This is a genomic window from Pseudoalteromonas sp. S8-8 (genome assembly GCF_000497875.1).
GTDB lineage: Bacteria > Pseudomonadota > Gammaproteobacteria > Enterobacterales > Alteromonadaceae > Pseudoalteromonas > Pseudoalteromonas arctica.
Map to the genome: position 1 here is coordinate 1 of NZ_AUTR01000023.1, position 91,497 is coordinate 91,497.

The 91,497-nt window shown below is 39.1% G+C and carries 84 protein-coding genes, 1 tRNA gene and 1 riboswitch; of the genes, 31 read left to right on the plus strand and 54 right to left on the minus strand.

Annotated features, from left to right (window positions below; genetic code table 11):
* Positions 1-1,278, plus strand: a 1,278-nt coding sequence (locus L659_RS0106745) for an efflux RND transporter permease subunit (RefSeq protein ID WP_024590019.1), incomplete at its 5' end; no start/stop codon positions are given.
* An 85-nt stretch (positions 1,279-1,363) separates the two neighbouring features.
* Positions 1,364-1,900: a peptide-methionine (S)-S-oxide reductase MsrA gene (gene msrA / locus L659_RS0106750; RefSeq protein ID WP_024590020.1), complete on the plus strand. Its 537-nt coding sequence runs from the start codon at positions 1,364-1,366 to the stop codon at positions 1,898-1,900.
* Positions 1,901-1,990: 90 nt separating this feature from the next.
* On the opposite strand, the gene L659_RS0106755 is transcribed toward msrA, so the two are convergent.
* From L659_RS0106755 to L659_RS0106765, 3 genes are all read right to left on the minus strand, one after another.
* Positions 1,991-3,820: a TonB-dependent receptor domain-containing protein gene (locus L659_RS0106755; RefSeq protein WP_024590021.1), complete on the minus strand. Its 1,830-nt coding sequence runs from the start codon at positions 3,818-3,820 to the stop codon at positions 1,991-1,993.
* A 37-nt stretch (positions 3,821-3,857) separates the two neighbouring features.
* Positions 3,858-4,041, minus strand: a riboswitch (cobalamin riboswitch).
* Positions 4,042-4,104: 63 nt separating this feature from the next.
* Positions 4,105-4,890: a hypothetical protein gene (locus L659_RS0106760; protein WP_024590022.1), complete on the minus strand. Its 786-nt coding sequence runs from the start codon at positions 4,888-4,890 to the stop codon at positions 4,105-4,107.
* Positions 4,891-5,091: 201 nt separating this feature from the next.
* Positions 5,092-5,574, minus strand: a complete 483-nt coding sequence (locus L659_RS0106765) for a YajQ family cyclic di-GMP-binding protein (RefSeq protein WP_007377833.1) — start codon at positions 5,572-5,574, stop codon at positions 5,092-5,094.
* A 152-nt stretch (positions 5,575-5,726) separates the two neighbouring features.
* Here L659_RS0106765 and L659_RS0106770 point away from each other — a divergent pair, with 152 nt between their 5' ends.
* Together L659_RS0106770 and L659_RS0106775 are read left to right on the plus strand one after the other, a co-directional pair.
* Positions 5,727-6,080 carry a VanZ family protein gene (locus tag L659_RS0106770; protein ID WP_007581666.1) on the plus strand — a complete coding sequence of 118 codons (354 nt, stop codon included), beginning with the start codon at positions 5,727-5,729 and terminating at the stop codon, positions 6,078-6,080.
* On the plus strand, positions 6,073-6,975 hold the full coding sequence (locus tag L659_RS0106775) for a ketopantoate reductase family protein (RefSeq protein WP_024590023.1): 903 nt from the start codon (positions 6,073-6,075) through the stop codon (positions 6,973-6,975). The genes L659_RS0106770 and L659_RS0106775 overlap by 8 nt, the downstream gene beginning before the upstream one ends.
* A 40-nt stretch (positions 6,976-7,015) precedes the next feature.
* Here the strand turns inward: L659_RS0106775 and thiI are convergent, their stop codons facing one another.
* Both thiI and L659_RS0106785 read right to left on the minus strand, forming a co-directional pair.
* Entirely contained in the window at positions 7,016-8,473 is a 1,458-nt protein-coding gene (gene thiI, locus L659_RS0106780) for a tRNA uracil 4-sulfurtransferase ThiI (RefSeq protein ID WP_024590024.1), read from the minus strand.
* A gap of 324 nt (positions 8,474-8,797) precedes the next feature.
* A complete protein-coding gene (locus tag L659_RS0106785) occupies positions 8,798-9,490 on the minus strand; it encodes a TetR/AcrR family transcriptional regulator (RefSeq protein ID WP_024590025.1) in 693 nt (230 codons plus the stop codon).
* Between the two features lie 198 nt (positions 9,491-9,688).
* On the opposite strand from L659_RS0106785, the gene coaD reads away from it, so the two are divergent.
* Positions 9,689-10,180: a pantetheine-phosphate adenylyltransferase gene (gene coaD, locus L659_RS0106790; RefSeq protein ID WP_024590026.1), complete on the plus strand. Its 492-nt coding sequence runs from the start codon at positions 9,689-9,691 to the stop codon at positions 10,178-10,180.
* Between the two features lie 32 nt (positions 10,181-10,212).
* On the opposite strand, the gene L659_RS0106795 is transcribed toward coaD, so the two are convergent.
* The 11 genes from L659_RS0106795 to argC form a co-directional block, all read right to left on the minus strand.
* The gene (locus tag L659_RS0106795; RefSeq protein WP_024590027.1) at positions 10,213-10,728 is read right to left on the minus strand and encodes a hypothetical protein; all 516 of its coding nucleotides are present in this window, start codon (positions 10,726-10,728) and stop codon (positions 10,213-10,215) included.
* A gap of 1 nt (position 10,729) precedes the next feature.
* Complete coding sequence (locus L659_RS0106800) at positions 10,730-11,257, minus strand: hypothetical protein (RefSeq protein WP_024590028.1); 528 nt, start codon at positions 11,255-11,257, stop codon at positions 10,730-10,732.
* The gene (locus tag L659_RS0106805; RefSeq protein ID WP_331270993.1) at positions 11,250-11,771 is read right to left on the minus strand and encodes a hypothetical protein; all 522 of its coding nucleotides are present in this window, start codon (positions 11,769-11,771) and stop codon (positions 11,250-11,252) included. The genes L659_RS0106800 and L659_RS0106805 overlap by 8 nt, the downstream gene beginning before the upstream one ends.
* A 489-nt stretch (positions 11,772-12,260) precedes the next feature.
* Entirely contained in the window at positions 12,261-12,758 is a 498-nt protein-coding gene (locus L659_RS0106815) for a hypothetical protein (protein WP_024590031.1), read from the minus strand.
* Between the two features lie 5 nt (positions 12,759-12,763).
* On the minus strand, positions 12,764-13,297 hold the full coding sequence (locus tag L659_RS0106820; RefSeq protein WP_024590032.1) for a hypothetical protein: 534 nt from the start codon (positions 13,295-13,297) through the stop codon (positions 12,764-12,766).
* A gap of 14 nt (positions 13,298-13,311) precedes the next feature.
* On the minus strand, positions 13,312-13,521 hold the full coding sequence (locus tag L659_RS0106825; protein WP_024590033.1) for a hypothetical protein: 210 nt from the start codon (positions 13,519-13,521) through the stop codon (positions 13,312-13,314).
* Positions 13,522-13,786: 265 nt separating this feature from the next.
* Positions 13,787-15,652 (minus strand): argininosuccinate lyase, encoded by a 1,866-nt coding sequence (gene argH, locus L659_RS0106830; protein ID WP_007581654.1) that lies wholly within the window; start codon positions 15,650-15,652, stop codon positions 13,787-13,789.
* A gap of 49 nt (positions 15,653-15,701) precedes the next feature.
* Positions 15,702-16,904: an argininosuccinate synthase gene (locus L659_RS0106835; RefSeq protein WP_007581653.1), complete on the minus strand. Its 1,203-nt coding sequence runs from the start codon at positions 16,902-16,904 to the stop codon at positions 15,702-15,704.
* Positions 16,901-17,833 carry an ornithine carbamoyltransferase gene (locus tag L659_RS0106840; protein WP_024590034.1) on the minus strand — a complete coding sequence of 311 codons (933 nt, stop codon included), beginning with the start codon at positions 17,831-17,833 and terminating at the stop codon, positions 16,901-16,903. Before L659_RS0106840 ends, L659_RS0106835 begins: the two co-directional genes overlap by 4 nt.
* Before the next feature lie 7 nt (positions 17,834-17,840).
* A complete protein-coding gene (gene argB, locus L659_RS0106845) occupies positions 17,841-18,608 on the minus strand; it encodes an acetylglutamate kinase (protein WP_024590035.1) in 768 nt (255 codons plus the stop codon).
* Positions 18,609-19,619, minus strand: coding sequence for an N-acetyl-gamma-glutamyl-phosphate reductase (gene argC, locus L659_RS0106850; protein WP_024590036.1), 1,011 nt, complete (start codon positions 19,617-19,619; stop codon positions 18,609-18,611).
* A 224-nt stretch (positions 19,620-19,843) separates the two neighbouring features.
* On the opposite strand from argC, the gene argE reads away from it, so the two are divergent.
* On the plus strand, positions 19,844-21,004 hold the full coding sequence (gene argE, locus L659_RS0106855; RefSeq protein WP_024590037.1) for an acetylornithine deacetylase: 1,161 nt from the start codon (positions 19,844-19,846) through the stop codon (positions 21,002-21,004).
* Between the two features lie 62 nt (positions 21,005-21,066).
* On the opposite strand, the gene L659_RS0106860 is transcribed toward argE, so the two are convergent.
* Positions 21,067-21,999 (minus strand): hypothetical protein, encoded by a 933-nt coding sequence (locus tag L659_RS0106860; RefSeq protein WP_024590038.1) that lies wholly within the window; start codon positions 21,997-21,999, stop codon positions 21,067-21,069.
* A gap of 76 nt (positions 22,000-22,075) precedes the next feature.
* On the minus strand, positions 22,076-23,461 hold the full coding sequence (radA, locus tag L659_RS0106865) for a DNA repair protein RadA (RefSeq protein WP_024590039.1): 1,386 nt from the start codon (positions 23,459-23,461) through the stop codon (positions 22,076-22,078).
* Positions 23,462-23,823: 362 nt separating this feature from the next.
* Between radA and L659_RS0106870 the strand changes: the two genes are divergently transcribed.
* Entirely contained in the window at positions 23,824-26,301 is a 2,478-nt protein-coding gene (locus L659_RS0106870) for a PilZ domain-containing protein (protein WP_024590040.1), read from the plus strand.
* Between the two features lie 20 nt (positions 26,302-26,321).
* Here L659_RS0106870 and serB read toward each other — a convergent pair whose 3' ends face one another.
* Complete coding sequence (gene serB, locus L659_RS0106875) at positions 26,322-27,350, minus strand: phosphoserine phosphatase SerB (protein WP_024590041.1); 1,029 nt, start codon at positions 27,348-27,350, stop codon at positions 26,322-26,324.
* Between the two features lie 152 nt (positions 27,351-27,502).
* On the opposite strand from serB, the gene L659_RS0106880 reads away from it, so the two are divergent.
* Complete coding sequence (locus L659_RS0106880) at positions 27,503-28,123, plus strand: AhpA/YtjB family protein (protein ID WP_007581635.1); 621 nt, start codon at positions 27,503-27,505, stop codon at positions 28,121-28,123.
* On the opposite strand, the gene L659_RS0106885 is transcribed toward L659_RS0106880, so the two are convergent.
* From L659_RS0106885 to prfC, 4 genes are all read right to left on the minus strand, one after another.
* Positions 28,090-28,857: a TatD family hydrolase gene (locus tag L659_RS0106885; RefSeq protein ID WP_024590042.1), complete on the minus strand. Its 768-nt coding sequence runs from the start codon at positions 28,855-28,857 to the stop codon at positions 28,090-28,092. The genes L659_RS0106880 and L659_RS0106885 overlap by 34 nt on opposite strands.
* 21 nt (positions 28,858-28,878) lie before the next feature.
* Positions 28,879-29,517, minus strand: a complete 639-nt coding sequence (gene pdxH / locus L659_RS0106890) for a pyridoxamine 5'-phosphate oxidase (RefSeq protein ID WP_024590043.1) — start codon at positions 29,515-29,517, stop codon at positions 28,879-28,881.
* 534 nt (positions 29,518-30,051) lie between these two features.
* The gene (gene argS / locus L659_RS0106895; RefSeq protein WP_007581630.1) at positions 30,052-31,794 is read right to left on the minus strand and encodes an arginine--tRNA ligase; all 1,743 of its coding nucleotides are present in this window, start codon (positions 31,792-31,794) and stop codon (positions 30,052-30,054) included.
* 59 nt (positions 31,795-31,853) lie between these two features.
* The gene (gene prfC, locus L659_RS0106900) at positions 31,854-33,443 is read right to left on the minus strand and encodes a peptide chain release factor 3 (protein ID WP_007581628.1); all 1,590 of its coding nucleotides are present in this window, start codon (positions 33,441-33,443) and stop codon (positions 31,854-31,856) included.
* A gap of 851 nt (positions 33,444-34,294) precedes the next feature.
* Between prfC and L659_RS0106905 the strand changes: the two genes are divergently transcribed.
* Positions 34,295-36,961, plus strand: coding sequence for an ATP-binding protein (locus L659_RS0106905; RefSeq protein WP_024590044.1), 2,667 nt, complete (start codon positions 34,295-34,297; stop codon positions 36,959-36,961).
* A gap of 75 nt (positions 36,962-37,036) precedes the next feature.
* On the opposite strand, the gene rimI is transcribed toward L659_RS0106905, so the two are convergent.
* The 5 genes from rimI to guaB form a co-directional block, all read right to left on the minus strand.
* Positions 37,037-37,504: a ribosomal protein S18-alanine N-acetyltransferase gene (gene rimI / locus L659_RS0106910; protein WP_007581622.1), complete on the minus strand. Its 468-nt coding sequence runs from the start codon at positions 37,502-37,504 to the stop codon at positions 37,037-37,039.
* Entirely contained in the window at positions 37,491-37,796 is a 306-nt protein-coding gene (locus L659_RS0106915; protein WP_024590045.1) for a hypothetical protein, read from the minus strand. The genes rimI and L659_RS0106915 overlap by 14 nt, the downstream gene beginning before the upstream one ends.
* 64 nt (positions 37,797-37,860) lie before the next feature.
* A tRNA-Trp gene (locus L659_RS0106920) sits at positions 37,861-37,937 on the minus strand.
* Between the two features lie 155 nt (positions 37,938-38,092).
* Positions 38,093-39,670, minus strand: a complete 1,578-nt coding sequence (guaA, locus tag L659_RS0106925; RefSeq protein ID WP_024590046.1) for a glutamine-hydrolyzing GMP synthase — start codon at positions 39,668-39,670, stop codon at positions 38,093-38,095.
* Between the two features lie 140 nt (positions 39,671-39,810).
* On the minus strand, positions 39,811-41,280 hold the full coding sequence (guaB, locus tag L659_RS0106930; RefSeq protein ID WP_002958783.1) for an IMP dehydrogenase: 1,470 nt from the start codon (positions 41,278-41,280) through the stop codon (positions 39,811-39,813).
* A 401-nt stretch (positions 41,281-41,681) separates the two neighbouring features.
* Here guaB and xseA point away from each other — a divergent pair, with 401 nt between their 5' ends.
* Positions 41,682-43,022, plus strand: a complete 1,341-nt coding sequence (gene xseA / locus L659_RS0106935) for an exodeoxyribonuclease VII large subunit (protein WP_024590047.1) — start codon at positions 41,682-41,684, stop codon at positions 43,020-43,022.
* Positions 43,023-43,034: 12 nt separating this feature from the next.
* On the opposite strand, the gene L659_RS0106940 is transcribed toward xseA, so the two are convergent.
* On the minus strand, positions 43,035-43,715 hold the full coding sequence (locus L659_RS0106940; protein WP_024590048.1) for a hypothetical protein: 681 nt from the start codon (positions 43,713-43,715) through the stop codon (positions 43,035-43,037).
* A gap of 36 nt (positions 43,716-43,751) precedes the next feature.
* Entirely contained in the window at positions 43,752-44,570 is an 819-nt protein-coding gene (gene cysE, locus L659_RS0106945) for a serine O-acetyltransferase (RefSeq protein WP_007581613.1), read from the minus strand.
* A 522-nt stretch (positions 44,571-45,092) separates the two neighbouring features.
* Between cysE and L659_RS1000000124040 the strand changes: the two genes are divergently transcribed.
* Positions 45,093-45,218, plus strand: a complete 126-nt coding sequence (locus L659_RS1000000124040; RefSeq protein WP_007581611.1) for a hypothetical protein — start codon at positions 45,093-45,095, stop codon at positions 45,216-45,218.
* Between the two features lie 80 nt (positions 45,219-45,298).
* On the opposite strand, the gene L659_RS0106955 is transcribed toward L659_RS1000000124040, so the two are convergent.
* On the minus strand, positions 45,299-48,181 hold the full coding sequence (locus L659_RS0106955) for a M16 family metallopeptidase (RefSeq protein WP_024590049.1): 2,883 nt from the start codon (positions 48,179-48,181) through the stop codon (positions 45,299-45,301).
* 250 nt (positions 48,182-48,431) lie between these two features.
* Between L659_RS0106955 and L659_RS0106960 the strand changes: the two genes are divergently transcribed.
* Positions 48,432-49,388, plus strand: coding sequence for a methylenetetrahydrofolate reductase (locus tag L659_RS0106960; protein WP_021032136.1), 957 nt, complete (start codon positions 48,432-48,434; stop codon positions 49,386-49,388).
* A 117-nt stretch (positions 49,389-49,505) separates the two neighbouring features.
* Here L659_RS0106960 and L659_RS0106965 read toward each other — a convergent pair whose 3' ends face one another.
* The 4 genes from L659_RS0106965 to L659_RS0106980 all read right to left on the minus strand — a co-directional run bounded on the left by L659_RS0106965 (position 49,506) and on the right by L659_RS0106980 (position 52,895).
* The gene (locus L659_RS0106965) at positions 49,506-49,703 is read right to left on the minus strand and encodes a hypothetical protein (RefSeq protein WP_024590050.1); all 198 of its coding nucleotides are present in this window, start codon (positions 49,701-49,703) and stop codon (positions 49,506-49,508) included.
* A 16-nt stretch (positions 49,704-49,719) separates the two neighbouring features.
* Positions 49,720-50,700 carry a sensor domain-containing diguanylate cyclase gene (locus L659_RS0106970; RefSeq protein WP_024590051.1) on the minus strand — a complete coding sequence of 327 codons (981 nt, stop codon included), beginning with the start codon at positions 50,698-50,700 and terminating at the stop codon, positions 49,720-49,722.
* A gap of 58 nt (positions 50,701-50,758) precedes the next feature.
* Positions 50,759-52,006: a DEAD/DEAH box helicase gene (locus tag L659_RS0106975; RefSeq protein ID WP_024590052.1), complete on the minus strand. Its 1,248-nt coding sequence runs from the start codon at positions 52,004-52,006 to the stop codon at positions 50,759-50,761.
* Positions 52,007-52,193: 187 nt separating this feature from the next.
* Entirely contained in the window at positions 52,194-52,895 is a 702-nt protein-coding gene (locus L659_RS0106980; protein WP_024590053.1) for a DUF3581 domain-containing protein, read from the minus strand.
* Positions 52,896-53,007: 112 nt separating this feature from the next.
* Between L659_RS0106980 and L659_RS0106985 the strand changes: the two genes are divergently transcribed.
* Both L659_RS0106985 and L659_RS0106990 read left to right on the plus strand, forming a co-directional pair.
* Positions 53,008-53,877, plus strand: coding sequence for a CPBP family intramembrane glutamic endopeptidase (locus L659_RS0106985; RefSeq protein ID WP_024590054.1), 870 nt, complete (start codon positions 53,008-53,010; stop codon positions 53,875-53,877).
* Positions 53,878-53,978: 101 nt separating this feature from the next.
* Positions 53,979-54,371: a hypothetical protein gene (locus tag L659_RS0106990; RefSeq protein WP_024590055.1), complete on the plus strand. Its 393-nt coding sequence runs from the start codon at positions 53,979-53,981 to the stop codon at positions 54,369-54,371.
* A gap of 16 nt (positions 54,372-54,387) precedes the next feature.
* On the opposite strand, the gene L659_RS0106995 is transcribed toward L659_RS0106990, so the two are convergent.
* The 4 genes from L659_RS0106995 to proB all read right to left on the minus strand — a co-directional run bounded on the left by L659_RS0106995 (position 54,388) and on the right by proB (position 57,954).
* A complete protein-coding gene (locus tag L659_RS0106995) occupies positions 54,388-54,687 on the minus strand; it encodes a hypothetical protein (protein WP_021032137.1) in 300 nt (99 codons plus the stop codon).
* Between the two features lie 163 nt (positions 54,688-54,850).
* On the minus strand, positions 54,851-56,335 hold the full coding sequence (gene gltX / locus L659_RS0107000; protein ID WP_007581594.1) for a glutamate--tRNA ligase: 1,485 nt from the start codon (positions 56,333-56,335) through the stop codon (positions 54,851-54,853).
* Between the two features lie 39 nt (positions 56,336-56,374).
* Positions 56,375-56,734, minus strand: coding sequence for a glutaredoxin family protein (locus tag L659_RS0107005; protein WP_007581591.1), 360 nt, complete (start codon positions 56,732-56,734; stop codon positions 56,375-56,377).
* Positions 56,735-56,850: 116 nt separating this feature from the next.
* Positions 56,851-57,954, minus strand: a complete 1,104-nt coding sequence (gene proB, locus L659_RS0107010; protein ID WP_024590056.1) for a glutamate 5-kinase — start codon at positions 57,952-57,954, stop codon at positions 56,851-56,853.
* A 119-nt stretch (positions 57,955-58,073) separates the two neighbouring features.
* Between proB and L659_RS0107015 the strand changes: the two genes are divergently transcribed.
* Entirely contained in the window at positions 58,074-59,033 is a 960-nt protein-coding gene (locus tag L659_RS0107015; protein ID WP_024590057.1) for a DMT family transporter, read from the plus strand.
* On the opposite strand, the gene L659_RS1000000123380 is transcribed toward L659_RS0107015, so the two are convergent.
* The 3 genes from L659_RS1000000123380 to pdsO are packed head-to-tail and all read right to left on the minus strand — an operon-like array spanning position 58,928 to position 62,343.
* Positions 58,928-59,533 carry a class GN sortase gene (locus L659_RS1000000123380; RefSeq protein WP_081709144.1) on the minus strand — a complete coding sequence of 202 codons (606 nt, stop codon included), beginning with the start codon at positions 59,531-59,533 and terminating at the stop codon, positions 58,928-58,930. The two genes, L659_RS0107015 and L659_RS1000000123380, sit on opposite strands and share 106 nt — an antisense overlap.
* Positions 59,530-61,566, minus strand: a complete 2,037-nt coding sequence (locus L659_RS0107030; RefSeq protein ID WP_029769846.1) for a marine proteobacterial sortase target protein — start codon at positions 61,564-61,566, stop codon at positions 59,530-59,532. The genes L659_RS1000000123380 and L659_RS0107030 overlap by 4 nt, the downstream gene beginning before the upstream one ends.
* A 45-nt stretch (positions 61,567-61,611) precedes the next feature.
* Positions 61,612-62,343, minus strand: coding sequence for a sortase-associated OmpA-like protein PdsO (gene pdsO / locus L659_RS0107035; protein ID WP_024590059.1), 732 nt, complete (start codon positions 62,341-62,343; stop codon positions 61,612-61,614).
* Positions 62,344-62,546: 203 nt separating this feature from the next.
* Here pdsO and pdsR point away from each other — a divergent pair, with 203 nt between their 5' ends.
* The 3 genes from pdsR (at position 62,547) to L659_RS1000000123775 (ending at position 65,815) form a co-directional block, all read left to right on the plus strand.
* Positions 62,547-63,236 (plus strand): proteobacterial dedicated sortase system response regulator, encoded by a 690-nt coding sequence (gene pdsR / locus L659_RS0107045; protein ID WP_024590060.1) that lies wholly within the window; start codon positions 62,547-62,549, stop codon positions 63,234-63,236.
* Positions 63,236-65,374, plus strand: a complete 2,139-nt coding sequence (pdsS, locus tag L659_RS0107050) for a proteobacterial dedicated sortase system histidine kinase (RefSeq protein ID WP_024590061.1) — start codon at positions 63,236-63,238, stop codon at positions 65,372-65,374. The genes pdsR and pdsS overlap by 1 nt, the downstream gene beginning before the upstream one ends.
* A 276-nt stretch (positions 65,375-65,650) precedes the next feature.
* The gene (locus L659_RS1000000123775; protein ID WP_007581574.1) at positions 65,651-65,815 is read left to right on the plus strand and encodes a hypothetical protein; all 165 of its coding nucleotides are present in this window, start codon (positions 65,651-65,653) and stop codon (positions 65,813-65,815) included.
* Between the two features lie 5 nt (positions 65,816-65,820).
* Here L659_RS1000000123775 and L659_RS0107060 read toward each other — a convergent pair whose 3' ends face one another.
* Positions 65,821-67,071 (minus strand): multifunctional CCA addition/repair protein, encoded by a 1,251-nt coding sequence (locus L659_RS0107060; RefSeq protein WP_024590062.1) that lies wholly within the window; start codon positions 67,069-67,071, stop codon positions 65,821-65,823.
* Positions 67,072-67,203: 132 nt separating this feature from the next.
* Between L659_RS0107060 and L659_RS0107065 the strand changes: the two genes are divergently transcribed.
* Complete coding sequence (locus L659_RS0107065) at positions 67,204-67,431, plus strand: hypothetical protein (protein WP_007581571.1); 228 nt, start codon at positions 67,204-67,206, stop codon at positions 67,429-67,431.
* Between the two features lie 30 nt (positions 67,432-67,461).
* Here the strand turns inward: L659_RS0107065 and L659_RS0107070 are convergent, their stop codons facing one another.
* Genes L659_RS0107070 through L659_RS0107085 form a run of 4 tightly spaced genes read right to left on the minus strand, consistent with a single transcriptional unit; the run spans position 67,462 to position 71,327 of the window.
* Positions 67,462-67,962, minus strand: a complete 501-nt coding sequence (locus L659_RS0107070; protein WP_024590063.1) for a DUF1543 domain-containing protein — start codon at positions 67,960-67,962, stop codon at positions 67,462-67,464.
* A gap of 8 nt (positions 67,963-67,970) precedes the next feature.
* Positions 67,971-69,320 (minus strand): sigma 54-interacting transcriptional regulator, encoded by a 1,350-nt coding sequence (locus L659_RS0107075; RefSeq protein WP_024590064.1) that lies wholly within the window; start codon positions 69,318-69,320, stop codon positions 67,971-67,973.
* Between the two features lie 2 nt (positions 69,321-69,322).
* A complete protein-coding gene (locus tag L659_RS0107080; RefSeq protein ID WP_024590065.1) occupies positions 69,323-69,868 on the minus strand; it encodes a hypothetical protein in 546 nt (181 codons plus the stop codon).
* A 1-nt stretch (position 69,869) separates the two neighbouring features.
* Positions 69,870-71,327 carry a sensor histidine kinase gene (locus L659_RS0107085; protein WP_024590066.1) on the minus strand — a complete coding sequence of 486 codons (1,458 nt, stop codon included), beginning with the start codon at positions 71,325-71,327 and terminating at the stop codon, positions 69,870-69,872.
* Between the two features lie 330 nt (positions 71,328-71,657).
* Between L659_RS0107085 and L659_RS0107090 the strand changes: the two genes are divergently transcribed.
* From L659_RS0107090 to L659_RS0107105, 4 genes are all read left to right on the plus strand, one after another.
* Positions 71,658-71,891 (plus strand): cag pathogenicity island protein Cag25, encoded by a 234-nt coding sequence (locus L659_RS0107090; protein ID WP_007581561.1) that lies wholly within the window; start codon positions 71,658-71,660, stop codon positions 71,889-71,891.
* Positions 71,892-71,915: 24 nt separating this feature from the next.
* Complete coding sequence (locus L659_RS0107095; RefSeq protein ID WP_007581559.1) at positions 71,916-72,143, plus strand: hypothetical protein; 228 nt, start codon at positions 71,916-71,918, stop codon at positions 72,141-72,143.
* A gap of 186 nt (positions 72,144-72,329) precedes the next feature.
* Positions 72,330-72,566 carry a hypothetical protein gene (locus tag L659_RS0107100; RefSeq protein ID WP_007581558.1) on the plus strand — a complete coding sequence of 79 codons (237 nt, stop codon included), beginning with the start codon at positions 72,330-72,332 and terminating at the stop codon, positions 72,564-72,566.
* Between the two features lie 9 nt (positions 72,567-72,575).
* Positions 72,576-72,812: a calcium-binding protein gene (locus L659_RS0107105; RefSeq protein WP_007581557.1), complete on the plus strand. Its 237-nt coding sequence runs from the start codon at positions 72,576-72,578 to the stop codon at positions 72,810-72,812.
* Between the two features lie 57 nt (positions 72,813-72,869).
* Here the strand turns inward: L659_RS0107105 and L659_RS0107110 are convergent, their stop codons facing one another.
* Both L659_RS0107110 and L659_RS0107115 read right to left on the minus strand, forming a co-directional pair.
* Positions 72,870-73,322: an energy transducer TonB gene (locus tag L659_RS0107110; RefSeq protein ID WP_024590067.1), complete on the minus strand. Its 453-nt coding sequence runs from the start codon at positions 73,320-73,322 to the stop codon at positions 72,870-72,872.
* 172 nt (positions 73,323-73,494) lie between these two features.
* Positions 73,495-74,016: an energy transducer TonB gene (locus L659_RS0107115; RefSeq protein WP_024590068.1), complete on the minus strand. Its 522-nt coding sequence runs from the start codon at positions 74,014-74,016 to the stop codon at positions 73,495-73,497.
* 172 nt (positions 74,017-74,188) lie between these two features.
* On the opposite strand from L659_RS0107115, the gene L659_RS0107120 reads away from it, so the two are divergent.
* Positions 74,189-75,871: an amidohydrolase gene (locus L659_RS0107120; RefSeq protein WP_024590069.1), complete on the plus strand. Its 1,683-nt coding sequence runs from the start codon at positions 74,189-74,191 to the stop codon at positions 75,869-75,871.
* A gap of 52 nt (positions 75,872-75,923) precedes the next feature.
* Here L659_RS0107120 and L659_RS0107125 read toward each other — a convergent pair whose 3' ends face one another.
* On the minus strand, positions 75,924-76,763 hold the full coding sequence (locus L659_RS0107125) for an HDOD domain-containing protein (RefSeq protein ID WP_024590070.1): 840 nt from the start codon (positions 76,761-76,763) through the stop codon (positions 75,924-75,926).
* Positions 76,764-77,059: 296 nt separating this feature from the next.
* Here L659_RS0107125 and L659_RS0107130 point away from each other — a divergent pair, with 296 nt between their 5' ends.
* Positions 77,060-78,760 carry a dipeptidyl-peptidase 3 family protein gene (locus L659_RS0107130; protein ID WP_024590071.1) on the plus strand — a complete coding sequence of 567 codons (1,701 nt, stop codon included), beginning with the start codon at positions 77,060-77,062 and terminating at the stop codon, positions 78,758-78,760.
* 41 nt (positions 78,761-78,801) lie between these two features.
* Here L659_RS0107130 and L659_RS0107135 read toward each other — a convergent pair whose 3' ends face one another.
* Positions 78,802-79,206 (minus strand): HIT domain-containing protein, encoded by a 405-nt coding sequence (locus L659_RS0107135; RefSeq protein ID WP_024590072.1) that lies wholly within the window; start codon positions 79,204-79,206, stop codon positions 78,802-78,804.
* Between the two features lie 111 nt (positions 79,207-79,317).
* On the opposite strand from L659_RS0107135, the gene L659_RS0107140 reads away from it, so the two are divergent.
* Positions 79,318-81,543, plus strand: a complete 2,226-nt coding sequence (locus tag L659_RS0107140; protein WP_024590073.1) for a S9 family peptidase — start codon at positions 79,318-79,320, stop codon at positions 81,541-81,543.
* A 142-nt stretch (positions 81,544-81,685) separates the two neighbouring features.
* Positions 81,686-83,323 (plus strand): methyl-accepting chemotaxis protein, encoded by a 1,638-nt coding sequence (locus L659_RS0107145; protein ID WP_024590074.1) that lies wholly within the window; start codon positions 81,686-81,688, stop codon positions 83,321-83,323.
* Between the two features lie 72 nt (positions 83,324-83,395).
* On the opposite strand, the gene L659_RS0107150 is transcribed toward L659_RS0107145, so the two are convergent.
* Together L659_RS0107150 and dinB are read right to left on the minus strand one after the other, a co-directional pair.
* A complete protein-coding gene (locus L659_RS0107150; protein ID WP_024590075.1) occupies positions 83,396-84,916 on the minus strand; it encodes a M17 family metallopeptidase in 1,521 nt (506 codons plus the stop codon).
* A 129-nt stretch (positions 84,917-85,045) separates the two neighbouring features.
* Entirely contained in the window at positions 85,046-86,098 is a 1,053-nt protein-coding gene (dinB, locus tag L659_RS0107155; protein ID WP_024590076.1) for a DNA polymerase IV, read from the minus strand.
* Positions 86,099-86,777: 679 nt separating this feature from the next.
* Here dinB and L659_RS0107165 point away from each other — a divergent pair.
* The 3 genes from L659_RS0107165 (at position 86,778) to L659_RS0107175 (ending at position 89,314) form a co-directional block, all read left to right on the plus strand.
* Positions 86,778-87,212: an acyl-CoA thioesterase gene (locus L659_RS0107165; RefSeq protein ID WP_010553137.1), complete on the plus strand. Its 435-nt coding sequence runs from the start codon at positions 86,778-86,780 to the stop codon at positions 87,210-87,212.
* A gap of 9 nt (positions 87,213-87,221) precedes the next feature.
* Positions 87,222-88,274 (plus strand): aldo/keto reductase, encoded by a 1,053-nt coding sequence (locus L659_RS0107170; protein ID WP_024590077.1) that lies wholly within the window; start codon positions 87,222-87,224, stop codon positions 88,272-88,274.
* Between the two features lie 116 nt (positions 88,275-88,390).
* Complete coding sequence (locus tag L659_RS0107175) at positions 88,391-89,314, plus strand: ABC transporter substrate-binding protein (RefSeq protein ID WP_024590078.1); 924 nt, start codon at positions 88,391-88,393, stop codon at positions 89,312-89,314.
* Here L659_RS0107175 and L659_RS0107180 read toward each other — a convergent pair.
* Positions 89,265-89,885 (minus strand): fumarylacetoacetate hydrolase family protein, encoded by a 621-nt coding sequence (locus tag L659_RS0107180; RefSeq protein WP_024590079.1) that lies wholly within the window; start codon positions 89,883-89,885, stop codon positions 89,265-89,267. The two genes, L659_RS0107175 and L659_RS0107180, sit on opposite strands and share 50 nt — an antisense overlap.
* Before the next feature lie 302 nt (positions 89,886-90,187).
* Between L659_RS0107180 and L659_RS0107185 the strand changes: the two genes are divergently transcribed.
* On the plus strand, positions 90,188-91,459 hold the full coding sequence (locus tag L659_RS0107185) for an IS4 family transposase (RefSeq protein ID WP_024590080.1): 1,272 nt from the start codon (positions 90,188-90,190) through the stop codon (positions 91,457-91,459).
* The last annotated feature ends 38 nt before the right edge of the window (positions 91,460-91,497 follow it).

Here is a 91,497-nt window from a genome sequence, read left to right on the forward strand (position 1 = left end):
GGCGGTGTTGCGATTGTGGGTATGGCCGATTGGGATAAACGCAAACGCTCAACCTGGGAAGTAATGGACGAAATAAGCGGTAAAATGCAAGAAGTTACCGATGTTCGTGCATTTGCCATTATGCGCCGTGGTATTGGTGGTGGTGGCTCATCTCGCCCAATTGAGTTTGTACTGCAAGGTAATGATTACGCTCAACTGGCCGATTGGCGTGACCGTATAATAAAGCGTGCTGAGCAAAACCCTGGTTTAGTAAGAATCGATCATGATTACAAAGAAACCTTCCCACAGTTTTTAGTTAGCATAGATAAAAACAAAGCTGCCGATTTAGGCGTTTCGGTATCTGATGTAGGCCGTACACTAGAAACAATGCTTGGCCAGCGCCGTGTTACGACCTTTATTGACCGCGGTGAAGAATACGATGTGATTTTAAAAGGGACAAAAGAAGATTTTACCAATCCTACTGATATTTCAAATATATACCTTAAATCACGAAGCGGTGAACTAGTTCCACTTGATAGCCTTATCAGCTTAAAAGAAGAAGCAACAGCCTCGCGCTTAAACCGCTACAACCGTATGCGCGCAATTACATTAAGCGCCAACTTAGCCGACGGTTATACCCTTGAGCAAGCGCTTAACTTTTTAAACGAAGTAGCCGCGCAAGAAAACGATATAGATGGCGCAGTAGATTACAAAGGTGAGTCGCAGCTTTATTACGAAGGCGCATCAGCGATGACCTACGTATTTATACTTGCACTCACCGTTACCTTTTTAGTACTTGCTGCGCAGTTTGAAAGCTTTATGCACCCATTTGTCATTATGCTTACCGTACCGCTTGGTTTAATGGGCGCTATGTTTGGGCTTTGGGCTACAGGGCTTACCTTAAATATTTACAGCCAAATAGGTATTGTCATGCTCATAGGCTTAAGTGCTAAAAATGGTATTTTGATTGTAGAATTTACTAACCAATTACGCGATAAAGGCGTTGAATTTAGTGAAGCAATCCTACAAGCGGCTACCCAGCGCCTTCGCCCAATAATAATGACCTCACTTACAACCGTTATGAGCTCTGTTCCCTTGGTTTTTGCTTCAGGCCCCGGCGCTGAAAGCCGTATGGTAATTGGTGTAGTTGTGTTTACAGGGGTTATTGTATCTACCCTGCTGACTCTTTTTGTTGTACCTGCTGCGTATTATGCTCTATCGAAAAATACACAGTCACCTGAGTTTTTACAACAAAAGCTGAATAAACAAGCTGCTGAAAAGCCTTTCGAAGAGATCTAATCTCTTTATTGCGCCGTAACCTTGTTGTTGCGGCGCATACAATTTATGCTCGCCTTTAAACTCCATATACATTTTAGGAATACTTATGAGCTCAACAACGCAAGTAGCAACATTTGGTGGCGGCTGTTTTTGGTGTATAGATGCAGCATTTAGACGTGTAAATGGCGTATTAGATGTGAGTTCTGGCTATACCGGTGGCGAAACCGACACCCCAACCTATAATTCTGTATGCTCTGGCACAACCGGGCACGCTGAGGTTGTTAAAGTTGAATTTGACACCACTGTAGTTAGCTTTGAAACACTGCTAGCAATGTTTTTCACTTTGCATGATGCAACACAATTGAATCGTCAAGGTAACGATATAGGCACACAATATAGAAGCGTTGTTTACTATCACGATGAAGCCCAACTAAAGCAAACCAATGAAATGATAGCTCAACTGCAAAGCCATGTGAGTGAGCCCATTGTAACAGAAGTCAGCCCTGCCACTACGTATTATCCAGCAGAGCATTATCATCAAGATTACTATAACGAAAACCCACAGCAGGGTTACTGTAGTATTTTAATAGCACCTAAATTACATAAGTTTGAAACTGTGTTTAAAGAATTCTTAGTTGACTAGCTAATTTGAGCAGTTAAATTGATTAGTTAAACTTAGCTACACATTAAAAAGCCCGACATAAGTCGGGCTTTCTAATATTAATAAATACCGTTAAAACTGGTAGCTTGCGCCTGCAAAAAAGCGACGCTCTGGCGTGTTATAGTAATACACTTGACCCGTTGTAAAATCAGCGTTTGAATCAACAGCGTTATACTCTTTATCAAATAAGTTTTCTACACGAAGCGAAACTTCAATATGTTCATTTACTTGATAATTACCTGCTAAGTTCCAAAGTGTATAAGAGCCTAAGCGAGTCACAGCACCTTGTCGGTCACTACGATATTGCATGTCTAAGCTTGCATCAAAAGCACCAAACTGTTTTGCAACTTCCCAGTTAAAAGTACGTTTAGCAACATTGCGCAACTCTGCGCCCGTTTCTTCGTCTTCTGCACTTAAATAAGCAAAGTTAAGGTTGCTATCAAAACCAAAAAACTGCTGAGATAAGCTAAATTCAACCCCTTCGTAGCGTGCTTCATTCAAGTTGATAGGAAAAAAGTTAGAATCTAAAGATATCTTATCTTCAATATCATTTCTAAAAATAGCAACGTCAATACTTGCTATATCAAAATCTACATTTAACCCAATCTCTTGATTTAATGATTTCTCAGGCTCTAAATCAGGATTAGATGAAGGTGGAAAACCAGGAAAAGCCGGAAAGTATAAATCGTTAAATGTAGGTGCTTTAAAGCCAGTGCTTTGGCTTATGCGGAACGTGGCGTCTTCAGATAAATGATAACCCGCAGCGGCTGTATATGTTGTTTCATCACCAAACTGTTCATCATCGTCTTGGCGAATTGTTAAATTAGCTAACACTTTTTCAGCATTGTAATAAGCCCCAACAAATACAGCTAATACATCACGCTCTTGCATATCATACTGCGTTGAACTGTGCGATACATCATCGTTGTACCAGTTAACACCACCGCTAATATTAAGCTCTTCAGATAGTATATATTGACCGTTATAATCAAATTGCACACGTTTAGTTATAAAATCATTTACACCAAATGCTGAGGTATCGTGAGAATCATCTGTTGAAATAGCAATATCAATACTGTGCGATTGGTTAGTGTAGTTTTTACTCCAACCTGCAGAAAGCTGATAGTTTTTAAAATCACCTGTTTCTATAGTACTTGTGGCTGGACTAAAGCGACTGTCGTAATCTGCATAGCCTTCACTGTATTGGCCTAAAAACTTAAAGTCGCCGTAATGTGCATCGGTGTAGTTTATTTTAAAACCAAGGTTTTTATTTTCATAGCCATCTTCATCTGGTGCTACGCCTTGCAGTGCATCAAAGTTATCTGTTTTTTCAAAGCCTGCATTAAATGCTGTTGTTATATCATCTGATTTTACAGAGCCTGCCACTTGATAATTTTGATAAGAGTCAGAACCAAATGTAGCGCTTAGGGATAAGTTATCTGACTCACGCGTAATAATATTAATAACACCAGCGAGTGCATCAGAGCCATAAACAGCCGCGCGAGAGCCTTTAATAATTTCTATGCGTTCAATACTATTTAAAGGGACATTATTTAATGCTTTTTGACCAAGTGTTGCTGAGCCTGTACGTACACCGTCAATCAAAATTAGCGTATCGCCAGAGCCAGTACCACGAAGTGACACACCTGTATTTTGGCCAAAACCACCGTTTGGATTAACCTGAAAACCAACTCGCGTGCTTAATAAGGTTGGTAAATCGCGTACGTTGCTTGCTTCTATTTCTGCACGCTCAATAACATTTACACTTGCTAAAACGTCATTGATTGATTGCTCAAATTTATTAGCTGTAACGGTTATTTTTTCAATTGATTGCTCTGCGCCAGACACAGAAAATGAAAGCGCAGCAGAAATAGCAACGCCTAAAGTTGTTTTGTTTAACATGATGTCCCCTACCTTTGCCCACCGCAAAGATTTAAGTAAGTAAGATTGCATCAAGGCCGGTCTCCGGACTCAGTAAGCACATCAAAATATGCAATACTTTACCGTTGCGGGGGCAGTGTTGGGCTTGTAGTCATCATGAAAACGCACCAACTTCCCGATTATCCTGCTAAAAAAATCATTACATGAAGTGGCTAGCAAGCACCTTGAAAATATGTCGCTATTGTGAGTATTTTGTTTACAAATGTCAATGGACGTCTATACAGCTAAAAACCTTTAAAATGCAGTTAAGGGCTAGTATAGTTTGAAGAAACGCCATATTTATCAAGTAGCTTCTGAAGTTGTATTTGTGCAGTAGGTAAGCTTAGTATTTCATCCATTTTATTATTAGTGATCTTATTTGATTTAGAGTTAACTAAAAAGTGCGTTTTATAAACGGCATCTGGTACGTTACTTTTATAGAGTAAATCCATATTAAAAGTATTTTGATTTTTAAAATATTGATAAGCAATATTATTTAAAACGCCTACTTCCGCGCGCTTTAATAGCAGCATTTTAACCACATTGAATTCATCAATGGTTAAACTTACTTGATGTTCCTCACTTAAAAATTCGGCATCTGTATTAAATCCAGCAAATTGATACGAGTACCCCAGTACCCCAACCTTTGTTAATGACGTAATGTCGTCAAAGTAAGCTTGCTCATTTGTATTTTCTTTAAGCGTATAAAGCTCATTTTTGGTAATGGTATAAAATTCGGTTTTTTTAATATTCTCTTGCGCTGATTGTGGGATCCATTGCAGTGCCATTAAAAATAAAACATCAAAATTATTTTTTTCAACTGACAAAGCAAGCCTTTTTACAGGTAGAGACTCAAGTACGAAGTTAAACTCCTGCTGTGCGCCGTTTAAAATCTTAATAAACTCAGGAGCAAAACCCTGTTTTTTTTGCGCATTAATAATAATGGGAAAGTAGCCATCTTCAACCAGTACATCAATATCAACTGTTTTTGATAAGCTTGGTTTGGTAAATGTAAGCAAAACAAATAACAAAAATAATTGATGACGTTTCATTTTAATACCTTCTAGTGTGAAGTACTTAATTGCATGTGATTAAATATAATAGCTTAAATATCAAAAAGGAGATTAATACATACGGGAGTATCTAGGCAATAAAGAGGGATAATAGTGAGATATTTAAAAAGAGTAAGTAGCTTCAATCTGTCTGTAAGTATAAACAGATTAAAGCATGCTTAATTTAAAACTATTTATTAATTAATCGCGGAAATTTTTAAACTGAAAAGGCTGACCTAGCTCAGCACTGCGCACTACTTGCATAGCCTCTTGAAGATCGTCACGTTTTTTACCCGTTACACGTACTTCTTCGCCTTGGATAGCAGCTTGAACTTTAACTTTAGAGTCTTTAATGGCTTTAACTACTTTTTTAGCCATGTCCTTTTCGATACCTTGCTTTAAGCCAACGTTACGAAATACATTTTTACCTGCACGGGTAATATCTTGAAGCTCTAAGCTTGATACATCCATACCACGCTTAGATATTTTGTTAGCTAAAATATCAAATAATTGCATAACCTGAGAGTCTGCTTCAGCTTTAAGCTTAATTGTTTTGTCATTTAGCTCAATAGATGCATCAACGCCTCTAAAGTCAAAGCGAGTCTCTAGCTCACGATTTGCATTATCAACTGCGTTTTTAGCTTCGTTCATTTCTACTTCAGATACAATATCAAATGAAGGCATTGGTTTGCTCCTAACTATTTAATCTTAATTTTATGTGGTAATTATAACGCTAAAATTATAAATCTTTACATTTTTCTGCATCTTGTTCAGGTGCGATATTAAATTAGTTTGATATACTTGCGCCTCTTTTTTAAGCGATTTTAGGATTTGTCGTGACAAGGCGTGTTTATCAAGCAATTTTTTTAATCAGCATAGTAGCTTTTACCTTTTTATTTGCCAAAGAAATAAAAGGTGGCGTTGTAAATTTATTTCCTCATGTTGATAAAGTGGCCCATTTTGGGATTTTTTTTATACTAGCCATAATAATGGATAAAGCGTTTAAGCTTCCTTTATATGCGCAAATACTTTTATTGGCAGGTTATGGCGCCTCTATAGAAATAATGCAAGACGCACTTCCATATAGGCAAGCATCACTCGGTGATTTTTTTGCTGATTTTGCAGGTGCCGCAAGCTACTTTTTACTTAGAGTAATTTTTACACCTCGAAAAAAGAACCCATATGGCTAATATTTTAATTGTCGGCGATGGTGCTATTGGCTTGTTACTTAGTCATTTTCTAAGTGCGTCGCATAATGTCAGTGTTTTAACTCGCAAAAGCCCAACAAATACCCGCTTTTATAGTCGAGGAAAGGGTGCATCTAAAAAAATTGACGCACAATTTATTTCATTAAATCAGCTAAATAAAGCGGCTGAATTTGATGTTGTTTTATTTACCGTTAAAGCCTTTCAAGTACTTGATGCATTTACGCAAATAAAGCCGTTTTTACCAAATCATTGCTCTGTTGTACTTTCGCATAACGGAATGGGTAATGTTGATGAGGTAAATAGCCAGCTAAGCACTCACCAAGCACTCTACTTTTTAACGACAAGCATAGCGGGCTTTAAATCAAACCAATACATTGTGCAGCACACTGGTGAGGGACAAAGTGTTATTGGTGCTTGTAATGAATTAGCTTTTCAAAATAGCGCGCCAATAGCTGATATTTTTAAAGTAATACCCAGCCTCAAGTTTACTAATAACATTCAGCAGCTTCGTTTTGAAAAACTACTCGTAAATATTGCCATTAACCCATTAAGCGCTTTAAGTAATGTAAAAAATGGTGAGTTACGCGCACCTAAGTACAACGCTATAATTTTTAATGCACTCACTGAAGCATGCAATATAGCAAACATACAAGGGCTTAATATCCCATTGATTAAAGCACTTAATACCGCTTATAAAATAATGGAATTAACGTCTGACAATTACTCTTCAATGCAGCAAGACGTAGCGCATTGCAGAGAAACTGAAATATCAGCTATATGTGGCTATATTAGCCAACAAGGCAAACTTCACGGTATGCCTACACCTTACAACGATGAGTTGTTTGTCAAAATTCAGGCAAAAAAAAGCGTGGTATAAACCACGCTTATATTAATTCTTAACTTTAAGACTAAAAACCTTATGGGCGGTAAACTTTTACAGTTTCAAAGCCTTGTTCGTGCAGCATAAGTGCCTGTAGTTGGCTCATTACGCCTCTATCACAATATAAATAGTAGTCGGTGTCTTTTGGTAAATCACCAAACTTAGTCGCCAGACGGAAGAACGGTAAATGAACCACTTCAACACCGTCGATTTCTAGCGGTGCAGCTTCTTCTTCCTCTGGTGAGCGAATATCAACTACCACAGAGCCTACAGGCAAATCAGCAACCGATTCAGCTTCTTTAAGTTCTTGTTTGGCTTCAACGTCAATATCACGCACATCCATTATGCGTGCGTTGTTTACAACGGTATCAAGTACATCAAAGTCGAACTTTTCTTCTTCACCAAGAATAACGTCTATTTTGGCTTTAACCGTTGGCTTTTTAGAAATAACACCACAGTATTCAGGCATTGTTTCTGCCATTTCAGCCGTACCAATTTGGCGAGCAATATTAATAATTTCTTGCTTATCGTGTTGAATAAGCGGGCGTAAAATAAGCGTTTCAGTAACACGGTCAATCACGCTTAAATTCGCTAATGTTTGACTAGATACTTGGCCAATACTTTCACCAGTGACAAGTGCCTGAATGTTTAACTTTTGCGCAACTACACTACCCGCGCGCATCATCATACGTTTAAGTACAACACCCATTTGGCTGTTTTCAACGTTTTCTAAAATTTCAGCAACAACAGGTTCAAAATCAACCGTTACAAATTTAACTTTATGTGTAGAGCTGTATTTTTTCCATAAGTAGTAGCTTGCTTGCTTAACGCCAATTTCGTGCGCTGCGCCACCTAGATTAAAGAATAAAAAGTGTGTGCGTGCGCCTTTACGAATCATTTGGTAACTTGCTACACCAGAGTCAAAGCCACCCGACATAAGCGAAAGCACATCTTCTTGAGTTGGCAGAGGAAAACCAGCCATACCAAAATGTGTATGAGAAACAATGTAAGCTTTATCGTCTTTTACTTCTAAGCGTATTGTTACTTCTGGGCGGCTAAGCTTTACGCTTGCGCCTTCAATATGCTGATTTAATCCACCACCAACATAACGCTCTAAATCAGTTGAGGTAAAATCGTGTTGCCCTATGCGCTTAGCACGAACACAAAAGGTTTTACCTACAATAGTATGACCAACTAAAGCGATGGTTTTTTGATAAATATCATCAAGAGTTTCGAATTGTGTTTCGGTTACTTCAATAAATTGAACAATGCCAGGGATGCGTTTAAGGCTATCGATAAAATCAAGGCGAACTTGCGCGTCTTCAAGTTTTGTAACAACTGAAATGTTATCCCAGTTATTTCTTACTTGTACTTTTTCGTCAACACGGCGCAATACAATTTTAATGTTATTTTCTAACACTTTAGTAAAGCGTTTACGGACTGAACGGCTTTTAATGGCTATTTCAGGATGTAGTTTGACGATAAATTTAAGCATAGTTCACTCTTAGACTGCGGGAATTCGCGCTCCCAGGCATTTGGCGCGGGATTATAGCAAAAAATTCAGCGCCTAGGAAACAGCCTATTACTATCGATTAAACTACAGCTAGGGCCTGTTTATCTTTCGAGGTTAAATTTACAGCAGTGTGTTTGGTATTTAGGCAAGGCAGAGCCTATGTAGTGTGGTTATTCCCCATAAATAGGCGATAACGTAGCATAAATGCCAAACAAGCGCTGCCCAAAGGGTTCAGCCTAGGGGCGATTAACTCTTTGTTGCTCGGTTTTTACTTAGCCCACTAGGTTACAAACCTCGCGTCGCGATTTAATCGCCCCTAGATTGAACAAATTTTAATCCTGAAAGGTCAACAGGCCCTAAGGCTTGTTGCGCTAATTCAGTATATTTTTCACGTAGCAGGTTCATTTTATCAATGCTTTTATCGGTACTGTACGCTCTAAATAATGTAAGTACTTTTAAAATGCCATGATATATATCTTGCTCAGCAAGCGTACCACTTGGCCTACGGGCTTTAATATAAGGCGTCCAAAAACTAACCGTTAACTTTAGTGTATGTGCTAAATCAATGACATCTTGCTCATCAATAGCAATCATTTCACTATCGCGTAAGCCAATAATTATTTTACGAACTTGCTCTAACAACTCCAACTGAAAATCAATATAAGCTTGTTTTAAATCAGCATCTCTAGAGAGAATATCCCCGAGATTGTCGTAAAAAAAATGATAGCGCCACATCAGCTCAAATAACGAATCTAGGTAAGCCGTTAAATGATTAAATGCATCATCATCTTTATTAATAGGTTTAAAGTGAGTGTTTAAATGATCGCGATACAGCGCAAAAATATGACGGATAATGTCTTCTTTATTTTTAAAATGATAATAAAGATTACCCGGGCTCATCCCTAAGTTTGATGCAATATGATTTGTCGTTATTGCACGCTCACCATTTTCGTTAAACAACAAAATACTGGTGTGTATTATTTTATCCTTGGTATTCATATGCTAATACTCAAATTATCTATAGGCTACATTACACTCAAAAGAGGTAAACAGTATAAACAAATATGAATCATTAAAACACTCCGACCATGGACTGACCTGTTTAAAGAAAGTAAGTGTTTATATGCTTTTTTAGCTAGGCTGCTTTGTGGCATAAACACTGTTAAACTAGCGCTAAAATAATAAATAGTGAACATTATGAAAGTTATTGCAATTTACCCTGGCACCTTTGATCCACTAACTAATGGGCACACAGACCTTATTCAACGTGCAGCTAAAATGTTTGATACTGTATTAGTTGCGGTTGCTAATAACCCAAGTAAAAAACCCTGCTTTAACCTTGAAGAACGTGTTGAGCTTGCAAACTCTATTTTAAGCCACATAGATAATGTTAAGGTGATTGGTTTTTCTGGTTTATTGGCTGACCTTGCGCGCGATCACAATGCTAATGTGCTTATTCGCGGTATTAGAGCTGTATCTGATTTTGACTATGAATTTCAATTAGCTAACATGAACCGCCGCCTGAACCCCGACTTAGAAAGTGTATTTTTAACACCCTCAGAGCGAAATTCATTTATTTCATCAACACTCGTTAAAGAAGTAGCTCGCCACAATGGTGATGTAAGCGAGTTTGTAGACCCTGTAATTGTTAAAGCGCTAAAAACTAAATTGGGCTGTGGTGCCCAATAACACTTCCCGAATTAGCGCATAACTTGTATGCGCTAATTCGGCTTTTGTATAGATGATTTTAATTTTTTAATTAACCAAACAAGTTTTAGCAAATCTTTATTGATAATTAGTATTAGCGCCATAGTGATATCAATAATAGGCATAAGAAAACCATACAGCATCCACAACCACCAAAAATCCCAATTGCCATAAAGAGTATTATCAATATACATCCCCATAAACAGTGAGGCATTGATAGCAAGCCCTACAATAAGATAATAAAATCCGTACGGTATTTTACGTCCTAAAAAAATACGCCACATAAAAATAACGGCAATTGTTAGTACATCAAATATAAACAACTTTAAATGCGGAGCCGCAGTAGTTATGTCCATAAACAAACTAAATGTATACGAAGCCATCATAATAAAGCAAAGGTGAACTCGGCTTTTATCTTGCTTATTAATAGCCGCTGATAGAGTGAATAAAAAAGAAAAAACAAAAAGCCATGTAATAAATATTCCAAAATATTCGTTAACTGAATTTAATTGCCAAAATAGCTCCTCCATTTTATTCAACCTTTTGATGAGTGTTTTTTATACGATTAAGTAAATACCGTTTTAATGCAACCAAACCTAAAAAGTCTTTATTAATTAGGAGAACTAAAAGCATCGTTAAATCAGAAATTATTTGCCCTATTACATATAAGGCCCAAAACCACCAGTAATCCAAATTTCCTAAAACAATACTGTCGTAGTGCATTCCAAAAAAAACAAATGCGTTAAAGCTAAGTCCAACTAAAAGATAATAAAAGGCTACGGGGAGGTTTTTACTAAAGTATATCCGCCATATAATCAGAAAAAACATAGTTACGATATCAAATATAAAAAGGGTCAAATGGGGTGTGTTGCTCAAGGGATCCATAAAAATACTTGAGGTGTAAGATACCATCATAATGAATGCAAGTTGTGTGCAGCTTTTGTCAGACTTGTTAATGCTTGCAGACAAATTATATAAAAAAGCGAGTACAAAAGACCATGTAGTAAAAATAGTTATATAGTCGTATAAACTAGCCAGCTGCCGTAAAAAATCATGCATTGCGTGACCTTTTAAATTTTTCAGTTAAAAATTTAGTAAGCTTAACTAGACCTAAGAAATCTTTGTTAAAGATAAGCGCTAATGGCATTATCAAATCTGTAAAGTACATACCAAATACATAAACGTTCCAAAACCACCAATAATATAGAGTACCTAAAATCTCTATATCGTAATGCATAGCTAAAAATAAAGATGCATTAATACTCAGACCAAACACAAGATAATAAAATGCGTTAGGAATTGGGCTTTGGCTGTAGTACCTAAACGTAAAAATAATAATTAGAGTTACAATATCGAAGTAAAAATAGTTTAAGTGAGACACTATAACCATATCGAACAGTGTACTTAAGGTGTACGAAATCATCATAATACCAGAAAGGTACATTGTATTTTTATAGGGACTGTTTATGCTTGCTGACAAATTATAAAGAAATGCAATTACAAAGAACCATGTAATAAAAATACCTACATAATCTCTAATCGCTACCAGATCCCACAATATGTCAGCCATCATGCCCTCTTCAAACTCGTAATCAAACCATTTCTAAATTTCATCAAGTATAAAAAATCTTTGTTTATAAAAAATATAGCTACCATTATAAAATCAGCAGCGTTGACCCCTATCGCGTAAGCATTCCAAAGCCACCAGTAGCTTGTATTATTTGATATATAGATGTCGTAATGCATGAGAAAATGCAGGGTTGAGTTTATAGCTAAACCAGTAATAATATATAGATAGGTAATACCATCATGCCAGAGCCGCCTAAGGGAAATGATAACTAGGAGAGTTAAAATATCGGAAAACAAAAAATCTAGATAAGTTACCGTATCCATATTTGTAAATATACTAAACGAATATGAAACACTCATAACCAAAGACAAATACACTCTTTCTTTATTAGGCTTATTAATCGAATGAGCAAGGGAGTACAAAAAAGCCATAAGAAATCCCCATTGTACAAATGCACCTATGTACAGAGAAACTGTTGGGCTAATTAAAAGCTCATTCAATATTTTTCAACTTTTTAAAGTTCAATGTAACCCCTCTTTTAAAAATGGTATTTTTATTGAATACTAGTGAAAGAAACATTAAAACATCGAAAATATTAACGCCAATAGAATAAACACTCCAATACCACCAAGGCTCATAGTTATATAAAACGTATAGATCGTAATGCAATATTAAGGTGAGCACAGCATTTATTATTAACGCAAAGATGATGAAGTGAAAAGCTATAGAGCGGTGAAGTACTTTAAAGTACTCTAAAATTAACAAAGCTAAAATTGTAATAAAATCGTAGAGCGCCCAGTTTAAATATAAACTTTCTAATAAGTTTATGTAACCACTGGAAATATATGAGCAGAGCATAAGCGCAGATAAATAAACCGAGGATTTATTTTCTTTATTTATACTGGAAGCTAAACAGTATAAGAAGGCCATTAAAAAGCCCCATTGAGAGAAAGCTTCTACATAATCCATCAGGGCTTCAGTAACGTACATTTAAACTAGGTCGTTATTTTTATTTTTCTCGATTTAAACAATCGAATTAATTTTCTTTTTATCCTGTGTAGCCCTAAAAAGTCTCTATCTACAATTAATGCTACAACCATTGCTAAGTCATTAAAAGCAACGAAACCTACATATATTTCCCAGAAAAACCATGGTTCATTATTTTTATACACATATACATCTAAATACATTAACAGTACTAATAGCATATTTATTGATAAACCAACGATCAAATATAAGAAGGATGTAGTTGTTTTTTTCAATAATTTAAAGCTAAAGATGAGTACAATAATAGTAATTAAATCATGAATAGCCCAGTCCAAATATGTGGTGTTATAGTATGAAAGCCACGTATAGAAGTAATCTGTGGCTGTATAAGATATCATCATGATTAATGAACTGAGTAATAAGGTAGTCTTTCTTTTAACGTCTAAGCTATATACAAAAACATTGAAAAAGAAGGCCATTAAAAAAGCCCACATAACAAAAGCTGATAATGAGAAAAGACCAAAAAACTCAGTTAAAAACATTCAATACCTTATTACTACTTAGGACGAGTGCCTGTACCACCAGAAAGAATAGCAAGGCCACGTTCAACAGAGTTAACACTCGCAGCAGCCATACCTTCTTGAGAGATGCTTACTGTATCAGATTGCAGGGTTTTAGGGCTAGCAGTTTGTTCCATTGCAGGCTTTAATTGTTGTGTTTTATTGTATGCTTGCATTTGTACTTGGCTATTAGCTGAAACTTGCATGTGATTGATCCTTGTAAAAGTTTTAATTATATCTGGTGCAACTTTTAACCACATTATTATGTAGATAAATGCATCACCTGTTTAAAGTAGTGATAGCTATTTTGCTATCTACCTTATACAAAGCAACCAATGTGCCAACTTTTTTTGACACCTTAAAACTCACTCAAAACATACTTATATAATCAAACCAAACACCTCCGACCAGTTTACTACAAACATAAAAAAACGCACAGGGATAACCGTACGTTTTTTGTATCCAGGGAGTTTAAGCTACGTATTTACACGGGATCTCCGCACGTGTACTTAGCTTCAAAATATATTCCATTGCTACTTCGTCACAATTTTCTTTACGAAGACAAAGTTCACAATCTTTCATTACTTTTTCAGGCAAAGAGTCTTTGCTACAAAAAGTAAAACGTTGTTGTTCAAAAAAATCTGGTACGCGTGTTAATACAATAACTCGGTTAAGTGCCAATTTTTTGGCTTTAGTAAGTAGATGATCTACAAGCTGTCTACCCTGCCCCGACACTTTACTTTTTGGGTCTATACCCAATGAGCGTATTTCAGCAAGGCCGGTATCGTAAATGTATAACGACGCACAGCCCGACACTTTTCCATTTATTTCTGTTACTGCAAACTCGTTAATAGAGTGCACCATATCACTTTTTGCACGAGGCAGATTTTCACCTACCGTTGCCCAATGCTGTATAAGCGTGGCAATTGCTTCTACATCATCTAAATTTGCATCACGTACCGTTATTTGCTGTTTTTTTTTGGCTTCTTTAACAGCATTCGTTACTTGTTCAATAGACGTCCCACCAAGGGCTTTACGTGCTTTTATACATGCATCAATTTCAAGTACTGGGTAAACATCGTCTTCAAATACAGTGTTTACTGATTTGTACTGCTCAAGCGATAGCTCTTCAAGCGTTTTACCTTCGCTAATCGCAAGCTGTACAAGTACACCTACAATGTGATGCCCTTCTCTAAATGGCACACCTTTAGCAACTAAGTAATCAGCAAGTTCGGTGGCATTTGCATGCCCTCCTTTTGCTGCAGCAAGTGTCTTATCGCCGTTTACTTTAACGCCTTTAATACATGCTTGCGCCATATGAATACATGCAAGCCATGTTGGCATAGCGTCGAACAGGCCTTCTTTGTCTTCTTGCATATCTTTATTGTATGCAAGTGGCAGCGCTTTTAACGTCATCATCATAGCGCTAAATGCACCAAACACACGTCCGGTTTTACCGCGAATAAGCTCGAGTGCATCAGGATTTTTTTTCTGAGGCATGAGCGATGAGCCTGATGTTACGTTATCAGCAAGCTCTATAAATCCGGCTTCACCCGAATTATAAAAAATCAGATCCTCTGACATACGAGATAAGTGAATCATCGAAATAGACGCACAACTTAAAAGATCTAAAACAAAATCACGATCAGATACACCATCAAGGCTGTTTTTTGTAGCCGCTGTAAAACCTAGCCCATGCGCTAATGCTTGGCGATCAATCGGATAAGCAGTACCTGCTAATGCACCACTGCCTAATGGGCAAAAATTCATGCGCGCTTTAGCATCTTGCAGGCGGCTTTCATCACGCTCTAGCATCTCTACATACGCCATACACCAGTGGCTAAACAATACTGGTTGTGCGCGCTGTAAGTGCGTGTAACCTGGTAATATTGTGCCAAGCTCTCGCTCTGCAAGCGCTACAAACTCACCTTTAAGCTGTGCAATAGCATCTAGTAAATGGTCAGCCGTATCACGGCACCATAATCTAAAGTCGGTGGCAACTTGGTCATTACGGCTTCGGCCTGTATGTAATTTTTTAGCTAAATCACCTACTTTTTCAATTAGAGCTGCTTCAACATGTGAATGAATATCCTCTGCACCTGAAGTAGCTACCGCTTGTGGATCTGCTTTAACTTCTTCAAGCAGCTCATTTAATGCAGCCACTAATCTTGTGTGCTCGTCACTTGAAAGTACACTTACCTGTTCAAGTGCACCAGCCCATGCCACAGAGCCAATAATATCTTGCTCTGCTAACTGGTAGTCAAAGGGAAGAGAGTCGTTAAATTGCTTAAACGCCTCATCTGGACCCGTAGAAAAACGTCCGCCCCATAATGCCATGAAATCTCTCCAAACCCTGTAGTGCCCCTTTTATAAGGGGCGTAATAAATTACTTTTTAGCGAGTGCTGAAATTCTGCTTGAAAGCGAGAATAAACGAATAAAGCCTTCAGCGTGTGATTGGTCGTACACATCATCTTCGCCAAATGTAGCAAATGCTTCGCTGTATAAGCTATTTGGTGACTGCTTTTGAACTGCAGTTACTTGGCCTTTGTATAGCTTAAGTACCACTTCACCTGTTGCCACTTTAGAAAGTGCTTCAGCACCGGCTAAAATAGAATCTTTAAGAGGCGTAAACCAACGGCCGTCGTATACTAAATGCGAGAACTCGCCACCGAGTACTTCTTTCCACTTACGGCTTGCTTTATCAAGCACTAGCTCGTCAATGGCTTGAAGCGCAGCCATAATGACTGTGCCGCCTGGCGTTTCATAACAACCGCGTGACTTCATGCCAACTAAACGATTTTCTACAATATCAACACGTCCAACACCATGAGGCGATGCAATATCGTTTAATTTGACTAAACAATCGTAAGGTTTAAGCTCTACGCCATTTACAGCAACCACTTCGCCTTCAACAACTTTTAATGTTACTAGTTCTGATTTATCTGGTGCTTGCTCTGGAGAGTTAGTCCAAGTCCATACTTGTTCAGTTGGTTGACACCATGGGTCTTCAAGCTCACCACCTTCGTGCGAAATATGCCATGCGTTAGCATCACGGCTATAAATTTTTGTAGCAGATGCTGAACACGGAATGTCACGCTCTGCTAAGTAATCAAGTAATGATTCACGGCTCGATAAGTCCCACTCACGCCATGGCGCAATTACTTTTAAATCAGGGGCTAGTGCTGCAAAACATGATTCAAAACGAACTTGGTCATTACCTTTACCAGTACAACCATGAGAAAGTGCATCAGCACCTACTTTACGTGCAATTTCAACTTGTGCTTTAGCAATAATTGGGCGCGCCATAGAAGTACCTAATAAATAAGTACCTTCGTAAATTGAGCCCGTTTTAAGCGTTGGGTAAATGTAATCACTTACCATTTCATCTTTTAAGTCAACTACGTAACATTCAGATGCACCAGAGGCAATTGCTTTAGCTTCTACGCCTTCAAGTTCTTCAGCGCCTTGACCTACATCGGCAACAAACGCGATTACTTCACAGCCGTAGTTTTCTTTTAACCATGGCACAATAGCCGACGTATCAAGACCACCAGAATAGGCTAAAACGACTTTTTTAATTGAACTCATAGGTGTTCCTTAACAAAATTTGGATTTAGTAATGTAACTAGCAGAGCATTTTGCGCATGCATGCGATTCTCTGCTTGTTGAATGATTTTTGATGCTGGACCATCCATTACCTCAGAGGTAATTTCAAATTCACGGTGTGCCGGTTGGCAATGTAATACCGTAGTCGCACCTGTTTGATCTAGCAATGCCTGGTTTAATTGATAAGGCATGTATTTTTCTTTTACTTGCTCAAGCGGCGTTGTATCACCCATTGATACCCATGTATCTGCATATACAACGTTTGCACCAACCGCAGCTTCAACTCTATCGCTCACCATGACTGATGCGCCATTCATTGCTGCAATTTGCTCTGCTTTTTTAAGTATTTGTGAATCTGGCGAACACCCTTTTGGTGTTACAGCAACAAAGTCAGTACCTAACGTTGCCGCAAGTAACATCAATGAATGAGTCACGTTATTGCCCTCACCTAAGTAAGCTACTTTAAGCTCACTTACATCGCCATGTACTTCTTGAAGTGTTAAAAAATCAGCAAGTGCTTGGCAAGGGTGGTACAAGTCACACAAGCTATTTACCACAGGTACCGATGAATATTCGCCTAACGTGGTTAATGTGCTGTGCTGATTTACACGCGCCACAATACCGTCGGCCCAAGTAGAAATATTAAGTGCAAAATCTTTAATTGATTCACGTGCACCCATAGCGCCATTTTGCTGATCTAAATAAACAGCATGACCACCAAGGCGATTAATACCTATATCAAACGATAAACGTGTACGTAAACTTTGTTTTTCAAACAATGTTACGATTGATTTACCCGATAATACTTGGCTGTATTTTTCTGGCTTTGCTTTTATATCTTGCGCTAACTTTAATAAATTAAGTGCGCCTTCTTGGTCTAATTCTAAACCCGTTAAAAAATTCTCAAACATAATAAACCTATGGTGTAATCTTTGTTCCGACATGCTCACCTTGCAGCAGAGCAGTTAAATTTTCTGGCTTTTGCCAGCTGGAAATATACACACCGCGTCGTAAATGTTGGGCAGCGTGAAGGCTGGTCTTAACTTTGACCTCCATCCCGCCCACAATTACTCCATCTGTAATTAAAGTATCAATGTGTTTTGTGTCAAGTTGATGTAACGGTTGTTTATTTGCGTCAAGTACCGCTTCTACATCCGTCATAAAAATTAGTTCTGCATTTAAATTACTGGCAATAGCCGCTGCAGCTTCATCTGCATTTACGTTGTACCACAAGCCTTGTTCATCAAAGCCGATAGAGCTAACAATAGGTAAACGAGAAATTCTAAGTAAATCATTGATGATAGAATCGTCGTTACTTGTGCATTTACCTACTAAGCAAAGCGCTTTTAATTTTTGAGTTGCAGTCACACCCGCCTCAAAAAGGCTTAAGCCGACAGGCTTATGCCCTGCGCTTATAGCTTGAGTCATTAATTGTTTATTAGCGCAGCCTGCAAGCGCACCCACTATATAAGGCATTTGCTCTGCTGGACTAATACGTAAACCTTGGTGTTTAGCACTAGCAAAACCCGCTTGCTTTAGCCATGTATCTACTAAAGAACCACCGCCATGAACAATGACAAACTCATCATCTTTTTGCTCGCTTAGCACGTCAAATAACGCTTTTGCTGCATTTTCTGTATTAAGTACTGCACCACCGAGTTTAATAACCCACGTTTTTTTACTCATTTAAAACGCTCCTTTTAAGCCCGTAGTGTGATCTAAATTCATAGAAATATTGATACACTGCAAAGCTTGTCCAGCAGCGCCTTTTAATAAGTTATCAATGGCAGACATTACAATTAACTGCGTGCCTTGTTGCTGCCAGCCAATATCAACAAATGGTTGCTTAGCAACACCTTTGATTGAAGGTATTTTATCGCCTAACAAACGAATTAATGGTTCGTTAGCAAGCACTTGATAAGCAGATGCAACGCTTTCCTTGGTAACGCCTGGCTTAAGTTGTACATAAATAGTTTCTAAAATACCGCGCGCAAAGCTACCTAGATGCGGTGTAAATAATACTTTGTGGCCAAGGTGTTGTTCAATTTCAGGACCGTGGCGATGGTTAAACAAACCATAAGGTGCAAGCGATACCTCACAAAAATGTGTTCCTACACTCGCTTTACGCCCGGCACCTGTAACGCCCGAAACGGCATTAATAATAATACTTTCGCTGCTCAATAAGCCTGCTTGTTTAAGCGGTTTAAGTGCATTGAGCGCCGCTGTTGGGTAACAGCCTGCAACAGCAATTAGCTTTGCGTTAGCGATAGCATCATGGTTCCACTCTGCTAAACCGTAAGCCGCTTCATTTAAAAGCTCTGGGTGTTGATGCTCAAAACCATAATAAGTAACGTAATCATCATTACTTGCTAGGCGATAGCCACCAGATAAATCAAATACTTTTTTACCCATAGCTAAAAATTGAGGCGCTAAATCAACACTTACTTTGTGATCGGTACATAAACACACATAGTCAGCATCACTTTGAATGTCATCAAAAGCTGATGCACTAAGAGGAAGTAAAGGACAATCTAGTAAGCCAAGGTGCTCTGGGTATAAATCACTTAGTAATTTATTTTTATCTAAGCTACCCTCAGATACATAACAGCCTGTTAAGGTAAGGTTTGGATGATTAGCAACTAAGCTTGCTAACTCTGCGCCGCTATAACCGCTTGCGCCAATAATAACTACATTCATTGATTACTCGTTATTTTAAAATTTACTGCTAAATATATATGTTGTTCGCTTAAACTAGCTAAGACGCTAAATTAAGACTTAATTTAATGAATTTGTAGATTATCGTCGCATTATTTTCATAGCTTTACTTTAATATATTTATGCTTAAAAAGTGAATTGATATTCATCATAAATACTTTTATATTGTTATGCAATTAAATTGAATAATAATTTTGGATTTTTTTATGCCTTTGCCTTCGTTTATTTCTATGTATCAACAATTGATTGCAGCCCCTTCTATTAGTGCAATTGAAGACAGCTTGTGTATGAGCAATAAAAACGTAATTGAACTCCTTGCGAGGTGGTGCGAAACACTCGGTTTTACGTGTGAAATTATTGAATTAGAAGGAGGTAAGGGCCGCTTTAATTTATTAGCAAAACGTGGAAAAGGCGATGGCGGGTTAATGCTTGCGGGCCACACTGATACAGTGCCTTTTGATGACAGCCGCTGGAACCACAATCCGTTTAAACTTACCGAACTAGACAATAAATTGTATGGGCTGGGAAGCATTGATATGAAAGGATTTTTTGCTTTTGTATTACAAGCGATTAGTGAACTTGATGAAAAGCAGCAAACTCAACCTATTTTAATACTCGCCACTGCCGATGAAGAAACAACTATGGCAGGTGCACAACAAATATGTAAGCACCCTAATTTAAAACCTGCACGCTGTATAATTGGCGAACCTACTGATATGACGCCAGTATTTATGCACAAGGGCCATATGAGTACAGCAATAAGAGTCGTTGGTCGCTCTGGGCATAGCTCAGATCCCGAACGTGGCCTTAACGCCATTGAAGTAATGCATAAAGTGATTACAAAATTGATGATCTTAAAAGAGCAATTAAAGCATAAGTATTCAATAAATCACTTTGAGATTCCTTATCCAACATTAAACTTAGGCAATATTCATGGTGGCGATAATGCGAATAGAATTTGTGGTTGCTGTGAAATGCATATAGATATGCGCCCATTACCAGGTTTAAGTGTACAAGAACTACAAGCATTAGTGCTTGATGCAACAAAAGAGATAAATCAGCAATATCCAAATGCGGTGAGTGTTATTGATTTACATGAACCAATCCCGGCATTTAGTGGTAACACCGACAGTGCTTTAGTGAAAATGGCTGAAAAAATAGCGGGGCAAAAAGCTGTCGCGGTAAATTATTGCACTGAAGCGCCGTTTATCCAGCAACTCGGTTGTGAAACAATCGTAATGGGCCCAGGCTCAATTAACCAAGCGCATCAGCCTGATGAGTTTTTAGCGTTGGAAAAAATAAAACCATCGCAACAAATAATCACCAATATCATAAAAGCAAACTGCTTTAGCAATCAGAGTCACTAACTGCTAACAACACAAAATAATAAAGGCGCCAATTGGCGCCTTTATTAATACAAAACTAAGGCCTAATCACCTTTAACTTCTAAGTTAATAAACTTAACTAGCTCTTCAGGTTGCCCTACTAGCATCATAACTTGTTGGTTAATTTCCATCATAGTTTTACCTTCAGGTAGCTTTGCTGACACACTGAATGAATTTAAACCTTTAGCAAAGCTAGTTAAAGCCTCTGCAATATTTTCAGTTACAGGAGCTTGTTGTAACTGCTGCTCTAACATCATTTCCATTTGCTCTAGCGTCATGCCTTGCTTTTCAAGCTCACTTGATAGTAAGTCTTTTAACTTACCTTGGTTATTTAAGGCAAAGCTAACATTGCGCGGCTCTAACTTACTCATTGCTTGCATAACAAGTGTTTGCTGCTGTAACTCTTGCTCATAAGTAAGTGGCTGGTTACCCGCTTCTTGCTGCGCTTTACTAATCGCTAATGAAGCATCCATTAATGCTTTTGAATTAGCCAAGCCCATATCCATATTAAAACTAACAATGTCTTTTGCATCAAGCTTAACTACTACATCACTATTGCCAGACTCTTCATCGTAATCAAGTGATGAATGTAAATCGTAACTTGCTGAGGCTAGCATTTCGTTTGTATCAGCAGGTAATTTTGAAACAAAATTTTTGTCAAACTGAAAGCTTTTTACATCAAATGATGTATGCGGTGATATTTTATCTGGCTCGTAACCTGTTATTTCAATGCTTTGAATATTAGCAACATTGTCACCCTCAGGGCTTATTACTTCCATGTTTGTTATTTCTACGCTTTTTGAAATAACACTTGCCGATAAACCAGCATATTTAAATGTAGCGCCAGTTTGCTCGCTTACTAAAGCAAGTTGCTTATCTACTTCTGCACGCACTTCTTGTGTAGCTACATAATTTGCATAGCTCACGCCACCAACGCCCGCAGCTACAATCGCTGCAACTATTACTAATTTTTTCATGTTATTTCCTTATTGAATTCTTTATATAAAATAATCTTAACTCAAGAGTAACATCGAAGAACATCACCGATAAGCGTTAATTAATTAAACTAAGCAACTCATGTACTGTTTTAACTGGGGTAATTTTAGCGCCCAGCCCTTCCATCGACTTATGGTAATTACGAAATGGAATATATATTTCTGTAAAACCATGTTGTGCTGCTTCTTTAACACGTGGCACACCACTATCAATTGGGCGTACATCGCCGTTTAAGCTGAGTTCGCCCATAATACACGTGGTACGTGGCACAACAAATTCATTTAAGCTGCTAAGTAGCGCGGTAACCAATGCTAAATCAATACAAGTTTCTGTTTCATCTATTCTTAGGCCACCCACAATATTAAAAAACGTATCGTGGAATATTTTGGTTTTAGTGTGTTTTCGTAATATGCCAGTCAGCATTTTTATGCGGTTCATGTTTAAACCAACGCAAACACGCTGCGGAAATTCCGCCTCGGTTTCGGTAGTTAAACATTGAATTTCAAGTAGTAAATTTCGATTACCTTTACGGATACAGGTAATTGTAGAGCCTGGCGAGTCGGTTGTAGACCCCGATAAAAATATTTCGCTCGGGTTATCAACACTCAACATACCGCGTTCGCACATTTTAAAAATGCCAACGGTATCTATATCACCAAAGCGGTTTTTATTTGCCCTAAGGGTTCGAATTTGCCCATCATTGGTGTCTATGTGTAAAAGCGCATCGACAATATGTACAAGTGTTTGAGGACCTGCTATTTCGTTATTTTTATTTACATGAGCAATAATGAACATGGTTACATCATTTTGCTTACAGTATTGAGTCAATGCTTGGGCGGCGCTTTTTACTTGCGAAGGGGAACCTGGGCTACCATTTGCCGTTTCGGTTACAACCGCTTGAATAGAGTCAATAACAGCAAACTTAATTTTATTTTTCTCGAGCTCTTCAATGATGGTTTCAACACTGGTTTCTGAAAGTAAATAAAGCTCGTCAGGGTTATAGTTTAACTTTAAACGATTTACCCTGTTTTTAAACTGCGATAATGACTCCTCGGCCGTACAGTAAAGTGACGGCATACGTTGTGACATTCTCGCTACTAGGTCAGATAGCAATGTTGTTTTACCAGCACCTGGATCACCCGAAATTATATTAACAGAGCCGGTCGTTACACCACCGCTTAGCACACGATCGAGCTCGCCAATTTCTGTCAGCTGTTTTTCTGCCTCTGACGTAGCAATATCATTAATTTTTTTAGAGCCGCCACCAGCACCGCCAGCATAACCACCTACATTTGCTCGAACTGACGCTTTTTTACTCTGCCCTGCTGAAGGTTTAAATTCTGCTAATGTGTTCCACGCACCGCAGCGGCATTGACCCTGCCAACGTGGGTAGTTCATGCCACATTCTGTACACACAAACTCTATTTTTGCCGCTTTAGTCATTTATAACCTTATCTACGATTCTCTAATTTTAAAAACATTTACTGTTAATAACTTATTTTGCCACTTCAAGCATTTACTTAGCAACAAACTCTTGCCTGCGTAAAAATCTAGCGTCACAATCATTAAATACACATGGTGTTTCTTTTTAGCTATAATTTAGGGCATACTTTTTGCTTTGAAATAGTTTAAAGTAACTTGCCAACAAAATGGCATATAACACATAATAACAAGAGCTAAACAGTAGTAACTAAAATAATTGTACCTATATTAATAACATAGCGCGATTTAACGTTTATTGAACTTCTAATAAATGGACTTAACAGTATACCTACTTTTTCAATTAGACGGTGATGGTTTTATAAATGGCTGATGACATAATGCTCAAACACGAAGACCTCGTGAATGAGTTAAAAACATATTTAGGCAATGCTAAATTTGACCTAATTTTCAAATCAAAAACCGCTGGGTTAACCAAACCTGAGCAATTTTTGATGAAAATGGAAATGTCACGCTTATCTCAGCCAGTGGCACGCTTTGTTGATCTTCGTGGATTAGTGACGGGCCAAGTAAAACCGTATGAGCATAACGGCAAACAGCACTTTATGGATGACACAGCCATTGAAGTGTTTGAAAAAGCACTTAAACAGCATGGTGAATATACCCTAGCCGTTTACGAAGCCGTAATGAATACAGAAAATAACCACCGCGTATTACAAAAACAAGCCGCCGAAAAATCAGAACTACAAGAATCAGAAAGTAACTTAAGCACTGAAGTAATTAAGTTTGCCTCTTACGAGAGCCGCCGTGAAGAACGGATGAATTACTCAATAAAAGTAACTATTGATTACAAAGATAAAAAGAACATTGCTGCTAGCACCTCAGATATATCTTTAAGCGGTTGTAAAGTTAAGCTTGCAACGCGCTACTCTATAAAAAAAGGTGAACTAATAGCAATGCGCTTGGTAGGCCTTGAACAAGACTTTGAACTTGGCCTAAAGAACGGTATTCAATACGAGGTTGTTGCCGTTGAAAATATCTCTCGTGAATACAACCACATTCGCTTAAAACGCACTTATATCGAAAATAACGATGCCTTTAATGACTTTTTAGAAAGCTTTATTCACGGTAATAAACGTCGTTATAAAGTAAATTTAGATAACACGCTCGATGCTGTAGTATCAAAGGGGTATGAGCAATACTACATCCCTCGTGTAACGTCTTTATATGTATTTTTAAGCAAAAAAGATGAACAGTATTACCCAAGCCTTAGCCTTACTACTGAAAATAATATTTTTATCCAGCGCTATTTTACCAATGAAAGAAAAACACCGTGTTTGTACAATATACTCAATCATCAGCGCATTACACAATTACTAACCCAAATTACCGCGGTCAAAGAAGATTACCTCTATACATTTACACATATATCATCGGGTAAAATTTACTATTACTCCGCGACACGAACTGAGCTAAATAATAACCCTAAATTACGTGATCTATTTTTAGGTTTTGGTAGCCAAAAAGAAAGTTGGCAGTGCTTTAAAATACAAATAATGCCAAGTCATCCAGATGATTCTTTTATACCGCTTTCATTACCTAATAGTGCTGGCGCTAATATTGAAAAACTCAACAAGCCGCCTTCCCCTCGAGTTAAAGGCCTTATAAAAGACGTTAAATATATTGTTGTACTTACAAGTATTGGCAATAAAACAGAGCAAGCAGATTATAAACAACTTACTTTTGATAAAGCGTTAGTAAATCAGCTTAAGCATTTTGGCCACGCCAAACATAAAACGCCACCTTATTTAGATATTGTGCCACTTGAATACGTAAATTTACGCTCGCATAAGCGCTACCTTTATAAAACACCAGTTAGTGTCACTATTAATGATGAAGTATTTAACGGTTATACACGTGACTTTTCTGTAATGGGTTTGCAGTTAGAGTGCGAGCAACCAGTCACATTTAAAAAAGGCGATATAGTACTTTTAACATTTCCTGAGCTTCAAAAAATAACTAAAAAGCATAAACTTAGCGAACTAAAGTACGAAATAATGGCCATTAGTAAGTCATTCACTACTATTAACCTAAAAGCGAATCGTGTTGCTGATTTACCCCATGCTGGCGTGACTTTTTTCACTCAGCTAATAGAAGGTAATAAAGACAAACTTAAAGTATCTGAAGAAGCGCCAAAAGTAGAAGGCTTATCTACTGCACTTAGAAATATGGTTACAAAAAGTGTATGCCAATTTCCGCTGTATTTACACAAAGAAGCTGCACACTTTAAAACAGGTGCAATTGGTTATGGCTTATACGCCAGTCCTATGCATGTTATTTTGCAAAACTTTGGCTTATTAGGTAACAAAACTGACTTTTCGAGTATTCTTACCGAAGAGCAAATTATTAATGTAATAACGCCTAATATTAAAGATCGCAGTCGCCAAGATGCACCGCTTGCTTTTACACTCGCTATTAATTTCGACCCTCGTAAGGGCAAAATTGAAGAGGCTATTGTTAGCCAATGCGCTTTAGGTGAAGACTACTCCAGCTTTTATAAACAAATTAGTAAAGACATTACATCACAACTTATATTTGTGATGCGTTTGTATATTTCGCGCACAGGTCGCCCCGATACTGACTACCTATCAAACGAGCTAAAATACGTAAGCCAATACGCTATGCATAAAGCAAAAGATTTAGAGGAAGCTTTATGGGCTGTTGCGGGTGTGGGGGACGTAGTAGATATAACTGAAGAAGCTCTAAGCCATTTAGAGCTTAAAAAAGAGCAAGTTGAACAAATGGGCCGCCGTAAACTAATTTGGTTAAACCGCTTACGCTAAGCGGTTTAACTTAAACAACTTTAAAGAGCGGGCTCTTTATCTAACGGAATGGCCAACATATACAACAATTGTAATAATGACCCTTCACAAATAGCCGCTTGTGCTTGCTCAACTACTTTAGGTTTGCCATGCACTGCTACACCTAGGCCAGCTTTTCCCATCATGACTAAATCGTTTGCGCCATCGCCAATAGCAACTGTTTGCGACTTCTCAAGCCCTAGTTTATGTTGTAACGACTCTAGAATAATTGCTTTTTGTTGTGCATCTACAATTGTACCCAGTACTTTACCTGTTAGTTTATCGTCTTTAAACTCGAGTACATTAGCGTGCACTTCATCTAAATTAATAAGCTCTTGAACGCGCTCTGCAAACGGTACAAAACCACCTGATGCAATTGCTAAATACCAGTCATGCTGTTTTAGAATTTGACACAGCACTTTAATACCCGGCATGAGTGGCAATGCACTTTTTAGTTCTTCAATTAAGCTTTTTTCAATACCAGCCAGTTTAGCTACGCGCTGATTTAAACTCTCGCTAAAATCAAGTTTACCCGCCATTGCAAGTGCGGTTACAGAGGCTACTTCGTCGTAAACATCCGCAAGGCGTGCTATTTCGTCTATGCACTCAATAGTTATTGCAGTTGAATCCATATCCATAACCAATAAACCAGGCTCATATAAATTAGGCGCAGTAGCAACTTGCACTAATTGACAATCTAGGGTGTTTGAAAACTCTTGTAGCACTAACGGGTTTATAGCTTGATCGGAGTTTTGCACGTAAAAACACAGTGCTGGAGCTAACCCTAAATCTGGTTGATATTGACATATAGCACTGACTGTTTGGTTATGCGTAGCTAAAAAATCAATAATGCTAACAATGTGTTTTTCTTCAAAATCACCCGCAAATGCGATGCTAAATAACCCTAATGCTTTGTTTGGTATATAATTGAGAGGTGTAAATACACCACCACTATAGCTAAACCATTTATTTAGAGTTAAGTGTTGTAATGGTTGCTCAGCAGCTTGCTGTGCCATGTTGATTTGCGACATGGGATCTCCGTGTTTATTTTTATTTTCCTGATAATTGGCATATCATAACTGGTATTCTCAACACTAAATTCGCCATCAGGTGGGGTTTAAGGTTATAGTTAGTGTAGTTGTAACATCAAATCAAAATGCTGTCAGTAGCATAAACGGTGACTATGAAAAATAACCATATTAAAAACCCTATTACTGCTTCTCAAAGAAAACGACTTGTTCGCTTAATACTAGCGGCTGGTTGTTTTGTATTACTAAGCTGGGTAGGTGTTAATAGTAGTTTTCAGAGTCATCAGTTACTTTATGATAGTGCCGATAGCACGGCAAAAAGCCTCACTCAGTTTATGGCTTTAAATGTTAAAACACCGCTTATTGAAAAAAACAAACCACAGCTCAACGCCATTTGTAACGATATAAGTAAAGATGAATTTGTACTTTCTGCGACTATTTATGATCAACAAGGCATTTTAATTGCTAGCAGTGACAATTGGCAGTCACACCATATTTATGGACAACTTCCTGACTCTACACCGGGTATTAGTAAGCTAAAAACACCTTTTATGGAACCCGTGATAAGCGATGATGACCGCCCTATAGGCTTTGTGTCTGTTACTTATTTAACTCGCGCCGCAATATCCGACAGCCACAACCATTTTCACGATTTAGGTCGGCAGGTACTATTAATGCTAGTGATTGCGTGTATTTTTACGTGGCAATTAGGCCGAGGATTAAAACGCTGGCAGGTAAATCGCTATATGCAAAAAACATCTGAACAAGAATCGTAAAGCTTCTTTGCAAGCGTCCCTCTTTCACTATGTGGCTTTAAATCACATAACGCGTTAAATACATCAGGTATATGCAGTGGCGTGTTAACTTCACCTTGATGACCGCTTAACGGCATTGAAGGTGAGTCGGTTTCAAGCACTAAGTGCTCAGGCTCAATAGCAGCAATAACAGCGCGTGTTTTAACTGCGCGATCATAGGTAATAATGCCGCCTACGCCAAGCTTAAAACCCTGCTTAATATAGTACTGCGCTTGTTGAAGTGAGCCCGAAAAGGCATGAATCACTCCCCCGTTTTTTGGCTTACACCGCTTAAACGATTGCGCAATTAAATCATGGCTTTGCCTATGATGCACAATAAGCGGTAAGTTAAGCTCATTAGAAAGCCCTATTTGCTGCTCAAATAAATAAGTTTGTTTAGGAAGGTTTTCAATACTTCGATCAAGCCCGCACTCCCCAATAGCTACCAACTGATGCTTATTTGCAGTCGCGAATTCAAATAACGCTTCTATGTGCGATTCGTTATGTTGCTCTAAAAAGTAAGGATGTAGCCCTGCGGCTATTTTTATACTTAGGTAAGTTGCTTTGAGTTTTATGAGAGTATGCGATTGAGCAAGCGTAATCCCCGGCACAACAAACTGATTAACTCCCTTTGCTACACACTCGTTTATGAGCGATTCACGATTCGAATCAAACTCGCTAAAGTCGAGGTGGCAATGAGAGTCAATAAATTGCACGGTTACTTACTCATCTATTTATTAAGGGTTTAAGCGTGTAATTTGCCAGCTATTATCTGCTTGGCGCTGATATATAAAGCGATCATGCAAACGATGCGCCCCACCTTGCCAAAACTCAATTTTAGTGGGCACTACACAATATCCGCCCCAAAAATCAGGAAGTGGTATTTCACCTTTAGCAAACTTATTTTTCATGTTGGCGAAGGTTTCCATGAGTACTTTACGTGATGACACCGGACGACTTTGCGCTGACGCCCACGCTGCTAATTGACTTTCTTTAGGACGAGATAAAAAATACTTTGCCACAGCAGAGGTAGGCAATGGTTTAGCCTCGCCATATACAATAACTTGGCGTTCCATGTGGTGCCACGGAAAGTGCAGCGATATTTTGTTATTACCTTTAAGCTCTTGCGCTTTACGCGAACCTGTATTGGTAAAAAAGACAAAACCGTTATCATCCAGATGCTTTAAAAGCACAATGCGCTGTGAAGGTTGAGCGGTTTCATCAACAGTTGCTACAACCATCGCAGTTGGATCGGGTAACTGGCTTGCCACTGCATGCTCAAGCCATGTTTCAAACTGCTTGAATGGATCATCTTGCAAGTTATCTTCGCTTAACGCGTCTTGCAGGTATTCACGGCGGATATCTTCGAGTTTCATAACAAATCCTTTAAATAAAGCCTTAGAAAAGAGCTTAGAGTAGCGAGCTTAAAACAATAGATGTTGAGTAATAACAAATATTAAGATTCAGGTGCATTCGATAGCAATAACACCGAGTCTCGAGTGTATTCGATAGCAGTAAACATAGAGTCTCAGGTGTATCGATAGCAATAAACACAGAGCCTCAGGTGCATTCGATAGTAATAAACATAGAGTCTCAGGCGTATCGTTGGGTTTCGTTTCACTCAACCCAACCTACAACGTAAACTACACAACTCAGATATCTGCAAGTGTAGAAGTGCTGACAAGACGGAGTGCTTTTTTATGCCAAGGAGCATACATTTAGTATGTGACTTAGGCTAAAAAAGCACGACAACGCAGTCAAAGCGAACTACACGCAGCATACGGTTTACCTAAGTAGTTTAGCCTAAGACAAGGCGTCCAATCCGGCTTATCCCTATGAGCATACGGTTTGTATGTGATTAGGGTAAGTCGGATTGGATAACGCAGTATTAGGTTAAAATACGACGGTGATTACATTTGCTCCATAACTTCAATGCCTAGCAAATCTAATCCCGTTTCTAATGTTTTAGAAACCAAATTACACAGCACTAAGCGGCTATCGCGCACGCTTGGCTCTACGCCCTCTTTAAGTACTGGGCAGGCTTCGTAAAATGTCATGTATAAGCTTGCTAGCTCATATAAGTAACCACATAGTACGTGCGGTGTTGCTTCGCTGATCATTAAATCAAGTACTTCTTCAAGCTGTAGTAGCTTAAGTGCTAGTGCTTTTTCTTGAGGCTCAATAATTGCAACATCTGAATTTAATGTAGCTGCATCAACGCCTGACTTACGGAAAATACTGCGTATACGTGTATAAGCATATTGTAAGTAAGGGGCGGTTGCGCCTTCAAAGCTTAGCATGCTGTCCCAGTTAAAAATATAATCGCTGGTACGGTGCTTAGAAAGGTCGGCGTATTTAACTGCGCCAATACCTACTTTACGTGCAATCTCGCTGCGATCGCTATCACTTAAATCCGATTCACGTTCAGCTAGTTTTGCAGCTGCACGGTTAATTGATTCTTCTAATAAGTCAGCAAGTTTTACTGTGCCGCCAGTACGTGTTTTAAATGGTTTGTTATCGGCGCCCATCATGGTGCCAAACGGGCAAAACTCGTAACTTGTTTCGTCTCGTAATAAACCTGCTTTACGCGCTGTAAGCTCTACTTGATTAAAGTGTAGGTTTTGACGTGCATCTACAAAAATTAAGATACGATCAGCACCTAATTTATTTGAACGGTAATCACATGCTGCTAAATCTGTTGTTGCATATAAAAAGCCACCGCCAGATTTTTGTACGATAAACGCTGAAGGCTCGCCATCTTTATTAGCTAGCTCATCTAAAAATACAACTTGTGCACCTTGCGACTCTACGGCAATGTTTTTATCTTTAAGTAGGCTAATAATATCGTTGAGCTCTGCGTTGTATGCGCTTTCAGCCATAATATCGGCTTGAGTAAGCGTTACATTTAAACGTTTGTATACTTCTTCAGAGTGCTTAACTGAGGTGGCTATAAATAGTTTCCAAAGTTTTTCACAGTGTGCGTCGCCGCCTTGTAATTTAACAACGTAATTACGTGCTTTATCTGCAAAGCCTTCTTCATCGTCAAAGCGCTTTTTAGCATCGCGATAAAAGGTTTCTAAATCAGCAAGCGCTACAGAATCTAAATCTACACCTTGGCTAATTTGATCTTCTAAATGCGCGATTAACATACCAAATTGCGTGCCCCAATCACCCATGTGATTTTGACGTACAACCGTATCACCTCTAAATTCAAGCGCACGCACAATTGAGTCACCAATAATGGTTGAACGTAAATGGCCTACGTGCATTTCTTTAGCAAGGTTTGGTGATGAATAGTCAACAACCACTTTTTGCGGGTTAGCATGCTCGTTTACAGCAAGCTTTGCATCACTGTTAGCGGCTTGTACGCTTTGCGCTAAAAACTCAGGCTTTAAATGAATATTAATAAAACCTGGGCCAGCAATTTCAGTCTTTTGAGCAATATCGCTTACATCAAGATTATCTATAATTTTTTGCGCAAGCTCACGTGGGTTGCTTTTCATTTTTTTAGCCGCGCCCATTGCTGCATTAATTTGGTAATCACCAAATTGTGGACGTGTGCTTTGTGTTACTGCTGGGTTTGTATCTTCAGGTAAGCCTGCGCCCGCCATAGCGGCAATGGCTTTTTCGATTAAAATAGTACGAATATTCATATTTTTTACCTTTGTAAGCCCGCCAAAGCAGGCTTTCAGTTAACTGTAGTCAGTCGATTCTAGTTTTCGCGAGTGTGGTTAAATGTCACTTCTGGGTAACGCTCTACGGATAAATTAAGATTTACACGGCTCGGCGCAATGTAAGTTAAGTTATCACCACCATCGAGTGCTAAATTACTTTCGCACTTGCGCTTAAAGTCTTCAAACTTTTTCACATCGTCACTGCTTACCCAACGCGCTGTATTTACGTTTACACCTTCGTAAATAGCATCTACGTTATATTCGGCTTTTAAGCGCGCTACAACTACATCAAACTGAAGTACACCTACCGCGCCCACAATTAAATCGTTGTTTATAAGCGGTCTAAATACTTGCACAGCACCTTCTTCAGAAAGCTGTACTAAGCCTTTTAATAATTGCTTTTGCTTAAGTGGATCGCGAAGACGAATACGGCGGAATAATTCAGGCGCAAAGTTAGGGATACCGCTAAATTTAAGTTTTTCGCCTTGTGTGAACGTATCACCAATTTGAATGGTACCGTGGTTATGCAAACCAATAATATCGCCCGCGTAAGCGTCAGCTGCGCGCTCACGATCGCCCGCCATAAAGGTTACCGCATCAGAAATGCTCACTTGCTTGCCAATTCGCACGTGATTCATTTTCATGCCTTGGCTGTACTTACCCGATACAATACGCATAAATGCAATACGGTCACGGTGCTTAGGGTCCATGTTGGCCTGAATTTTAAATACAAAACCAGTAAAGTTTTCTTCAGTTGCGACAATAAGTCTGTCTTCGGTTTCACGAGGCAGTGGCGTTGGTGCCCATTTAGTTAAACCATCTAAAACGTGGTCAACACCAAAGTTACCAAGTGCGGTACCGTAATAAACTGGCGAAAGCTCACCTGCTAAAAACAGATCTAAATCAAATTCGTTTGATGCGCCAATAACAAGCTCAAGCTCATCGCGTAATTGCGCAGCTAAATCTTCACCAATGGCAATATCAAGTTCTGGGTTATCAAGACCTTTAATGGTACGAACTTCTTGAATTTTATGACCCTGACCTGTTTTGTATAAAACAGCTTCGTCATTATGAATGTGATAAACACCTTTGAACTCTTTACCACAGCCAATTGGCCAAGTAATGGGTGCACAGGCAATATTTAGCTCTGTTTCAACTTCGTCAAGCACTTCCATTGGGTCGCGAATTTCACGGTCACATTTATTCATAAACGTAACAATTGGCGTTGTACGCAGGCGTGTAACTTCCATTAGCTTACGGGTACGATCTTCTACACCCTTTGCCGCATCAATAACCATTAAACACGAATCTACCGCAGTTAATGTGCGGTAAGTATCTTCCGAGAAGTCTTCGTGTCCTGGCGTATCAAGTAAATTAACAAGTGCGTTGTTATATGGAAACTGCATTACAGAGGTAGTAACAGATATACCACGCTCTTTTTCCATTTCCATCCAGTCAGACTTTGCATGTTGGTTAGAACCACGGCCTTTTACGGTACCGGCTCGTTGAATCGCTTGTCCGAATAACAATACTTTTTCGGTAATGGTTGTTTTACCAGCATCTGGGTGAGAGATGATAGCAAAGGTTCGTCGTTTATTAATTTCGCTAAGGAGATTTTGATCTGCCATTAAAAAAGTTCTTTTAGTTTGTATACGGATATTATCCACTTTAAGTATGCTGAGCTTTCAAGGCTTAAATAATACCAATTGCATTAAATTAGCGTTCTATTATAGCGATAATAAAATAGCGCAATAACAAGGCGAAATTATCACATAGAGTTATTCTCTATGAATAATTTTTAACGTAGTTAGTGAGTTATTTAATACGCTAGAACGATCTTGTTTTAATAAAATTGGTATAGAGCAACCTCGAAAGCTCAACACACCATCAGAAAAGCCCTAAATTGGCCCTTCACATGCGATCCGTTATGTTAATCGTAATTGAAGACTATTTTCGCTGATCTTGGCCTTATAAACAATCAATGGTTGGTTATTAGCTGATCTTTTTTATTAATATGGATTTTGGGAAGCCTAACTGCAAATGAGGTACAAAAAATCAGTAATAAGCCAAATAAATAGGATCAGCACACAATACACCAAGCCTCTGCACACCATTAGAATTTTTAAGCCTTGCTTGAGAAGATAACCTAGTGGCCCGGCTAACAGCCCTGCGTTAACCCACTGGTATTTATAACTGAGAGTAAATTAGAATATTCAATTTTAAGTGATAGCATTTATCTTTAAAAAAATGACTTTAAAAGATGTAAATTTATGTAAACTTTTTTGAACAATAAAATAACGGTTATAAGCATGTAACTTATTAAATTAAAATAACTTAATAAAATAAAAAAACACCAATACAGAGCTAAATACCATGCAACTACTGATTGTAATTTAGCCACCAAGACCGCCACAAGCTTGTGTAATAAAGTCGTAACGCATATTATTGATAGATTGCATGGAGGATAAGTCGTTTGGTCATGAAAACCAGTAAGTTAAGTATTAGATTATTATGGTATATAACACCCCTTGTTATTCTACCGCTGCTATTTTTAGGTGGCTTTACGCTCACCAATGTAACTAATTCAACACAAAAACAAGCTGATTTAATAATGAGCCGTTTTGTTGAGCAACAACAGCAAAAAATATTTAATTATATCGACTCTTTTCACTCTACTGCAAAACTACTTTCAACCTCGCCAGTACTTAGTGATTTTTTAGCAAACGACATTCGTGCCAACGGTAATTACACCCGAAAACTTGGCGCGCTTATGGATGTATTTGCCAGTTACAGTGAGGCTTATCCCGATATAATTAGCATTAATTTAGTTTCAGCCAGTGGGAAAAGCGATGCCTACTACTCTAACAACCTAACAACAGCGCCTAAAAGCTACCCGTTTTTTAATCAAGTATTGCAAAGTAATTTAAGTAAACAGCAATTTATGATTCAAAAGGATGATGGCACCACTAGTTTGTATTTTATTCAACGAATTTATAGTGTTGATTACTATTTAAAACGACCACAGCAGCTTGGTTTCATTGTAATACATATAGAACCTTCAATACTAAACTCTAGTATTTTAGAAGCGCCATATAACAACACGCTTAATTTAATGTTGACTAAAGACGGGAAAATTTTATTTAGCTCCGATTACAATATGCGTGGCCAATACATAAGCGAGTACGAACTTAATCAAGTGCACGACCTCGCTGATATCGGCATGCTTTCAACTATTGAACTCTCAAGCATAGACAAAATAGAGCGAATGATTTTTGCAGTGCAAATGCCCGGCGGATATTATTACGTATCGACCATTCCCAAAGGGGTGCTTTATCAATCAGGTAAAGCCATAAGTTTAATAACAGGCTTAATTGTTATTATTTCGGTGATCACCCTGCCAATATTAATTTTTATAGTGGTACGTAATTTATTACTTAACCCAATTGAATTACTAGGTGCTGCAAGCCACCGTGTTGGTGATGGCGATTTGTCGGTGCACTTACCAGCTCATACAAATGATGAAGTAGGTGTTTTATTTAACGACTTTAACCACATGGTTAATCAAATAAGGCACTACCAACAACAGCTTGAAGAATACAAACACCACCTTGAAGATAAAGTGGAAAGTCGTACCCAAGCACTTGAAGCTATGAACAGCCAACTTGAGTTAGCTATTGGCCAAGCTGAGCAAGCTAATCAACTTAAGAGTCGTTTTTTAGCTAACATGAGTCACGAAATACGCACGCCGCTCACGGCCATTATGGGTTTTACAGAGCAGTTACTACACAACGATAAAGTAGCGAATGACAAACAACACCTAAGCACTATTTTACGTAATTCAAAACACTTACTAGAGTTAATAAATAACATACTCGATTTATCTAAAATTGAAGCTGAAAAGCTGGCTGTTGATTTGTCAGCGTTAAACGTAGTGCAGCTTGTGCACGACATTGAATCAATTATTCAACCACTGGCACAAGAAAAACAATTAACCCTTAATATCGACTATCAACTGCCGCTACCCCGCACCATTTATAGTGATGTGACCCGCTTAAAACAAATACTTATAAACATTGCTAATAACGCCGTTAAATTTACCGAAAATGGTAGCGTGTCTATTTGTGTGCATTATTTACAAGCAAGTCAAAAGCTAGAGTTTGTAATTAAAGATACTGGTATTGGTATGTCTGAGCATCAAATAGAACGTGTATTTAAGCCGTTTGAACAAGCCGATGCCACAACTACACGTCGTTTTGGTGGTACAGGTCTTGGGTTGTGTATTTCTAAAAACTTAGCACTGTTACTTGGTGGCGATGTAAACCTTGAAAGTGAAGTGGGTGTAGGTAGCCGAGTTACAATTAGGGTGGCATGTCAGCTATCTGATGATCAACCCATGCTTGAGTTTTTAACGCAAGAAAGCCAGTTAATACCAGAGAAAGACCCTCTCTTATCGTTTGCAACCAATAGCTTCGACGCCAATATATTAGTGGCTGAGGATAACCCAGATAACCAACTATTAATTAAATTATTACTGCAAACCTGGGGCCTTGAACCCGATATTGCCAGTAATGGCGCACAAGCTGTAGAAATGGCGCTCGTAAACGACTACCAACTTATTATTATGGATATGCAAATGCCTGTAATGGGCGGATTAGAAGCGACTAAAATGCTTCGTCATGCAGCGTATGATGGCCCTATTATTGCCCTTACTGCCAATGTAATGAACCATGATATAGGCACTTATCTAGAAGCTGGATGCGACAAAGCACTGGCTAAACCCATTGATAAAGATGCTCTGGAAAACGTACTCGTAAGCTACCTGCATCTTGAAAAAGATAATCAAAATAAATGGGATAGCCTATTAAAGAGCGAAAAGTTTCAGCAAATTGCCGATAATTACTTAGCTAACTTACCTACATATTTAGAAGAAGTTAAAGCTTTGCAGCATTGTGATGATTGGGAAGCATTAAGAGGTATAGCGCACAGTGTTAAAGGTAGTTCTGGATGCTTTAACTTTGATGAAATTTACCATAGCGCTGCGGCACTTGAAGAGAACTTAAAAAGTAACAATAAAGTACCAAGAGACGAGCTGGTAAATGATTTAATAGCAGCCATTGAGCAAGCAATTAGCGACAAAGTAACCTAAAAAGCAAAGTTACAAAACGGTACAAATGCAGTACTTTAGCGGCTCTATATTTTAAATGGTAATTACCGACTTTAATTATGAAAAGTTTAAACCTAGCGCCATACCCATTAAAATAGCGTCTTCAAAGCCATTTTTAGCAGGGTTATCACTTGGGTAGTAGTTTTTACGCACTGACATCTCAGCAAAGCCTGCGCGCTCGTACAGCGCAATAGCACGCGTATTTGATTCGCGAACTTCTAAAAAGAGGTTTTCAGCATTTTGCTGCTCACCATATTCAATAAACTGCGCTAACAACTGCCTTGCAATACCCTTACCCTGGTGACTTGGTGTTACACAAATATCCATAAGTGTAAAATCAGGCCCTGCTTTTTCACCAATATAAAAACCAATCATGCTTGCCTCATCAAATGCGGCAACATTAAAATAGCGCCCGCCTATACATGAACCCATTGTATTTAAAGTCCACGGATGGCTATGACACGCTGTTTCGATGGCCATTAATTGAGGTATTGCAGTTTCATCTACTGATTTAAAGTTTATCAAGGTATTCACTCATTAAAGCCCATAAAGCACGCTTCTCAGAGGCGTTGAGCTGTGGGGTTGGCAATGTAAGCTTATTGTCGTTTAATTGCATCTCACTGCCCTGTACAACGCTATTTATAATAATAGGTTCTGCACTGAGTTTAATGTCTGCAAGTAGTTGCTCATTTAGCGTTAAAGAACTAGCTATCGTGCTTTGCGATAAAGTATTAGCTTGCTCATTTGCTTGAGGACAATAATGTTGATTGAGTTCAAGATTTTCTATATCAAAAATAGCTGCGTAACGTGGATGCATAACAACTCAGTAGATTAGACATTTGAACAATATAAGAAGTAATAAAAACGATGTAAAGAAGAAATGGCAGGGGCGGAGAGATTCGAACTCCCAACCATCGGTTTTGGAGACCGCTGTTCTACCAATTGGAACTACGCCCCTGCAATGACGACGAATTATAGAGAAGTTTCGCCAAAGGTAAAGAGAAAAATCACTCTTTTAGTTTAACTGCTTTTTAAATAAACAAAACGGCGAATTAGCATGCTAATTCACCGTTTTTTAATCACTTAAACTTAGTTAATTAAAACTAAAATTAATTATTCCCATTCGATAGTTGCAGGTGGTTTACCTGAAATATCGTAAACAACACGAGAAATACCATCTATTTCATTAATGATACGGTTTGATACCACACCTAAAAACTCATAAGGTAAATGTGACCAGCGCGCTGTCATAAAGTCGATTGTTTCCACACAACGAAGTGATACAACCCAATCGTACTTGCGTGCATCGCCCATAACCCCTACCGATTTAACTGGTAAGAATACAGTAAACGCTTGGCTTACTTTATGGTAAAGCTCAGCTTTGTGAAGCTCTTCGATGAAAATCGCATCAGCGCGACGTAATAAATCACAGTATTCTTTTTTGATTTCGCCAAGTACACGCACACCTAAACCTGGTCCAGGGAAAGGGTGACGGTAAAGCATGTCGTACGGTAAACCAAGCTCTAGGCCAATTTTACGTACTTCATCTTTGAATAATTCACGTAATGGCTCAACTAGGCCCATTTTCATGTCATCTGGTAATCCGCCCACATTGTGGTGAGATTTAATAACATGCGCTTTACCAGTTGCAGATGCCGCTGATTCAATTACATCAGGATAAATTGTACCTTGCGCTAACCATTTTGCATTTTTAAGCTTTTTGGCTTGCTCATCAAATACATTAATAAACGTATGACCAATGGCTTTACGTTTATCTTCTGGGTCTGACTTACCCGCTAGATCATTTAAAAACTGCTCTTCAGCTTCAACTTTAACAATGTTTAAGCCAAATTTATTACCAAACATGTCCATTACTTGTTGGCCTTCGTTTAAACGAAGTAAACCATTATCAACAAATACACATGTTAGTCTTTCGCCAATTGCACGGTGAATAAGCATAGCCACAACCGATGAATCAACACCACCAGAGAGGCCTAAAATAACTTCGTCATCGCCAACTGTTTCTTTAATACGCTCGATAGCATCATCGATAATTTTTGCAGCAGTCCACAATTTTTCACAGCCACAAATATCAATAGCAAAACGCTCTAATAAGCGCTGACCTTGGTGCGTGTGTGTAACTTCTGGATGAAACTGTACACCGTAAAAACGTTTTTCTTCGTTAGACATTGCAGCATGTGGACAAGTAGATGTTTTAGCTGTTGTTGCAAAACCAGCTGGAATATCCATTACTTTGTCGCCATGGCTCATCCATACGTCGAGTATGCCGTTGCCGCCATCAGTAATATGGTCTTCAATTGCATCAAATAATGCACAGCTGCCTACTTTTTCAACTTGTGCGTAGCCAAACTCTTTTTTATCAGAGCTATGTACACTTCCACCAAGTTGAGCTGCCATTGTTTGCATGCCATAACAAATGCCTAGCACAGGCACGCCTGCATTAAACACATACTCAGGAGCGCGCGGGCTGTTTTCAAGTGTTGTTGATTCTGGACCACCAGAAAGAATAATACCTTGTGGGTTGAACTCGCGGATTTGCTCTTCAGTCACATCCCATGCCCACAGCTCACAGTAAACACCTATTTCGCGTATACGACGGGCGATTAATTGTGTGTATTGTGAACCAAAGTCTAAAATGAGAATTCGTGAATCGTGAATATCTTTGCTCATGGAGTATCTCGTAAAGTCTGATGCTAACTGCCACTTTGAATACCAATTTTATTAAACGTTGATTTAATGCAACCGATATTTATAAAGGGCTAAAAAGAGGGCCTGTAAAACAAGCCCAATAATTTATCTAATTAAGGTGCTTAACCTAAGCGGTAATTTGGTGCTTCTTTAGTGATTTGCACATCATGAACATGCGACTCACCCATACCTGCTGAAGTAACACGTACAAATTGTGGTTTTGTATTTAGCTCTTCAATTGTTGCACAACCCGTTAAGCCCATAGCACTTCGCAGGCCGCCCACTTGCTGATGAATAATCGTTGCAATAGGGCCTTTGTAAGCTACGCGACCTTCAATACCTTCAGGTACTAACTTGTCTGCTTCGTTTGATTTTTGGAAGTAACGATCTGATGAACCTTCTTTTTGATCCATCGCGCCCAATGAGCCCATACCACGGTAAGATTTGTAATAACGACCTTGGTATAATTCAACTTCACCTGGTGCTTCTTCAGTACCAGCAAGAAGTGAACCCACCATTACACACGATGCACCAGCAACAAGTGCTTTAACAATATCACCAGAAAAACGAATGCCACCATCAGCAATAACAGGAATGTCGCGACCTTTTAAGCCTTCAACAGCATCTGAAATAGCGGTAATTTGTGGAACGCCACAACCGGTAACAATACGTGTAGTACAAATAGAACCTGGGCCGATACCTACTTTAACTGCATCCGCTCCCGCATCAGCAAGTGCAATCGCACCTTCAGCTGTTGCTATGTTGCCTGCAATAATTTGTAAGTCTGGGTACTCTTTACGCGTTTTAGTAACACGGTCAATAACACCTTGAGAGTGACCATGCGATGTATCGATAAGTAAAACATCAATACCCGCTTCTACTAATGCAGCAATACGCTCATCAGTACCTGCACCAACACTTACAGCAGCACCTACACGTAAACGACCTTGGTCGTCTTTACATGCGTCAGGTTTGTCTTGGGCTTTTTGGTAATCTTTTACTGTGATCATGCCTTTAAGTTTAAATTCATCATCAACAACAAGGATTTTTTCAATGCGGTGTTCGTGCATTAAGCCTAAAATTTCTTCGCGTGCTGCGCCTTCTTTAACGGTAACAAGCTTTTCTTTTTTAGTCATAACGGTAGAAACAGGCTGTTCAAGCTTAGTTTCAAAACGCATATCACGACTAGTAACAATGCCTACAAGCACATTATTGCTATCGGTAACCGGAAAGCCTGAAAAACCTTTTTCGTGCGAAAGCTCAATTGCATCTGCAATTGTTAAATCGGCAGTAACCGTTACAGGGTATGAAACAATACCTGCTTCGTAGGTTTTAACTTTACGTACGTTTTTCGCTTGTTCTTCAATAGTCATGTTTTTATGAATAAAACCAAGACCACCTTCTTGCGCAAGGGCAATAGCTAAACGAGCTTCTGTAACAGTATCCATAGATGCTGAAATAAGCGGCAAGTTAAGTTTGATACCACGCGTTAAGCGAGTTGAAATATTTGCCGTGTGTGGCAAAACAGTAGAATGACCAGGTACTAAAAGTACGTCATCAAAGGTAAGAGCTTCTTTAGCGATTCTAAGCATTTTGGCAACTTCTCACATGTGGATCTAAGATAAGGAATTGCGGCCAAATTTTAACAGCGTTGTTGGCATGAGTAAATAATATTTCGCAAATATTTATGATAATATAGGGTCTATTGGCCTTTTAAGGTTAAATTTGCAGCAGTTTGTTAGGTATTTAGGCAAGGCAGAGCCTATGTAGTGTGGTTATTCCCCATAAATAGGCGATAACGTAGCATCAATGCCAAACAAGCGCTGCCCAAAGGGTTCAGCCTAGGGGCGATTAACTCTTTGTTACTCGGTTTTTACTTAGCCCACTAGGTTACAAACCTCGCGCCGCGATTAAATCGCCCTTAGTTTGAACAAATTTTAACCTGCAAAGATCAATAGACCCTTGCTTTATAAATAGTTTTAGGTTGTTTTTTATGTTTTCGAAGCCTTCGCAGGCGGTTTACACCGTTTCACGCCTTAATAGAGAAATTCGCACAATCCTTGAGCAAGGTTTTGCATCTTTAGTGCTCACGGGCGAAATTTCTAACTTTATTACCCCTGCATCTGGACATTGGTACTTTTCGTTAAAAGACGATAAAGCACAAATTAAAGCCGCCATGTGGCGAGGCAATAATCGCAACCAAAGCTACCGCCCTGTAAATGGCGCACAAGTTACAGTAAAAGCGCGTGTATCGCTTTATGAACCTCGCGGTGACTACCAGCTTATTGTTGAGCATATGGAACCCGCAGGCGAAGGCCAGCTAAAACAAGAATTTGATGCGCTTAAAATGCGTTTAGCCGCCGAAGGATTATTTAGCTCTGCTCACAAACAGCCATTGCCCCAAAATATTAATCGCATTGGTGTTATTACCTCAGCAACCGGCGCTGCTATAAAAGATATTTTAACGGTACTCAAACGCCGTGCACCGCAGCTAGAAGTCATCATTTACCCTGCTATGGTACAAGGCAAAGAAGCGCACGTGCATTTAATTAACCAAATTGAATTAGCCAACACACGTGATGAAGTAGACGTACTTATTTTAGGGCGAGGCGGCGGATCACTTGAAGATTTATGGTGTTTTAATCACGAACAGCTCGCCCGCGCTATTTTCAAAAGTGAATTACCCATAGTAAGTGCGGTAGGCCACGAAATAGATACCACTATTAGCGATTACGTTGCTGATGTTCGTGCAGCGACCCCATCAGCCGCAGCTGAGCTTGTAAGCCCAAATACGCAAGAGTTACACAACAAAGTAACGCAATTAGTTAATCGTTTATCTAACGCGTTTAAGCACGGCATTGCCGACAAGCGCGCACTAGCAACGCAGTTACAACACCGCCTTAATTTATGTCATCCGCGTAATCAGCTTAATCAAAAATCACAACGTTTGGATGAGCTAAGCATTGCGCTGCAACAGGCGATGCGTAATCGTTTATACCAACAAGAACGCACACTCAATAACTTAACGCCGCGTTTAATGCGCCAATCACCCGATAAAAAACTCGCTACAGCAAGCCATCAACTTTCGCAATTACAAGCTAGGCTAAACCAAGCTATACAACATCAGTTACAGCAAGCGAATAATAGCTTAGCACTGCAAGCAAGCAGGTTAGATTCAGTAAGTCCGCTTAATGTTTTAGCGCGCGGCTATAGCATCACTAAAACACAACAAGGCAAAGTGGTTAAATCTGTGGGGCAAATTAAAACAGGCGATGTTTTGATTACAGAGCTCGTTGATGGCTCTATAGAATCACAGGTTATACCTATTACATAAAGTTGGTATTACTTAAAACTCTGTACTTAGCAACAATTTAAGCTCGCTATCGCTTGATGTGGAGGTAGTGCTTTTAAATTGTTGCCAAAACTCTTGCTTCATCAACTTGTCGTTTAGCTCTCGCCATTGAGAATTATCAAATGTGTCGTTATCAGCGGGTGCGGCTAGTTCAAATTCACATATCGTCGTTTTACATTTTGCACTAACAACATCGGGTATAATCGCTAAATCAGCTGTTAATAAAAAATCTTGTAATGCCATTTCAGTACGATAAGCCCATTCTTCGTCACGCGTTTGCTTTTCAAATTTATCACGTAAGATCTTCTCAAAATCTGAAGGACCTCTCATTTGCTTTAAAATGCTTTTAACTGTCGCTTTCTGTTCGGCGAGTTGCTGCTTAAGCTGAGTTACTTGCTCTTCTAAAGGTAGTTCATCAAGCATTTGGGTTTCTGAATAGGTTGGAGGCGTGTCTTCAGCGGGCTCTATACTAGCATCTTGCTCAGGTACTGCAGAGTCTGCATTACTTAATACTTCATTACTTTGTTGTTCAGTATGAAGCTTTTGCTGTTTTTCATAACTTGGCTGCGACTTAACAGATTCTGGATGACTTGAAGCTGCGTTAAAGTAGCTCCAAGTTAAACCTACACCCGCAATAAACCCAATCCCTAGAGCCAATAAACTATTCTTGTTCATGTTAATTCCTTTTAAGTTTTATTATTTTTTAATTACTTATAGCATTGCACTCGTGTGCGATTCGTTTTCAGGCTCAGGATTTGCTAAAAAGTTTTGGTTCATACTTTGCGCCGGACACTCACAATCCGGTCGACCAATAATTTTAGCGGGTACGCCAACAGCGGTTGTGTGTGGTGGAACATTGCTAAGTACAACTGAGCCCGCACCAATTCGTGCGCCCTCACCTACTTCAATATTACCAAGCACTTTAGCGCCAGCGCCAATTAATACACCCGCTCTAATTTTAGGATGACGATCGCCCTGCTCATTACCTGTACCGCCAAGCGTTACAGATTGCAAAATTGATACATTATCTTCAATTACCGCTGTTTCACCAATAACAATACCGGTTGCGTGGTCAAACATAATGCCTTTACCTACTTTACATGCTGGGTGAATATCAACCCCAAACACTTCAGAGTTACGGCTTTGAATAAAGCGCGCTAACTCTTTGCGGTTTTGTTGCCACAAGCAATTAGCCAAACGGTGTGCCTGAATAGCATGAAAACCTTTTAGATTTAATATAACCGTAAGATAGGTTTCTGATGCAGGGTCGCGGTCTTTTACCGCTTTAATATCCTCAGCAACAAAAGATAGCATACGGTCACATTTTACAAATGCTTGGTCAAACAGCTCTCGGATAGTGAATGCCGATACCACCGCATCAGCCAACTTATTAGCAACAATAAAGCTCAATGCCGAACCTAAACAATCATGATTCAAAATGCATGAATAAACATGACTTGCTAATAATGGTTCACGTGTTACTACATCGTTAGCTTCGTCGCGAAGCTGTTGCCAAATTGCATGACGCATAATACTGCACTGCCTTAAGTTGATATAAAATAGCCTTTTCCCAAGTCTAACGGATTTAAAGCCTAAGGTGTTAATCCCTTAGTTATTTGTTCTGGTTATTAGATATAACTAGGGACGATTAACTCTTTGTTGCTCGGTTTTTACTTAGCCCACTAGGTTACAAACCTCGCGCCGCGATTAAATCGACCCTAGATTGAACAAATTTCAATCCACAGAGTTCAACACGCCCTAGCACCCAGAAATGATATTTCAAATACGTACCCATTTTTTAGATTAAGTTATACGACAGTAGCTAAAATTACCAATACATACTTAAAATATAGTAAATTAATAAAAATCAAAAGCTAGCAACATACGAAAGCTCACCTGTCATATGAAAAAATACGGACTGACGTACAGCTGACGGCGTAAAAAAACGCTAAATTAATTAGGATTTAAGCTAAGTTTGTTCATTATACCGAGCTAAGCTATATTTAGTTTTATTGATTTTTTACATAAACAAATAGAAATGAGGAATTCAAAATGAGTGATGACTCTGAATTAAAAAATAAAGAAAAGCGTGGAATAAATATATTACTTCTCATTAGTTTAATAATTATGATTATTGGTATTGCCATCAAAATATATGATGCGCGTTTCATTAATTAAAGGACCCTACTACAGAGTCATTAAAGATATAAAGTGCCCCATAAGTTAGGGCACTTTCCAACCATTAAAAACCACTTAAATTATTGAAATACTTTTTCAACTTTTACTACTTCAATATTTTTTGCAGGAATTGCTAATTTGTAATCAGCAATTACTTTATCCTCAGCAACTAGTTCCGCTGGTTTTTTTGTGTTGTAAACCATTGGTGAGGTTTGCTGCGATGCTAAACGTTTTTGCATATCAGCGCCGTCTGCGGTTATAAACACATAGTGAACATTGTCTGTTTGTAAGTTTTCTTTAATAACGCGATTTACATCAGCAAGCGTTAGCGTTTTAAGTTTGTTAGTTACGTAACTTACAAAGCTATCTATGTTGTAAAATTCGCTATCAAGTGCGTAACCTAATTGGCGGTTTTGACTTGCCACCATTTGCGGCACAAAGTTAATTAAAAAGTTACGCGTTGCTTCAAAGTCATCTTCGCTCATACCATTTTTAATTAGCTTATCTAGCTCAAACAAGGCGGTACGTGTTGCAAAGTGCGCATCGTTATTAGAGCGAAGTGGGCGTAACCACACTTGAAATATTTGCTCAGAGCGCCCTAGATTTGCATCAGGCTTGGTTTGAAACATACCACGTGGAAAGTATTCAATGTATCCGTAATCGCCATAGTTCATACCGCGAGTTTCACGAATGCGCTCATATAAAAAGCTGTTAGAACTACGGTGCTCACCAAAGTACGAACGCACAAGCCAAAGGGCTGTCCAGTCTTCGCTACTTCTTATTGTATCAATAGGAAAACCAAACGATACCGCTGTCGATTGCGCCGATTTTTCTACAATAGTTGCATGATGACCTTTAAGCGCTGGTGCATCAGGAATACTTAAACGGCTTTGCTCACCTTTTGGTAGCGTTGCAAAATCGCTCATCATTTTAGCTTTAAGCTTTGCAGGCACAGCCCCAATTAAGCCAACCGTGAGTTTAGATTGCGTAAGCTCGCTGTTATAAAACGCTTTAACATCATCTAGCGTCAACGCTTCTAAATCCGAAATATCACCGTAGTTGTAACTTTCATAAGGGTGATTTTTGTAAAGCGCACTGTATAGCACTTCTTTGCCTAGCTCTTCATCGTTAGATGCTTTTAAGCCTGACTTAATGCCGTCGATCATTTCTTTTTTAAGGCGCTTAAAATCGTCATCTCTAAAACCTGGGTTTAGTAATTGATCGCTCACAAGTGTATACCACTGCGCCGCATTATCTTTATGAATACGCCCTTGAAACGACAGCATTTCTTTATCTATTTGATAGCCAAAGCTACCCGCAAGCGGATAAAGTGCTTTTTGAATATCTTTATAGCTTGTCGCCTCTGAGCCACCTTGTGCAAGTATAGCCGCAGTGAGCGCAGCAACACCTTTTTTACCTTGTGGGTCGGCAGCCGCACCGGTATTGAATAAAAAGTTAACATCAATTAATGGCGAGCTATTGGTTTTATCAAGTACTTTAAATACAGGTGCCGCAGGTGCTTGTTCAAGCTTTGCAGTAAGCGCATTTAAATCAACCTCTTGCTCGAAACCTGGGGCTTTATCAAGTGCCGACATCGTTAATGTGGTACGTGCGTTATCAGTAAAGTATTTGTTAGCAACGGCTTTAATATCTGCGCTGGTGATGTTATCTGCCGATTTATACAGCTGGTTTATAACCTCAGGATCGCGCTCAAAATGCATGTAGCTGGCAAGAGTTGATGCAATCGCTTGCGATGAATCCAAGCCATTAATAAAGCTGTATTTAAGGTTCGATTTTAAATCACTCAACTTTTGCTCATCAACAAGCTCAGTGCGTGCTTTTGCATAAGTTCGGTTAATGGCATCGCGCGCAGTGGCTAAATCATCTGCGTTTTCTACTTTAACAAATACGTGTAATAAACCCGGATCTTTGGTCTCTGGGTTATAGGTAAACATTTGGCTGGCAATTTTTTTGTCGACCACTAGCTCTTGATATAAATCTGAATTATTTGAAAAATAAAGCTGTGAGATTAAATCAAGTGCCGCTCTGTCTTTTTTAGCAGGCTCCCACGCAGCGCCTTTGTACGATACAAGTAACCAATGCCCTGGTAGCGCTTCATCTTGCTGGTGCAAATATTTTGGTGCTTGTTGAACAGGCTCTGCTTTAATGTCAGCAACATAGTTACCCTTTTTCCAGCTACCCCAATGCTTTTTAACCATTGCCATTGTTGCTTGTGGATCTACATCGCCCACAATAACAAGTGACACATACTCAGGTTTATAAAATTTAGCAAAAAACTCTTTCCCGTACGCCATTTGATCTGGCATGGCTTCTATGTCTTTAAAAAAGCCCATAGTGGTGTGTTTATACGTGTGCTTATCAAACGCTTCTTCGCGTACAGCGCTTAATAATTTACGAATTGGGCTCGCGTTGTTTTTTAAGTACTCACCTTTTACCGTTTGTGCTTCTGTTCTAAATTGCTCTTCGGTGTAGGTTAAGTTTTGAAAAATATCAGCTTCAAGCTCAAGCACTTTATCAAGATGCTGTTTTGAAAAGTTTAAATGGTAGTTTGTAAAATCGTTTGTTGTATAAGCGCGGTTATCAACACCTGAATTTTTTAATATGTCTGAGTACACATCTTCAGGGTATTTTTGTGAGCCTTTAAACATCATGTGTTCAAAAAAGTGAGCAAAGCCTGTTTTGCCCTCTTCAACTTCGTTACGCGACCCAACCGATACCGGAATTTGCAGCGACACTACATCAGGGTAGTCGGTTTTAACAACCATGACACGTAAGCCGTTTTCTAGCTCTTCAATTAAATAATCTTGCGAGAAAACACGGTCATCAGCTTTATTTACTTGTTCTTGTTGTGCAGTTGTTTGCGTGCTTTGGTTTTGTTGCATGGCGCAACCTGTTAACGCCAGCGATACCGCTAAGCTGGTTGCTAATAATTTAAATTTCATTGTTGTCCCTTTTTAAATTGAGCAAATTTGTTGTCAGATTTAACTCTTTAATTATGCCCCAAAGCCAATAAATATAAGAGCCCCAAGGGAATTTATTATGTAAACAACTGTGTCAATTATAAATTATGGGAACAAGCACTATGAATAAACATCATGTTAATTGAAAAACTTTCATTAAATAAATCTATCTAGACGTCTAAATGGCTGCTATATTAAATCCATCAAAACAAACTTAGCTGGAATGAGGATTATGGCTTTATCACTAAAAGAGAAGATAGTGGACACCAACCAAGGTGTTTATCTTATTGGTACTACCCCGCCTAAAATTGGCACCGATAAAGCGCAATTAAAAACCATTGCAGAAAAGCTATTAGGTCGCTTACACGAAATTGAATACGACGGCGTGATAATTTATGACATTCAAGACGAAAGCAGCCGCACTAATCAAGACCGTCCATTTGCGTTTAAACAAACCGTTGATCCGCGTGAATACAGCCATTTACTTCGTAATTTATCTGCACAAGATGTGATTACTTATAAAAGTGTGGCGCAGCGTGGCGTAGGCGAATTTAAAGATTGGCTAAGTGAAACTAAAAACGACTACGATTTACAAAATGTAGTTTTAGTAGGTAGCCCATCATCGATAGGCGATATAAAGCTAAGCCTGCCAGATGCTTATAAAGCGATGGCTGAGCAATCAGATGATTTCTTTTTAGGTGGCGTTACGATTGCCGAGCGCCATTCAAGTAAACGAAATGAGCACGAACGATTAATAGAAAAAACAGCACAAGGTTGTCAGTTTTTTATATCGCAAGCTGTTTACGATGCACAAGCGACTATAGAGTTAATTACTAGCTACGCACGTACATGTAAAGCACAAGGGATTACACCTCAACGTATTATATTAACGTTTACCCCGTGCGGCGGCGAAAAAACCTTAGAGTTTATGCAATGGTTGGGTATCTCAGTGCCAGAGGCAACTAAATGGCGCATGCTTGATGCAGACAATACATTAAGCGAATCAGTCCGTATTTGCCGCGAAAACCTCGACTTAATACTTAAAAGCTGTGCGCATTTAGATGTACCGCTGGGCTTAAATATTGAAAGCTTAACAAACCGTAAAGAAGAAATTGACGCGTCAATTAATTTATACCGTTTATTAAAAGCCATTATGGAATTGAACCTTGCGGAAAAGCTAATAGCTTAAAAGCTAGGTTAGAGCTAATTAACACCCTTCTTGGCAAGCCTCATGGCTTGCTTTTTTATGTCCGTTCTTTGAAAAATTAATTAATAAATACAAGTAAAGATTTGTAGCTTAAGCTATTTATTGAAGGTGTTTTTGGTTATTACTCTCAAGCCTTTTTAAGGCAAACCCCATAGAGGAGCACATAACACCAAAAATTATTCCCTCATTAGATATAAATCTAATGCTAGGGAACGTTTCAAATAAGCTTATTATTGCTAAGGAAAAAATAAAACCTATCGCAGAAAAAACCAGCCAAGTTTGTGTGGCATGAGTCATGACGAACCTCCTTTTATTATTGTGCCTTTTTAGCGAGCTTATACGCTTGTTTATTTTTATACATTGCGTGGTCTGCATCATTTAATAGCGCTTCAAAGGGCTGCTTTTGCTTATTAGTAAAACTATAACCAATACTAAGCGATAAATCGCAAACGTCTTCTTTGAGTAAGGCTTTTGAATACTCAGTCGAAATTTTATCCATGATGTAGTTAATCTTGCTTTTATCGCTTACTTGCATTACTGCAACAAACTCATCGCCACCTAAGCGCCCTACTATATCAGCATCTCTTAAATGCGTTTTTAGCGTATCTGCCAATATAATTAAGGCTTTGTCGCCCACTTCATGTCCGCAGGTGTCGTTTAATTTTTTAAAGTCGTTTATATCGATAAACAAACAACACACGTCAAAGCCTAAACGCAGTGCTAAGTTAAGCTTTTGCTGAGCTAGTAAGTTAAGTGCTCGGCGATTATAAATATTCGTTAATGAGTCTAACATGGCTATTTCACGCATTTGCTCATAGCTATAAACAAGCGCTAAGTCGTCTTCAATCAAATCGCGTAGCTGTTCTATGAGTTCAAAGTATTCATCGGTATAGCTTGTTATTTTAGTGTCTTTTAAACATAACGTGCCAAACACTTCGCCTTCAGGCCAATGAATGGGTAAACCTAGGTAGGATTCAACACCGTCTTCAACTACTTCTGGTAGGGTGTTCCATGCATCATTATTACTTGCATCATTAACATATAATGTATTGTTAGTTTCAGCTACGTGGCGACAAAACAGAGGAGTTTGAGGAGGGAGTATAGGGTTGGTCTCAAAGTTAGAGCCACCTTCGTTACTTCTAATAACAACGCGATAGCCTTTGCTTGTTGCCTGAACTATATAACCAGACGGGGCTGAAAAAAGCCCCGTTATAAGGTCGATTGTTTTTTGCCATTTATGCAAAGATATTTGGCCATCAATACCAGAAAATGCCCATTGATCAATTTCAAACATTGCTTTACCTCGGCTATTTAATAGCTCCAGTATAGGCAAAAAAGCAAAGGAAAAGCTATTATTTACGGCGTCTACTTGGCTCTCTTTTACCGGTAATACGCTTTTTATCGCGATCTTTTCGCGACTTATTAGTATTTTTACGATTATCTTTTGGCTTTTTATTTGGATCGGGCTCGTAGCCTGCTAACCATTGTGGCGTTAAACGCGTATCGAGTAGTACTTCTATTTCTTCTAGTAACCATTGCTCATCAATACTAACCAACGACATAGCAAGCCCTTGCTCACCTGCACGACCTGTACGACCAATACGGTGTACGTAATCCTCTGCAATGTATGGTAGCTCAAAGTTAATTACGTATCTAAGTGTTGAAATATCTAAACCACGCGCGGCTACATCCGTTGCAACAAGTACTCGTGTAATACCATCTTTAAAGTTTTGTAGTGCGCGGTCGCGCGCGCCTTGTGATTTGTCGCCATGGATTGACTCGGTTTTTAAACCGTCTTTACACATTTCTTTAGCGAGCTGATCAGCCATTTGTTTTGTGCGGGTAAAAATAAGCACTTGGCGCCAGTTTTTCATGCCAATCATGTGCGATACAAGCTCGCGCTTACGATCCTCATCTACAGCGTAAATAACTTGCTCTACTTCAACGGCTGCTGAGTTACGTTTATCAACTTCAATTAGCTCTGGGTTTTTTAATAACTTTTTACTGAGCTCAAACACGCTGTCATCAAACGTAGCTGAAAATAGTAAGGTTTGGCGATCGCCTGGGATATGGCGCAATATACGTCTAATTTCATCAATAAAACCCATATCAAGCATGCGGTCAGCTTCGTCAAACACTAAGGAGTCTACGCTTGAAAGCACCACACTGCCTTTAACTATATGATCAAGTAAACGCCCAGGTGTTGCCACTATAACTTGGGCTGTTTTAAGTGCTTTTATTTGTGGACCAATACTTACGCCGCCATACGCTAAAGCACCATTAATGTTAGTGCCTTGTGCGTACTTTTCAAAGCTTGCAAATACTTGCTGAGCAAGCTCACGGGTTGGCGTTAAAATTACAACACGAGCAACGCCTGGTTCATCTTTTTTAGGTGTATTTAAAAGCTTATGTAACAGCGGTAAAACAAAAGCAGCTGTTTTACCTGTACCTGTTTGTGCACTGCCCATTACATCACTTCCGGCTAAAATAGGCGGAATGGTTTTAATCTGAATTGCGGTAGGTTGAGTGTAATTATTTTGCTCAATCGCAGTTAATAATAACGGGTCGAGATTAAGTGATGAGAACGTAGTGGCAGACATAGGCTTAGCTTTAAAATAACAAAGAGCGCTATTGTACGCATATTACTGTACTGCGTAAATTAACCAGTTCAGAAAAGTATTTAATCGTAGTTACTCACTTTCGCTTTAGCGCTAAAACAATAAAAAACCAATAAAAAAGGCGCTAAATAACAGTTGTATTTAGCGCCTTTTATAATTTTCTGTAGCTTTAAGCTGGCTTTAGTGTCGCTTTACGTTCGTTGTAAAACGCGATTAAATCATCAACTGTTGCTTGGCAGTATTCGCGAATACCCGAAACCACCATGTGCTTTTCACCACTACCCACTTTAACGCCGTTTTCTAACAGGTTAAAACGTAGTGTGATTTTTCCGCGCTTACCGGCATACTCAAAACTAGGCTCTGCAAACTCAAGTTCTGGTTCTGTAATATTAAGATTATCAAGATTGATAAGCATTGATTCGTAAATCACCATCGGACGAGCAGGGTTTATCATTACCTCTTGCTTGCCCATTAATGGAATAATTACATGCGGAAAAGTAGTACCAGAAAACTCAACATAATTTTTTATAAGACTATTAGTTAATGCTGGGCATTGGCTGGTTTTACCGCTGCGCTTTACCTTTAAAATTACTTTTTCGCCATTGGTAACATCAAACTCATCAGCTCCCTCAGGAAAATTAAGTTTGGTGTTTTCATCAACCATACCAGCAAAAGTAAATTCCATTTGTTCACTAATACCGTAGCGGTCTAGTACCAATGAAAAAAGTAAGTCTCCTGGCGCGCAAAACTTTTTGGCATCTTTGTCGTGAAGTGGATTGTAATCGTCAGCAACGCATTTAGCGAATCGACAACCCTGCTCACGAGAGATAGAAACATAATCAGCATGCTGCTGAAAAAAAGGACTTAACATAGTTTGTTCACTGCTTAAACTGCTTATAACCTATCTATATTACCAGAAAAAAAATATTGAGAGGTCGAATCTGTTAGATTAATGGCTAAATAAAACAGAGCAATAAAAAACAATGACTTTTTATTTATTAGCGCTATCAATTATATGTGTTTTTCCGTACTGCAAAATATCAATAATGCGGCAACCCCTTTGGCACTACTTACTAGCTTTAGGTGTTGTAAGTGCGTATTTTCAAGGTTACATAAATTTATATGCACTGCTCAGTACTGGGCTTTACGTTGTTTTATACTACAGTGTGCTAAATACAAAGCGGGCAATAATACGCGCTATATTAAGTACTGTTTTTATAGTTTCCTCATTGGCATTAGCACTTCATTGGGTGCCTGGTTTTAATAACCTCCCTATTGTTATAGATGAGTGTATTACAAGCGATGCGATTGCTTTTACCCTTTATGCTAATTTTGATAAAGCTATGGCTGGGTTATTCCTTTGTGCTTACTTTTATTCGAATAAAAAAGCTTTAAAAGCAGACTCTAATAAAGCAGGCCCATTAAACGTTAAACAACCTATTTTTATAATTATTGCTACTGTTTTAGCTTCGCTCACTGCGGCTTTAACACTTGGACTTGTAAGCTTTAACCCAAAAGTGCCCAACTTTTGGTTAGCCTTTATTGCTATTAATCTTTTATTTACCTGTGTAACTGAGGAAGCTTTGTTTAGAGGTTTATTACAAACCAAACTTAGCCAAATAATCACATCTACTCGCCTAGCGCTACTTGCTCCAATAATGACAGCTGCAGTGTTTGCTTTGGCGCATTTTGCTGGAGGATTTAACTATGTATTGGTTTCATTTATTGCAGGCTTAGGATACGGCTATGTTTTTTATAAAACGCAGCGCTTAGAGTGGGCTATTTTATGCCATTGGTTGGTTAATGTTTGTCACTTCTTTTTGTTTACTTACCCTATGCTCAGTAAAATCTAAATACATTTACAAATGCTAACAATTTACTCAGCAGTAAACATTGCCAGCATTTGATTTTGTTAGTAATTTACTACTTTAAATAAATTAAAGGATTAATGAATATGCTACGTTTTATAGCAACAATAACTGTGCTCGCCACAATAACTGGTTGTTCAAGCATGACTTATCATACAGATATAGACAACGGCGTTTTATCTCAAGAAATTGGCACCTACGTTAATAAAAGAGATTTACAGCAATTTTATAGCGACCAAGAAGCACACGAAAGTGGCGCAACACTTTTAGGCCGAATAGAAGGTGAAAGCTGTGATGGCGACGGTATGGGCAGCAATAATGCAAGTTACAATCGCTCTAAATCAAACGCGATTGATTTACTTAAAGCTGATGCTATGCGCAGGGGCGGGAATGCTTTTACTATTAATTCCTGTAGTGAAACCTCTGTATCGTACTGCGACTTATCTGTTTTATGCACCGGACAGGCCTACGACTATTAATAAGTAAAAGTGCAAATTATATATTAAGCGCAAAGCTCAGTAGCACACGCTTTCCAGACTCGATTTTAGATACGCTGTGTTCGTACTTATCGGGTCTGAACAAATACACGCGATTAAATAAATTTATAATGCATTTTGAGCATTTAAATACCCCACCCGCTTTAGGTTTCTCTAATACAAAATTGAGCTTGTAATAGCGCCCTTGCTGCACAGGGTCAATATGGTTCATTACGCTATGATTGGTTGGGTAAGTAACAAGGTTTATCGAAAATGTGTTACTGCTAAAAATGGCTTTGTTTTTAACGGTTGCAATCATACTGCCTCCCATGAGTTTATATACCCTATTGTATCATTGGGCTAAGTACTAATACTTTAGTTAAACAATATCAAAATACGATGTCATATAGCTAAACAGCCTGAAACAAAAAAGCCGAACTTATTTTACTAAGCTCGGCTTTTAAAAGTACATTGTTTAGCAATTATGCACTTGGGTATTCGCGGTACGCACGCTCTATATTTTTAGCCTGCTTTTTAGAAATACCTAAATGAGCAAGTGCTACACGTAAACGGGCGCGTGATAGGTCAGACCCCAATATTTCCATTGCATCAAGCACTGACGTACTTGACGTTTTGCCAGTAATTGCGACAAATATTGGCTCTAAAAAGTCTTTAATCTTAAGCTCGTGGAATGTTGCAACTTCTTTTGCAATTGCAAAAATAGCGGGCTTTTCAAAGCTACGTAAACCTTCAAGCTGCCATACAAAAAATTGTAGCGCTTGGCGAATCACGTTTTCGTCTGCTTTGCCGGCTGTTAATAGCGCAGGATCGTAAGTTGGAATACCACCTACAAAGTGCCCTGCAAGCTCAACCATATCCGACAGCGTATTAATACGTGTTTTAACTTCTGGTAATATTTTAGCGAGCATTTCGCCATTAAACTTCCAATCAACAAAGCGCTGAATTAACTGCTCGTCGGTTAGATTTTCGCGGATCCACATGCCGTTTAACCAGCTTAATTTATCTACGTCGAATACTGGACCACCAAGCGATACGCGCTTCATGTCGAAGTTTTCAATCATCTCATTAAGTGTGAACTTTTCACGCTCATCAGGCATTGACCAACCCATACGGCCTAAGTAGTTAAGCACGGCTTCTGGCAGGTAGCCCATTTCTTTATAGTAATTAATAGACGTTGGGTTTTTACGCTTAGACAGCTTTGATTTATCTGGGTTACGTAGTAATGGTAAGTGACCAAGTACTGGCGCTTCCCAACCAAAATCTTCATACAGTTTTAATAACTTAGGTGCTGAGTTAATCCACTCTTCACCACGGAAAATATGACTAATTTCCATATGGTGGTCGTCAACTACGTTCGCTAAAAAGTACGTTGGAAAGCCATCCGCTTTTAAAAGCACTTGCATGTCTACGTTTTCCCACGGGATCTCAATTTCATCACGTAAGTAGTCGTTAAACTTAAATGTGCCTTCGCTTGGGATTTTCATACGTATAACGTAAGGTTTGCCTTCAGCTAAGTTTGCTTTAATTTCTTCATCTGTATGGTTTAAACCACGACCGTCATATTTAGGGCGTAGGCCTTCTGCCATTTGCTCTTCACGCATTTGATCAAGCTCTTCGCTTGTTGCAAAGCAGTAAAACGCTTTACCATCATCAACTAACTGATGCGCGTATTTTTTATATAAATCGCTACGCTCAGATTGACGGTAAGGACCAAATTCGCCACCCACATCAGGACCATGATCCCACTCAAGCCCTAACCAACGTAGGCTATCCATAATCGCAAGTTCAGACTCTGGCGTGCTACGTACTTGGTCTGTATCTTCTATACGAAGTACAAATTCACCGCCTTGTTGTTTAGCAAAACAGTAGTTAAATAAGGCGATATAAGCGGTGCCAAGATGCGGGTCACCAGTTGGCGACGGGGCAACACGGGTGCGAATTGTCATGGTATATTCTCTTTAAATAAGTGAGATAATAAAAGTGGTTTATGCAGCTACTTTGTTTAAGTAAGCAATAATATCGTTTGATTCGTACAGCCATTGTACTTGGCCGTTTTGCTCTATACGCAGGCAAGGCACTTTAACTTTGCCGCCTTGTTCTAGTAGCTCTTGACGATATTGCTCATTGTCTTTTGCATCGCGTGTTTCTATGTTTAAGCCTTCGCGTTTAATGGCGCGACGTACTTTTACACAAAACGGGCATGCTTTAAATTGATACAGTTTAAATTGTGAGGTTTGCTGATCAAGCTGTGCTTGCTCGTCGCTTGCACGCTTTTTACTGCGAGGAGTAAATACAAAATTAAAGAATAAGATTATACAACCTAAAAACCAACGAACTAATTTCATGTTCTGTGCTCTGCTTACAACAATTTAAGGAGCCAGATTTTAGCACAAATTTACAATCAAAAAAGTGTAATACTGCGAGAATTACACTCAAGTAATTTAATTTACTAAAAGTGCTTCTATAGCAATACCATATCATCCCTATGAAGTACTTCTGCACCACTATCGTAATCGAGTAACTGGCCTATTTGACTAGAATGCGCACCCTTTATTTTATTTACCTCGATGCTACTAAAGCGCGTTAAGCCCCGTGCAATTACTTGATTTTTTGCATCTATTAAATCAATTAAATCACCGCGTTCAAAACGTCCAAATGCATTAGTAACGCCTTTAGCAAGTAAGCTTGCACCTTTATTTTGAAGGGCACTAATAGCACCTGCATCTATAACAATTTGGCCGGTACTTTTAGGCCCAGCTAGTAGCCATTTTTTACGGCCATCTTTTGGAGCGGTGAGTTTTAAAAAGCGTGTACCAGGTAACTCGTCACTCATACATTTTAAAATAACGTTTTTACCTGCGCCTTTAGCAATAATAACTTCAACGCCTGCGCGCCTTGCAATGTCGGCGGCTTGCAGTTTAGTCGCCATGCCGCCAGTACCTAAGTTTGTACCACTGCCACCAGCAAGTTGGCGCAGCTCATCGTTTATATGTGTTACTTCACCAATGAGAGTAGCATCGGCGTTTGTGCGCGGATCGCTGGTAAATAACCCTTCTTGATCGGTAAGTAGCAATAATTTATTAGCATTAGCCAAAATAGCGACAAGTGCCGATAAATTATCGTTGTCGCCTACTTTTATTTCACTGGTAGCGACTGCGTCATTTTCGTTAATGATGGGCACAACGTCGTAATTTAATAACGCATTGAGTGTATCGCGGGCATTAAGGTAGCGCTCTCTGTCGTCTACATCAGCGCGAGTAAGCAGCATTTGCCCTACATTTACCCCGTATAAAGCAAACAAGCTCTGCCAAATATGAATAAGTTGACCTTGTCCAATTGCAGCAAGCATTTGTTTATCAATTAAGCTTCTGCCACAGGGTTTTAATAGTTGTTCGCGCCCAGCAGCTACCGCGCCGCTCGATACTAAAATAACGTGATGCCCCTGCTTTTTAAGCTCGCAGCATTGGCGTACTAATTCAACCATATGTGCTTTGTCTAGTTTATCGGTGCCGCCAGTTAGTACGCTTGTACCAAGCTTTACAACTATTACCTGTTCCCTTTGCATGTGCTTTTTACTATTGATTAATTAAAGATGAATTAATTTATACCAGCTCGGTATTTTTGAACAAGTTAAAAATTTTCATGCTAGGATCTGATTTTATTAAATTAAGTAAATTACTCTCTATGCCTGCCAGTTTATGTTTAATTATTGCCACCTTTTTATGGGGCAGCTCTTTTATTGCGCTTAAATACGCCATTGCTATTTACGACCCTGCATTGGTGATATTTTTACGCATGCTCACCACGTTAGTTTTGTCGCTTTGTTTATGGCGCTACGTTATTCGGTTTGAGTATTTAAAAGGTGACTGGAAGTATTTAGTGGGTATGTCGCTTGCTGAGCCTTGCTTATACTTTTTATTTGAAGGCCATGCAATGGAGTACACATCAGCCTCGCAGGCCGGTGTTATTGTCTCTTGCTTGCCTATTATTATTGCGCTGCTTGCCTTTTTATTGCTTAAAGAATACATAAGTAAATCCATCGTGGTCGGTTTTACGCTGTGTATTGGCGGCAGTATTTTACTTACGCTTCTTTCACCAAGTACCGACCAAGCACCTAATCCGTTACTAGGTAACTTTTTAGAGCTTATGGCGATGGTGTGCGCTGCATTTTATACCGTAAGTATTAAACATTTAGCTAATCGCTACTCGCCCCTGACTTTAATTGCGTTGCAAGGTATTAGCGGCAGCTTGTTTTTTGCGCCGTTTTTATTTTTTATCGACCTACCAAGCGAAAACCAACACGACTTAACTGCGCTCATGAGCATTTTGTATTTAGGTTCGTGTGTAACCCTTGGCGGCTACGGCATGTACAACTATGCAATTAGCAAAGTATCGGTATTAACCGCTGCTGCGTACTCTAATTTAATTCCTATTTTTACACTTATTTTGTCAGCTATTATTTTGGGCGAAGTGCTCAACGTTTGGCAATGGCTGAGCATATTTGTGGTATTTATTGGCGTAATGATAAGCCAGCGCCATCAAGAGCTCGTGGTTGATATACCGCTTAGTGAATCGGGCGAAGACATTTGCGCAGATACAAGCAACCTTAAATCAGTACCCGAGGCAAGCGAATCAAAAGGGTAACAGGTAAGCAAATACAGCCCAGATGTTTGTAAAAATGAGTTTTGGGATTGATGAATAACCTCAATCCCCGTTACCTTATAATTTTGAATCACCCCACTTTGCAGTTGCAAAGTAAACGCCTCACCTACTTTGGCGTTTTGTAAAAATGCAAAGTGGGTGTCGTTATGCCCGGCTATTAGCGCGCCTTTTTCGTTTCCAAATTCTTTTCCGCCCAGCTCCCCTGCAGGTAAAAATTGGCTAGGCGCAAACGCTAAATTGCGACCACTCGCTCCAGCTAATACACTTAATGTTTTATTATGGCTTGGCCAATCAAGCTTTGCAGTCACGTAGCTGTCGGCGTAATACCACGGCTTTACTTTAGTGTCGGGTGATTTAAGTGCCTCTTGCCATGCTTGCTCAATTAATACTTGAGCAAGCCACGCTTTTGCCTGCATATAAGCGCCGTGACCAAATAATCCAAGCCCAGCTATTAGTAAACCCACGCTTAGCCACTTTTTCATTTACGTGCCCTGCTTAACTTAAATGATCGGTTTATTTTAAGGGCGCTAAATCCCAATAATAAAATACAGCCTAGTAATATATGTAACCTGCTTTGCCCATCGGTTTGCGGTAAACGCATTGCCATACCTTGTGGTACTGCATTAGTAGCTTGCGCCGTTTGCTCTGCCACTTCTTTTATTTGAGTTTGTTCAATCGCTATAAAAGCAGTAAACGGGCTAAGTAATTGATGAGTAAGCGCAAGCTCCTGTACTTCATCTTTAACTACACTTTGCTCGTTGTATAAAAGTAATGATTTGATTTTTTGGCGCGCCCACAGTTTTGCTATACCTTGAGCGCTTGAGCTATTTTGTGTACTTAATCTAATACTTAAGGGCCCTTGTGCAGTTTGCCCAGCAAGTACCACACTTTTAGCATTATTAAGTTTTATAGCGACCATGATAGGCTCGCCAAAATATAAATCAGGTAGTGGTGATGGCCAAAAATCTAAGCTGTTACCGCTTTCATCGCTTAGCGCCAAATTAGTAATAGCCGGATGTGCAAGCTTATCAAACAACTGCTGCATTTTAGGTTGCACCTCGCTTGTGCTGCCTATAAACGTAAATGAGCCTTTGCCTATATCTGCCGCTCGGCGCATAAAAAAGCTGTTAGGTGCGCTGCCAATACCTACCGTAAATAAGCGGCTATCGCCTAACTTACTTTGAATATTTTTAAATAATGCATCTTCATTACTTACGCTGCCATCAGTTAAAAATACAACTTGGCGTACAAAACCATCAAACTCGCTGCCATCAAGTACGGCATTAAGCGCACCTTGTATTTCTGTGCCGCCGTCGGCTTCTAGGCTATAAATAAATCGCTCTGCACGGCGTAAATTAAAGTCGCTGGCTATAAGTGGTTTATCGCTCATTGGAGTCACTATGTTGTCAAAACCAATTATGTTAAAGCTGTCGTCGCTATCGAGTAATGACAGCGCATAAAACAACGCTTTTTTAGCTTGCTCCATAGATTGCCCGTGCATAGAGCCTGACGTATCAACTACAAATACCATTTCGCGAGGTAAGCGCTGAGTTTGTGTAAAGTGATCCCCCGGTGGCATTAGCATAGCAAGCCCGTATCGGTCACCATTTTCAAACTGCTGAGTAAAAAATGCGGCTTGAGCTTGCTCTTTTTGCAGCGGTTTAAACTCAAGTACAAAGTCGCGATTAACTGCATTTGTCTCATTTAATGCTATTTTATATTGTCCAAACGCAGTGTTTTGCACATCAACATTGTGAAATTTAGAATTGATATCCACCAGCTCTAAGCCTACGTCTATATCTATGTTTAAGCTAAATTGGCTGCTTGGTACGTTATCATTTTGAGTACTATTTTGAGTGATGTTTTGAATGCTGTAAACAGGGCTTAACCACCCCGTTGGGAGTGGGTTAGTATGCGTTTGGTTTTGAGTATTAACCTCAACCTCACCACTAATCGCGTGATAACGCGGTGTAATGGTAGTCGGAAACCTAATAGCGAATGTGCCGCTGCTATAGTCAATTATTTCTTGATACTCAAGCTCAATAATTACTTGCTCCCCAGGACCAATGTTTGCCACATTCGTAATGAACATATTGGCGCGTTGCTGGCGTACAAGGGCCGCTTGCTTACCTGCTTTTTTAGCCTCCTCGTATTTTTTTTCAGCTTCCACTTTTTTATCAATTTGGCCTTTAATGACTCGCTCACCTATACGCATTGTCATGGCATGTACGGCGCTTTCATCTGGCAATGGAAAAACGTAGCGCGCATTAACCGCAAACGGGTTTTCGTTTTGATAGGTCTGCGTTACTACAACATGATTAATTAGGCCGGTTAAGGTCATATTGGCATCGCTTTTTAATACTATTGCAGAGCCCGCTGGCGCACCATTGCTATCAAAAAGCTCTAACTTGGGTGATTGCGCATGGCTTTTAAAGCTAGCTAACAGCACAATCACTATGAATATAAAAATGCTTACTTTAGTAAGCATTTTGGTTGGTTTACTCAATTTAAACATAAATCACTCCATCGAACGCTTAGCTTTACTTAGATTCAGTTAGTTTTAGTTACTCGCCGTTTGGCCATTTACACTATTCATTGAGCGAGTGGTAAGCGTTACGCGTCTATCAAAAAAGTTATCTTCCACCGTGTTGCTATTAGCCAATGTTTGCTGCTCGCCAAATGCCTGCGTGCTTAAGCGTTTATGGCTTACGCCGTGTTTTATTAAATAGCTTTGCACGGCATTTACACGCGCTTTAGAAAGTAAAAGATTAGCTTGCTCATTGCCGCGCTGATCGGCAAAGCCACTTAAATCAAGTACGAGTTGTGGTTGATTGTTTAACAAGGTAATGAGTTGGTCTAACTGCAGTGCAAAATGCGGGGCAACAACACTTGAACCTGTTTTAAATTGTACCGTCATCGCCAATAAGTTATTAATTTGAACTTGAGTTAACTGCTCATTTTGATTGGCAAGCACTTCTACCTGTTGCTCTAACATATTGTTGTGGTTAAGCACGTGTTGGTAATCGCTGGTTTTTTCTTTCATGACCGTAATGGCACGCTCTTGCTCAGCAATTTTGTTATCGGCTACTTTTGAATCGCCTATTAAGCCACCGGCAAATGCCCCAATAAACGCACCAATTGGCCCACCCACTACGCCGCCAATAATAGCGCCTGCACCTAGTCCAATAGCCGTTTCTTTATGGGCTTCTTTTGATGGCGTGTTAGATGTTGAGGCAATTGCTGGAGTACAAAAACTAGCAACGAGTGTTAACGCGATTAATGTCTTCTTCATGATTTGATCCTTAAACTTACTTTTTAATTTATGATGTTTTGTTTTGATGGGTGTATTAAAACAAGCTCAAGTGGCAACAAAGGGGATCAAAAATGGCAAACTGCTGAGCAATTGTGGCAAAAAAATGGCAATTGCCTTTTTAAGCGTACTTAACTTAAAAACTTCGATATAGTGCACAAAGAGGCAATAGGATAATGATTAAAATGAAAAAAATAGCCATCGTCGAAGATGAACCCGCAATCCGCGAAAACTACATTGAAATGCTGAGCTTACAGGGCTACCAAGTGAGTGGCTTTGCAGATCGCGCTAGCGCTGAAGCTGCATTTAAAAATGCCCTGCCCGATTTAGCCATTGTTGATATTGGCCTAGGCCATGAAATAGATGGTGGTTTTTTACTGTGCCAAACATTGCGATCGCTTTCTAAAACACTGCCTATTATTTTTTTAACCGCCCGCGATAGCGAAATAGATACCGTATGCGGCCTGCGCATGGGCGCCGACGACTACCTAACAAAAGACATAAGCTTGGCTCACTTGGCTGCGCGTATTGGTGCGCTATTTCGCCGAATGGAAGCACTTGAACAACCTGCTGATGCAAATGCACTCATAACACGCGGGCAGTTAACGCTAGACACGCAACGTATGCAGGTATTTTGGCAACAACAATTAGTTGATTTAACCGTAACCGAATTTTGGATGCTGCATTCACTCGCCCAGCGACCAGGCCATGTTAAAAGCCGTAACGATTTAATGAGCGATGCAAAAATTTATGTAGACGACAGCACCATTACTTCACACGTAAAACGTATTCGTAAAAAGTTTATAGCACTCGACAGCGCCTTTGATTGCATAGATACCGTGTATGGCATGGGCTATCGGTGGGAACAACACTAATGCTTCGATTTGGTCTGCGCAGTAAATTTATATTACTTTCATGTTTTTTGTTTCTGCTACCGTGGCTTGGCTACGAGTACGTGTGGGAAATGGAAAAGTTTTTACGCCAAGGCCAAGAAAAAACCCTCGTAGGCACCACTCGAGCACTTGCTACCGCATTGCATGAGCGCCCTGCGTTATTTGACGAGCAAACTAACTTTTTAGACCAAGTAGTAAAAGGCCGCGATTTATACGCTTATAATCTTAAAAACCCTATTCAGCTCGACGGTAAACTTAACGATTGGGACAGCTATCAACCGCTATTTTGGCATTACGACAAGCGCTACTTACAAAAAACAGATAACAAACATCAAGCCAGTGACTTATCGTTTGATCATATGGTGGGAAAATTTGATAATTATTTATACGCCGTATTTAAAGTAACTGATAACACACTTATTTATCGCGCTAAAAATAGCTTAAGCATTACCAATAACGATTATTTACAAATTGGTTTAAAAACACCTGACGCCCAGTTTAACACTTACATTATTGCGCCGCGCCAAGACGGCTGGGTTAATGCGTTTGATGCAAATACCAAAGCCCCTTTTACAAAAATTCAGGGCTATTTTGAAAGTACCGAATCAGGTTATAACGTAGAGCTGCGCTTTCCTATTAACATGCTGGGCAACAAACTTGGCTTTGCCATTGTTGACATTGATAGTAAAGAGGCATTATTAGAGCCTAAAATAATGTCGACCTCAAACTTAAATAACCCAAACGATTTAGGCTCAGTATTAGTCCCTTCTCCAGAAATTAGCCGTATTTTAAAAGGCATGGGCCACAGTGGTAGCCGCATTTGGGTGGTCGATAACCATCATCGTGTACTTGCGCAATCGGGTACTATTCAAAATGCAGATGGCGTTTGGGCTGATGGACTTGCTAACCAAGCACCTGAAACCTGGTGGCAGCGCTTTGAGCAAAATTACTTGCACCCAATTTACTATAAAATATTAACGCGCCCCGAAAATAAGTTTTTAGATACCCTGCACGATGTAGCTTCTATGCAGGGCACACATTTAGCGAAAGCATTAAAAGGACAACCAGCATCGTCTTGGCGATTAACACCCGACAGTAAAGCCGTTATTTTATCGGCCGCTTACCCTATTTGGATTCAAGACCAAGTAATTGGCGCAGTAATAGCAGAGGAAACCACAAACGGCGTACGAACACTGCGTAACAAATCGCTCGAAAAACTCTTTAACGTTATTTTAGCCGTTATGCTAATTGGCACTGTTACCCTGTTCTTTTTTGCCTCGCGTATATCGAGCCGTATTAGACGACTACGCGATACAGCTGAGCAAGCAATTGATGCACAAGGGCGTGTTACCGGCAGTATTAATTACAGTGACGCTAACGATGAAATTGGCGATCTGTCTCGTAGTTTTTCAAACATTGTTAGTAGACTTGGTGGCTATACCGATTACTTAGAAAATATGTCGTCGCGGTTGTCACATGAGCTTCGCACGCCTGTTGCCGTAGTGCGCTCGTCACTCGAAAACTTACAAAGCTTGCCACAAAACGAGCTGAGTCAAAAATACCTCGATCGCGCCAGTGAAGGCGTTGAACGCTTAGGTAAAATAATAACCACCATGAGCGAAGCCACTCGCCTTGAGCAAAGTATTCAAAGCAACGAGCCTGAGCCTTTTGATTTACAAAAAGTAATAAATGGCTGCATGCAAGGCTATCAGCTTACTTACCCAAACCAGTTATTTACGCTTGATGTATGCCAAAACAAATTACCTATGCAAGGTGCACCGGAGTTTATAGCTCAGCTGCTTGATAAACTTATTAATAACGCGCTGGAGTTTAGTGAGGCCAATACGGCTATTAATGTAGGCCTTAAGCAGAGCGAAAATAAAGCAACATTAACAGTGAGTAACACAGGCCCCGCGTTACCCGAAGGATTAACTGAGCATATTTTTGACTCTATGGTGTCGGTACGTAGCCAGCAAATGCAGCAACAGCCACATTTGGGGTTAGGTCTTTATATTGTAAGGCTGGTGTGCGACTATCATAAAGGCAGTGTAACTGCGCAAAACAACGAACAAGGTGATGGTGTCGTGTTTACCGTAACACTGCCGTTAGCTAATAGTTAGGGCTGTATTTATACCGTTATATCTGTACCGTTATATTTATAGCCACAGCATTATATGCAAATAGTAAGTACGTAATAAATTAAGCTGTATATTTTTAGTTAAAAAGAATTATTTTAATTTACCTTAACTCCATATAAATTAACAAATAAACACCTCTCATCCCTCAAAACCTGCCAGTTACAATTTAGTACAACTTCAAATGTAACTATTCACTTTTAATTCAGTCGAATGACCATACCCTACATCATATTAAAGTGTTAAATTGAAGGAATACTCATGAAACCATCACTGGAGCGTGAAGAACTAGACTTTATTTTTGACTTATACAGGCCCTCTAAAAAACCTGAGTCTGAAAATGTAAAACCAAAAAGTACAAACTACAAAGAGCTAAGAAAGCACGACGCGACTAAAAACCAAGGCGTATCGCACTACTTAGTCTAATTTTATTACGCTTGGGACTTCTCATGTTCTAAAAATGCTTTAATGCAGTTTATTTCTGCAAGTTTTACTTCTTCGCCTATTTCAGGGCCTTTTTTGCCATTTTTAAGTGCATTTTGCACTACCAGCTTCTTATCCATTTTTTGCAGTTCAGTATGAATTGCTCGCAGCTTAGCTGATTGCGGGTATGGCTTATCAACAAGTGTTTCACCACGCCCTTGTGCATCGCATTGGCATGCTTGGGTAAACGCTATAAAACGTTCTGGGTGTACCAACGCATTTAAATTAGTCACTATTAGCTTGTGAATGGTTTGCGGCCTTAACTGATCAATCGTGTGGCAAAGGGTGTGATTATCACTGGTGAGTACGCCAATATCGCGAAAACGGTTAGGCACTTTTAAGCGCTCACAAAACGCCTCAATAACTGCAACACCTTCGCGTTCGTGCCCACGTAGGTTTCCATATTTTTTAAAACTAAGCGCTTTTCCAAAATCATGGGTTAGTGCAGCAAAACGTGTTTCTAAATTAAAATTTAAATCGGCTGCACGCCTAAGTACCAGCATAGTATGTACAAATACATCACCTTCAGGATGATGGTTTGCCGGTTGCGGTACATTAACCATGCGCTCAAGTTCTGGAAAAATACCTAAGCCTTGCAGTGCTTCAAAATAAAGCTCAGGGTACTTTTCACCCAGTGCTTTTTCAGTTTCAAGCCACACGCGCTCAGGTACTAAATGATTTAGCTCACCTTTATTTTTAAGCTCGCGCATTAATGCATACGTACTTGGGTGAATACGCCAATCACTGCCATAGCGGGCTAAAAAACGGGCAATACGCAGTACTCGAACAGGGTCTTCTACAAATGCCTCAGTGGTGTGGCGCAGTGTTTTATTTTGTAAGTCAGTTTGGCCATTAAACGGGTCAATAATATTACCGTGTTCATCAAGCGCCATTGAATTTATGGTTAAATCACGCCTTGCTAAATCTTCTTCTAGCGTCACTGTTGGGCTGGCATCAACCACAAAGCCAGTATAGCCTTTGCCGCTTTTACGCTCTGTGCGCCCAAGTGCATATTCTTCTTTTGTTTTTGGGTGCAAGTAAACCGGAAAGTCGCTACCTATTGGTACAAAACCGAGCGACTGCATTGTGTCTGGCGTTTCACCAATCACTACATAATCGTTATCTTTTGATTTTATATTTAGCAGTTTGTCGCGCACTGCACCACCAACGAGGTAAACTTTTTTTAAGTTACTTTTCACTTTATTCCCATGAACATTAATAAAATGGTTTGATACTAATCATAACATTAATTAAAAAATTCTGCGGTGTTTGCCAAGCTTAAGTAAGCTCATTACAATGGCGCATTATTTTCAGCTATAGCCTCACAATTAATGAAAAACCATTCATCAAAAAAAGAACTTATGTTACTACCTATTTTATTAGTGGTTATTTTAATGTGTGTGGCGGGTCACTTTTTACTACAAGCAAATTTTCAAGACAGTAATGTGGTTGAATACATGTTAGCAGCACTGCCGTTTGCTATGTTTGGATTGGTTATTGTGGCGTTTAAAATGGCGGCTAAAAGCGAAAAGGATGAACAAAACGAGCAGGACTCTTAATCCTGCTTAGTTTTAGCTACTTATTATAATTTAAAGTATGTGATAGCCAAACCAGTCTGGCTTTATAGGCTGCGATATACCGCTGGGCGTGAGCTTAATGTTTAGCTGGCTGTCGAGTAAATCAATCGCAAAACAATCGTCTACGTCATGTAAATCATCTTTATGAATATGGCTAAGCCCTGCGAGTAAATCGTTTTTAGCTCGCTCTTTAGCTTCATGACTACTGCTTGCAACATACAGTGCAAAGTCGTGTTGCTCAGCCATAGAATCACTTCTGTAAGCGCCTAAATTTACAAAATAGAGTTGTTTATTTTGCTCCACATAGCTATCAACAACTTCTACTTTAAAGCCATCAATATGATTAATTGCCATGTAGCTATCCATATGAACACTACTTCTGTCGCCTACCCACTGGCTTTTTAACTTTGTATAAGTTTGCTCTATGGTTTGCCCAACCACAAAGCGAATGTCGTGCATTTCTATGTGGCATCCTTGAATTCGCCCGCCTAAATACACCATAAATAACTGCATGCTTTTCCTTAACCTAAATTATCAACATCAATATTATGCTTTTTAATCAACTTATAAAAATCTGAGCGGTTGCGCTTGGCAAGCTTAGCGCCTTCGGCTACGTTACCACCTGCCATTTTTAAAGTGTTAATTACATAGTCGCGCTCAAACTCTTTTTTAGCGTCGTTTAGTGATAATGGCTCTACGTTTGTTTCGTTACTATTTAGCGCAGCTAACACTAAGTGCTCTGAAATAACATCGCTTGGCGTTAATGCTACAACCTGCTCTACTACGTTTTGTAGTTGGCGGATATTACCTGGCCAGTCGTAACGCACAAGCGCATGCATAGCATCGCTTGCAAAGTGTTTTTCAGTTTGCTTCATGCGTTTAGCAATGCTTGCACTAAAGTGCTGTGCTAATAAGCTTATATCTTCGCGGCGCTCACACAGTGGCGGTAATTTTAAATTAACTACGTTTAAGCGATAGTATAAATCTTCTCTAAATTGCTGGTTTAAAATAGCTTCAGGAAGATTTTTATGTGTTGCCGATACAATACGTACATCAATTGCTATTTCTTCTTGAAAGCCTACGGGGCGAATTGTTTTTTCTTGTAATACGCGCAGTAACTTAACCTGCAAGTTAAGTGGCATATCGCCTATCTCGTCTAAAAATAGCGTGCCGCCCTCAGCTTGTTGAAACAAGCCTTGGTGATCTTTAATTGCGCCCGTAAAAGAGCCTTTTTTATGACCAAATAATTCAGACTCTAAAAGCTCCCCTGGTACAGCGCCACAGTTAATTGCAACGAAAGGACCACCGCTTACATGACTATGCTGATGAATCGCCTGTGCGAGTAGCTCTTTACCTGTACCACTAGCCCCCGAAATCAATACATTAACTTGCGTTGGCCCAAGTAGTTTTACTTGCTCTAACAAGTGCAGCATTGCACCACTGCGCGTAACTATATTACTTTTAGGTGCTGCTTCATCTGCATTAACACCATGTATTTCTATCGCTTTAGCAAGGCTGTCAAATAGCTCATCTTTATCTACAGGTTTAGTTATAAATGCAAAAATGCCCTGCTTAGTTGCCTCTACGGCATCAGGAATTGAACCATGCGCTGTCATCATAATGACAGGTAATGCAGGGTAGCGGCTTTGCAACTGACGATGCAGTGCCATGCCATCCATTTCATCCATACGTAGGTCGGTTATTACGGCGTCAAACACTTGGCTTTTAAGTGTTTGTAGTGCGGTTAAGCCGCTTTCACAGGTCGTTACTTCGTATCCTTTTGATTTGATACGAATAGCAAGCAGTTTTAATAAGCTAGCGTCGTCGTCAACGAGTAATACTTTTGCACCTTGCACTTTAGTTGCTGCCATAGTTACTGCTCCTTAGTTTCTTCTCGTAGTAAAAGCTGCTGCTCAATCGTTGCTAACGATGAGAGGGTTTCTTGCATTTTATTGTTAAGTGCTTGCTGCTCTTTTTTAGCATTTATTTGCATAGTCACTTGCTGCTTTTGAAGCCATAAATATTGCTTTATATCATCTGGCCAAAAGTAAGCAAGATCGAGTTTTAGCAACTTAGTCATTACCGTATTTGGATCATCATTTATGTTTAAGCACATAAATTTAAAAAAACGTTTAAGATCGTTTTCACCTGTAAAAATATCTTTTTTTGGCACCAATTTAAATCCGCCACACTGATTAGCGTGCCATGCAATAACTTGCTCTGCAGGCGGATAGCTTGGTTCAATTTTTGGTCTGGGTTTTGGACTAGGTTTACTGTTTTTGTCGTTTGTTATTTTGGTATCGACCACAGGTGCAGGTGTAATTGACACACGCTCTTCTTGCCCATTAGTAATTGCACAACCTGATATAACCATGCTGCTACTGAGCACACATAAAATAGCGATTAAACGCAAGCGCATGTTAATTAACTCCTAGATTTTTTGTTATGGGAATTTTAATTGAAAACCGGCAACCATGCGGCTCGTTATGCTCAACAGTAAGTGTACCTCTTAGCTGTTCAACAGATTCTTTCACAATAGTTAAGCCTAGCCCACTGCCTTGCAGCGTAACATTTTTACTGTGTTTACCTTGATAAAATGCGCTGAAAATTTGAGTTTTTTCTTGCTCTTTAATACCACACCCTTTATCAAGCACTGCAATGCAAAGTTGGTTTTGCTCAAGTGCTAAATTAATAGTAACGCTTTGCTTATCTTGTGAAAATTTTAAGCCATTTGAAATAAGCTGAATTAAAATCATCTCAATAAGCTCACTAGGTAAAGCAAGCTCTTTATTAGGTAAGTTATTTTGCCATTGCAGAGCTTGCTGACGCGCACTTAAGCGATGTTCAAAATGGCTATTAATTTTATTAATAAGATAGCTAAACTCAACTTCGCTTAGGCTGTCTTTACTGGTGCGAATTGCATTATAACTCAGCAGGCTGTCAATCATTGTACGAAGGCGCACCATAGATTGGCTAATAAGCTCAAGCACTGCTTTTTGCTCAGCAGTAATTGGGCCTACTATTTCATCAGTTAGTAAATCAGTGCCTTCGACCATTGAAGCAAGCGGCGTTTTTAGCTCATGGGTAACATGGCGTAAAAAGGTATCTTTTTGCTGCTCAAGCATATGAAGCTGCTCTTGCACCCATTGGAGTTTTTCTCCTAGCTCAACTAGCTCAGCGGAGCCTTTCACAGATATTTTTTGCTGCCAATGTCCCTGCCCTAGCTTATCAATAACCGTAGTTAACCCTTTTAATCGCCCACTTATACGCCATAAAAAACCACCACCAACAATTAAAGTAAGCGGAATAAGTGCCACCAGCCAGTTTATAAATGAAGTTTGTAGGCTTGTAAGCTCATTTTGGTTATTGGTAATTTGCGCTTCATTTTTATCACGTAACCATAAAGTAAGCTCAGCAACTAAATCGCTCACTGGCACAAATAGCTCCGCTTGCTGTTGTTTTTGCTCAACAAGCTCTACATGCGCTGTTTGTAAGGTGACATATAAGCGTTGCCATTGGTGGGTATAATCTTTATCCGTGTTTACAAATTTAAGTTCATCAACACTTTGCAGGGATGATTGCCATTTATCGACAATGAGCTTATCTAACGATTCGCTTTTTAATACCCAGTTTTGCCTAGTGGCGCGCTCAAGGCTGTTGAGTTCTTGTTTTAGGATATTAAACGATTTGGTAACTTGGTAGTTGTTACTCACGATACTTTGAGTCACTGCTAACTGCTTGTTAAGCGCATTTAAAAATACAATCACCACTATAGAAAGCGGGAGTAACGAAAGCAGCATACTCATTGCAAATTGCCCAATTAAATTAGGCCGCCAGTTAAGCATTGCATGGTATTTTTTAGCTATGGTTGCTGGCATTTCGTTTAGTCCTTTTAAGTTAAGCGTTCTATTATTAAGTGCTTACCTTATACACTAGCTGAACCAGCAATTATATTTAATACGATTAACAGCCAGCGCTACAAAAACAATGTGTCGCCAAATAGAGACAACGTAAACCATTGATTTTTAAAACCTACCTTTAATCTCACTATATAGTGTTGCAAAAGGCACACAAAAATTACAATAAACCCCGTAAAAACTTCTCACCCCTTTCAAGTTAAAAATATAAACACTTGAAAATTAACAACAATTATTTTTGGCATCATTTTTGTAGTAGGAGTAATAACTTTAATCAATAAGGAAATAATTATGAACAAACGCATTTTAGTAATTTCATCATTACTGGCTTTAGGCTTTTTAGGCGCTAACGCACACGCAATGGACGTTCACGCGACTTTTAACGAGCTTGATAAAGACAGTAACGGCACATTAAGTGAAGCCGAAGCAGGTGAAGATGCCGTTCTACACGAAAATTTTTTACAAATTGATACTAATCAAGATGGGCAATTGTCGCTAGATGAATTCAAAAAATTTATTCAATAAACTCATTTAATAAGGAACGTGATTATGAAACAACTTATAGCCGCTTTTTCATTAATGTTTTTAGCAATTAGTGCCACCGTAATTGCATCGCCAACAAACGTGCGCTTTGCCCATTTAGATAAAGATATGGATGGACAAATATCAATTGTAGAAGCAAAGGAAGACAAAGAAGTAATGAGACAATTTGCCGACTTAGATGAAGACGGTGATGAAAAAGTCTCAAAAAAAGAATTTGAAAGCTTTAAGCCTTAATGAGTAATTACTGATTAAGCTTTACTTAAGCTTGTTACAGGTAAACTGAATTTAAAAGCATTTGCCATAATCCCTGAGGGAGTGTGTAAAAGGATTTAATGTTGGGAGTTAAATTACGGCAAGTGCTTTTTCCTTTTTACTTTATTTTAGCCACGAACTTTTAATACATCTTTTGGAAGGAAAACCATGAAGATACTTTCCCTTGTTATAAGCATTTTAATGCTATTAAGTTTTGATGCCGCGGCACTTGATGTAAAGCAACGCTTTGATCACCTAGATAGCGACAAAAGTGGCTATTTAACACACGACGAACTTGATCCCCAACCACAACTTTTAAACACCTTTGTAAAATGGGACAAAAACCAAGATAACCAAATTTCGCTAGTCGAATTTAAAAGTTATCTAACTAACAACCTTTACTAAGTGATTTATATGAAAAGTATTAGCTATATAACGCTGCTGGCGTTTAGTATTTTTAGCGCATTTAGTTTTGCCGCAAGTAACGACATTGCAAAGCAATTTAAAAAGCTAGATAGGAATAAAGACGGTTTTTTATCACGTTCAGAAACCGCTATAGACCCGGCTTTGTGGTCACGATTTTCAAGCTACGACAGTGACAAAGACGGTAAATTAGCATTAAATGAATATGGCTTATATGCAAGTAAGTAGTTTTATAGCTAGGTAAACAAACACCTAGCTTATTATATTTATATCTATTAATTACGTTCAGGCTTTATTTTTAGAACAATGCGCCAAATACTCTGCATCAGTAGGTTTTGGGCTTACCATAAAATCCATTTTGAGATAAGTTAGAACAGGTTGATTACTCGTATTTTCAGTTGTCGGTTTCCAGCGCCATAAACCCACAGCAGCTGCCGCATTATTATCAAACACGCCCTCAGGGTAAGACGAGATAACCTTATACCCTTGGGCTTTACCTTGTGAATTAATTAACGTAGCAAGCTCAACACAACCTGAAATACTTTTTTTTGCAGCTTCTATCGGATATCGCGGCTCAACTCTTTTAGCAACACCCCAATACTCACCTGCCTTACTTCGCAGTTCAGGACTCGATAAATCAATAAAACTCAGCATTTCATCGCTTACTTGTTTATCAGACGTTGAGCTACAATCTGTTAGCATCATGCTCAAGGGGAGTAATAAATAGAGGGCTTTCATAGCATTTCCTTATTCTTAATGCTTATTTATTTATAAATATTAGTATTAATACCCATCTGATTTTACAAAGGTTCGAGCTAAAATATTACACACACCGAAAGTAACTTTAAAGTGAGGTAAATAAGTACTTTTTTTCAAACCTTGTAATTTTCTCGTTACTTGAAATGTTTCATCAGTAGGAGATTTTTTTAGTTTTTCCTGTTACTTGAAATGTTTCGCCAGCCGGACAATTTTTTAAATATTTTTTACCTACTGGTATTGAATCAATCATAAAATCAATTCTAATATGAGTAAGTATAGGTTGTTTAGTTACATTTACGGCAGTAGGCAGCCAGGCCCATGTATTTAAAGATTGAGCTGCGGCTTCATCAAATAACCCTTTAGGATATGAAGAAATTACTTTATATCCTTGCGCCTTACCCTCAGAATTAATAATAGTCATGAGTTCTACACAACCAGCAAGACCTTTTTTTGCAGCAGCTATTGGATATCGTGGTTCTGTTCTTGTGGAAATATTCCAATAGTCTTTCACCCTGTCGCGCAGTTCAACACTTGATAAATCTATATAATCGCGTATTTCAGCATTTGATACATCAGTATGGTTTAGCTTTTCTACACTTTTATCTGCAGTAGGTGTCGATCCACATGCCGCAAGTAATGAAGTTAATGGGAGTAATAAATAGAGGGCTTTCATAGCGTTTCCTTATGCTTTATTGATTGTTTTACATACTAAATAATCACATCAATTACCTATTTTGTAAACAGTTAATATAGAGAAAAACATTAAAATGAGGTCTATCAATTCATTGGTATTATAAAATCAAGTTTGTTAATGTAAGTAAATTAACAATAAAAATTAAGTAACTATGCCACTCAAAAAAATAATCAAACCACTCATACTAGCCAGCCTTTGCGCTAGTTCTAGCTACACTCTCGCACAAACAAAAGTAATTTATAACGCCAATGGTTATACCCCTTTATACAAAGGTGAAATACAGCAGTTTTCTACCCTCGTTATTAAAAATGGCAAAGTAGTTAAGCTCGGTAGCGAAACACTTAAAGATAGCTACCCAGATGCCAAGCTAATTGACGCGCACGGTAATACCTTATTACCTGGCTTAATTGATGCTCATGGGCACGTTATTGGCCTTGGCGACAATTTATCGCAACTTGACGTACGCGGCGCAACATCGGTTGATGAAGTAACAAATAAACTAAAAGTATTTGCCGATAACAAACAAGGTTGGATTATAGGGCGTGGTTGGAACCAAGAGCTTTGGGCTGATACACGCTTTCCTACAGCTAAAGATTTAGACAAAGTAGTTAGCGATCGACCTGTGGTTCTTTCGCGGGTTGATAGTCACGCCATTTGGGTTAATTCAAAAGCGCTCGAACTTGCTGGTATTACCGCCCAAACAAAAGCGCCTGAGGGCGGTGAAATAATTAAAGACGAATTTGGCAATCCTACGGGTATTTTTGTAGATAAAGCAGAATCGCTAATTACCCAGCATATGCCAGCCCCTTCAAAGCAAGATATAAGTGACTCACTAGATGCAGCAGGTAAGCATTTATTAAGTTTAGGCATTACCTCTACTCACGATGCAGGTATTGATAAAGCCACATGGGAGGTTTACAAAGAGCGCGGCGACCTTGGTAATTTACCGCTACGTATTGTGGCAATGTTAAGTGGTGCAAGCCCTGATTTAGGCGCAATGTTAAAGGCAGGCCGATACCACGACAAAAATGACTTTATGGAAATTCGCAGTGTTAAAGTTTACGCCGATGGCGCACTTGGCTCTCGCGGAGCCGCTCTGATTGAAGAATACGCAGACAGACCTGGTCACCATGGTTTAATGCTTGAAACACAAGAAAAACTCGAAGCGCTCTTTACACAAAGCTTTAAAAGCGGCTTTAGCGCAAATACCCACGCAATTGGCGATAAAGCAAATAAAGTAGTACTTGATGCTTATCAAAATGTGTTTAAAAAAACGGGCGGTATATTACTACGTAACCGAATAGAGCACGCACAAATTGTAACGCCTGAGGATATCCCTCGCTTTAAAGCGTTAAAAATAATCCCTTCAATGCAGCCAGTACATGCCACTTCTGATATGCATATGGCAGAACAACGCTTAACTGAAAAACAATTAAGCGGTGCCTATGCTTGGCAAACATTTTTAAAGCAAGGATCGGTTGTTGCAGCAGGCTCTGATTACCCGGTAGAGCTTGCAAATCCATTTGATGGTTTGTATTCAGCCATTACACGCATGGATCATAACAAACTACCTGAAAACGGCTGGCGCGCAAGTGAAGTACTAAGCCGCGAAGATGCATTACGTGCATTTACTCTCGGTGGCGCTTATTCAGCTCATCAAGAATTTAAGGTGGGTAGTTTAGAAAAAGGTAAATGGGCCGACTTTATTTTAATTGATAAAGACTACTTTAAAGTACCTATTGACGAGATATACAAAACGAACGTACTGCAAACATGGGTAGCAGGAATAAAACGGTACGAAAAAACCAAAACAGAAAATACTATCGATAAATAAACAAAAAGGGTTAACGCAAGTTAACCCTTTTTGTTTATGTAATAAAACATGTTTAGCTAAACATGTTTTTCACATCTTTTAGCATATCGTTGTATTCATCACTTGTGAATAATTGCATAGACGGTATTACACCTTTATCTATGTACGTTTGCAGCGCTGCTGACTTATCAGAAACCTGTAATGTTCCCTCTAAAATAGCGCCTACTCGAATAAAGTCTACGTAACTAACTTTATCAGGTTTGTAACTTGGATCTGCCCAGCTTAGAGCTACATCAACAAACTCTTTAGGAAATTCCCACGCTTGCATAATAGATGAGCCAATTTTTCCACTCAGCTTTTGAATTGCGTGCGCTAAAAAGCTTGGGTTGGCAAACACTTCAGGGTGGCGCTCAGCTTCTGTTAAAATTGGTAATACACCAATATTATAAACAAGCGCAGCTAATGTAATTGAATCACGATTTAATGAAGTGTGTTTATTGTTTTTTAAGTAAAACTCCATGAGTGTTATTGAATGACTAGCAACGGTTAATGTTTTTTGCCAAGCCTTGCCCATGTAGCCTTTAATCAGCTCATTGTTTGATACAAATAATTGCTCCATAGCCATAGCCGTTGCAATATTTTTAATTTGGCGCAACCCAATGCGAGTCACTGCTTGTTGTAAATTAGATACTTTTACAGAACGTCCCATAATCGCACTATTAGCTACTTTTATCATACGAGCTGAAAGCGCTGGGTCTTGTGAGATTACATCTGACATTTGCATTAAATTCACATCAGGGTTATCTGCAGCTTGGCGAACCTTAATCGCTACTTCAGGTAGCGTTGGTAAAACCAACGTATCGTTATTTATTCTATCGACTAGAATCGTTAATAAAGCGTTTTCTGTAGACATAAAGCTGCCGTCCTTTTGTGTTCAGCCTGTAAAGTAACTGCAAACTCAGGCAGTTAATTTTCGTATTAGTAATATAATTAGTATTGTCTAACTTACCGATAAAGTTAAGATAATTATAGAAGTTTATTTTTATTTATAATGCTTTATCGCTCATGCTTGCCTTACAACGCCAAATACTTGCTATTTACTATTTAGTTTTGCTTTAATGCACTCACAATAAGGAAGCGTTTGTACATATTTAGTCTTTTAACTAAAGCAGTACAAATTATTAAACTTACTTTTTAACAGGCAATATAATGATCTTAAATAAAATTAGCCAAGCAATTATGCTCTCTGGTGTCGTTTTTCTTAGTGCATGTTCTGAACAAGCGCCGTCTTCTACCGACAACACAGCCACAGAGCTTGCTCAAAAAAGCAGTGCACAATCAGGCCCTGAGCTTATTAATGCAAATAACCAACGTTTAGATATTTACACCGACTTTAGCTTACAAAGTGATTTATCGCACTTAAGCGACAACCAACGAGCAATGGTTGCAAAGCTTATTGATGCTTCAAAAATAATGGACGAGTTATTTTGGAAACAATCTTTTGGTGAAAATAAAGATGCTTTTTTAGCAAAACTAAACGACGACAAAGTACGTAAATTTGCCGATATTAACTACGGTCCATGGGATCGTTTAAATGGCGATGAAGCGTTTTTATCCAGCTATAAAGAAAAACCTCTTGGCGCACAGTTTTACCCTGCCGATATAACCAAAGAAGAGTTAAACAATGCAGACGTTGAAGACAAAACTGGCCTTTACTCTGTAATTAAGCGTGATGAGCAAGGTAAGCTTTACAGCGTGCCATATTCAAAAGAATACGCTAATGAGCTTGCAAAAGCCGCTGACCTTTTACGTCAAGCTAGTAAACTTGCTGACGATAAAGAGTTTGCTAATTACTTAAATCTGCGTGCTGATGCTCTACAAAAGGATGACTTCCAAGTATCTGACTTTGCTTGGATGGATATGAAAAACAACCCAGTAGATGTGGTTATTGGTCCAATTGAGACTTATGAAGATCAATTATTTGGTTACCGCGCAGCTTATGAATCTTACGTACTTATTAAAGATTTAAAATGGAGCGAACGCTTAGCTAAGTTTGCCGCATTTTTACCTGAGCTTCAAAAAGGCTTACCCGTTGATGCTAAGTACAAACAAGAAGTACCGGGCTCTGACGCCGACCTAAATGCATATGATGTTGTTTACTACGCTGGGCATTCAAACGCGGGGAGTAAAACAATTGCAATTAACTTACCAAACGATGAGCAAGTACAGCTAGAAAAAGGAACTCGTCGCCTGCAACTTAAAAATGCGATGCGTGCTAAATTTGATAAAATTCTAGTACCAATTTCAAAGCAGTTAATTGTACCTGAGCAGCGTAAACACATTACTTTTGATGCATTTTTTGCCAATACGATGTTCCATGAAGTCGCTCACGGTTTAGGTATTAAAAATACAATCACAGGTAAAGGTACTGTTCGTCAATCATTACAAGAACACGCAAGTGCGCTTGAAGAAGGTAAAGCCGACATTTTAGGCCTGTACATGATTGAGCAATTACTTAAAAAGGGCGAAATTACAGAAGGAACTATTGAAGATTATTACACGACCTTCATGGCGGGTATATTCCGCTCAGTTCGTTTTGGAGCATCAAGTGCGCATGGTAAAGCAAATATGATCCGCTTTAACTTTTTTGCTCAAGAAGGCGCTTTTTCTAAAAATGAAGAAGGCCTGTACCGCGTTAATATGGAAAAAATGAGCATTGCAATGGCCAAGCTTTCTCGCTTAATTTTAACCTTACAAGGTGATGGCGATTACGAAAAAGTAGATCAACTAATTGCAACGCATGGCGATATAAAAGAAGAACTTGCTGAAGACTTAGAAAAACTAAGTAAAGCAAATATCCCTGTAGATGTAACGTTTAAGCAAGGTAAAGAAGTACTAGGGCTTAAGTAATTTTAGTTAAACTTAGCTAAACCCTAAAAAAGCGTTGCAGCTTAAAACTGCAGCGCTTTTTTTAACTCTGTAATTTGTACATCTGTATACGGCACAGCTGGATACTTACCCCAAATTGGCGCAGGCCAAGCAGCATCAGTAGTAAAGCGTGCAATATGGTGAATATGTAATTGCGGCACCATATTACCCAAAGCCGCTATATTTAACTTATCAGGGCTAAACACATCCATTAATAATTTACTTAGCTTGGCTGACTCTTTTAAATACACAATTTGATCATCCTCAGATAAATCAATTATCTCTTTTAAGTTAACCTGCCTAGGCACTAATACAAACCACGGATATTGGCTGTCGTTCAATAAAAGTACTTTACACAGTGGCCAATCGGCAAGCTCTATACAGTCGCGTTTAAGTTCTGGCGCTAGTTTAAATTCAGGGTTAGTCATTGTTATGTCCTACTTTGTCTTTAATAATCGCCACTTTATAGCATTTAGTTGCAGTTGCACACGCTTGGCTTTACCATCAAAGCAATATTTATAATAAGCTAAGGCAACCTTGTGCTAAAAAAAATAAAACACCTCTCACTAGCCCTCCCATTAATGGTTGGCGCTATTAGTGTTCAAGCAAAACCTTTATCGTTGGAGCGTATTTTTGACGATCCGAGCCTTTCAGGTAAATCACCTGTACAACTTAAATTTTCGCCTGACGGCAGCCGTGTAACTTATTTACAAGGCAAAAGCGATGACTACAATCGCTACGATTTATGGGAATACAATCTAAAAGATAACACCAACCGTGTGCTAGTTGATTCGGCAAAGTTATTTTCAGGCCCAGAAAACCTATCTGATGAAGAAAAAGCACGCCGCGAACGCCAACGTATTTTTGGTAAAGGCATATTAGAATACAAATGGTCTAAAGACGGTAAAGCACTTTTATTCCCACTTAACGGCGACCTTTACTATTACGATTTAGCCTCTGCTAAAAGTAAAAAACTAACCGACACTGAAACATTTGAAACCGATGCACGCTTTTCACCTAAAGGTAACTACGTATCGTTTATTCGAGAGCAAAACCTATTCGCTTTAGAGCTTGAATCAGGTAAAGAAATTCAGCTTAGTAAAGATGGCGGCGGCGTAATTAAAAACGGCATGGCCGAATTTGTAGCTCAAGAAGAAATGAGCCGCATGACGGGTTACTGGTGGTCAGGTGATGAAACTAAAATTGCCTATACCCGCGTTGACGAAACCCCAGTAAAAGAAGCTATCCGTAACGAAATTTACGCTGATGAAGTTAAATTATTTAACCAGCGCTACCCGTTTACAGGTACCGATAACGTAAAAATTCAACTCGGTGTGGTTAAACTAAATGACCAAAAAGTAGATTGGATTGATTTAGGTAAAGATGAAGACATTTATATCGCGCGTGCTAAGTGGCTAAAAGACGGCAATACACTGTCTTACCAATGGCAAAATCGCTCGCAACATAAATTAGAGCTTCGTTTTTATAACAGCGAAACTAAAGTCCAAAAAGTAGCATTAACCGAAAACAGCGAAACGTGGATTAACCTACATTTTGATCTTGAGTTTTTAAAAGACAAAAAACATTTTGTATGGGCATCTGAGCGCGACGGTTTTAAACACTTATATCTGTATCGCACAAACGGTCAACTTGTTCGTCAAATCACCTCTGGTGATTGGGCTGTTGATAGCTTAAAAGGTATTGATGAGAAAAAAGGCATTGTTTACTTTGCCAGCCGAAAAGATACACCGCTTGAAAGCCATTTATACAGCGCGCCTTTATTTAAAAAGGGCGATGCCAAACGTATCACCGAAAAAGGTCAGTACCATAATGTTGTGCTAGCAAAAGACAATAAAACCTTTATCGATAATAGCTCGTCTGATAATAAACCAAACTCAGCAGCGCTTCGTAAAGTAAACGGCGAATTTATTACATGGCTTGAAGAAAATAAGCTTGATAGTAACCATCCGCTTACTCCTTATTTAAGCGACTTAACAAAACCAGAATACGGCACAATTAAAGCCGAAGATGGCCAAGTTATGCATTACCGTTTATTTAAGCCTAGCAACATTACTGATGGCAAAAAGCACCCTGTTATTGTTAACGTATACGGCGGCCCGCATGCTCAACGAGTGACGAATAGCTGGCGCAGTAAAAACTTGTACTTTCAGTACATGGCGCAACAAGGTTACGTAATTTTTCAACTGGATAACCGTGGTTCGTACAACCGTGGTAAAAAGTTTGAAGATGCTATTTATAAAAACCTAGGCGTGGTTGAAGTTGCCGATCAAATTAAAGGCGTAGAGTTTTTACGTACACTTGATTACGTAGACCCACAACGCATCGGTGTTTATGGCCACAGCTACGGCGGCTACATGGCACTTATGACTATGTTTAAAGCAGGCGATTACTTTCAAGCCGGCGTATCGGGTGCTCCTGTAACCGATTGGGCTCTATACGATACGCATTACACAGAGCGTTATTTAGGTCACCCTGATACGAATGCTAAAGGGTATGAAGACAGCGCAGTATTTCCATATGCTGATGGCTTAAAAGGCCCATTAATGATTTACCATGGAATGGCTGACGACAACGTGCTGTTTACGCATTCAACTAAATTGTTTAAACAACTGCAAGATAACGAAAAACAGTTTGAAATGATGACCTACCCAGGCTCTAAGCACAGCCTACGTGGTAAACAAGTGCAAACACACTTACATCAAACAATTACAAACTTCTTTAATCGTCATTTTGATGTTAAATAAGCAAGTAAAGTAATAACAGACTAAAGGCTGATTGATAAATCAGCCTTTTTTTTGCATTAATGGACGTTAAGCCTAGATTAAACTCTTTTTTTAGCTACGCTTATTCTATGCGCTAAAGCGCACACTTTTTGAGGATAAATGTATGCCTAATCTACGAAGTTTTAGTATATCCCAGCGTTTTTCACTGTTAATAGCCATAGTTATATTTGGACTAATAGTACTTAGTATATCGAGCCTAACTCATCAATATAGCTCGCTAAAAGACGAGCAATACACAAAAACACAAAATGTAGTAGAAACTGCGTACAGTATAATCGAGCACTATTATGGCCTTGAGCAAAGTAATTCACTTACTCAACAGCAAGCTCAATCGCAAGCACTTAATGCAATAAGAGCACTGCGCTACGACAAAACCAATTACTTTTGGATTAACAACTACCAGCCAACAATGGTTATGCATCCTATAAAACCTGCGCTTGAGGGAAAAGATTTAACCAATAACAAAGACCCTGACGGCAAAGCATTGTTTGTTGATATGGTTAATATAGTTAAACGCTCTGGCGAGGGATTTATTCCTTATAAATGGCCAAAACCAGGTAAAGAAAAACCCGTTGAAAAAATCGCATTTGTTAAAGGTTTTAATCAATGGCAATGGATTATTGGCTCAGGTGTTTATCTTGATTCAATTGACGAAGCATTTAGCGAGCAACGAAACCTTATAGTCGTCAGTGCAACAATTATGATTATTGCTGTTATTTTACTTAGTTACTTTATAGGCAAGAGCATTTTAATACCTACTCGTTTAGCTGCCGATATGATGAAAGACATTTCACAAGGTGAAGGCGATTTAACCCGTAAATTAAATGAATCCGGTAATGATGAAATATCTGAACTATCACATTCATTTAATTTATTTGTTTTAAAAATGCGAGAGTCACTTGTTCATGTAGCGCAAAGTGCAAACGACGTAAGTGAGCATGCGCATACAGTTGATGATTCAAGTAGAACAAGCCACTCGTTTATTGAGCTTCAAAACGATAGCTCAACCCAAGTTGCAGCTGCCATGGAGCAAATGACTCACCAAATACATGATGTAAGCCGTAACGCCGAAGCCGCAGAGCAAGCAGCTAAAGATGCAGCACAAAACGCATCAACGGGTAAAAATGTGGTTGCGCAAACAATTACAGCAATAGAAACACTCTCAAGCAACATAGAAACAGTCAGTCGTGTAACAGAAGATTTAGCCAACGAGAGCCATAATATAGGCTCTGTACTTGATGTAATAAGAAGCATCTCGGAGCAAACAAACTTACTGGCATTAAACGCTGCCATTGAGGCTGCTCGCGCAGGAGAGCATGGCCGAGGATTTGCTGTTGTTGCAGATGAAGTAAGAACACTAGCCAGTCGTACAGGGCAAAGTACCGACGAAATTCAAACCATGATCACTAAACTTCAAGAAGGTGCAAAAGCAGCAGTAGAAGCTGTTAAATCAAGCCAAGCACTTTCAGTTTCTACCGTAGATCAGGCGTCATCGGCCAATACTTCACTTAATGAAATAGAACGACTTGTTTCAATTATTACCGAAATGAACAGCCAAATAGCACGCGCCACAGAGCAACAAACTCAAGCTGCCGACGAGGTTAATTTGCGTATTAATGAGCTATCTCAATCAACTGAGCAATCATTAAATAATACTAAACAGCTTACCGATGCCAGTGATAATCTTAAACAAAGTAGCCAAGAGCTTTCAAGCGTAGTTAATCGTTTTAAATTAGATTAATCGATACCGTTCTCATAAAATGCAAAAAGCCCTGAATTAACAGGGCTTTTTTATTGCATGTAAGTTTTTAGCTTACAAACAGTAACGTGCAAACAAGCTGGTTACTGATGCAGCCGTTGGCTTGCCATGCTGCCAATCACCGCCTTCAACACCGCTTCCTGCAATGTCCATATGCACATAAGGCAAAGGCTGTGCAGAGTCGTTACCGTGCTTATCAAGCCCACCAACAATAGCCATAAACGCCATAGGGAACTGATGTCCACGCGCAGTAACAGCAGATGCTGCGTTATTGCTCGAGAGTACATCGTCAGCTAGCGTGCGTGGTTTAATAAAGTCGTAATCTTCACGGCGAGAACGCGATACTTCAGCGCCATCTGCCCACAAATCTCCAAGGTCAGCTATTTGACGTGAAATACCAGCGCTACGAGCTGGACCATTTTCAACATACGCACCGTAAGGACCCATTGCACGTGCCGCGTGACCCGTTAATGTAGCAACAGTAAATAACGTTGGGTTTATTTCGCCTTTAGCTAAATCTTTCATTTCGCTAAGCAGGTCGCCCATTGCTAAGCGCCCTTCTGCATCGGTATTACCAATACGTACACGAATACCTTCGCGACTAGTAATAATTTCATCTGGCACAAAACAATCCGAGCCAATAGAGTTACGAACAACAGCTAAGTACGATACCACTTTAACGCCTTTAGGCTGATAATCCGCAACGGCTTTCATAAAGCCCGCAACAGAAGCAGCGCCGCCTTTATCGCGGCTCATGCCTGCCATGTGCCCGCCAACTTTTAAATCGGCGCCGCCTGTATCGTATACAAGACCCTTACCTACAAACATAAGTGTGCGAGTAATTTCGCCCTCTGGTACATATTCAAGCTTAACAACACGTGGGTGATGGCGCTCAACTGCATACGATGCACGAGCAACAGTGCTTAGCATTGGGTAGTTTTTATCAATAGCTGCAATATCATCAATTACGTCAACCGCAATGTTTGAGCCTTTAAATAAGTCAACGCAGTAATCAGCAAAACGTGGTGGAGCCATACGCTCAGGTTCAGTGCCACATAAGTCACGCGCGGCATATTGGCCTGCAGCAATTGCATTAACAGCTTTAATTGTTTGCTCGCTTGCGCCAACTAAACCAATTTGAGTAATAGGTTCAATACTTTCACCGTGATATTCACGCGCTTCTAATGGCTGCCATAAGGCTTGGCAAGCGCCTAAATAAGCAACTTCTAAAGCATGCTGATAACGGCTATCGCCATTTAAATTTGGTAAAAATAATGCAGGATTAACACTACCCGACGCTTTTGCTTCGTTAATTGCTAATTTAGCAGCATCAAAATAACGGCGAACATCGTCGTAATCTCTATTTAACGGACCCGTTGGCGCAAGTACAACGCGTTTGTTTTCAATCACTAATAAAGTAACTTGTTTACCAATACGAGAATCAACTTTTGCTTGGTCTAAAATAGCATCACGTAATGAGTTATTTGGTAATTGAGAAAAGTCATCACTAATAATAATAAGCGCATCATGAGATGTACATTCAAGGCTTGCACTAACCGCTTGAGGGTATGCCATAAATAAAGTCCTGTTAGAAAACATAAGCCCCTATTATCGTCGATTTAAATATTGAAGACCAGCAAGGTGCGATGAGCTAATTATACAAGTTGCCAATAAATGGCAACTTGGGGTTACAGGCTTTACAGCTTAATCGAGAATACTAAGTTGAAAGTTTTGTTCTGGCTCGCTTTTAATGCCAACGCCTATGCCAAGTAATCTTACAGGTTGTTGTAGCCCTCGTTGATAAGCCTTAGTAAGGAGTTGAATAAATATTTCTGTGTTTAGCTCGTGGTATGCCTGATCGGCTGAGGTTACTACAAAATTTGCAAACTTCACTTTAACACTCAGCTTATTAATACGGTTTTGTAATTGCTGTTTATTAAGTCTTAAAACTAATTCGTCTAACAATTTTGGCAGCTCATCTAAGCACTCTTGCAAACTTGTTTTATTGTATTCGTAGGTATGCTCAACACTCAGCGACTTTCTGATGCGATCTGTTGATACTTTACCAACATATTCACCTGCACATTTTTGATAAAGCGACACACCAAAATTACCCACATGTTGCTGCATCCAGTTAACGCCTTTTTCACGAACATCCTTGCCGGTATATAAGCCTTTTAAATTTAGCTTTTCGAGCGTTACTTTACCCACCCCCGGAATTTTCCCCAGCGGTAATTGCGCTAAAAAGTCATCGACCTCATGAGGCAAAACGACAAATTGACCATTCGGTTTTTTTTCGTCGCTGGCTATTTTGGCAATAAATTTAATCGGTGCAATACCTGCTGATGCAGTGAGCCCTGTGGCATTGTAAATATCGGCTCTTATTTGCTGTGCAATAAGTGTGGCACTGCCTTTACAAGCAGTGCTGTCTGTTACATCTAGGTAGGCTTCGTCTAAAGAAAGAGGCTCAACTAAGTCTGTGTAGCGGCTAAATACTTCACGTATTTGATTTGAAGCTTCTTTGTATACAGCCATGCGCCCAGGGACAATAACTAAATCGGGGCATAATTGTTTAGCATGATAGTTCGACATAGCCGATCGTACGCCATATTCTCTAGCTATGTAGTTAGCGGTTGAGAGCACGCCTCGTCGGCTATTGCCTCCAATAGCAAGCGGTACACATGCAAGTTTTGGATTATCTCGCATTTCTACTGCTGCATAAAAGCAATCCATGTCTATGTGAATAAACTTCTTCATCACCACAACAATAACTGGTTATTTATACAGTCATTATTATAGAATCAAATGTGATAAGCAAGCCTAGGGCCTGTTTATCTTTCGAGGTTAAATTTGCAGCAGTATGTTTGGTATTTAGGAAAGGCAGAGCCTATGTAGTGTGGTTATTCCCCATAAATAGGCGATAACGTAGCACAAATGCCAAACATACGCTGCCCGAAGGGTTCTGCCTAGGGGCAATTTACTCTTTGTTGCTCGGTTTTTACTTAGCCCACTAGGTCACAAACCTCGCGCCGCGATTAAATAGCCCCTAGATTGAACAAATTTTAATCCTGAAAGGTCAACAGGCCCTAGTTAGCGATTAAAAAAAGCGCTTATTACCTTCTTGCTCTTTATAACCGCGCAACCAAAACATAACCTCGAAAAAAAACCCCGCTAACATTAAAATAATAGCGCCTGATTCGTTACCCATTGCGTAACAGGTAAAAGAGGCTATAAAAACTAAACAAGCTAAGGACCAATTAATTATATTCTGCATATTTTTACCTTTGTGTGTTTTTGTGTTTGTCTGTGTAATTTAACTGTAGACCTAAAATTAAACAGGTACAATCATCTTATAAAAAAACATGCCATTAATTACCTTGAGCTCGTAACCCCATGTTGATAATCTAAGTACTTTAAAATTAAGGGCCAATAAATAATGCAAACGTTTAAAGATCAGCACCCTATCCATACCGACATCACCGTAGCGTGGGCTGATATGGATGCACTACAACACGTAAATAATGTAGTGTATTTACGTTACTTTGAAATAGCCCGAATCGACTTCTTAAATAAAATAAATCTGTTCGATACAATAAGCCCTAATGGCGTGGGCCCGGTAATAAGCGAAAATAACATTCGTTATAAACGCCCAGTTACATTCCCAGATACGCTTACAGTCGGTGTTACTATTTCTGATATAAAAACAGACCGATTTGTTATGAATTACACCGTATTTAGTCACGCACAAAACGCTATAACAACAACAGGCACTTCAAAAGTGGTTATGTTTGATTTTGAAACAGGCCAAAAAGCCCTCATTGCAGAGCCTCTTTTATCGGCGTTAGTTAGCTACTCTCAAGACGAGCAATAAGGAATTCTCATGCAATACAGCCCACTTGGCAGCAGTGGTATTAACGTTTCAAGAGTATGTTTAGGCAGTATGACTTGGGGTAAACAAAATACTCAAAGCGATGCTGATGAACAAATAGCCTACGCGTTAGAGCAAGGCGTAAACTTTATTGATACAGCCGAAATGTATGCAGTACCGCCCTCTCCAGAGACCTATGGTAAAACTGAGGAAATTATTGGCAATTGGCTATCGCGTAATCAGCAAAAGCGCAGCGATGTGGTACTTGCTACAAAAATTGCAGGCAATGGATTATCGTGGGTACGTGATGGTGGCAATATTACGCACCAAACAGTAATAGAAGCCGTAGACGATTCACTTAAGCGCCTTAAAACCGACTACATTGATTTATATCAGCTGCATTGGCCAAACCGCTCTACCCCGCACTTTGGCAGACAATGGCCCGGCACTCTTAAATTTACCGACGTAAATACACAAGAGCAGCAAGCTAGTATGCTTGATATTCTAGAAGGCCTTAATGAATGTGTTAAAGGAGGTAAAATTAAACACTGCGGTTTATCTGACGATACGCCATGGGGTATAAGCCAGTTTTTAAGTTTGGCCAAAGAGCATAACTTACCGCGCATGGTATCTATTCAAAACGAGTTTAGCTTAGCGCATGCTAAAGACTGGCCGTATTTAATAGAACAATGTGTACACGAAGATATTGCCTACTTACCGTGGTCGCCTTTAGCGGCCGGTTTATTAACGGGTAAATACCTAAATGGTGCTCGCCCAGAAGGCTCTCGTTGGACCTTCATGCAGCGCAACGGTATTTTTAGAGATACACCCAATGCAGAGCAAGCCACTAAGCAGTATGTTGAGCTGGCTCATGCAAACAATATTACTCCAGCACAACTAGCACTCGCATGGTGTAACCAAGTAGATGGCGTAACCTCTTCAATTATTGGTGCAACAAGCATAGCCCAATTGAAAGAAGATATTGATGCATTTAACATCACGTTAAGCGACGAAATTCTTAGTGAGATTAACACTATATTTAAAAACTATCCTATGCCTTATTAAGCATGTACCAGTTAAAAGCAGCCTTGAACAAGGCTGCTTTTAACTAAAATATTTGACCCTACTACAACCAACACTATACTTTAATTAAGTTTTCTTAATTCAACGAACACTTATCAATGCTGAGAAACGGATACTATGCATTTTGCCTATTAATTGTATTTAACGCGCATGCCGTTGAGAAAAAAGTACAGCCTCTAGAAGAAATTGTTTGGCTGCAAAGTTACACGCCCCCTTTTCATATAGCTAAAAGCGAAAGTGCACCACAAGGCGGTATTTGCGACAACCTAACCGAGCAACTCATTAGAACAATAACAGATGTAAAACATACCCGCTTAATTGTCCCTCAGCAGCGTATAAATAAATATTTAAATGAAGGAAAAAACGTATGCTTCCCGTGTGTTATTTATAAAAAACATAATAACCAACTACTTAACTACTCAAATCCAACAACGGTATATCCCCCATTTTCAATTATCACGACTAAAGAGCTAAAGCCCAAATTAGAAGAAAAGCACGGCTCGCCCATTCACCTTATTAATTTATTAACCGACCCGCAATACGTATACGGGCAAGCTGCTGCACGTAAATTTACAACTAAAATTAATACAATTATTGAAAATACAAAACGAGATAAAGAGTCATCGTTAAGTTGGAGTAGCGAAAATGAAAGTCAGGCTGTTATAGCACGCTTGAGTCATGGCTTTTTAGACTACTCAATTGATTACCCGTTTATGGCCGATTACTTTAATAAACAAGGGGAGTATACGAATATAGAAAGTGTACCAATAGAAGAAAATGATGTTCAATTTATACGAGGAGCAATAGGTTGTGCGGCTAACGCACCTAATAATTTTGCACAGCAAGCGCTTAAAAAAATTAACCGCGCGCTAAAAAATAATGTACTACAATCGCCTGAGTATCAACAAAGTCAGCATAATTGGCTTAAAACTACCTTTGCCGACTTTGATAAACACTACCAACAGCAAGTTATTAATTTTTACTTACTTGCCACTGATGCTCAAGTAAACACTGATCATTAGCATAAAGTGCAACAGCAAAAATACTTTTAGGCGTTACCTCGCCCACGCCCGAAGGTGTGCCTGTCATTACTACATCACCATCTTCTAAGCTCATAAATTCACTAATTTCTTGTAAAATTGAGTCCGGGTTATGCAGCATAAAATGAGTATCACCTCGCTGAACTACTTTATTATTAATTTTAAGTTCAAAGGTAAAGTGCTTCATTTCATCAGTTAGCGCTACAAAATCAGTTAAAATTACAGAGCCGTCGAACGCCTTAGCGCGCTCCCATGGAAGCCCTTTATTTTTTAACTTACTTTGTACCGTGCGCTTAGTTAAATCAAGGCCGAGTCCAACCCCCACAAATTTTTTATTTTTAACTACAAAACATAGCTCGGTTTCATAATGCAGCGTATCGCCGTTATGAGCCGCAAATAACGTATTAGTAATCGCGCTATTTGGTTTGTTAAATAACACCATTTGATCTGGCGTTTCGTTATTTAGCTCTGCAATGTGTGCGGTATAGTTACGGCCAACACAGACTACTTTTGATGGTGTTAATTCTTCAGATACTAACTTTATTGAATGCATATAAATAATGTCTCAGTTATTGGACCTGTTGACCTTTCAGGATTAAAATTTGTTCAATCTAGGGGCTATTTAATCGCGGCGCGAGATTTGTAACCTAGTGGCTCGGTAACTGCTCCTACGTTATTCTACTGACTTACATCCCTGTAAGAATAAGTAAAAACCGAGCAAAGCTTCCGCGTCCTGCTCACGCCCCTTACCTACATCCATGTCATAGGTAAGATCTTAAGAAATTGAGTTGAAGCTCAATTCATGATCAAATGGTTGTTACCACACAAACCACAGAATCAAGAAAAGAGCTTCAAATGAATGCTAACATTTTTATTAATAAGTTAAAAAGTATCCTAAGTGAAAAAAAACTGAACCGACTTGGTAAACAAGTAGCATTTACTAAAAGAGAAAGAAATATTACCGCATTTCATATGGTTGTTAGTCTTGTTGCTGCGCTTGGGGATAAAAAAACGATCTATTTATCCGAAATATTAAGAGTTTATAATCAGCTAACAGGGCAGTCTATTAAGTATAAGCCTTTTCATAACCAGTTAGTTAAACCTGAACTAGCTGAACTAATGCGAGAGGTAACAAATAGAGTTTTTAATTGTTGGATAAATGATGCGCTTAAGTACACGAAAAAAGATTTGTTCAAGTTTGAGAATATTTTAATTCAGGACGGTAGCTCTATTATGCTTCATCGTTCTTTAAAAGATGTTTTTCCTGGGCGATTTTCAAATACGTGTCCAGCAGCGATTGAATTGCATGCTACTTTAAATTTAACGCAAGGTTGCTTTGAAAAAGCAGGTATAACACCAGACAGTTATTCTGAACGTGAAGAACTTCCAACATTTAAAGAGTTGAAAGGACAGTTGTTACTTGCTGATAGAGGGTATTATTCAGGTAGTTATATTCATGAATTAGATAAAGCAGGAGGATTTTACGTATTAAGAGCTAAGGGGTTAAAAGCAGTCAGAGTACATAATGCTTTTAAGCAAAATGGACAGGAATTAACAGGAAGTCATTCCCCAAAGTTATGTGAATTGCTCCCCGAATTACCTAAAAATGATCTTATTGATATGAATGTTAGCATAAAAAACAAGCTAACAAGAGTCGTTGGGTATTGGTCAAAAAAAGAAAAACAATATACATTTTTAGTCACTAATTTATCTATTGATGAATTTACAGCGACTGAAATAGGCAAATTATATAGGTTACGCTGGCAGGTTGAATTACTTTTTAAGGAGTGTAAGTCTTATAATAATTTACGCGGCTTTCAAACATCAAACGCAACCTTACAAGAGGCGCTAATTTATGTAAGTTTAATAGTAACCACGCTTAAAAGGTTTTTAACTGGCTGTATTGAAAAGATATTCAAAACTGAAATGTCTACAATGACAGTAGCAAAAACAACGGGTGTTTGGTGGATTGGCATATTAACAGCGATTATTAGGAAGCATAGGAAAGGATTGTTAAATGCAGTTAATGGAGCATTTGACTTTCTGAGGAAAAATGCTGCTAGGGCACACCCCAAACGCGATCGAAAAACAGGAGTATTTCAGTATGGGGTAGAGCCAAATTTTTAAGGCTGTACTTAATGTTTTTCTTAAGTACCTACCTATGA

Coding starts and splice junctions, on each gene's coding strand:
- msrA (WP_024590020.1), top strand. CDS start 1,364: ATGAGCTCAACAACGCAAGTAGCAACATTTGGTGGCGGCTGTTTTTGG.
- L659_RS0106755 (WP_024590021.1), bottom strand. CDS start 3,820: ATGTTAAACAAAACAACTTTAGGCGTTGCTATTTCTGCTGCGCTTTCA.
- L659_RS0106760 (WP_024590022.1), bottom strand. CDS start 4,890: ATGAAACGTCATCAATTATTTTTGTTATTTGTTTTGCTTACATTTACC.
- L659_RS0106765 (WP_007377833.1), bottom strand. CDS start 5,574: ATGCCTTCATTTGATATTGTATCTGAAGTAGAAATGAACGAAGCTAAA.
- L659_RS0106775 (WP_024590023.1), top strand. CDS start 6,073: ATGGCTAATATTTTAATTGTCGGCGATGGTGCTATTGGCTTGTTACTT.
- thiI (WP_024590024.1), bottom strand. CDS start 8,473: ATGCTTAAATTTATCGTCAAACTACATCCTGAAATAGCCATTAAAAGC.
- L659_RS0106785 (WP_024590025.1), bottom strand. CDS start 9,490: ATGAATACCAAGGATAAAATAATACACACCAGTATTTTGTTGTTTAAC.
- coaD (WP_024590026.1), top strand. CDS start 9,689: ATGAAAGTTATTGCAATTTACCCTGGCACCTTTGATCCACTAACTAAT.
- L659_RS0106795 (WP_024590027.1), bottom strand. CDS start 10,728: ATGGAGGAGCTATTTTGGCAATTAAATTCAGTTAACGAATATTTTGGA.
- L659_RS0106800 (WP_024590028.1), bottom strand. CDS start 11,257: ATGCATGATTTTTTACGGCAGCTGGCTAGTTTATACGACTATATAACT.
- L659_RS0106805 (WP_331270993.1), bottom strand. CDS start 11,771: ATGATGGCTGACATATTGTGGGATCTGGTAGCGATTAGAGATTATGTA.
- L659_RS0106815 (WP_024590031.1), bottom strand. CDS start 12,758: ATGTACGTTACTGAAGCCCTGATGGATTATGTAGAAGCTTTCTCTCAA.
- L659_RS0106820 (WP_024590032.1), bottom strand. CDS start 13,297: ATGTTTTTAACTGAGTTTTTTGGTCTTTTCTCATTATCAGCTTTTGTT.
- L659_RS0106825 (WP_024590033.1), bottom strand. CDS start 13,521: ATGCAAGTTTCAGCTAATAGCCAAGTACAAATGCAAGCATACAATAAA.
- argH (WP_007581654.1), bottom strand. CDS start 15,652: ATGGCATTATGGGGCGGACGTTTTTCTACGGGTCCAGATGAGGCGTTT.
- L659_RS0106835 (WP_007581653.1), bottom strand. CDS start 16,904: ATGAGTTCAATTAAAAAAGTCGTTTTAGCCTATTCTGGTGGTCTTGAT.
- L659_RS0106840 (WP_024590034.1), bottom strand. CDS start 17,833: ATGTTTGAGAATTTTTTAACGGGTTTAGAATTAGACCAAGAAGGCGCA.
- argB (WP_024590035.1), bottom strand. CDS start 18,608: ATGAGTAAAAAAACGTGGGTTATTAAACTCGGTGGTGCAGTACTTAAT.
- argC (WP_024590036.1), bottom strand. CDS start 19,619: ATGAATGTAGTTATTATTGGCGCAAGCGGTTATAGCGGCGCAGAGTTA.
- argE (WP_024590037.1), top strand. CDS start 19,844: ATGCCTTTGCCTTCGTTTATTTCTATGTATCAACAATTGATTGCAGCC.
- L659_RS0106860 (WP_024590038.1), bottom strand. CDS start 21,999: ATGAAAAAATTAGTAATAGTTGCAGCGATTGTAGCTGCGGGCGTTGGT.
- radA (WP_024590039.1), bottom strand. CDS start 23,461: ATGACTAAAGCGGCAAAAATAGAGTTTGTGTGTACAGAATGTGGCATG.
- L659_RS0106870 (WP_024590040.1), top strand. CDS start 23,824: ATGGCTGATGACATAATGCTCAAACACGAAGACCTCGTGAATGAGTTA.
- serB (WP_024590041.1), bottom strand. CDS start 27,350: ATGTCGCAAATCAACATGGCACAGCAAGCTGCTGAGCAACCATTACAA.
- L659_RS0106880 (WP_007581635.1), top strand. CDS start 27,503: ATGAAAAATAACCATATTAAAAACCCTATTACTGCTTCTCAAAGAAAA.
- pdxH (WP_024590043.1), bottom strand. CDS start 29,517: ATGAAACTCGAAGATATCCGCCGTGAATACCTGCAAGACGCGTTAAGC.
- argS (WP_007581630.1), bottom strand. CDS start 31,794: ATGAATATTCGTACTATTTTAATCGAAAAAGCCATTGCCGCTATGGCG.
- prfC (WP_007581628.1), bottom strand. CDS start 33,443: ATGGCAGATCAAAATCTCCTTAGCGAAATTAATAAACGACGAACCTTT.
- L659_RS0106905 (WP_024590044.1), top strand. CDS start 34,295: ATGAAAACCAGTAAGTTAAGTATTAGATTATTATGGTATATAACACCC.
- L659_RS0106915 (WP_024590045.1), bottom strand. CDS start 37,796: ATGCATCCACGTTACGCAGCTATTTTTGATATAGAAAATCTTGAACTC.
- guaA (WP_024590046.1), bottom strand. CDS start 39,670: ATGAGCAAAGATATTCACGATTCACGAATTCTCATTTTAGACTTTGGT.
- guaB (WP_002958783.1), bottom strand. CDS start 41,280: ATGCTTAGAATCGCTAAAGAAGCTCTTACCTTTGATGACGTACTTTTA.
- xseA (WP_024590047.1), top strand. CDS start 41,682: ATGTTTTCGAAGCCTTCGCAGGCGGTTTACACCGTTTCACGCCTTAAT.
- L659_RS0106940 (WP_024590048.1), bottom strand. CDS start 43,715: ATGAACAAGAATAGTTTATTGGCTCTAGGGATTGGGTTTATTGCGGGT.
- cysE (WP_007581613.1), bottom strand. CDS start 44,570: ATGCGTCATGCAATTTGGCAACAGCTTCGCGACGAAGCTAACGATGTA.
- L659_RS1000000124040 (WP_007581611.1), top strand. CDS start 45,093: ATGAGTGATGACTCTGAATTAAAAAATAAAGAAAAGCGTGGAATAAAT.
- L659_RS0106955 (WP_024590049.1), bottom strand. CDS start 48,181: ATGAAATTTAAATTATTAGCAACCAGCTTAGCGGTATCGCTGGCGTTA.
- L659_RS0106960 (WP_021032136.1), top strand. CDS start 48,432: ATGGCTTTATCACTAAAAGAGAAGATAGTGGACACCAACCAAGGTGTT.
- L659_RS0106965 (WP_024590050.1), bottom strand. CDS start 49,703: ATGACTCATGCCACACAAACTTGGCTGGTTTTTTCTGCGATAGGTTTT.
- L659_RS0106970 (WP_024590051.1), bottom strand. CDS start 50,700: ATGTTTGAAATTGATCAATGGGCATTTTCTGGTATTGATGGCCAAATA.
- L659_RS0106975 (WP_024590052.1), bottom strand. CDS start 52,006: ATGTCTGCCACTACGTTCTCATCACTTAATCTCGACCCGTTATTATTA.
- L659_RS0106980 (WP_024590053.1), bottom strand. CDS start 52,895: ATGTTAAGTCCTTTTTTTCAGCAGCATGCTGATTATGTTTCTATCTCT.
- L659_RS0106985 (WP_024590054.1), top strand. CDS start 53,008: ATGACTTTTTATTTATTAGCGCTATCAATTATATGTGTTTTTCCGTAC.
- L659_RS0106990 (WP_024590055.1), top strand. CDS start 53,979: ATGCTACGTTTTATAGCAACAATAACTGTGCTCGCCACAATAACTGGT.
- L659_RS0106995 (WP_021032137.1), bottom strand. CDS start 54,687: ATGATTGCAACCGTTAAAAACAAAGCCATTTTTAGCAGTAACACATTT.
- gltX (WP_007581594.1), bottom strand. CDS start 56,335: ATGACAATTCGCACCCGTGTTGCCCCGTCGCCAACTGGTGACCCGCAT.
- L659_RS0107005 (WP_007581591.1), bottom strand. CDS start 56,734: ATGAAATTAGTTCGTTGGTTTTTAGGTTGTATAATCTTATTCTTTAAT.
- proB (WP_024590056.1), bottom strand. CDS start 57,954: ATGCAAAGGGAACAGGTAATAGTTGTAAAGCTTGGTACAAGCGTACTA.
- L659_RS0107015 (WP_024590057.1), top strand. CDS start 58,074: ATGCCTGCCAGTTTATGTTTAATTATTGCCACCTTTTTATGGGGCAGC.
- L659_RS1000000123380 (WP_081709144.1), bottom strand. CDS start 59,533: ATGAAAAAGTGGCTAAGCGTGGGTTTACTAATAGCTGGGCTTGGATTA.
- L659_RS0107030 (WP_029769846.1), bottom strand. CDS start 61,566: ATGTTTAAATTGAGTAAACCAACCAAAATGCTTACTAAAGTAAGCATT.
- pdsO (WP_024590059.1), bottom strand. CDS start 62,343: ATGAAGAAGACATTAATCGCGTTAACACTCGTTGCTAGTTTTTGTACT.
- pdsR (WP_024590060.1), top strand. CDS start 62,547: ATGAAAAAAATAGCCATCGTCGAAGATGAACCCGCAATCCGCGAAAAC.
- pdsS (WP_024590061.1), top strand. CDS start 63,236: ATGCTTCGATTTGGTCTGCGCAGTAAATTTATATTACTTTCATGTTTT.
- L659_RS1000000123775 (WP_007581574.1), top strand. CDS start 65,651: ATGAAACCATCACTGGAGCGTGAAGAACTAGACTTTATTTTTGACTTA.
- L659_RS0107065 (WP_007581571.1), top strand. CDS start 67,204: ATGAAAAACCATTCATCAAAAAAAGAACTTATGTTACTACCTATTTTA.
- L659_RS0107070 (WP_024590063.1), bottom strand. CDS start 67,962: ATGCAGTTATTTATGGTGTATTTAGGCGGGCGAATTCAAGGATGCCAC.
- L659_RS0107075 (WP_024590064.1), bottom strand. CDS start 69,320: ATGGCAGCAACTAAAGTGCAAGGTGCAAAAGTATTACTCGTTGACGAC.
- L659_RS0107080 (WP_024590065.1), bottom strand. CDS start 69,868: ATGCGCTTGCGTTTAATCGCTATTTTATGTGTGCTCAGTAGCAGCATG.
- L659_RS0107085 (WP_024590066.1), bottom strand. CDS start 71,327: ATGCCAGCAACCATAGCTAAAAAATACCATGCAATGCTTAACTGGCGG.
- L659_RS0107090 (WP_007581561.1), top strand. CDS start 71,658: ATGAACAAACGCATTTTAGTAATTTCATCATTACTGGCTTTAGGCTTT.
- L659_RS0107095 (WP_007581559.1), top strand. CDS start 71,916: ATGAAACAACTTATAGCCGCTTTTTCATTAATGTTTTTAGCAATTAGT.
- L659_RS0107100 (WP_007581558.1), top strand. CDS start 72,330: ATGAAGATACTTTCCCTTGTTATAAGCATTTTAATGCTATTAAGTTTT.
- L659_RS0107105 (WP_007581557.1), top strand. CDS start 72,576: ATGAAAAGTATTAGCTATATAACGCTGCTGGCGTTTAGTATTTTTAGC.
- L659_RS0107110 (WP_024590067.1), bottom strand. CDS start 73,322: ATGAAAGCCCTCTATTTATTACTCCCCTTGAGCATGATGCTAACAGAT.
- L659_RS0107115 (WP_024590068.1), bottom strand. CDS start 74,016: ATGAAAGCCCTCTATTTATTACTCCCATTAACTTCATTACTTGCGGCA.
- L659_RS0107120 (WP_024590069.1), top strand. CDS start 74,189: ATGCCACTCAAAAAAATAATCAAACCACTCATACTAGCCAGCCTTTGC.
- L659_RS0107125 (WP_024590070.1), bottom strand. CDS start 76,763: ATGTCTACAGAAAACGCTTTATTAACGATTCTAGTCGATAGAATAAAT.
- L659_RS0107130 (WP_024590071.1), top strand. CDS start 77,060: ATGATCTTAAATAAAATTAGCCAAGCAATTATGCTCTCTGGTGTCGTT.
- L659_RS0107135 (WP_024590072.1), bottom strand. CDS start 79,206: ATGACTAACCCTGAATTTAAACTAGCGCCAGAACTTAAACGCGACTGT.
- L659_RS0107145 (WP_024590074.1), top strand. CDS start 81,686: ATGCCTAATCTACGAAGTTTTAGTATATCCCAGCGTTTTTCACTGTTA.
- L659_RS0107150 (WP_024590075.1), bottom strand. CDS start 84,916: ATGGCATACCCTCAAGCGGTTAGTGCAAGCCTTGAATGTACATCTCAT.
- dinB (WP_024590076.1), bottom strand. CDS start 86,098: ATGAAGAAGTTTATTCACATAGACATGGATTGCTTTTATGCAGCAGTA.
- L659_RS0107165 (WP_010553137.1), top strand. CDS start 86,778: ATGCAAACGTTTAAAGATCAGCACCCTATCCATACCGACATCACCGTA.
- L659_RS0107170 (WP_024590077.1), top strand. CDS start 87,222: ATGCAATACAGCCCACTTGGCAGCAGTGGTATTAACGTTTCAAGAGTA.
- L659_RS0107175 (WP_024590078.1), top strand. CDS start 88,391: ATGCTGAGAAACGGATACTATGCATTTTGCCTATTAATTGTATTTAAC.
- L659_RS0107180 (WP_024590079.1), bottom strand. CDS start 89,885: ATGCATTCAATAAAGTTAGTATCTGAAGAATTAACACCATCAAAAGTA.
- L659_RS0107185 (WP_024590080.1), top strand. CDS start 90,188: ATGAATGCTAACATTTTTATTAATAAGTTAAAAAGTATCCTAAGTGAA.